This window comes from Halogranum gelatinilyticum, assembly GCF_900103715.1.
GTDB classification, from domain to species: Archaea; Halobacteriota; Halobacteria; order Halobacteriales; family Haloferacaceae; genus Halogranum; species Halogranum gelatinilyticum.
The window spans coordinates 1-96,410 of the sequence record NZ_FNHL01000009.1 but is presented as its reverse complement, the minus strand read 5'-3'; the positions used below and the strand labels follow the sequence as shown (position 1 = coordinate 96,410).

108 protein-coding genes and 1 tRNA gene are annotated in these 96,410 nt (G+C 65.2%); 56 read left to right on the top strand and 53 right to left on the bottom strand.

Annotation, left to right across the window (positions count from 1 at the left end; translation table 11 throughout):
* On the top strand, positions 1 to 1,332 hold a 1,332-nt coding region (locus BLR57_RS18685; protein ID WP_089700222.1), incomplete at its 5' end, for an aldehyde dehydrogenase family protein.
* Positions 1,333 to 1,702: 370 nt separating this feature from the next.
* On the opposite strand, the gene BLR57_RS18680 is transcribed toward BLR57_RS18685, so the two are convergent.
* The 4 genes from BLR57_RS18680 to BLR57_RS18665 are packed head-to-tail and all read right to left on the bottom strand — an operon-like array spanning position 1,703 to position 3,452.
* The gene (locus BLR57_RS18680; RefSeq protein WP_089700220.1) at positions 1,703 to 2,512 is read right to left on the bottom strand and encodes a carbon-nitrogen family hydrolase; all 810 of its coding nucleotides are present in this window, start codon (positions 2,510 to 2,512) and stop codon (positions 1,703 to 1,705) included.
* On the bottom strand, positions 2,509 to 2,949 hold the full coding sequence (locus BLR57_RS18675; protein WP_089700218.1) for an SRPBCC family protein: 441 nt from the start codon (positions 2,947 to 2,949) through the stop codon (positions 2,509 to 2,511). Before BLR57_RS18675 ends, BLR57_RS18680 begins: the two co-directional genes overlap by 4 nt.
* A 39-nt stretch (positions 2,950 to 2,988) precedes the next feature.
* Positions 2,989 to 3,213 (bottom strand): DUF7123 family protein, encoded by a 225-nt coding sequence (locus BLR57_RS18670; protein WP_089700216.1) that lies wholly within the window; start codon positions 3,211 to 3,213, stop codon positions 2,989 to 2,991.
* A 53-nt stretch (positions 3,214 to 3,266) separates the two neighbouring features.
* A complete protein-coding gene (locus tag BLR57_RS18665; protein WP_089700214.1) occupies positions 3,267 to 3,452 on the bottom strand; it encodes a DUF7525 family protein in 186 nt (61 codons plus the stop codon).
* A gap of 175 nt (positions 3,453 to 3,627) precedes the next feature.
* Between BLR57_RS18665 and BLR57_RS18660 the strand changes: the two genes are divergently transcribed.
* Both BLR57_RS18660 and BLR57_RS18655 read left to right on the top strand, forming a co-directional pair.
* A complete protein-coding gene (locus BLR57_RS18660; RefSeq protein ID WP_089700212.1) occupies positions 3,628 to 4,830 on the top strand; it encodes an LEA/WHy family protein in 1,203 nt (400 codons plus the stop codon).
* Between the two features lie 192 nt (positions 4,831 to 5,022).
* Complete coding sequence (locus tag BLR57_RS18655) at positions 5,023 to 5,433, top strand: DUF7528 family protein (RefSeq protein ID WP_244510117.1); 411 nt, start codon at positions 5,023 to 5,025, stop codon at positions 5,431 to 5,433.
* 63 nt (positions 5,434 to 5,496) lie between these two features.
* Here the strand turns inward: BLR57_RS18655 and BLR57_RS18650 are convergent, their stop codons facing one another.
* From BLR57_RS18650 to BLR57_RS18625, 6 genes are all read right to left on the bottom strand, one after another.
* Positions 5,497 to 6,528: a phosphate uptake regulator PhoU gene (locus tag BLR57_RS18650; protein ID WP_089700210.1), complete on the bottom strand. Its 1,032-nt coding sequence runs from the start codon at positions 6,526 to 6,528 to the stop codon at positions 5,497 to 5,499.
* Positions 6,529 to 6,663: 135 nt separating this feature from the next.
* Complete coding sequence (locus tag BLR57_RS18645; RefSeq protein WP_089700208.1) at positions 6,664 to 7,722, bottom strand: ATP-NAD kinase family protein; 1,059 nt, start codon at positions 7,720 to 7,722, stop codon at positions 6,664 to 6,666.
* A gap of 234 nt (positions 7,723 to 7,956) precedes the next feature.
* Entirely contained in the window at positions 7,957 to 8,655 is a 699-nt protein-coding gene (locus BLR57_RS18640; protein ID WP_089700206.1) for a competence/damage-inducible protein A, read from the bottom strand.
* Positions 8,656 to 8,711: 56 nt separating this feature from the next.
* Positions 8,712 to 9,506 (bottom strand): DUF5803 family protein, encoded by a 795-nt coding sequence (locus tag BLR57_RS18635; RefSeq protein WP_089700204.1) that lies wholly within the window; start codon positions 9,504 to 9,506, stop codon positions 8,712 to 8,714.
* Positions 9,503 to 10,174, bottom strand: a complete 672-nt coding sequence (locus tag BLR57_RS18630) for a DUF2110 family protein (RefSeq protein WP_089700202.1) — start codon at positions 10,172 to 10,174, stop codon at positions 9,503 to 9,505. The genes BLR57_RS18635 and BLR57_RS18630 overlap by 4 nt, the downstream gene beginning before the upstream one ends.
* On the bottom strand, positions 10,174 to 10,698 hold the full coding sequence (locus BLR57_RS18625) for a transcription factor (RefSeq protein WP_089700200.1): 525 nt from the start codon (positions 10,696 to 10,698) through the stop codon (positions 10,174 to 10,176). Before BLR57_RS18625 ends, BLR57_RS18630 begins: the two co-directional genes overlap by 1 nt.
* Before the next feature lie 122 nt (positions 10,699 to 10,820).
* On the opposite strand from BLR57_RS18625, the gene BLR57_RS19580 reads away from it, so the two are divergent.
* Positions 10,821 to 11,189: a hypothetical protein gene (locus tag BLR57_RS19580; RefSeq protein WP_089700198.1), complete on the top strand. Its 369-nt coding sequence runs from the start codon at positions 10,821 to 10,823 to the stop codon at positions 11,187 to 11,189.
* Positions 11,190 to 11,275: 86 nt separating this feature from the next.
* The gene (locus tag BLR57_RS18615) at positions 11,276 to 11,560 is read left to right on the top strand and encodes a hypothetical protein (RefSeq protein WP_089700196.1); all 285 of its coding nucleotides are present in this window, start codon (positions 11,276 to 11,278) and stop codon (positions 11,558 to 11,560) included.
* Positions 11,561 to 11,643: 83 nt separating this feature from the next.
* On the opposite strand, the gene BLR57_RS19135 is transcribed toward BLR57_RS18615, so the two are convergent.
* From BLR57_RS19135 to BLR57_RS18605, 3 genes are all read right to left on the bottom strand, one after another.
* Entirely contained in the window at positions 11,644 to 11,940 is a 297-nt protein-coding gene (locus BLR57_RS19135; RefSeq protein ID WP_139173402.1) for a hypothetical protein, read from the bottom strand.
* A gap of 225 nt (positions 11,941 to 12,165) precedes the next feature.
* On the bottom strand, positions 12,166 to 12,711 hold the full coding sequence (locus BLR57_RS18610; RefSeq protein WP_089700193.1) for a tRNA (cytidine(56)-2'-O)-methyltransferase: 546 nt from the start codon (positions 12,709 to 12,711) through the stop codon (positions 12,166 to 12,168).
* A gap of 24 nt (positions 12,712 to 12,735) precedes the next feature.
* Positions 12,736 to 13,629 (bottom strand): DICT sensory domain-containing protein, encoded by an 894-nt coding sequence (locus BLR57_RS18605; RefSeq protein ID WP_089700191.1) that lies wholly within the window; start codon positions 13,627 to 13,629, stop codon positions 12,736 to 12,738.
* 124 nt (positions 13,630 to 13,753) lie between these two features.
* On the opposite strand from BLR57_RS18605, the gene BLR57_RS18600 reads away from it, so the two are divergent.
* Positions 13,754 to 14,686: an NAD-dependent epimerase/dehydratase family protein gene (locus BLR57_RS18600; protein ID WP_089700189.1), complete on the top strand. Its 933-nt coding sequence runs from the start codon at positions 13,754 to 13,756 to the stop codon at positions 14,684 to 14,686.
* Here the strand turns inward: BLR57_RS18600 and BLR57_RS18595 are convergent, their stop codons facing one another.
* Positions 14,687 to 15,016, bottom strand: coding sequence for a BsuPI-related putative proteinase inhibitor (locus BLR57_RS18595; protein ID WP_089700188.1), 330 nt, complete (start codon positions 15,014 to 15,016; stop codon positions 14,687 to 14,689).
* Between the two features lie 135 nt (positions 15,017 to 15,151).
* Between BLR57_RS18595 and BLR57_RS18590 the strand changes: the two genes are divergently transcribed.
* The 3 genes from BLR57_RS18590 (at position 15,152) to BLR57_RS18580 (ending at position 18,390) form a co-directional block, all read left to right on the top strand.
* Positions 15,152 to 15,901: a DUF2797 domain-containing protein gene (locus BLR57_RS18590; RefSeq protein ID WP_089700187.1), complete on the top strand. Its 750-nt coding sequence runs from the start codon at positions 15,152 to 15,154 to the stop codon at positions 15,899 to 15,901.
* Between the two features lie 119 nt (positions 15,902 to 16,020).
* Positions 16,021 to 17,370, top strand: a complete 1,350-nt coding sequence (locus BLR57_RS18585) for an outer membrane protein assembly factor BamB family protein (RefSeq protein WP_089700185.1) — start codon at positions 16,021 to 16,023, stop codon at positions 17,368 to 17,370.
* A gap of 114 nt (positions 17,371 to 17,484) precedes the next feature.
* Positions 17,485 to 18,390, top strand: a complete 906-nt coding sequence (locus BLR57_RS18580; protein ID WP_089700182.1) for a hypothetical protein — start codon at positions 17,485 to 17,487, stop codon at positions 18,388 to 18,390.
* Positions 18,391 to 18,401: 11 nt separating this feature from the next.
* Here the strand turns inward: BLR57_RS18580 and BLR57_RS18575 are convergent, their stop codons facing one another.
* Complete coding sequence (locus BLR57_RS18575) at positions 18,402 to 18,977, bottom strand: PH domain-containing protein (protein WP_089700180.1); 576 nt, start codon at positions 18,975 to 18,977, stop codon at positions 18,402 to 18,404.
* A 10-nt stretch (positions 18,978 to 18,987) separates the two neighbouring features.
* The gene (locus tag BLR57_RS18570; RefSeq protein ID WP_139173401.1) at positions 18,988 to 19,761 is read right to left on the bottom strand and encodes a hypothetical protein; all 774 of its coding nucleotides are present in this window, start codon (positions 19,759 to 19,761) and stop codon (positions 18,988 to 18,990) included.
* Positions 19,762 to 19,932: 171 nt separating this feature from the next.
* Here BLR57_RS18570 and BLR57_RS18565 point away from each other — a divergent pair, with 171 nt between their 5' ends.
* Both BLR57_RS18565 and BLR57_RS18560 read left to right on the top strand, forming a co-directional pair.
* The gene (locus BLR57_RS18565; protein WP_089700176.1) at positions 19,933 to 20,121 is read left to right on the top strand and encodes a hypothetical protein; all 189 of its coding nucleotides are present in this window, start codon (positions 19,933 to 19,935) and stop codon (positions 20,119 to 20,121) included.
* Between the two features lie 120 nt (positions 20,122 to 20,241).
* Positions 20,242 to 20,679, top strand: coding sequence for a hypothetical protein (locus tag BLR57_RS18560; RefSeq protein WP_089700174.1), 438 nt, complete (start codon positions 20,242 to 20,244; stop codon positions 20,677 to 20,679).
* 101 nt (positions 20,680 to 20,780) lie between these two features.
* Here the strand turns inward: BLR57_RS18560 and BLR57_RS18555 are convergent, their stop codons facing one another.
* Both BLR57_RS18555 and BLR57_RS18550 read right to left on the bottom strand, forming a co-directional pair.
* Positions 20,781 to 21,884: a glycosyltransferase family 4 protein gene (locus tag BLR57_RS18555; protein ID WP_089700172.1), complete on the bottom strand. Its 1,104-nt coding sequence runs from the start codon at positions 21,882 to 21,884 to the stop codon at positions 20,781 to 20,783.
* A gap of 54 nt (positions 21,885 to 21,938) precedes the next feature.
* Positions 21,939 to 22,997, bottom strand: coding sequence for a glycosyltransferase family 4 protein (locus BLR57_RS18550; RefSeq protein ID WP_089700170.1), 1,059 nt, complete (start codon positions 22,995 to 22,997; stop codon positions 21,939 to 21,941).
* Between the two features lie 290 nt (positions 22,998 to 23,287).
* On the opposite strand from BLR57_RS18550, the gene BLR57_RS18545 reads away from it, so the two are divergent.
* From BLR57_RS18545 to BLR57_RS18535, 3 genes are all read left to right on the top strand, one after another.
* A complete protein-coding gene (locus BLR57_RS18545) occupies positions 23,288 to 23,566 on the top strand; it encodes a ribonuclease P protein component 4 (RefSeq protein ID WP_089700168.1) in 279 nt (92 codons plus the stop codon).
* Between the two features lie 76 nt (positions 23,567 to 23,642).
* The gene (locus BLR57_RS18540; RefSeq protein ID WP_089700167.1) at positions 23,643 to 23,894 is read left to right on the top strand and encodes a YhbY family RNA-binding protein; all 252 of its coding nucleotides are present in this window, start codon (positions 23,643 to 23,645) and stop codon (positions 23,892 to 23,894) included.
* Positions 23,891 to 24,808, top strand: a complete 918-nt coding sequence (locus BLR57_RS18535; protein WP_089700165.1) for a mechanosensitive ion channel family protein — start codon at positions 23,891 to 23,893, stop codon at positions 24,806 to 24,808. Before BLR57_RS18540 ends, BLR57_RS18535 begins: the two co-directional genes overlap by 4 nt.
* A 95-nt stretch (positions 24,809 to 24,903) precedes the next feature.
* Here the strand turns inward: BLR57_RS18535 and BLR57_RS18530 are convergent, their stop codons facing one another.
* Complete coding sequence (locus BLR57_RS18530) at positions 24,904 to 26,046, bottom strand: acyl-CoA dehydrogenase (RefSeq protein ID WP_089700163.1); 1,143 nt, start codon at positions 26,044 to 26,046, stop codon at positions 24,904 to 24,906.
* Positions 26,047 to 26,160: 114 nt separating this feature from the next.
* On the opposite strand from BLR57_RS18530, the gene BLR57_RS18525 reads away from it, so the two are divergent.
* Positions 26,161 to 27,231 (top strand): phytoene/squalene synthase family protein, encoded by a 1,071-nt coding sequence (locus BLR57_RS18525; protein ID WP_089700162.1) that lies wholly within the window; start codon positions 26,161 to 26,163, stop codon positions 27,229 to 27,231.
* A gap of 31 nt (positions 27,232 to 27,262) precedes the next feature.
* Here the strand turns inward: BLR57_RS18525 and BLR57_RS18520 are convergent, their stop codons facing one another.
* On the bottom strand, positions 27,263 to 27,457 hold the full coding sequence (locus BLR57_RS18520; protein WP_089700160.1) for a hypothetical protein: 195 nt from the start codon (positions 27,455 to 27,457) through the stop codon (positions 27,263 to 27,265).
* A 28-nt stretch (positions 27,458 to 27,485) separates the two neighbouring features.
* Positions 27,486 to 28,046, bottom strand: coding sequence for an NUDIX hydrolase (locus BLR57_RS18515; RefSeq protein ID WP_089700158.1), 561 nt, complete (start codon positions 28,044 to 28,046; stop codon positions 27,486 to 27,488).
* Positions 28,047 to 28,192: 146 nt separating this feature from the next.
* Here BLR57_RS18515 and BLR57_RS18510 point away from each other — a divergent pair, with 146 nt between their 5' ends.
* Both BLR57_RS18510 and BLR57_RS18505 read left to right on the top strand, forming a co-directional pair.
* Entirely contained in the window at positions 28,193 to 28,393 is a 201-nt protein-coding gene (locus BLR57_RS18510; RefSeq protein WP_089700156.1) for a DUF1918 domain-containing protein, read from the top strand.
* A 94-nt stretch (positions 28,394 to 28,487) separates the two neighbouring features.
* Positions 28,488 to 28,919 carry an RNA-binding protein gene (locus BLR57_RS18505; RefSeq protein WP_089700154.1) on the top strand — a complete coding sequence of 144 codons (432 nt, stop codon included), beginning with the start codon at positions 28,488 to 28,490 and terminating at the stop codon, positions 28,917 to 28,919.
* A gap of 10 nt (positions 28,920 to 28,929) precedes the next feature.
* Here BLR57_RS18505 and BLR57_RS18500 read toward each other — a convergent pair whose 3' ends face one another.
* Positions 28,930 to 29,487, bottom strand: coding sequence for a thioredoxin family protein (locus BLR57_RS18500; protein WP_089700152.1), 558 nt, complete (start codon positions 29,485 to 29,487; stop codon positions 28,930 to 28,932).
* Between the two features lie 159 nt (positions 29,488 to 29,646).
* On the opposite strand from BLR57_RS18500, the gene BLR57_RS18495 reads away from it, so the two are divergent.
* Positions 29,647 to 30,135: an Lrp/AsnC family transcriptional regulator gene (locus BLR57_RS18495; RefSeq protein ID WP_089700150.1), complete on the top strand. Its 489-nt coding sequence runs from the start codon at positions 29,647 to 29,649 to the stop codon at positions 30,133 to 30,135.
* Complete coding sequence (locus BLR57_RS18490) at positions 30,132 to 31,268, top strand: pyridoxal phosphate-dependent aminotransferase (protein WP_089700147.1); 1,137 nt, start codon at positions 30,132 to 30,134, stop codon at positions 31,266 to 31,268. The genes BLR57_RS18495 and BLR57_RS18490 overlap by 4 nt, the downstream gene beginning before the upstream one ends.
* A 164-nt stretch (positions 31,269 to 31,432) precedes the next feature.
* Here BLR57_RS18490 and BLR57_RS18485 read toward each other — a convergent pair whose 3' ends face one another.
* Positions 31,433 to 32,590, bottom strand: a complete 1,158-nt coding sequence (locus tag BLR57_RS18485; RefSeq protein ID WP_089700145.1) for an NAD(P)/FAD-dependent oxidoreductase — start codon at positions 32,588 to 32,590, stop codon at positions 31,433 to 31,435.
* Between the two features lie 76 nt (positions 32,591 to 32,666).
* On the opposite strand from BLR57_RS18485, the gene BLR57_RS18480 reads away from it, so the two are divergent.
* The 3 genes from BLR57_RS18480 to BLR57_RS18470 all read left to right on the top strand — a co-directional run bounded on the left by BLR57_RS18480 (position 32,667) and on the right by BLR57_RS18470 (position 35,114).
* Positions 32,667 to 33,638 carry an ornithine cyclodeaminase family protein gene (locus BLR57_RS18480; RefSeq protein ID WP_089700143.1) on the top strand — a complete coding sequence of 324 codons (972 nt, stop codon included), beginning with the start codon at positions 32,667 to 32,669 and terminating at the stop codon, positions 33,636 to 33,638.
* 214 nt (positions 33,639 to 33,852) lie between these two features.
* Complete coding sequence (locus tag BLR57_RS18475) at positions 33,853 to 34,698, top strand: ParA family protein (RefSeq protein ID WP_089700141.1); 846 nt, start codon at positions 33,853 to 33,855, stop codon at positions 34,696 to 34,698.
* Entirely contained in the window at positions 34,695 to 35,114 is a 420-nt protein-coding gene (locus BLR57_RS18470; RefSeq protein ID WP_089700139.1) for a DUF7970 domain-containing protein, read from the top strand. The genes BLR57_RS18475 and BLR57_RS18470 overlap by 4 nt, the downstream gene beginning before the upstream one ends.
* Before the next feature lie 7 nt (positions 35,115 to 35,121).
* On the opposite strand, the gene BLR57_RS18465 is transcribed toward BLR57_RS18470, so the two are convergent.
* The gene (locus BLR57_RS18465) at positions 35,122 to 35,718 is read right to left on the bottom strand and encodes a HalX domain-containing protein (RefSeq protein ID WP_089700138.1); all 597 of its coding nucleotides are present in this window, start codon (positions 35,716 to 35,718) and stop codon (positions 35,122 to 35,124) included.
* A 107-nt stretch (positions 35,719 to 35,825) separates the two neighbouring features.
* On the bottom strand, positions 35,826 to 36,923 hold the full coding sequence (locus BLR57_RS18460; RefSeq protein ID WP_089700136.1) for a TrmB family transcriptional regulator: 1,098 nt from the start codon (positions 36,921 to 36,923) through the stop codon (positions 35,826 to 35,828).
* Between the two features lie 84 nt (positions 36,924 to 37,007).
* On the opposite strand from BLR57_RS18460, the gene BLR57_RS18455 reads away from it, so the two are divergent.
* On the top strand, positions 37,008 to 37,226 hold the full coding sequence (locus BLR57_RS18455; RefSeq protein WP_089700134.1) for a hypothetical protein: 219 nt from the start codon (positions 37,008 to 37,010) through the stop codon (positions 37,224 to 37,226).
* Positions 37,227 to 37,229: 3 nt separating this feature from the next.
* Positions 37,230 to 37,355, top strand: coding sequence for a hypothetical protein (locus BLR57_RS19950; protein ID WP_280140470.1), 126 nt, complete (start codon positions 37,230 to 37,232; stop codon positions 37,353 to 37,355).
* Between the two features lie 97 nt (positions 37,356 to 37,452).
* Here BLR57_RS19950 and guaB read toward each other — a convergent pair whose 3' ends face one another.
* Positions 37,453 to 38,949: an IMP dehydrogenase gene (gene guaB / locus BLR57_RS18450; protein WP_089700132.1), complete on the bottom strand. Its 1,497-nt coding sequence runs from the start codon at positions 38,947 to 38,949 to the stop codon at positions 37,453 to 37,455.
* Between the two features lie 309 nt (positions 38,950 to 39,258).
* Between guaB and BLR57_RS19575 the strand changes: the two genes are divergently transcribed.
* The 5 genes from BLR57_RS19575 (at position 39,259) to BLR57_RS19945 (ending at position 41,235) form a co-directional block, all read left to right on the top strand.
* Positions 39,259 to 39,432, top strand: a complete 174-nt coding sequence (locus BLR57_RS19575; RefSeq protein WP_170830709.1) for a DUF8099 family protein — start codon at positions 39,259 to 39,261, stop codon at positions 39,430 to 39,432.
* Between the two features lie 6 nt (positions 39,433 to 39,438).
* Positions 39,439 to 40,407 (top strand): DUF5794 domain-containing protein, encoded by a 969-nt coding sequence (locus BLR57_RS18445; protein WP_089700130.1) that lies wholly within the window; start codon positions 39,439 to 39,441, stop codon positions 40,405 to 40,407.
* 78 nt (positions 40,408 to 40,485) lie between these two features.
* A complete protein-coding gene (locus tag BLR57_RS18440; protein ID WP_089700127.1) occupies positions 40,486 to 40,707 on the top strand; it encodes a DUF5795 family protein in 222 nt (73 codons plus the stop codon).
* A 42-nt stretch (positions 40,708 to 40,749) separates the two neighbouring features.
* Positions 40,750 to 40,924, top strand: a tRNA-Trp gene (locus BLR57_RS19570).
* Between the two features lie 176 nt (positions 40,925 to 41,100).
* Entirely contained in the window at positions 41,101 to 41,235 is a 135-nt protein-coding gene (locus BLR57_RS19945) for a spore germination YkwD domain-containing protein (protein WP_280140469.1), read from the top strand.
* A gap of 1 nt (position 41,236) precedes the next feature.
* On the opposite strand, the gene BLR57_RS18435 is transcribed toward BLR57_RS19945, so the two are convergent.
* Together BLR57_RS18435 and fer are read right to left on the bottom strand one after the other, a co-directional pair.
* Positions 41,237 to 42,328 carry a matrixin family metalloprotease gene (locus BLR57_RS18435; RefSeq protein ID WP_089700125.1) on the bottom strand — a complete coding sequence of 364 codons (1,092 nt, stop codon included), beginning with the start codon at positions 42,326 to 42,328 and terminating at the stop codon, positions 41,237 to 41,239.
* Positions 42,329 to 42,717: 389 nt separating this feature from the next.
* A complete protein-coding gene (fer, locus tag BLR57_RS18425; RefSeq protein ID WP_089700123.1) occupies positions 42,718 to 43,401 on the bottom strand; it encodes a ferredoxin Fer in 684 nt (227 codons plus the stop codon).
* 209 nt (positions 43,402 to 43,610) lie between these two features.
* On the opposite strand from fer, the gene BLR57_RS18420 reads away from it, so the two are divergent.
* The gene (locus tag BLR57_RS18420) at positions 43,611 to 43,898 is read left to right on the top strand and encodes a PadR family transcriptional regulator (protein WP_089700228.1); all 288 of its coding nucleotides are present in this window, start codon (positions 43,611 to 43,613) and stop codon (positions 43,896 to 43,898) included.
* Between the two features lie 261 nt (positions 43,899 to 44,159).
* On the opposite strand, the gene BLR57_RS18415 is transcribed toward BLR57_RS18420, so the two are convergent.
* From BLR57_RS18415 to BLR57_RS18400, 4 genes are read right to left on the bottom strand one after another with little or no spacing between them, the layout of a single operon-like run.
* Complete coding sequence (locus BLR57_RS18415; protein ID WP_089700121.1) at positions 44,160 to 45,245, bottom strand: glycosyltransferase family 4 protein; 1,086 nt, start codon at positions 45,243 to 45,245, stop codon at positions 44,160 to 44,162.
* Positions 45,246 to 45,623, bottom strand: coding sequence for a 6-pyruvoyl trahydropterin synthase family protein (locus BLR57_RS18410; protein ID WP_089700119.1), 378 nt, complete (start codon positions 45,621 to 45,623; stop codon positions 45,246 to 45,248).
* Between the two features lie 9 nt (positions 45,624 to 45,632).
* Entirely contained in the window at positions 45,633 to 46,667 is a 1,035-nt protein-coding gene (locus BLR57_RS18405; protein ID WP_089700117.1) for a zinc-dependent alcohol dehydrogenase, read from the bottom strand.
* A gap of 1 nt (position 46,668) precedes the next feature.
* On the bottom strand, positions 46,669 to 47,451 hold the full coding sequence (locus tag BLR57_RS18400) for a GTP cyclohydrolase IIa (protein ID WP_089700115.1): 783 nt from the start codon (positions 47,449 to 47,451) through the stop codon (positions 46,669 to 46,671).
* A 128-nt stretch (positions 47,452 to 47,579) separates the two neighbouring features.
* Here BLR57_RS18400 and BLR57_RS18395 point away from each other — a divergent pair, with 128 nt between their 5' ends.
* From BLR57_RS18395 to BLR57_RS19940, 4 genes are all read left to right on the top strand, one after another.
* Positions 47,580 to 48,368, top strand: coding sequence for an HAD-IIA family hydrolase (locus BLR57_RS18395; RefSeq protein ID WP_089700113.1), 789 nt, complete (start codon positions 47,580 to 47,582; stop codon positions 48,366 to 48,368).
* Positions 48,369 to 48,478: 110 nt separating this feature from the next.
* Positions 48,479 to 49,072 carry a DJ-1/PfpI family protein gene (locus tag BLR57_RS18390; protein ID WP_089700111.1) on the top strand — a complete coding sequence of 198 codons (594 nt, stop codon included), beginning with the start codon at positions 48,479 to 48,481 and terminating at the stop codon, positions 49,070 to 49,072.
* A gap of 111 nt (positions 49,073 to 49,183) precedes the next feature.
* Entirely contained in the window at positions 49,184 to 50,014 is an 831-nt protein-coding gene (locus BLR57_RS18385) for a hypothetical protein (protein WP_089700109.1), read from the top strand.
* Between the two features lie 162 nt (positions 50,015 to 50,176).
* Positions 50,177 to 50,305, top strand: a complete 129-nt coding sequence (locus BLR57_RS19940) for a hypothetical protein (protein WP_280140468.1) — start codon at positions 50,177 to 50,179, stop codon at positions 50,303 to 50,305.
* Positions 50,306 to 50,462: 157 nt separating this feature from the next.
* On the opposite strand, the gene BLR57_RS18380 is transcribed toward BLR57_RS19940, so the two are convergent.
* From BLR57_RS18380 to BLR57_RS18370, 3 genes are all read right to left on the bottom strand, one after another.
* Positions 50,463 to 50,642 (bottom strand): DUF1059 domain-containing protein, encoded by a 180-nt coding sequence (locus BLR57_RS18380; protein ID WP_089700107.1) that lies wholly within the window; start codon positions 50,640 to 50,642, stop codon positions 50,463 to 50,465.
* Between the two features lie 190 nt (positions 50,643 to 50,832).
* Positions 50,833 to 51,231 (bottom strand): OsmC family protein, encoded by a 399-nt coding sequence (locus tag BLR57_RS18375; protein ID WP_089700105.1) that lies wholly within the window; start codon positions 51,229 to 51,231, stop codon positions 50,833 to 50,835.
* A 119-nt stretch (positions 51,232 to 51,350) separates the two neighbouring features.
* On the bottom strand, positions 51,351 to 52,076 hold the full coding sequence (locus BLR57_RS18370; RefSeq protein WP_089700103.1) for a metal-dependent hydrolase: 726 nt from the start codon (positions 52,074 to 52,076) through the stop codon (positions 51,351 to 51,353).
* 135 nt (positions 52,077 to 52,211) lie between these two features.
* Between BLR57_RS18370 and BLR57_RS18365 the strand changes: the two genes are divergently transcribed.
* The 10 genes from BLR57_RS18365 to tpiA all read left to right on the top strand — a co-directional run bounded on the left by BLR57_RS18365 (position 52,212) and on the right by tpiA (position 61,189).
* Positions 52,212 to 52,943, top strand: coding sequence for a fumarylacetoacetate hydrolase family protein (locus BLR57_RS18365; RefSeq protein ID WP_089700101.1), 732 nt, complete (start codon positions 52,212 to 52,214; stop codon positions 52,941 to 52,943).
* Positions 52,944 to 53,044: 101 nt separating this feature from the next.
* On the top strand, positions 53,045 to 53,614 hold the full coding sequence (locus BLR57_RS18360; protein ID WP_089700099.1) for a gluconate 2-dehydrogenase subunit 3 family protein: 570 nt from the start codon (positions 53,045 to 53,047) through the stop codon (positions 53,612 to 53,614).
* The gene (locus tag BLR57_RS18355) at positions 53,607 to 55,202 is read left to right on the top strand and encodes a GMC family oxidoreductase (protein WP_089700226.1); all 1,596 of its coding nucleotides are present in this window, start codon (positions 53,607 to 53,609) and stop codon (positions 55,200 to 55,202) included. Before BLR57_RS18360 ends, BLR57_RS18355 begins: the two co-directional genes overlap by 8 nt.
* A 360-nt stretch (positions 55,203 to 55,562) precedes the next feature.
* A complete protein-coding gene (gene hflX, locus BLR57_RS18350; RefSeq protein ID WP_089700224.1) occupies positions 55,563 to 56,891 on the top strand; it encodes a GTPase HflX in 1,329 nt (442 codons plus the stop codon).
* A 49-nt stretch (positions 56,892 to 56,940) separates the two neighbouring features.
* A complete protein-coding gene (locus tag BLR57_RS18345; RefSeq protein ID WP_089700097.1) occupies positions 56,941 to 57,297 on the top strand; it encodes a VOC family protein in 357 nt (118 codons plus the stop codon).
* 52 nt (positions 57,298 to 57,349) lie between these two features.
* Complete coding sequence (gene hisC / locus BLR57_RS18340; protein ID WP_089700095.1) at positions 57,350 to 58,435, top strand: histidinol-phosphate transaminase; 1,086 nt, start codon at positions 57,350 to 57,352, stop codon at positions 58,433 to 58,435.
* Positions 58,432 to 58,935: an adenylate kinase family protein gene (locus tag BLR57_RS18335; RefSeq protein WP_089700093.1), complete on the top strand. Its 504-nt coding sequence runs from the start codon at positions 58,432 to 58,434 to the stop codon at positions 58,933 to 58,935. Before hisC ends, BLR57_RS18335 begins: the two co-directional genes overlap by 4 nt.
* On the top strand, positions 58,932 to 59,537 hold the full coding sequence (locus tag BLR57_RS18330) for a CDP-alcohol phosphatidyltransferase family protein (RefSeq protein ID WP_089700091.1): 606 nt from the start codon (positions 58,932 to 58,934) through the stop codon (positions 59,535 to 59,537). The genes BLR57_RS18335 and BLR57_RS18330 overlap by 4 nt, the downstream gene beginning before the upstream one ends.
* A gap of 123 nt (positions 59,538 to 59,660) precedes the next feature.
* Positions 59,661 to 60,188, top strand: a complete 528-nt coding sequence (locus BLR57_RS18325; protein WP_089700089.1) for a multiprotein bridging factor aMBF1 — start codon at positions 59,661 to 59,663, stop codon at positions 60,186 to 60,188.
* A gap of 356 nt (positions 60,189 to 60,544) precedes the next feature.
* The gene (gene tpiA / locus BLR57_RS18320) at positions 60,545 to 61,189 is read left to right on the top strand and encodes a triose-phosphate isomerase (RefSeq protein WP_089700087.1); all 645 of its coding nucleotides are present in this window, start codon (positions 60,545 to 60,547) and stop codon (positions 61,187 to 61,189) included.
* Between the two features lie 166 nt (positions 61,190 to 61,355).
* Here the strand turns inward: tpiA and BLR57_RS18315 are convergent, their stop codons facing one another.
* The 7 genes from BLR57_RS18315 to BLR57_RS18285 form a co-directional block, all read right to left on the bottom strand.
* Positions 61,356 to 63,176: a helicase HerA domain-containing protein gene (locus tag BLR57_RS18315; protein ID WP_089700083.1), complete on the bottom strand. Its 1,821-nt coding sequence runs from the start codon at positions 63,174 to 63,176 to the stop codon at positions 61,356 to 61,358.
* A 48-nt stretch (positions 63,177 to 63,224) separates the two neighbouring features.
* Entirely contained in the window at positions 63,225 to 63,806 is a 582-nt protein-coding gene (locus tag BLR57_RS18310) for a hypothetical protein (RefSeq protein WP_089700080.1), read from the bottom strand.
* The gene (dinB, locus tag BLR57_RS18305) at positions 63,803 to 65,176 is read right to left on the bottom strand and encodes a DNA polymerase IV (protein WP_089700078.1); all 1,374 of its coding nucleotides are present in this window, start codon (positions 65,174 to 65,176) and stop codon (positions 63,803 to 63,805) included. Before dinB ends, BLR57_RS18310 begins: the two co-directional genes overlap by 4 nt.
* Positions 65,177 to 65,244: 68 nt before the next feature.
* Positions 65,245 to 65,673, bottom strand: a complete 429-nt coding sequence (lrpA1, locus tag BLR57_RS18300; protein WP_089700076.1) for an HTH-type transcriptional regulator LrpA1 — start codon at positions 65,671 to 65,673, stop codon at positions 65,245 to 65,247.
* Positions 65,674 to 65,763: 90 nt separating this feature from the next.
* Positions 65,764 to 66,183, bottom strand: coding sequence for a hypothetical protein (locus BLR57_RS18295; RefSeq protein ID WP_089700075.1), 420 nt, complete (start codon positions 66,181 to 66,183; stop codon positions 65,764 to 65,766).
* A gap of 76 nt (positions 66,184 to 66,259) precedes the next feature.
* Positions 66,260 to 67,198, bottom strand: a complete 939-nt coding sequence (locus tag BLR57_RS18290; RefSeq protein ID WP_089700073.1) for a thiamine pyrophosphate-dependent enzyme — start codon at positions 67,196 to 67,198, stop codon at positions 66,260 to 66,262.
* Positions 67,199 to 67,200: 2 nt separating this feature from the next.
* A complete protein-coding gene (locus BLR57_RS18285) occupies positions 67,201 to 69,105 on the bottom strand; it encodes a 2-oxoacid:acceptor oxidoreductase subunit alpha (protein WP_089700071.1) in 1,905 nt (634 codons plus the stop codon).
* A gap of 340 nt (positions 69,106 to 69,445) precedes the next feature.
* Between BLR57_RS18285 and BLR57_RS18280 the strand changes: the two genes are divergently transcribed.
* Together BLR57_RS18280 and BLR57_RS18275 are read left to right on the top strand one after the other, a co-directional pair.
* Complete coding sequence (locus tag BLR57_RS18280) at positions 69,446 to 72,793, top strand: PKD domain-containing protein (RefSeq protein WP_089700070.1); 3,348 nt, start codon at positions 69,446 to 69,448, stop codon at positions 72,791 to 72,793.
* 5 nt (positions 72,794 to 72,798) lie between these two features.
* Positions 72,799 to 73,746: a hypothetical protein gene (locus BLR57_RS18275; RefSeq protein WP_170830708.1), complete on the top strand. Its 948-nt coding sequence runs from the start codon at positions 72,799 to 72,801 to the stop codon at positions 73,744 to 73,746.
* 4 nt (positions 73,747 to 73,750) lie between these two features.
* On the opposite strand, the gene aroC is transcribed toward BLR57_RS18275, so the two are convergent.
* Both aroC and aroA read right to left on the bottom strand, forming a co-directional pair.
* Positions 73,751 to 74,908 (bottom strand): chorismate synthase, encoded by a 1,158-nt coding sequence (gene aroC / locus BLR57_RS18270; protein WP_089700066.1) that lies wholly within the window; start codon positions 74,906 to 74,908, stop codon positions 73,751 to 73,753.
* 131 nt (positions 74,909 to 75,039) lie between these two features.
* The gene (aroA, locus tag BLR57_RS18265) at positions 75,040 to 76,338 is read right to left on the bottom strand and encodes a 3-phosphoshikimate 1-carboxyvinyltransferase (RefSeq protein ID WP_089700064.1); all 1,299 of its coding nucleotides are present in this window, start codon (positions 76,336 to 76,338) and stop codon (positions 75,040 to 75,042) included.
* A 156-nt stretch (positions 76,339 to 76,494) separates the two neighbouring features.
* Here aroA and BLR57_RS18260 point away from each other — a divergent pair, with 156 nt between their 5' ends.
* Together BLR57_RS18260 and BLR57_RS18255 are read left to right on the top strand one after the other, a co-directional pair.
* On the top strand, positions 76,495 to 77,670 hold the full coding sequence (locus BLR57_RS18260) for a M24 family metallopeptidase (protein WP_089700062.1): 1,176 nt from the start codon (positions 76,495 to 76,497) through the stop codon (positions 77,668 to 77,670).
* 66 nt (positions 77,671 to 77,736) lie between these two features.
* Complete coding sequence (locus BLR57_RS18255) at positions 77,737 to 78,372, top strand: HAD family hydrolase (RefSeq protein WP_089700060.1); 636 nt, start codon at positions 77,737 to 77,739, stop codon at positions 78,370 to 78,372.
* On the opposite strand, the gene BLR57_RS18250 is transcribed toward BLR57_RS18255, so the two are convergent.
* Positions 78,373 to 79,218: an SDR family oxidoreductase gene (locus tag BLR57_RS18250; protein ID WP_089700058.1), complete on the bottom strand. Its 846-nt coding sequence runs from the start codon at positions 79,216 to 79,218 to the stop codon at positions 78,373 to 78,375. It lies immediately after the preceding gene.
* A gap of 183 nt (positions 79,219 to 79,401) precedes the next feature.
* Between BLR57_RS18250 and BLR57_RS18245 the strand changes: the two genes are divergently transcribed.
* Positions 79,402 to 80,199 (top strand): prephenate dehydrogenase/arogenate dehydrogenase family protein, encoded by a 798-nt coding sequence (locus tag BLR57_RS18245; RefSeq protein WP_089700055.1) that lies wholly within the window; start codon positions 79,402 to 79,404, stop codon positions 80,197 to 80,199.
* Positions 80,196 to 81,641 (top strand): small ribosomal subunit Rsm22 family protein, encoded by a 1,446-nt coding sequence (locus BLR57_RS18240; protein WP_089700053.1) that lies wholly within the window; start codon positions 80,196 to 80,198, stop codon positions 81,639 to 81,641. Before BLR57_RS18245 ends, BLR57_RS18240 begins: the two co-directional genes overlap by 4 nt.
* Here the strand turns inward: BLR57_RS18240 and BLR57_RS18235 are convergent.
* From BLR57_RS18235 to BLR57_RS18220, 4 genes are read right to left on the bottom strand one after another with little or no spacing between them, the layout of a single operon-like run.
* Positions 81,638 to 82,324 (bottom strand): DUF8127 domain-containing protein, encoded by a 687-nt coding sequence (locus BLR57_RS18235; RefSeq protein ID WP_089700051.1) that lies wholly within the window; start codon positions 82,322 to 82,324, stop codon positions 81,638 to 81,640. The genes BLR57_RS18240 and BLR57_RS18235 overlap by 4 nt on opposite strands.
* A 41-nt stretch (positions 82,325 to 82,365) precedes the next feature.
* Positions 82,366 to 83,415 (bottom strand): ABC transporter permease, encoded by a 1,050-nt coding sequence (locus BLR57_RS18230; protein ID WP_089700049.1) that lies wholly within the window; start codon positions 83,413 to 83,415, stop codon positions 82,366 to 82,368.
* Positions 83,408 to 85,276: an ABC transporter permease family protein gene (locus BLR57_RS18225; protein ID WP_089700047.1), complete on the bottom strand. Its 1,869-nt coding sequence runs from the start codon at positions 85,274 to 85,276 to the stop codon at positions 83,408 to 83,410. The genes BLR57_RS18230 and BLR57_RS18225 overlap by 8 nt, the downstream gene beginning before the upstream one ends.
* Positions 85,273 to 86,289, bottom strand: coding sequence for an ABC transporter ATP-binding protein (locus BLR57_RS18220; protein WP_089700045.1), 1,017 nt, complete (start codon positions 86,287 to 86,289; stop codon positions 85,273 to 85,275). Before BLR57_RS18220 ends, BLR57_RS18225 begins: the two co-directional genes overlap by 4 nt.
* Before the next feature lie 392 nt (positions 86,290 to 86,681).
* Here BLR57_RS18220 and BLR57_RS18215 point away from each other — a divergent pair, with 392 nt between their 5' ends.
* Complete coding sequence (locus BLR57_RS18215) at positions 86,682 to 87,101, top strand: SRPBCC family protein (RefSeq protein ID WP_089700044.1); 420 nt, start codon at positions 86,682 to 86,684, stop codon at positions 87,099 to 87,101.
* Between the two features lie 34 nt (positions 87,102 to 87,135).
* Here the strand turns inward: BLR57_RS18215 and BLR57_RS18210 are convergent, their stop codons facing one another.
* From BLR57_RS18210 to BLR57_RS18200, 3 genes are all read right to left on the bottom strand, one after another.
* Complete coding sequence (locus tag BLR57_RS18210; protein WP_089700042.1) at positions 87,136 to 87,720, bottom strand: flavin reductase family protein; 585 nt, start codon at positions 87,718 to 87,720, stop codon at positions 87,136 to 87,138.
* Entirely contained in the window at positions 87,721 to 88,212 is a 492-nt protein-coding gene (locus BLR57_RS18205; RefSeq protein ID WP_089700040.1) for a VOC family protein, read from the bottom strand.
* A gap of 62 nt (positions 88,213 to 88,274) precedes the next feature.
* Complete coding sequence (locus BLR57_RS18200) at positions 88,275 to 88,709, bottom strand: DoxX family protein (protein ID WP_089700038.1); 435 nt, start codon at positions 88,707 to 88,709, stop codon at positions 88,275 to 88,277.
* A gap of 494 nt (positions 88,710 to 89,203) precedes the next feature.
* Between BLR57_RS18200 and BLR57_RS18195 the strand changes: the two genes are divergently transcribed.
* From BLR57_RS18195 to BLR57_RS19565, 5 genes are all read left to right on the top strand, one after another.
* Positions 89,204 to 89,662, top strand: a complete 459-nt coding sequence (locus BLR57_RS18195) for a DUF7960 family protein (RefSeq protein ID WP_089700037.1) — start codon at positions 89,204 to 89,206, stop codon at positions 89,660 to 89,662.
* Positions 89,663 to 89,941: 279 nt separating this feature from the next.
* Positions 89,942 to 91,555, top strand: a complete 1,614-nt coding sequence (locus BLR57_RS18190) for a COG1361 S-layer family protein (RefSeq protein WP_089700035.1) — start codon at positions 89,942 to 89,944, stop codon at positions 91,553 to 91,555.
* Complete coding sequence (locus BLR57_RS18185) at positions 91,555 to 94,101, top strand: efflux RND transporter permease subunit (protein ID WP_089700033.1); 2,547 nt, start codon at positions 91,555 to 91,557, stop codon at positions 94,099 to 94,101. The genes BLR57_RS18190 and BLR57_RS18185 overlap by 1 nt, the downstream gene beginning before the upstream one ends.
* Complete coding sequence (locus BLR57_RS18180; protein ID WP_089700031.1) at positions 94,094 to 94,876, top strand: TrmB family transcriptional regulator; 783 nt, start codon at positions 94,094 to 94,096, stop codon at positions 94,874 to 94,876. The genes BLR57_RS18185 and BLR57_RS18180 overlap by 8 nt, the downstream gene beginning before the upstream one ends.
* Before the next feature lie 63 nt (positions 94,877 to 94,939).
* Positions 94,940 to 95,077, top strand: coding sequence for a hypothetical protein (locus BLR57_RS19565; RefSeq protein ID WP_170830707.1), 138 nt, complete (start codon positions 94,940 to 94,942; stop codon positions 95,075 to 95,077).
* A 1-nt stretch (position 95,078) separates the two neighbouring features.
* Here the strand turns inward: BLR57_RS19565 and BLR57_RS18175 are convergent.
* Positions 95,079 to 96,410, bottom strand: a 1,332-nt coding sequence (locus BLR57_RS18175) for an aldehyde dehydrogenase family protein (protein ID WP_089700029.1), incomplete at its 5' end; no start/stop codon positions are given.

Here is a 96,410-nt window from a genome sequence, read left to right as displayed (position 1 = left end):
ATCGACCGCGCGGAATATCTCTGGGACATCTACCACGAGCTCCGCGAGCGGACCGAAGAACTCGCAGAAGTCGTGACCAAAGAGTGCGGCAAGGAAATCTCGGAAGGTCGCGCGGACGTCATCGAAGCGTACCACATGGTCGAGTGGGCCGCTGGCGACGCTCGCCACCCCAAAGGCGACGTTATCCCGAGCGAGATTCCCGCCAAGGACGCCTATATGCGCCGCAAACCTCGCGGCGTCGTCGGCTGTATCACCCCGTGGAACTTCCCGGTCGCCATCCCCTTCTGGCACATGGCCGTCGCCCTGGTCGAGGGTAACACCGTCGTCTGGAAGCCCGCCGAACAGACGCCGTGGTGCGGCCAGATCATCGCCGAGATGTTCGAGGATGCCGGTATTCCCGACGGCGTGTTCAACATGGTCCAGGGCTTCGGCGACGCCGGCGCCTCCATCGTGGAGGACGAACGCGTCGACACCGTCCTGTTCACTGGTTCGGCCGAGGTGGGCCACGAGGTCGCCGAGAAAGTCGCCCAGCAGCCCGGCAAACTCGCCGCGTGTGAGATGGGTGGCAAGAACAACGTCGTCATCACCGAAGAGGCGGATCTGGACATCGCCGTTCACTCGGCGCTGATGTGTTCGTTCAAGACGACCGGCCAGCGCTGTGTCTCTTCGGAGCGCATCGTCGTCCACGAAGACGTCTACGACGAGTTCAAAGACCGCTACGTCGAGTTGGCGAAGAACGTCTCCGTCGGCGACCCGCTGGACGAAGACACCTTCATGGGCCCGCTCATCGAGGCCGGTCACAAGGAGAAGGTCACGAAGTACGCTGAGCTGGCGAAGAAAGAGGGCGTGAACGTCCTCGTCGACCGAACGGAGTTGGACGAGGACGAGATTCCGGACGGTCACGAAGACGGCCACTGGGTCGGACCCTTTGTGTATGAAGCCGACGCGTGGGAAGACCTCCGCTGCACGCACGAGGAAGTCTTCGGCCCCCACGTCGCCCTGCTGAAGTACTCCGGCGACATCGAAGAAGCGGTCGCCATCCAGAACGACACTGACTACGGACTCGCGGGTGCGATTATTTCGGAGAACTACCGCCAGATCAACTACTTCCGCGACAATGCGGAGGTGGGACTGGCCTACGGCAACCTCCCGTGCATCGGTGCCGAAGTCCACCTGCCCTTCGGCGGCGTCAAGAAATCCGGTAACGGCTACCCCTCGGCGCGCGAAATCATCGAAGCCGTCACCGAGCGCACCGCCTGGACGCTCAACAACTCCAAAGACATCCAGATGGCACAGGGTCTTTCCGCCGACATCAAGACCAAAGACGACTGAACCGGCCACGGTCAGCTGTTTTTTTCGTTGATGCTCCGCCAGCGGTAGCGACAGCGACTGTGTGGACGGCGTCTCGGCTCAGGAAGCGAGAATCACGAGTGGAAAGTATGCCCCTGCCGGGTTCAGGGGCGAATTGCCATGGCCATGGCGGGCGCGCCGACGCGGCGGATGAAGACCGGATCGGCGGCGAATGGCGGCTGGCGGAAGCCACCTCCGATGTGCGTCACAGTGGACCCCGACACTGCGACACGGTGCGGCGGTTAGTTGCCGGCAGCGACGAGAAAAGCGTCGTCTTCCGGCAACACGTCGTAAGGAGGGGTCATGGATAAAGCCACCGGCACGGGCGAGTCCGTCCGCCACGAGCGACGGCCTACTGTCGGCGGTCGGCCCACGCGGGGAACTCGTCGCGAACTTCGGCAACCCGGTCGGGGTCGACCTCGCTTTCGACGAGCGTCGGTTCGTCGCCCGCGCTCGCCAGCGGCGTCCCCCACGGGTCGTAGACAGTCGAGCGGCCGAGCAGTCGCGTCTCGCCGAACTGCGCGGCACCGTTGACCGTCGCGACGTAACAGAGGTTCTCGATGGCTCGCGCCCGCGGCAGCGTCTGCCAGTGTTCGACCCGTGGGTAGGGCCACGCGCTCGGGACGAGCACGAGCGTCGCGCCCGCCTCCGCGAGCGACCGGTAGAGTTCCGGAAAGCGCAGGTCGTAACAGGTGGTCGTCCCGATCTCGAAGCCCTCGAAGGAGACGGTTTCGAGGGAGTCGCCGGGTGTCAGGAGCCGGGATTCGGCAGAGCCGTAGCCGAACAAGTGGTGCTTACGGTAGACCGCTTCCATCTCGCCGTCGCGGCCGAAGAAGACCGCCGTGTTGGCGAGGCCGTCGTTGTCGGGCACGTCGTAGCCCGCAGCGGCACTCGCTTCGAGATCTTCGACGTGGCTCCCGGCGAGGAGACCGACACCGTGGTCGGCGGCGAGGTCGCTCAGTCGGCCGAACGTCTCGCCGCCGAGTCCCTCCGCCTCGCGGGCGTACGACTCGAAGGCGAAGTAGCCGACGGTGAACAGCTCCGGGAGAACGACGAGGTCTGCCCCGCGCTCGGCGGCGTCGGCGACGGTGCGTTCCGCGCGGTTGAGGTTCTTCCCGACGTCGCCTGCGGTCTGGTCGAGTTGGGCGAGCGTGAGCTTCATGCGGTGACCTCGAGGTCGCGGCGGAGTGCGGCCTCGAGGTTGTCGAGTTCGCGGTCGAGGTTCCGCTTGAAGAACTTCTCGACGCCCGGCAGGCGACCGTTGACGATGAACTCGTTGTGGAGCCGACAGCCCTCGCCGTCCTCGTCGGTCTCGATGGTGTGTTCGCCGGTCACGCGCAGTGCTCTGGATTTGCCGACGAACTTCACGTACGTCGGTTCGTCGCGCGTGATGTCTTCGGTGTCGACGCCGACCGTCGAGTTGAGAAGGGGGATAGGCAGTCGGACGTGCCACGTCGCCTTCCGCTCGTCGGTGGGGTCGACTTCGAACTCCTCGACGACGCTGATCGCGCCCGCACGCTTCGCTGGGTCGGCGATGAAATCCCAGACACGCTGGGGGTCGGCGTCGAACTCGAACGTCCGCTGAACCCGGACAGTCATGGAGGTGACTTGGGGAGAGACCGTAAAAAAACGGGGGTGTTAGCTCGGGCTGATGCGCCAGGTCGTCGAGCGGGCGCGGCCCCACTTCTCGATGTCGACGTCCTCGGACTTCTCGGCGAGCCGCGGGAGCCGCGAGCCGACCTGTTTCGCCGAGAGACCGATGGCCTCGGCGATGTTCTTCGCTCGGAAATACCGCTCCCCGCCGGCGACTGCTTCGCTGAGATAGGCCACAATCCGTTGTTCCTCCTCAGTGTACTCACTCATCTTGCTGGGAATAGGGACTCGCGCTATTAACGATTGTCGCTCTCCTCGGTCAGTTAACCCCAGTACGCCTGCGTCCCGACGACCGCGATAGACGCCGCGACCATCGCGAGCGCGAAGCCCCACGCCTTCGTGACCTGGCCCGGTGCGACGAGCAAGACGGCCGCTCCGCCGATGGCGAGCAACGAGAACAGCATCGCAAATCCGATTCCTTTGTCCGAGTACACGGCTTGGCCTTCCATACTCTCCCGTTCGATGCGGAGCACTTAGTCTATTCGACAGACGCTACCACGGTCTCGGCGTCGGATTGGCCGACTCGGTTGACTCGACCGACCCGACGCCCTCCGGCGAAAACAGCCGGCAATTCTGTTGTCTCCAGCCAAACCGAATTTATGGATGGAGCGAACAGGTGCGAGCATGCTCGGAACTGGGAAACTCAAGTACGCACTGGTCGCGGTCGTCGTCCTCGTCGGCGCGGTCGGTGCGGCTGTCGGTCTCGGCGTGGTCGGCGCGCCGAGCGTCACGGGCGTCGACAACGCGTTCGGCCCGGTCGACGACTCGGCGACCGTCATCGAGACCGACCTCCAGGTGTCGAACCCCAACCCCATCGGCGTCTCGCTCGGCGGTCTCACCGTCGACTACGCCGTCTCGCTGAACGACATCCGGATGGCAGAGGGCGTCAAGGAGGGCGTCGACGTCGAGACGGGCAACTCGACGCTCCCCTTCACGACGGAGATGGACAACGAGAAGATTCCCGCGTGGTGGGTGAGCCACATCCGGAACGGCGAGTCGACGACGCTGACCGTCGACGCCGACGTCCACTCCTCGTTGCTCGGCGAATCCTTCGGCGCGCCGAAGGTCGAGCGGAGCATCGACACCGACCTCATCTCACAGTTCAACTCCACGGAGACGCGGCCCGTGAACGCGAACGCGCCCGTCGTCTCGGACCCGGTGCTCTACGTCAACGAGACGAGCGCGCGGTGGGGACAGGTCGACAACGAGACGACGCCCATCGAGATGGACTTCACCGTCTACAACCCCAAGTCCACTCCCGTCCCCATCACCGAAATCGGGTACAACATCACGATGAACGACGTCGCGGTCGGGAGCGGAGCGACCAACGAAACCTACGTCGTCCCCGCGAAGTCCGAGGAGACCCTCGAGACGCAGACCGAAATCGACAACTCGAAACTCGACGAGTGGTGGGTCAGCCATCTCGAACGGAACCAGGTGACGGAACTCCGCATCGACTTCTACGCGAAGATCGAGATCGCGGGGACGACCCACACCGTCCCGCTCGACGAGATGACCTACACCGAGACCATCGAGACGGATATGTTCGGTAACAAAGACGGGTCGGCAGCCTCGGATGACGCGGGGAGCGACGACGGCTCGTCGGACTCGAGCGGGGACTCCGACGGGTCGACGGCGACGCCCGGCTCCGACGGCACGGCGACGACGACTGCCTCGGACGACGGAAGCCTCGTCGGCGACGACACCGCCACGCCGACGGCGACCCCGTCGGACGGGGGATCGACCACGACCACCACCGCGACCACCACAACGACGGCCTCGGGCAACGAGACGACCGGTGACGACGACGACGGCGGACTTCTCTGACCCTCGGGACCCGACGGGCTGTCGGGCGACCCCTCGCCCCCGACAGAGTTTTGTCGACCACGTACGATTGCTGTGTTATGTCACGGAGTACCCAGTCTCCTGGTCGCGTTCTTCTCGGGTGATGAGACGGCCGTCACGGTTTCGACGGACGGTGAATCGGTTATCGTACAGGTCGACGGCAGTTCCTGTGAGCTGTCGCGCTCGGACGCCGCCGAGTTACACGGCGCGCTCGGCGACGCGCTGACGGAGCAACAGGAGTTCTTCCGGACCGCCGGCGAGTACCGCACCGACGGGAGCTACGTCGTCTCGCGGCGTGGTGCCGACTCGGCGGGCAACGCCAAGGTGTTCCAGAGCTTCGAGGAGCTGCGGCGGCTGTACGACCGCTTACCGGAGACGTTCGACGCCGACGACGTGGGCCGGACCGGTCTCACGGGGTCGCGGCGGCATATGCTGGTTCGACACGTCTGTGAGCATCCGGCGTTCGACTGCGAGATCGAGCGGCGAAACCCGCTGACGGCGACGAAAGTCGAGCAGAAAAACGAGTCGGGAGTCGACGAACCGAATCCGTCGCCTCCGGCCGAGATACCGTCGATGGCGGACTAAGAGCCGGCCACCGCCCGGCCACCGCGACGGTCTCGGTCGGTTTCGTCGGTGTCTCCGTCCAGTCTACGTGATCGTGACGTGGCGATTCTCCTCGTTGAGTGCGAGGTTCGCCGCGATCTCGGCGTTCCGCATCGCGTACTGGGCGGTCTGCTGGAGGCTCACGAGCACCTCGCGCACCCGCAGCAGTTCCTCGTTGGGCATCTCTTCGAGGTCGTTGAGGATGTCGCGCTCGCGGTCGGTGATGTCGTGGAACAGCCGCCGGACCTCGATGGTCTTGTCGTAGTCGCGCTCGACGACCGCTTGCACCGCCTTGACGGTGATTTCGTCGACCTGGTCGGTGAACTCGCGGATGCGCCGGATGGTCGCCGAGTCGACGTCGAGCGAGTGACCCTCGGTGTTGAGGACGATCTCGGCGATGTCCTCGGCGTTGTCGGCGGTCAGTTCGAGGTTCTTCGCGACCGAGCGGTAGCCGATGAGCGGGAAGCCGGACTCGAGACCGACCGCCCGACAGAGGTTCGGGTTCTGGTAGGCCGTGAAGATGAGTCTGAGCAGGAGGACGAAGATTTTGTTCGCCTGCCGCTCGCGGTTCAGTGCGCGCTGGGCGAGGTCCGGGTTGGCGTGTGCGAGTGCCTTGACCGCCTCGCCGCGCATCGTGCTGCCCGTGTTCTCCAGCCGTTCCAGCAGGTTGTCGAGGGTGAAGTCCTCGGGGTCGACCGAACAGCGGATGGCGATTCGCTCGGGCGTCTCCTCGATGACGCCGAGTCCCATCAGCTGCGTCTCGGCCTTGTAGACCGCGTTGATGTGTTCGCTGTCGAGCGCGCCGTCGCGCTTCTCGACGTGGATGACGCGCCGTCCGAGGACGTACTGCGCCACGATTGCCCGTTCGAGCGCGTCGGCGTCGAGGTTGTCCGCGTGGAGGACTGCCTCCGAGTCCTCCGTGCTCGCCGATTCGGGGAGGACCGTGAGCGTCCCCTTGCCGCCCATCCGCAGCGACACCTCGTCGCCCTTGTTCACACCGTGTTCCTTCGCCCACTCCGCGGGGAGCGTCATCGCCAGCGTCGACGGCCCGAGCCGTTGGACCTTCCGCGTTTCCATGGCAACTCGTATCCCACCAGTGACCTTAATCTTGACTATATGCCCATTATACGTAGTGTAATGTTTATTCGAAGTCCATGTTCGTCGTCGAATCCTAATATGCCACTCCTTCACGTGGGGTGTGCCTAGACTGGTTCAGACGATCTCCATCATCCGCCGCTCGAACCGCCCCACGCGGACCTTGGTCCACCCACGGAGTGCTTCGTCCAACGCGGGGTCGTCCGTGTCGACCCGGAGCACCCCGAGGTCGTCGAGTTTGGACCGGGAGGCGACGACTTCGACTTCACACTCCCGGATGACGTCCGGCGAGAGCTGGGGGTTGCCGCGGCCGAAGATGAACCCCTGCCCGCCGATGGGTGTGACGACGATGACGTTCTTCTCCCCCAGATTCGCGAGAATCTCCGCCTCCGTCGCGTCCTGAGCGAGGAGCTCGCCGTCGCGCCAGACGTCGACGCCGAGCGGCGAGCCTGCAAAGCCCAGCTCCGCCTTGACCGCACCGAGGGTGCTCCCCGGCCCGAGGACGTAGGTCACGCCCGGTTCGACGCCGTCGGCGACACCAGCGGCCAGCGCGTCGACCGTCCCGCCGCCGAGCTGCTTCGAGGACTGGAGGTCGTCGGCGACGGGGACGAACGCCACGCCCCGAAGCTCGGGGTGGACCTCGCCCGCCCGGTAGTCGTCCTCGTCGATGTCCATGACCTCGCGGCGCTCGGTCCGGTCGAAGGTGGCGGCGATCTCACCGGCGTCCTCCGGCGAGACGCCGAACACCGAGGAGTAGACTTTGACCCCCGCGGGAACGCCGAGCATCGGCGTGTCCGTCCCGTCGAGGACTTCGGCGACGTCCGCGGCGGTGCCGTCGCCGCCGACGAACAACACGAGGTCGACGTCGGCGTCGAGGAAGGCCTCCACGGCGGCGTGTGTGTCGGCTGCACCGGTTTCTTCGGCTCCCGGCTCGCCGACGACGGTCGGCTCGAAGCCCGCGTCGCGAGCCTCGGACGCGCCCATCGGGTCGGCGTAGGTCAGAATCTCGGTGTCGGGTGCGAGGTCGGCCAGTCGCGAGAGGGCGCGGCGGGCGCGGTTGGGTGCGCGCGGCTGCGCGCCGCGCTCGCGGGCTTCGGCGACCTTGCCGTCCGTTCCCTTCAACCCGACCCGGCCGCCCATGCCCGCGATGGGGTTGACGACGACACCGATGCGCATGGCCGGAGCGAGGAAAGCGACGGGGAAAAGGGGTGCGGAACGCCACCGGCCGAGCGCGGCTGACCGGATGTCGAACGTTTAAGAAACCCCCAACAGAAAGACTCACACACATGATTCCGCTCACCGCCGCCGCCGGAGAAGTGCTGCCCATCGCAGAGACGGGTGCCGTCGTCCTCGTCGCCAGCCTGCTCGTCACTATCGGCTGGCTGGCCTACCTGTACCGCTAACCCGACTTCATTCTTCGACTTCGACCGACTCGACGCGCTCGCGAAGCCATCGCGCCGCCGCCTCGGCCGTTTCGGGGTCCCGCGCGGTCACTTTCAGTCGGACGTTCTCGCCCGGATAGCTGCCGAGGTCGACGTCGAACGCCTCTTGGACGCCCTGCATCCGGTCGAGCAGCGTGCTCTCGGGTTCGGGCGTCGTCACCGTCGCCGTGTAGGTCTTTTCGCCCGCGAAGTCGTCGGCGACGAGACCGAACATGGCCTTCATCTCGCCGGGCACGCCGGGGAAGACGTAGACGCTGTCGATGACACAGCCCGGCGCGACGCCCTCCTCGTTCGGGAGCATCCGCGACCCCGCCGGGAGATGGGTCGTCCCCTCGGCGAGGTCGTCGCCGGAGTAGCCGCCGTGTTCGTCGAACCAGGCGACGACGTCCGGATGTTCCTCGACCTCGCGGCCGAAGGCGGCGGCGACGGCCGCCATCGTCTTGTCGTCGTGGGTCGGGCCGAGTCCCCCGGTTACGAGGACGGCGTCGTACTCGGCGTTGTACTCGTTGACGACGCGGGCGATGTCGGACAGGTCGTCGGGCACGGTCGTCACGCGTTCGACGCGGACGCCACGCTCGGTCAGCTGTTCACAGAGCCACGTCGCGTTCGTGTTGACGGTGTCACCGGCGAGCAGTTCGTCGCCGACGGTGACCACTGCGACTCGCATAGCTCATCCGAGGTGCGTCGGAGAGAAAAGACCGCTGTTTGCGGACGGCCGGGCGGTCAGCCCATTCCCGGCGGCGGGCCGTCGTCGTCGTCCGAGACGTCGACGGAGAGCCCCATCTGCTGGCGACGCTCGCGGAGTGCCTCGATCTGGCGTTTGTAGTAGGCCAGCCCGCCCCCGGCGACGAGGACGAGGAGGGCCGCGATGCCGCCGAAGATGTAGAGGTCACGCTGGAGGTAGAACTGGACGAGCACCGACTCGGTGTCGACGTTCTCCCACTGGAGATGCGTCCGGCCTTGGTCGTCCTCGAACCGCTCGTCGGCACTCGGCCGCACCTGTCCGAACAGGAAGAAGTCGACGCGCCGATCCGGCGGCAGGACGACCTCGTAGGAGCCTTCGACGTACGTCGGCAGCGAGAACCGCTTCGGCGACGACGACGAGGTGAACGCCAGCTTCCCGTCGGCGTTCGCGTCGCTCGGGAGCGTCACCGTCACGACCTCGCGGGTCTGCTGGACGCTGCCGCCGCGGGCCTTCAGCTGCGTCCCGTTGAGGACGGTCCCGTTCTCGTACTGGTAGCGGAGCGCGGAGACCGGGATGGAGTTGCGGCCGCCGAAGCCGTCGCGACGGAACAGCTCGATACTCGACCCGTTCATCTCGTAGACGGCCGCGAACTGGGCGTTCTCCGTCACGGTGATGTGGACGTCGCGGTCGCTGTCGAAGGCGTAGTCGACGGGTGGTTCTTCGTTCAGTTGGGTGTCCGAGACGTCTTGGGGACCCATGATGGCCCCGAGACAGCCGGAGGTGACGAGGAGGACGGCGAGCGCGGCGGTACCGAGGACCAGTCGCTTGTTCATGTGATGACGCAACGAAGCTCCGCAGGCACGTATTCGCCGATGCTGGAGAGCAGTCCCGGCGGGTCGGTTCCCTCCCGGCACATGATGCTCTGTTCGAGCAGCCCCAGCCGTTCGACCGTGACGATGTCGTGGGCGTGACCCGCGCGGTTGACCGTCGCTCGGACCTCGCCACGGGTCGCGCTGTTGACGTTGACGCGACCCTCGCCGCGCGTCCAGTCGTAGAGCATATCGACCGTCTCGTCGGCGAGCCGGGGTGTCTCACCCGCGACGAACTTCAGCGGGGTGTGCTGGACGATGCCGAACCGTTCGCGGATCTGCGTCGGCGACCCCTGGCCGAGACCGAGGTCGTCGCGGGCGACGAACACGCGGTTGCCGTGGCCGACGTCGAGGTAGAAGCCCTCGTCGTCCCAGGCGTCGAGCGTCCCGACGTAGGTCTCGCCCTCGCGGTGCTGCGGGACGACCGACCCCCACTCCTCGCGGAGGAGGTTGCGGGCGACCTCCGCGTCGTCGCCGGTGACGGTGACGCTGATGAAGTCGTCGTCGCGGACACCGATGTCCCACTCGACGTCGAGGTCACCGATGTCGTTCTGAATCATCGAACCGAGGCTCTTGAGCGCTCGGTCGCGTGCGTCGCCGCTGACGTAACATTTGGTTGCGAGTACGACCATTAGCTGGTAGCGTCCACGTTGAGTTCGTCGCGCAGTTCGTCGACGCGTCGTGTCATCGCGTCGACGAGGTGGTTGTTCTCCATCGATTCGAGCGGCGAGCCACATTCGGGACATTCGAAGCCGAAGTCCATCGCCTCACCGAACTCGAAGCGGATGGAACAGACCTCACAGAGGTAGAACTCGTGGGTGCGCTCGTACTCCTCGCGCTCTTCGATCGCTTCGAGCAGCCGTCCCATCTCCTCTTTGAGGTTCTCCGGGATGTTCTCGTACTCGAAGGTCCACAGATAGGTGAGCCAGCCGGAGTCCTCGTCGCGGACGCGGCGGTAGGTCGCGAGGTCGTTCTCGTACAGGATGAAGAGCGCCCGGCGGACGTCGTTGAGTTCGAGACCCAACTCCTCGGCCAGCTCTTCGTCGGTCACTTCGCCGTCCGGCGGCGCGGCGGCGACCGGCATCCCCGTGGGGCCAACCAGCTCGTGGAGGTACTTCTGGATGACAGGGTCGTTCAGCAGGTCCTCAAAAGCCATTACCCGTTACTCAGCCGCAAAACTGTTTAAAAGCACCGGATGCGGGGTCTCAGACCGCCACCGCTGGCGGTTCCGTGACACACCGACACAAGGTTCATCCCCGCTGGCATCGTATCGCTGACATGAGCGACGAACTGGTGGACGTGCTCCGGTACGCCGACGGCGGCGGTCTCCGATACGTCACGGTCCCCGCAGGTGACGGTGACCGCGTCGTCGCCGCGGCCGAGACCGACCGCCGCCGACAGGAGGCGATGCGGACGCTCCTCAAGTGGGTCGTCATCGCCTGCGTCCTCGCCTACGAGGTGGCCGTCGCCGACGACGTCGTCCTCGGGGGGTTCGCCGCCGTCGCCGTCGCCGTGGGCTTCGCGGTCGGCGACCGCGGGACCGACGCGACGGTGCCGCACGTCGTCGCCCGCGACGTCAGCCGCGAGGAGCACGTGACGGAGTGCGACGCCGAGGGTCCAACATCGGCCGTCGACGCCGAGCAGTAAGCCCCGACCACTCCTGGAAGTCAGTCACTCTAGCGGACCGTCAACAGTCGCTATACCCTACAGATACCTCTCTCGGGGAGAGACCCATGCCGTATCTCCTCATCCGACACCGACTCAGAGACTATACCATCTGGAAACCCGCCTTCGGCGACCACGCGGCGACCCACGAAGCCGCTGGCTGTCTCGGCGGCGGGCTATTTCACGTCGCCGACGACCGAACGGAAATCGTCGCGCTCTTGGAGTGGGACACGCTCGACAACGCCCGCGCGTTGGCTGACTCCGCGGACCTCGACGAACGGATGCAGTGGGTCGGTGTGGAGGGCACCCCCGAGTTCACGTTGTTGGAGAAACTGGAGGACGTGGCCGTCTGAGTAAATCTTGGAAGACCCAACAGTACCCTGTGAAAATCGATTGGAGCTTGTCACTCAGCTACGTGAAGTGTCGTCGCTCTTTCTCACTCGTACTTCCAATTGCCACCCTGTCCAGTAGATGTAGCGACCCCAGCCGAACTGAGTGTTTTCAATAGTACTCCAACACTACCTGCTTGTTCCAGTTCCACACTATCCTCGATACGATTCTTCCTGATTGCACGTCCAGAACTGGTCTTGTCTTTCAGGCAGTCGCGCACTTTGATTAAATCAGCGAACAGATCTTGTAATTCGCCGTCCTGTAATTCGGTTGCCTTGTGGAGTTCGCTGGTAAACTGGTTCAGTTCCTCTACGCTCTCACCCGTCACGCTGAATTCTGGCACGCACCAGTAGTCACTGGCATAAGTAATATACTTTTGGCTGTGAGATGTCCACTGAAGGCGTTACAGAAGGAAGTGTCATAGTTGTGTTTTCAGAACACGGTGTGTATGGGCTAATTAGCTATAACAGTCATACTCAGACATCGGCCGAACACGGGTCTTGTGCCATCGCGGATGATGGAATGTCCGATATGGCAAGTGATTCTATCGAGCAGTCAGCAGTTTTGCCTACGATTCCTCGTCGGGGTCGACGACTTTCTTGCCCGTCGCCATCGGAATCACCTGTCGGTCCGCGTCTTCCCACTCCCGTTCGAGTTCACGGCCGTCGAACAGCCGGTCGAGGAAGACCGCGAGTCCGGCGACCTCCGAGTGCGGCTGGTTCGTGACGCCGACGTTCCAGTCCGCCCCCTCGTAGACCTCGAAGGGAACCTTCTCGCCGCCGACGACGACGAGCAGCGGCTCCTCGCGGTGTGCCTCCCGAATCTCGCCTTCGACGTCCTGGACGCGTTCGCCGTACATCGTCAGATGGACGACCGTGCCCTCCCAGTTTCGTATCGTTGCGTTCAGCGCGTCGGTCAGTTCGACCTCGAACGGGCCGCCGAAGCGGCCCGTGATGTCCTCGACGGTCTCCTGTGACTGCCCGGCGTTGTCGGGGAAGACCACCCGGTCGGCACCGAGTGCCCTCGCCGTGAGCCCGACGTGGGTCGTCATCCGGTCGTCGCGGCCCGGCCGGTGGCCGTAGCGGAGCACCGCGACTTCGGGTTCGTCCTGCATGGCCGAAGCGAGACGGCGCGCCAGTTAGGGAGTTTCGCTTCGCTCGTCGCCTCCGTCGCTTCCGTCGCTCCCGCCACGGCCGTCACCTCCGCCGCGACCGTCGTTTCCTCCGTCTCCGCCACTTCCGCCGCCTCCGCCGCTTTCACATCCGCCACCGTTGACCGGTGCGTTCGCCGCGTCCGACCGGTCCGGTCCGTCCGACACGTGGGTGAACGACCCCTCGACGTAGTCGACGATTCGGTCGACGAGTGTCGGGTCGTAGGTCCAAAAGCCGTAGAACTCGCCCGGCGCGTGCTCCTGGGCGAGCAGTGCACATTTGCTGAGGTCGTTGCCGCCGCCGTCGTAGGCGACGAACCACGTGTCGCGGACCTCGTCGTCGAGCAGTCCGTGGACAGTCACACCGGGGAGGACCGGCGGGTCCCAGTCGGGTTCGCCGTAGACGTGGACGTCGAGTCCGGCGACCCGGCCGATGGCCCGGTACGTCTCCGTCTGGTCACGCAACGCCGAGAGCCGCTGGAACCCCGCGTGGAGCGTGCCCTTGCCCGCGCGGACTGCTCGGTCCTCGATCTCGCGGGACGTCGCGAGCATCTGTCGGCGGTCGAACGACGAGAAGACGGTATCGTCGAGCAGTTCGAGCAGATACCGGAAGTCCGCCTCGGCGATGTCGCTGCTCCCCGGTTCGTGGATGGCCGGTGCGTCGAGCGAGACCAGCGAACTGAGCGCGATGCTGCCCAAGAATTCGTCGCCGCGGCTGACGGTGACGAACTCCTCGGGGTCGTCGGGCGGAAGCCGCTCGTGCTCGATGGCGACGTGTCGGGGACCGAAGACCTTCCCGAGACCGAACTGCGGTCTGCGGGCGAAGACGGTCACCGTCTTGCGACGGTCCTCCATCTCCCGGATAAACTCTGTAAGCGTCATGGTGGGCGGGTGGACAGCGGGTCGCCTGTCCGTTCTTCACAGTAGGCGCGCAAGTGATATGAAAGTTCGTCGGGGGGTTCGCCGAACCAGAATAGCCTTACTTCCGGCTGTCGCACTCGCGGGCATGAAGCTCTCCGACAAGCGCGTCGTCGTCACCGGCGGTGCGGGCCTCGTCGGCTCGCATCTCGCGGCACGGCTCGCGGCCGACAACGACGTCGTCGTCGCCGACGACCTCTCGAAAGGTAGCAGAGACCGCGTCCCCGAGGGTGTCGAGTTCGTCGAGTGCGACATGACCGACGCCGACGACGTCGCCACGGCCGTCACCGAAGACGTCGACGTCGTCTTCCACTTCGCGGCCTACACCGACACGAATTACGCGAACCCACGCCAGCTGTTCGAGGAGAACACCGAGATGACCTACAACCTCCTCGAACGGATGGCCGAGGTCGGCGTGACGAACCTCGCGTTCACCTCGTCGTCGACCGTCTACGGCGAGGCTCCGATGCCGACGCCCGAAGACTACGCGCCGCTCGAACCCATCAGCGTCTACGGCGCGAGCAAACTCGCCGACGAGGGACTCATCTCCACCTACGCCCACTCGGACGAGTTCACCGCGTGGGTCTTCCGCTTCGCCAACATCGTCGGCCCGCACCAGCGCGGCAACGTCGTCCCGGACTTCATCCAGAAGCTCATCGACGACCCCGAGGAGCTGGAGATTCTCGGCAACGGCCGCCAGGAGAAGTCTTACCTCCACGTCTCCGACTGCGTGGACGCGATGTGTCACGTCGTCGAGCACGCGACGAAGGACATGAACACCTACAACCTCGGCACGCGGACGACGACCTCGGTGACGACCATCGCCGACATCGTCGCCGACGAGATGGGCCTCGATCCCGACTACAGCTACACCGGCGGCGACCGCGGCTGGAAGGGCGACGTCCCGAAGATGCGACTCTCCATCGAGAAGCTCTCGGCACTCGGCTGGGAGCCGACGACCTCCTCGGACGACGCGGTCCGGAAGGCCGCCCGCGACCTCATCGACGAACTGACGGAGTAATCAGACGGAGACCGTCGCTTCCGCGCTGACGTCGCAGTCGTCGGCGACGACCGTGCCGACGACGGTGTACGTCCCCCCGCTCGCGACCTCCCACTCGGCCTCGTAAGTCACGGTCGCCCCCGGCTCGACCGTCTCCGAGCCGAGCATCTGCGCGAACAGCTGCCCCTCGCTCCACCGCCAGACCTCCGTCTCTCCACTGCGGGCGACGAACTCCGCGCGTTGGCTGTCGCGAAAGGAGAGCGTCTCGGCGTCGGTTCCGGTGTTTTCGACCGTCAGTGTGAACCGAACGGTGTCGCCCTCTGTGTCGGCGGCGAGCGTCGCATCGAGCATACGTTTCTCCTCGACTGGCAGGAATAAAACACCACGGGGAGGGTCTCCGTCGGCCACCGTGTCAGTGACACAGTCACCGTCGACCCGGCCTGGCGGAGAGACACATCTTTACTCCCCCACTGCTACCTCCCTGTCGTGCAAATCGTCGGCTACGATTCGGGCGACGACGCCGGACTCCTCGTCAGCGACGGCGACGGACTCGACTACGTCGCCCTCGACGCCGGGACCGACCTCGCCTACACGCTCGGCGAGCGTCACTGCGCCGGGACGGTCCACGAGGAGACCCACATCGCCTGCGACGCTCCGCGAGCACCCTACTGTCGGGACCACCAGTACACGTGGGTCTGTGCCCGCTGTACCGGCACCTGCCTGAAAGACGAGATGGACTGCTACGACGACCACGCGGTCTACCTCGCGGCGTTCGCGCCCAACGTGTTCAAGGTCGGCGTGACGAAGCACTGGCGGCTCGACACCCGCCTGCGCGAGCAGGGTGCCGACCGCGCGGCCCACATCCGGACGGTCGACAACGGCCGGGTCGCCCGCGAGATCGAGGCCGGCATCGCCGAAACCGTGACCGACCGCGTGCGCGTCCCGACGAAACGTGAGGGGCTACACCGCGCCGTCGACGCCGACCTGTGGAACGAGTTCGTCGCCGAGTTCGACCCCATCGAGACGTTCGAGTTCGACTACGGCTTCGACCTCGCCGACCAGCCGATGGCCGAGACCATCGCGACGGGGACGGTCCGCGGGACGAAGGGTCGGCTGCTCGTCCTCGACCACGCGGGCAGCACCTACGCGGTCGATATGCGCGACCTCGTCGGCTACGAAGTCGAAGCGGGACGGACGGAGAAGGACGTCCAGTCGAGTCTCGGCGCGTTCGGGTAGGCGGTCGCTCTCACCGAAGCGTCGCTCCTGAGACGCAGAACAGAGCAACGACCGGGGACTCCTGGCAGACATCGTGACAGTCCAGAAACGATATTACGGCCCCTTCGGTGGAATCCCGTATGCATCGACGAGCGTTCTTGGCTGCCGGGATGGCCGTGGGCACGGCGGGCTGTCTCCAGTTCTCGGAGACCGACGCCGGAACCGAAGGGTCGACAGCGACCGAGTCGCCGCCTTCGGAGACGGCAGGAGAACCGACGGCCACCGCGACGGAGGAACCGACCGAGACGCCCGCGGCGACACTCGACGAGCTCGCGTGTCCGGCCGACCGCTCGCTGTCGGGCGCGCCGACGGACGACTGGGGCCAGCCCCAGAGCGACGCTGCCGGCACGGGCTACGTCCCCGAGGAAAGCGTCGGCACGTCCTCGGCCTGCATCGCGTGGCGTCAGGAGAACCTGGGCCGGGCGTCGAACGCGGTCGTCCTCTCGGACTCGTTCGTGTTTACCGGTGGCGACGGTGGTGACGGACTCCGCGCGTCCGACCGGACGACGGGCGAGCTGGCGTGGACGACCCAGGAACTGCTCCCCGAGGCCTACAACGTTCGGAACCCGCTCGTCGTCGACGGGACGGTCTACTTCACCGGCGAGGTGAGCGGCGACGGCGGACACGTGTTCGCGCTCGACGCTGAGACGGGCCGAGAACAGTGGCGTGCGAAACCGGTGACGGATGCAGGCAACATGGGTGTGCTCCGTGCCGACGGCCGGACGCTCTACGGGACCTCGCTGATCGAAAACGAGGGCGACAATGCGGTCGCGTGGGCACTCGATACGAGGGAGCAGACGACCCGCTGGCAGACGCCCCTGAGCGGACGGCGCGTCCTGTCCTGCGCCGTCGGCGACGGCCGCGTCTACTTCGGTGGCGACAACGACGTCCCCGCCGGTATCCAAGCACTCGACGCCGACACCGGAGCGGTCCTGTGGCGGGCCATCGAGGCGCAAGTCGCCGGGGCACCGACCCCCACGGCCGACGCGGTCTACGCCACGACGAACGACACCCCGGACGCGCCGACGCTGTTCGCGCTCGACCCCGAAACCGGCGACACGCAGTGGACGTACGAGACGATGAACGGGACCGACGCATCCCCGATCGTCGCGGACGACACTGTGACCTTCAGCACGCCGGATGGGCTGTTCTGTCTCGGGACCGATGGCACCGGACTCTGGCGGTACGACGGACGAGGCTCCCGCACGTCGCGCGGGTCACCGGTCCGGGTCGGTGAGACGGTGCTCGTCGGCTCCTCGACGGACGACGGCGGTCTGTTGGCTGTCGACGCGACGAGCGGTGAGCCGCAGTGGTTCGTTCCGACGCCCGCCGTCCCGATGACGCCCGCCGCCGTCGACGGCGACATCTACGCGATGTACCGGACGGAGGACGACTGGGCACACCATCTGATGGCCCTTCGGACGGCGTAACGACGGCTGCGGCTGACAACAAACGTTCATATACATCGACTGTCAGATGCCCGTATGATGCGTCGATGTCTACTTGGTGCTATCCCTGCGGTGAGTCTCGCTGGCTGTCTCCGAATGGTTGGAACCGACGGTGAGAACGCCACGCCGACGGCGTCTGAAGAGCCAGACGGTGGCGAGGACACGGCAGCGGCCGACGGGGAGACCAACGACTTCTTTGCGACCGAGGCGGAGGCACTGGACTACGCTGGCGGCTTCGCTGCCGACGACGCGGTCGTCGTCGAGCGGTCCGCCGACCGGACGCCCGAGCTGCTCGAACACGGCGGCGGCTCCGGGAGCAGTTGGGGACCTGCGGACGGCGGCGGCACCCACACCTCCCAAGACCTCCACTTCACGTCAATACCCGACGACGGGGTCCAGTTCGGCGGCGGAGCGGGCCGCACGCTCCGGGTCCGGAACGTCACACTCGACAAGGCGGCGACGTTCGAACCTGACGCCGGAAGCGAACAGTTCCCGGTGGCGACGTGGAGTATCGACGCCGAAGCCGAGGGCGAGCCACCCTCGGCCATCCAGGTACGGCCGGTCGGTGAACAGCAGGACGTCATGCTGCAAGGCCAGTGGCGGGGCGACACCGACCTGTTTCGGACGCAAGCGTTCGGGGAGTACGTGATCGAACTCGTCGAGGGCGGGACGCGCATCGGCACCACCGACGGTGCCATCTACGGAATACGGTACCACTGGGGTGCCGAACAGACCCGAGAGACGCTCTACGTCACGCGACAGCCCTCGACCAACGAGTCGTGGACCGTGGCTCTGTACGTCGGAGGGAGTCGGTTCGACCCGCTGGCGACACAGGAGGGGACACAGTCGGCCGCGGAGAACGTCTTCGAGGTCGACCTCACCGAACTGGACCTCGAGTCCGGGCAGTATAGCTGGGAACTACTCGTCGGAGAAGGGCTGCAACTCGAACGGACTCACTTCATCTCGCTGACGCCGTCGTCCGGGGACCTGCTGATTCCCTGATTCGTCGGCTTTCAGACGCCCGACCGAGACTGCTGCTCAGTTATGGCCGTCAGCGCGTCCCGAACCTCGGCTGGCTGCGGGACGTTTTCGAGCGTGATTCCGCCCAGCCCTCGGTTGATCTCCATGGTGCCGTAGCCGAGAAGCTTCTGCACACGACTCTGACGGAGTTCGCTGCTCCGAACCATCCCCGACGGGACCTGTTGTTGCCGTGTCCGGAGGAGCAGCGTATACTCGCGAGTGATGCTGTCGCTCGTAATCCGGTAGGTGGTCCGCGTCAGGACGAACAGCTTGATGGTCAGCCGAATCAGGCTCAGCAGTGCGACGACGCCGACGACCTGCAACACCACCCGCGTCGTCTCCGGGCCACCGAACGCCGACTGGTTGGTGGCGACGTAGCCGCCGATGGCGGCCGCGAGGGCGACGGTGATCGCCATCCAGACGAGCGTCGGGCGAACGGTCGGCTTGGTCTCGACGAGTGTCTCCGTGGACTGTCGGTCGGGTTCCTCGGTCGGCTGTTCCGCTTGCTCGGACGGCTGTTGTTCGGCTGTCGGCTCGGCGTCGTCTTCGATCTGTGGTTGTGAACTCATAGTGGTTATCTCATTGAATCATCGTGATGGCTATCGAGCCAACGACGTAGAGGACGGGAAGCGACAGGACGACGAGCAGCACCACGACACCCTCGAACCGCCCGGCGTCGTGGTTCAACCGCGTGCCCAGATAGAGCGAGTAGAGGTAGTAGAGCAGCAGCACGGCCAGTGCGACGAGGGCATATCCGCCGACCTCGCTGAATCCGGCCGGGACCAGCGTCTCCGGCCGCGCGACCCCGAAGGAGATGCCGGCTCCGAGCAGGTCGATGACGCGGTAGATGAACTCCACCTGGAGGTTGATGACGAACGTCCTGGCGTTTTCGACGCCGTCCGCCGTCGTGAGATACCAGACGACGGTGAAGATCGCTGCCAAGTAGACGCTCGTGCTGTAGACGATACTGTAGGCCGTCCGAAGGAATCCACGGGACTGAAGCGTGACCAACAGTGCGAAGTGGATGCCGAAGAGCGTCGCGACGGTCACGCCGAAGAGATACAGCGAGTTCTCGAGGAACCCGCCGAGCAGGAGTACCGCCGTGCTGGGTTCCGCTCCGACGACGGGAGTCAGCCACTCGGGGACGGTGGCTCCGATGCCGATGCCAGCGAGCGTGAGCGGCCCGGCGTACAACGCGAGGTTCACCAGGTAGACGGTGAGCAGCTTCCGACTCTGTCGGAGCTGTGTGTCCAACGACCCCTCCGTATACTGCCTGTGCGCAGTCACCAGCCGGGCTGGCCTGAACACGGCATTGTAGAGCCCTCGAATCGCGTTCCCGATAGTGTGGCTCATTTGGACGTATCAGTTCTCTTAATCTGTTAGCTTGAAACTTCTGGTCCGAGTGAATAACGGAGGGCTGACGTCGCTCTCGAACCGACCGGAGACGGGCGTGAGTCCGGAGAGATAGATGCACAATAGAACGTGGCTGGAATTTATTATGGGTAGAAGGTATCTAGCTGTCACATGGACAGTCGAATCCTCGGAACCGTTCTCTGTGGTACGCTGTTGATCGCCGTGAACCGGTCCATCCCGGGGTCGGTCGCGGGGATACCGGTACAGCCGGTGGTCCTGTTCGTCGGTGGTCTCCTGTCTGTCGTCGGTGGGATTCTCTTGCTTCGAGGGCTGTTCGAATCGGACCGTGCGTCCGGGTGAATCTCCTCCTCAGGTCGGTAGCGTTCTGCTTCAGCGTGTGCTATCGAACTCCAACGGGTCCAGTGGAGTCGGATAGCCCCAAGCAACAACCCTTTCCGAGTGGATAGCGAACGCTCGGCTATGCCCGAAGACGAACCTACCGAGGACGTGAACGAGTCGGAGACCGAATCCGGAAGCGACGAGGAGAAGTCGTTCCGCGAGCGTGTCGAGGAGATTCGCGAGCGACGGGCCAAGGAGCGAGAAGAGGGCGAGGGTGAGGGCGAACGCCCCAGCCCCGAGGAGATGATGGGTGGCGGCGGTCCCGGCGGCATGGGCGGCGGCAACCCCTTCGCGCAGATGATGAGCGGTATGATGGGCGGCGGCGGTCCCGGTGCGGGCGGCATGGGTGGCGGTCCGGGCGGTCCCGGTGGGATGGGCGGTCCCGGCGGCGACCCGCGTGGCCGTGAGGAGTCCAACGACAACGAGGAGGTCGTCCGCGAGATCCGCCAGCTCCGCGACGAGGTCCGCGACGTGACCCGTCAGCTGCAGCGCATCGCGCAGGCACTCGAAGACGACTAAGCAGTTCACTAAGCAGTCCCAGTTCTCCGTTTTTCTCCGGTCGCCAGCGACAGCTATCTCGACCTCGTCAGCGACGCCGATAGCGACCCAGTCAGCGCGGGCTACCGAACGCGCTCGTAGACGGCCGCGAGTTCGTCGACCGCGTGGCCGACGCTGATTTTCTCGCGACTCGCCAGACAGTTCTCGCTGAGCGTCTCGCGTTCGGCGAGCGTCCGGCGAGTCGCCGCGGCGAAGCCGTCGATGTCGCCCGGCGCGAAGTGGTAGCCGGTCACGCCGTCCTCGACCGTATCGGCGAGCGCGCCGCTGTTGACGCCGACGACGGGCGTGCCGCAGGCGTTGGCCTCCAGCGCGACGATACCCTGCGTCTCGACCGGACTCGGGAAGAGGAAGGCGTCGAGGACGGAGTAGAACGCTGGGAGTTCCTCGCGCGGCAGGAAGCCGAGGAAGCGGGCGTCGACTCCTCTGTTCTCCGCACGACGTTCGAGACTCTCGCGCGCCGGCCCGTCGCCACCGAAGACGAGCGTCGCGTCCACGTCGGCCTCGGCGACGGCGTCGACGATGTCGCCGAGACACTTCTCGTAGCCGTGTCGTCCGGTGTAGCCGACGAGCGGGCCGTCGAGGTCGTACTTGTCACGGAAGGCGTCGGTGTCGACGGGGCGGAACCGCTCGGTGTCGACGCCGTTGGAGATGACCGTGACGTCGGTGTCGACGCCGAGCGTGTTCAGCAGATAGTCCTTCGTCACCGTGCTCGGGGTGATGACGGTGTCGGCGTGGTCGAAGAACCACTGCTCGTAGCGTTCGCTCAGGCCCTCGATTCGGTCCTCGACGGACTCGACGGAGGTGATGTATGAGGCGTACTCCCCGGTCGGAGTGTGGTAGGAGGCGACGAAGGGGATGTCCTCGCGGCGGGCGAGTCGGAGGCCGCTCAGGCCGAGCGCGAAGGGGGTGTGGGCGTGGACGACGTCGACGTCTTCGACCTCGTCGGGGATGCGGGGCATCCCGAGACGGAAGCCCTCGTAGAAGGGGAAAGGGAGGCTCCGGACGGGATACTCGCCGTCGTCGGGCGTGTAGTCGTCCGAACCGGGGTAGACCACGTCCATCCGACCGCCGCGGGCGTGCCACTGGTCGCGCCAGGTCTTCACCGTGTAGGTGACGCCGTTGACCGTCGGCAGATACGTGTCCGTGAAGGCTGCCACCGCATCCATTTACCGGAGATTCGACGAGCGGGGGTTAATCGCTTGTGTCTTGTTCGTCCACTCTCAGTCGAGTCGCCCGGACGAGACGTCCTCGTAGGCCGCGAGCAACTTCTCGCCGACACGCGCCAGACTGTGCTCTGCGGCCGTCTCCTTCGCGTTCTCGCCGAGTCGCTCTCGAAGAGCTGGGTCGCTCGCGAGACGGTCGACCGCCTCGCGGAACTCCTCGTGGGTCGAACACATCAGACAGTCCTCGCCGTCGGTGTAGAACTCGCGGAAGACGGGGATGTCCCGGAGCACGACGGCCTTGCCGCAGGCCATCGCTTCGAGGACGGCGATGCCCTGGTTCTCGACCTTCGCGGGGAAGAGGTAGATGTCGCCCGCGCCGAACGCCATCCGCTTGTCGTCCATCCAGCCGGTGAAGGTGACGTTCTCCGGCGGATTCTCGGTCCACTTCTTGACGATGGCCGAGGCTTGGGGACCTTCCTCGTAGGTCCCGAACCAGGCGTAGTCGTACTCAGTTTCCTCTGCCAACTCACAGAACGTCGAGAGACCCTTCCGCTCGAAGACCTCGCCGACGGCGAAGACGACAGTTCCGTCGAGGTCGTACGCCTCGCGCGTCTCCTCGCGGAACCCCTCGTAGCCCTGCAGCGACTCGCTGTCGACGCCGTTCGAGATGGGCCGGACCGGCGCGTCGACGGGGTAGGAGTCGAGGACGCCCTTCGTGTACTCGCTCGGGCAGAGCACGAGGTCGGCCTGCGAGTAGAACCACTTGAGATATTTCTTGAGCGGCCCCGCGATGTAGTTCGACCCGCGGAAGCTCTCGGCGAAGTCCTCGCCGGTGACGTGGCTGTGGAGGACGAGCGGGATGTCGTTTCGCTTGGCGTGCCGAGCGACTGTGAGACTGCCCGGGCCGACGAGGTTGCAGTGGGCGACGTCGTAGTCGCGGAAGCCGCCGCGGCCGCGCAGTTCGTACTCGGCCGCCGCGAGCGGATGCTCGCCCTTCCACGGCGAGGTGACCACGTCGACGTCCGTGTGGGCGAGCGCGGCGCGCTGCTGGTTCGTCGCCGTCACCATCCCCCCGCGGAGGACCGACGACAGTTCGAGATAGTTCAGGACGCGCATTGCGTCGCCGTTGTCCGGTCGGTTGCTTTAGCCTACCGGGACAGGCCGGTCGTGGGACGCCAGCGGGTGTTCCAACCACGCAGCCACCTGTATCACCGGAGATATGTCTGGATAGATATTCAGATAGCTGTCCAAAAATCTCCTCACACAGCCGACTGGCCGGATGGATGCCGACAGAAGCCGACGCTGACAGACAGACAACGGCGACGATGTCGACGACACCAACGCCACCGACGGCCGACAGCCTTCGGAACGACTATGGCCCGTCCCGTCCGCCTCACAGACACCGAATGAGCCTCGCAGAGGAGCGCATCCACCGGCTGCACGCCTTGGCCAAGCGGGCGGCAGCTGACCGCGAGTTCGACCGGTCGCGCGAGTACGTCCGGCTCGCCCGTCGCATCGCCGAGCGCAACCGCTGTGGGCTTCCCCGCGAGTTCAAACGCTTCACCTGTCCGCGCTGTGACGTCTATCTCCGCCCCGGCGTCAACGCCCGCGTCCGAACCCAGGACGGCCACGTCGTCGTCGCCTGCGACTGCGGCGAGTTGAAGCGGTATCCGTACCGCGACTGACCGCCGAACCGCGGCGTCGACGGCTACCGAGTCTTTTCTCAAGGTTGAAACCACAGCACTCCCAAACGCGACTACTATGGACGAACACGAGCTTCGAAAGCAGGCCCACGACCTCGACGTGACGGTGTGGGTCGGCAAGAGCGGTATCAGTGCAGTGACGGACGAACTCTTCGACCAGCTCAAAGAGCGCAAACTGGTGAAGGTCAAGTTCCACCGGTCGGCCCGCGGCGGGACGACGGTCGAGGAACTCACCGACCAGCTGGCCGATGAGGTCAACGCCCAGATCGTCGAGACGCGCGGCAACACGGCGGTGCTGTTCAAGCGATGACGTTCCTGCAGACGTCGCCGACGCCGTCGCCGGTGCAGCCGACCGGAAACGACCCGATCACGCAGTTTCTGGTCCCGTACCTCGGCGAGAGCATCGCCGAGGTCGTCGGTCCCGGTCTCGCGTTCCTCGTTGCGTTCCTCGTCGTCTTCATCGTCGGCCGCGCTATCGGGATTCCGTTGCTCAACCGCGTCCTGGACTCCCGTGGTCTCGACGAACACGGCAAGAAGCCGCTGCGGAAGGTGGCGTTTCTCGTCATCGTCTTCGTCGGCATCGCCGTCGCGTTCGGCTTCGCCGGCTTTGGCGACTTCCTGACCGCGTTGGCGACGGTCGCCGCGGCGGCGACACTCGCCATCGGTTTCGCGATGCAGGACGTCATCGCCAACTTCGTCGCGGGCGTCTTCATCTTCACCGACAAGCCGTTCCGCATCGGCGACTGGATCGAGTGGGACGGCTACTCCGGCGTCGTCGAGGACATCAGCTTCCGCGTCACCCGCGTCCGCACGTTCGACAACGAGCTGCTGACGGTCCCGAACTCCCAGCTGACGGACGGCGTCGTCAAGAACCCGGTCGCCAAGGACACGCTGCGGCTGAAGTTCGTCTTCGGCATCGGCTACGGCGACAACATCGACAAGGCGACGGACATCATCGTCGAGGAAGCCGAGAAGCATCCGGATATCCTCGAAGACCCCGCGCCGTCGGTGCGGCTGAACGAACTCGCCGACTCCTACGTCGGTCTCCAGTCGCGCTTCTGGATCCGGAACCCCAGCCGCGCTGACTTCGTGAAGACCCGCGCCGAGTACGTCAAGAACGTCAAAGAGCGGTTCGACGCCGAGGACATCGAGATCCCGTTCCCGCAGCGGGACCTCTCGGGGCAGGTCGACATGCTCGGCGGCGGCAACGGTCAGTTCGAGTAACGCTCTCTCGCGGTTCTCGCTTTTCGGCGACGCTCGTCCGTCAGTGACGTCGCTGGTAGACAAGTGCTCAGAAAAGGTGCGTCGTCGACGCGGCTTCAGTCCAGCAACTGCGCGGCGATGGTGTTGCGCAGAATCTCGGACGTGCCCTCGTAGATCTCGTTGAGCTTCGCGTCGCGGTAGTAGCGCTCCATCGGGAAGTCCTTCGTGTAGCCGTAGCCGCCGTGGATCTGGATGCCCTCGTTGGCGACCTCACGGGAGATTTCGGAGGCGTAGAGCTTCGCCTGCGCGGCCTCCTTGATGAACTTCTCGCCGCGGATCTTCTTGTCCGCCGCCTGGTGCATCAGCAGTTTGGCGCACTGGACCTTCGTGTCCATGTCGGCCAGCTTGTGCTGGATGGCCTGGAAGCGCGCGATGGGCTGGTCGAACTGCTCGCGGTCCTGTGCGTACTGCACGGAGTCCTCCAGCGCGGCGCGGGCGATGCCGACCGAGCGGGCCGCGATGGTGATGCGGCCGCCGTTGAGCGTCTTCAGCGCGTGGACGAAGCCGTCACCCTCCTCGCCGAGCAGGCGGTCCTCGGGGATGCGCATACCGTCGAAGCGGAGTTCGGCCGTCGGACAGCCCTTGTCGCCGAGTTTGTCCTCCGTGCCCTCGACGATGAAGCCGTCGTCCTCCTCGGGCCGGACGATGAACGAGGAGATTCCCTTGTTGCCTGCGTCCTCGTCAGTCTTCGCGAAGAGCGTGACCGTGTCGGCGACCGAGCCGTTCGAGATCCAGAGCTTGCCGCCGTCGACGACGTACTCGTCGCCGTCCTTCTCGGCCGTGGTGACCATCGCGGGGACGTCGCTGCCCGCGCCAGCCTCCGAGAGCGCGAACGCGCCGATGTCGGTCCCCTCGTTGAGCGGGGTGAGATACTCCTGCTTCTGCTCCTCGTTGCCGAACTCGTAGAGCATATTTCCTGCCAGCGAGGTGTGGGCGGCGACGATGGTGCCGAGTCCGCCAGAACCGCGCGAAATCTCCTCGAGACCGATGGCGTAGGAGTGGTAGTCGAGACCCGCACCGCCGTACTCCTCGGGGAAGGGCATCCCCATCAGGCCGAGTTTGCCCATCTCTTCGACGAGGTCGGCGGGGAACTCGTCCTCCTTGTCGATGTCGCTCGCGACGGGTTTGACCTCCTCGTCGACGAACTCCGCGACCATGTCGCGGATCTGCTTCTGTTCCGTGGAGAGGCTGAAGTCCATACCGGAGGCTTCGAGCCTTACCGCTTTAGGTTTTCTACATGGTTCATCGTGACTTTCGGCGGCCCGATGGGCACGACACTTTTTATCCCCCGATTCTAATGGCCCTATAATTGAATGTCTGGAGACGTACTTGACAGGCCACCCGGCGAAGAGGCTGACCTCGTGTGGTGCCACGAGGCAGTCCAGGGTGTCTCACGCACTTTCGCACTGACCGTCGACGTCCTCGACGAACCGATGTCCTCGTACATCTGCCTCGGCTATCTCCTCTGCCGCATCGCCGACACGGTCGAGGACGCCGACAACATCCCCCCCGCCGAGCAGGCTCGAATCCTCCGACTCTACGACGCCGCTCTCGACTCCGACGACGATACCGACGTCACCGAGTTCGTCGCGGAAGTCGAGCCCTACGTCCCCGAGGAACGAACGGCCGACTGGGACGTCGTCGTCAACGCACCCCGTGTCGTCCAGACGTTCGAGCGACTCCCACTCGACGCCCGTGAAGCCATTACACCCCCTGCTCGTGAGATGGTTCAAGGAATGGCGATGTTCGTCGAGCGCTACGCCGACACCGGCGGCCTCCGCATCCAGTCGCGCGAGGAGCTCGAGGAGTACTGCTACTACGCCGCCGGAACCGTGGGCAATCTCATCACCAACCTCGTCACGCGCGGCGACATCGACGGCGAGCGTCGCAAGAAACTGTACGACACCGCCGAGGAGTTCGGGCTGCTCCTCCAGCTCGTCAACATCGCGAAGGACGTCCACAGCGACTTCGAGGACGAGAACAACGTCTATCTCCCCGCCGAGTGGCTGGCCGAAGAGGACATCCCGCAGGACGAGGTCGTCGACCCCAAACACCACCCGCGGGCCGCCAACGTCGTCGCCCGCACGGCCACGCACGCCCGGTCGTTCCTCGACGACGCTCAGACCTATCTGGAGACGGTGCCGACCACCGACGGCAACACGCTCGAAGCGTGGGGCATCCCCTACCTCCTCGCGGTCGGGACGCTCCGCGAACTCCTCGCGCATCCCGAGGACGCGCTCTCCGAGCGCGGCGTCAAAGTCTCCCGACAGGAAGTGTTCGCCGTCGTCTCGACGATGACGGAGGGCAGCCGCCACTCGCTCGCGGACCTCCGCGAGTCCATCCAGCAACAGCCGTACCACCGCGTCCAGACACAAGCAGACTAACGTCCCGAACGCTCTTTTCCTCGTCCGCCGGTCACTCGTTCTGCTCGGGCCCGTGAATCACTGGAAAGGCCGTCTCACAGGCGTCGCAGGTCGCCGTCATCTCTTCGAGTCCTGCGCGTCCCTCGTCGCCCTCGCCGGGTTCGGCCGTCACGAACCGCCGACCGGTCGGTAAAGAGAGATACGTCGACGCGCCACAGGCCGGACACGAGACGCTAATGAGTCCCATACGGACGAGAAGCGACCGCGGCCCTTAGCTACAGCGACCGCGCGCGCCGCCACGCGACGAGGTCGTCGCGGTCGCGCGTATCGGAGGGAAGGTCGGCGAACCACTCGGCGGCCGAGATCTCGTCGTCGGGGTCGTCGATGCTCGGTTCGACCGACTGCGCGCAGGCCTCGAAGACCGGGAGGACGCCCCACGTCCGGTAGTCGCCGCACCGGACGAAGACCCGCGTCACCATCGCAAGCCCCTCGTAGTCGGCGTCGACGCCAGCCTCCTCGTCGAGTTCGCGCTCGGCGGCCTCGCGGAAGCTCTCGCCGCCGTCGACGCCGCCGCCGGGGAGGACCCACTTGTCGACGCCGTCGTGGCGGACGAGGAGGACTTCCCCCGACTCGCGGTAGACGATGGTGTGCGCACCGAACGGCGCGCCGCAGTGCTTGACGCGCTCGGCGAGCGTCCGGAAGCGGCCGCGGGAGACGCGTCTGGTTCGCTCGTACTCGACGAAGTCGGCGTGTCGGCTGTCGAGGGCGTGGTACGCCTGCTCGGCGCGCTGGCTCGCTTCGTCCGCGAGAAACCAGAGGTCGTCGACGCTCGTCATGCCGCGTCGACGGCGACCGGTCGGAGGCGAGACAGAGCGAGTTGGAGAGTCATAGTGGGTGTTGCGCCCCGGCGAAAAATAAGCCTTCGACGCGTCGCCAGCGTCGAATCATCGGTCTTTTATCCGACGCGGCGGAAGCCTGTGCCATGAGCTTCGAAAAAGACGACAAGGTCGTCCTGACCGACAAGCACAGCGAGTTCGACGGCGAGACGGGCACCATCACGCAGGTGATGGAGTCGATGTTCGGCGAGGCGACCTACACCGTCAGCTTCGACGAGGGCCAGGAAGTCGGCATCTCCGCCGACCAGCTCGAAGCTGCTGACGACGACGAAGACGACGAAGAGTAAACACGACTCGAGACCGCCGAGCAGTCTTCGTTCCTCTCTGCCGCACGAGACGTAAGAAGCAGCCCTTTTTCCTCCCGCTCTCGTACCGCCACGTATGTCGAACGTTCCGTTTCACTACATCGACCTCCGCGCGTTCTGCTACGCGACCGAGGACGAGAAGCGCGTCGCGGAGGCACTCCGGGCGTTCCTCCCCGAGGATTTCGAACTCCAGCGAGTCGAGAACGAGGGCCACCACGGCGACCGTATCGTCGTCCTCTCGGCGCGCGTCGAGCGCGCCGACGAGGTGCGCACCGTCCTCGCCAAACTCAGCGAACTCGACGACATCGAGGCCGTGATGGAGGAGTTGGACGACCGTGTCGACGACAACTGCGCCTTCTTCCTCACGCTCGACAAACAGGCCGCCTTCAAGGACGAAGCCAAGCGGGGCAACGGTCTCACGCTCCGTGCGAAGGTCGAAGCCTATCCCGCGAAACGCGAGAAGGCGATCGCGAACGCCCGGCGCGCGCTCGAAGACGTCGGGGCCTGAACCTCCCTCACTACGTCCACTTGATCGAACAGCCGCGAGAGGGCATATCGTCGAACGGGACCTCGTCGCCCGCCAACAGGGCGTCGATGGCTTCGCGAACGTAGAACTCCGAGGGTTCGTCGTCGGGGTTCATCGCGTCGTCGACGCGGCCGTGGTAGGCGAGGACGAACTCTTCGCCCTCCTTCACGAAGAGGAACGGGTCGGGCGTGCAGACCGCGCCGTACTCACGAGCGACGTCCTGTGACTCGTCACGCAGGTAGGCGTCGTACTGGATTTTCCCCGCCTCGACGAACTCCTGCATCTTCTCGAAGGAGTCGTCGGGATACTCCTCGGCGTCGTTGGGGTTGATGCCGACGACCGACACTTGGTCGTAGTCGGCGGCAACGTCGTTCAGGAGGTCGAACTTCGCCTGCGCGTAGGGGCAGTGGTTACACGTGAAGACGACGAGCAGTGCCTCGCTGTCGCCGAAGGAGTCGAGCGTGTAGGTCTCGCCGTCGGTTCCTGGCAACTCGAAGTCGGGAGCCGTATCACCGCGCGTCAGTTCCGAGTCGGATTCCATCATCACCATTGTCGCCCGAGGGTTGGGGCGTGACGGGCAAATGCGTTCGGGACCGTCCGAACGTGTCGCAGCCATCGCAGCCCCGCCGTCGGATGGGTTCCGTATAGCACTCGGAGGTTCATTGCGGCGGTGGCAAACACTTTTGCCCGTGACCGATACCGGATGTGTATGGACGCGAAACGAGAACTCCTCGACCTCCTGTTGTCGAACGCCCGCGAAAGCACCGAAGACCTCGCACGGCAGGCCGGGCTCGACGCGGCGGAGGTAGAGTCACTCGTCGCGGAACTGGAAGCCGACGGCGTCGTCCGCGGCTATCAGGCGGTCGTCGACTGGGACGAGGTCGACCAGCCGCACGTGCAGGCGGAAGTCGAACTCAACGTCGAACTCGACCGCGAAACGGGATACGAAGAGATCGCTCGCCGCATCACGCGGTTCCCGCAGGTCTCCTCGCTCCGGCTCGTCTCCGGTGACTTCGACTTCGCCGTCGACGTGGTCGGCGAGTCGATGCAGGACGTCTCGAAGTTCATCTCCGAGCAGATCGCGCCGATTCCGGAGGTGACCCAGACGGTGACGCACTTTGTCATGGAGACCTACAAGGAGCGCGGCATCGAATTCACCGACAAGGACGACGACGAGCGGCTCTCTGTCTCGCCATGAAACTCTCCGACCGAGTCCAGAAGGTGCCGCCGTCGGGCATCCGTCGCTTCTTCGAACTCGCTGAGGAGAAGGACGACGTCATCTCGCTCGGTGTCGGCGAACCCGACTTCAGCGCGCCGTGGGCCGCCCGGACGGCCGCCATCGACTCGCTGGAACGGGGCAAGACCTCGTACACCGCCAACCGTGGCCGGCGTGACCTCCGCGAGGCCATCGCCGACCACGTGACGCGCTACGACCAGCAGTACGACCCGGACGAGGAGATCCTGGTCACGACCGGCGCGAGTGAGGCCGTCGACGTCGCCATGCGGGCGTTCGTCGACCCAGGCGACCAGGTCGCCATCCACGAGCCGTCGTACATCTCCTACGTCCCCGGCGTCATCTTCGCCGGTGGCGAACCGCTCTCGGTGCAGACGCAGGCCGAGAACGACTTCAAACTCACCTACGACGACCTCGAAGCGGCTGGCGCGGCCGACGCGGAGGTGCTCGTGCTCTGTTACCCGAACAACCCGACCGGGGCGACGATGAGTCGAAGTGACCTCGCCGAAGTCGCCGAGTTCGCCCGCGAGCACGACCTGACGGTCCTCGCCGACGAGATCTACGCGGCACTGACCTACAGCGGCGAGCACACGTCCATCGCGACGCTGCCGGGGATGCGCGAGCGAACCGTCGTCTTCAACGGCTTCTCGAAGGCCTACGCGATGACGGGACTCCGACTCGGTTACGCGCTCGGCCCGAGCGAGGCCATCGGCGCGATGAACCGCATCCACCAGTATTCGATGCTCTCGGCCCCGACGACCGCGCAGTTCGCGGCACTCGAAGCGCTTCGGAGCTGCGAGGACGAGGTGCAGGAGATGTGCAAACAGTACAACCGCCGCCGACGGTTCGTCCTCTCGCGGTTCAACGAGATGGGGCTGGACTGTTTCGAGGCGAAGGGCGCGTTCTACGCGTTCCCGCATTGCGGCGGCGACGACGAGGCGTTCGCCGAGGCCCTGCTCCAAGAGCAGGACGTCGCCGTCGTCCCCGGGAGCGTCTTCGGTGCTGGCGGCGAGGGTCACCTCCGCGTCTCCTACGCGACGGGGATGGCCGACCTCCGCGAGGCACTCGACCGCATCGAGACGTTCGTCTCGGGCTGAGACGCCCTATTTTCCCGTTTTCAGCGATTCGAGGAGCGACAGTACTCCGTCGAGGCGGCAGCCGATAAACGGATTACTGCGATATGGATTCGGCCGGGCGTCCCGAGAGATGGGGAGGGTCGTCACTCGGTGTGTGAGATAGAGCCGTCGACCGGCCGGCCGGTTCAGGCGACGTTGCGCTCGACGGGACCGGAGTCGTCGGCGAACCGGTCGCTCGTCAGCGAGTCGACGTCGACGAGCGAGGCGCGGCCGTCGCAGACGAGTTCCGCCACGAGTTGGCCCGTCGCCGGTGCGTGCTGGAAGCCGTGGCCGGAGAAGCCTGCGGCGGTGACGAAGCCCGGTGCCGTCTCTTCGATGATGGGGTGGTGGTCCGGGGTGACGGCGTAGAGACCGGCCCAGCCGCGGCGGATGCGCGAGTCCGGGCCGAAGTAGCCCGCGCAGTCGGCGGCGCGTTCGAGTGCGGTCGCGGCCCACGCGAGGTCGATGGACGTCGAGTAGCCGTCGGGGTCCTCGTCCGGGTCAGTGTCGTCGAAGTGGCCGCCGACGATGGCCGCGCCCTCACGTTCGGGGCGGAAGTACGAGCCGGTGTCGAGGTCGATAGTCAGGGGACCGTCCTCCGGGACGGGCGTCTCCGGGTCGACGACGAGTGCTTGCCGGCGACGCGGGGCGATAGGGAGGTCGATGTCGGCGAGTTCGGCGACGTCGCGAGCCCACGCACCCGCCGCGTCGACGACGTGGGTCGCTTCGATGTGGTCGCCGTCGGCGTCGACACCCGTGACACGTCCCTCTGCTCCGCTCTCGCGGTGGATGGCCGTCACCGGCGTCTTGGTCCGCACGTCGACACCGGCCTCGCGCGCGGCGGTCGCGTAGCCCTGGAGTGCGAGATAGGGGTCGGCGAAGCCGTCGGTCGGCGAGTAGGTGGCCGCGCAGAACTCCTCGGCGTGGAGCGCGGGGCAGTGGTCGGCCGCCTCGGAAGGCGTGAGCAGTTCACTCGGGACGCCCCGGTCGTTCTGCATCGCGACGGCCTCGCGGAACTCGTCGGCAGTGGCCTCCTCGCGGGCGAGGAAGAGATAGCCGACCTTCCGGTGGCCGATGTCGACGCCGAAGTCGGTCTCGAAGCGGTCCCAGACGTTCATGCTCTCTACGGAGAGGTCGACGTTGACCGGCGTGGAGAACTGCGCACGGATGCCGCCCGCCGAGCGCTCGGTGCTCCCGCTGCCGACGGTCCCTTTCTCACAGACGACGACGTCCTCGCCGCGCTTCGCGAGATAGTAGCCGCTGGCGAGACCGACGATTCCGCCGCCCACGACGACGACAGTCATACCCGGAGTTGTCCCGTATCCGTGATAAGCGTTGGCGCACAGCAAGGGCTAACCGACAGGCGACGAACCCGAACGTATGCTCACCGTCCTCTCCGACGACGACGTCGCGTCACTCCTCGACCTCGACTCACTGCTCCCGGTCGTCGAGCGGGCGTTCCTCGCGCAGGGTCGCGGCGAGGTCGAACGGCCCGACCGGCCACATTTCCCCGTCGGAACCGGTCTCGACGGTGACGAGCCCCTTGGGACCGCGCTGACGATGCCAGCCTACATCCACGGCGCGCAGTACGTCGCCACGAAACTCGCGAGCGTCCACGAGGGCAACGAGTCGCGGGGGCTGCCGACGGTCAACGCCACCATCGCGCTGTCGGACGCGGCGACCGGTCTCCCCGCGGCGTACATGGCCGGGACGCGGGTCACGAACGCCCGGACGGGCTGTATCGGTGGACTCGCTGCTCGGGAGTTGGCGAACGTGGATGGTGAGATCAGGCTCGGCGTCGTCGGCTCCGGCACGCAGGCGCGGTGGCAGGCCCGCGCAGTCGCCGCCGCGGTCGACGTCGGCGAGGTCCGCGTCTACTCGCGCTCGGATGCGCGGGAGGCGTGTGCCGCCGACTTGCGCGCGGCGGGGCTGGACGCGACCGCCGTCGACACCGCCGAGGCGGCCGTCTCCGATGCCTCCGTCGTCGTCACGGCGACGACGAGCACCCGACCCGTCTTCGACGGCGACGCGCTGGCTCCGGGGGCAGTCGTCGTCGCCGTCGGTGCCTACACCGCCGAGATGCGCGAACTCGACACGCGGACGGTCGAGCGGGCGGCGCGGCTCTTCGCCGACGTGCCCGAGGAGGCGGCCGCGACGGGCGACTTCCCCGAGACCGACGCCGCGTCGTTGATTCCCCTCTCGGACGTGTTCGAGGGTCGGGCGGGTCGCGAGCGGAGCGACGAGATCCTCGTCGTCGCATCGGTCGGCTCTGCGGTCCTCGATGCGGCGACCGCCGAACAGCTCCTCGACCGCGCCGAGACCGAGGGAGTGGGGACGACCGTCAGTCTGTGAGGGCCTGTCCGTTGCCCGACTGACGAACTATCCGCCACCAGAAACGTGTGAGACGCTGCCCTTTCTGATCAGTCGAGGTCGCCGCAGTCATTTGGTTATCTGGTTATATTTCTGTATGGCTTTGCAAACAGCTGTCTGTATAGCTACTCAGACAGTTTCTTCGGTGCGAGTGTCTGACGGAACTTTATGTAGGGGTCTACGGTAGACCTCGCGTATGAAACGGGCAGTCACGCTGTGGAGTGAATCCGGTGGAGTCGGGAAGACGACGCTCGCGACGAACACGGCGGCCGCGCTCGGGCGGCGCGGCGCGGACGTCCTCGTCGTCGACCTCGACCCCCAACTCGGGAGCCTGACAGACCACGTCGGCTACGGCGAGCTGAAGACCGGCGACCGCGACCATCTCGGCGACGTTCTCTTGGCCGAAGACCGCGACGCGAGCGACCTCGTCGTCGACGCGGGCGCGTTCGACCTCATCCCCTCCCACGAGGGGCTGGCGAACATCGAGAGCGAGATGGCCGCCCGTGGGACCAACCTCCGGGAGTTCCGCCTGCGCTCGGCACTGACACCGCTCGCTGGCGAGTACGACTACTTCCTCGTCGACCCGCCCGCGACGCTGAACGTCCTCGTCGACAACGCGCTCGTCGCCGCGCGCGACGTGGTCATCCCCATCGAGCTGACGCGCAAGGGCAGCGTCTCCATCGACGGGCTGGAGGACACCCTCGACAGTATGCAACGGGGCTTCCAGACGTTCGACGAGGACTTCCGGCTTGGGATTCTCGCTGTCGTCCCCAACGAGGTCGGCGACTCGAACATCTACCGCGAGGTGCGCGAGCAGTTGGAGACCGACGGCAAGCCGGTCACGCCGTTCGGCATCCGCAAGCGCGACGTGCTGAAACAGGCGTGGCAGGCCCAGATGGATCTCTTCACCTTCGCCGAATCCGAGGAGACGCGCGACCTGCGCGACTACGAGAAGGACCTGCTGGAGCAGTTCGAGACCGTCGCGCGAGTCATCGAAGAGGGGTCGGTTGAGGCGGCGACCCCCGAGGAGGTGGCCCGGTGACGAAAGACGACCGCTACGGGGCAGCTGGCGACAGCTACGGGTCGAGCGGCGACAGTTACGGGACGCCGAGCGAACCGGGCGAGTCGAGCGGTGCGAGCCGAAACGGCCACGAGGCGGCGACGGAATCTGCGGAGTCGACGGAGTCGGCAGAGTCGTCGACGCAGTCGGACGGTCTCGGCGACCTGCCGTTCATCTTCGCGCGACGGACGGTCAAAGCCGACCGCGACGCACTGCCGGTCTACGTTCGCGACGTGACCGCCGAAGACATCGACGCGCTGGAGCGCGAGTTGGAGTCGCGGTTCGACGGCGACGACGTGATGTCGCTGGACGTCCGCGAGGCTGTGGTGAAAGCGGGTCTCAGAAACGTCGACGACGTCGTCGACGTGATGGAGGAGTGGGGATACGGCAGACGGTAGCGACGCGCTAGTCGTCCTCGTCTTCGTCTTTCTCGTCTCGTTCGATATCCTGATAGAAGCCGACGAACCTGTCGTGGTCGTCGACGCTGCCGATGGTCTCGTCGAGTTCCTCGCGGAGCACGGCGATTCTGTCGCTGAGTTCGATATACTCCTCGCTCTCTGCGAGCTCTGCGTTGCCTTTCTCGGACTCCAAGAGTGCCTTCTTCGAGGCCAGCGCGAACAGTTCCTGGACGCCCGTGTCGTAGGTGTTTCGCGTACAGAGCGTCGAGACGGTCTCGCGCAGGGCGTCTTTCGTCACCGGTTTGACGAGATAGTCGTCGAAGCCCATCGAGATGATGTCGAAGTCGGGCTCGACGGCAGTCACCATGGCGACGCGGCAGTCGATGCCGCGCTCGCGGACCGCGTTGAGGACCTCGTCGCCCGAGAGGTCCGGCATGCGCCGGTCGAGAAGCACGACCGCGACGTCGTCGTCGAGCGCGTCCAGCGCCTCGTGGCCGCCGTAGGCCGTGCGGACGCGGTACTCCGTACTCAGCCAGGTCGCGTACAGGTCTGCGAGGTCAGGCTCGTCTTCGACGACGAGGACGAGCGGGGATGCGTCACTCATTTGTCGGACAGTGGTGCCGTGTCAACACTCACGGCCTCTTATGTTATGTGCGAGTATATGAAAATACCCCTTAGCTGTTGTCTCTTGGGATTCACACATCAGATGGCCTACCGTTCGACGACTTTCTGTGGTTCGTCGACCGCCTCGAGCGTGATACGCGTCGCTTCGACCTCCTCCAGCACGGACCCCCAGCCGCCGACGACGACGGTTCGCTCGTCCGTCCGGACGTGGATGGCGACCTGTCCAGCCAGCTGCGGGAGCGAGGGAATCCCCTCGACGGCACCCTTCCCCTGGTAGAACAGGTCGGTCACCTGCCCGGTGAGCGTCGTCCGCTCTCCGGTCTCCGTCGAGAAGCCCTCGACCGTCACGGTCGGCTCCGCGCCCTCGTCGAGCAACGGCTCGATGTCGCGGACGAACCGCCGGATGTCCGAGTAGGGCAGCGGCGGGTCGGTCGGCCTGCCGTCGTAGATCACGTCCCAGACCTCCCAGAGGCAGGTCTGGAAATACCAGTGGAAGACGTAGGTGAGCGTGTAGTCGTCGACGAGGACGCCGTACTCGTTCAGCGAGGCCGCGTGCGGGGCGAAGCAGGTCTCCGTGCGGTCGACGAGCGCGACGAACTGCGTCGGCAGGTTCCGGTGACGGAGTTCGGTGACGACGCCTTCGAGGTCGTCGACCGGGACGTCCTGGTTCTCCTCGGTGGGGTCGGTGTGTACCGAGACGTTGACGATGGCACCGTTGTCGTACGCGGCGGCGAGCGCGGGTCGCAGCGCGTGGAACTGGTCGGGCGTCGCCGCCAGTTGGACCTCGTCTTCGGCGTTGCGGATGGTCGCCGCCGCGCGGTCGAAGACCGTCTCGAAGCGCTTGACGATGCTGACCTTGTGGGGGTCGACCTCCGGCTCCTCCCAGCGTTTCTCGATCTCCTCGGCCGCGTCGGAGAGGAGGTCCGCTCGGTCCCTGAGGTCCGAAAGCACGTCGTCGGGGTCGTGTGCGCGAGCGTGCAGGCTCTCTTGGTCGTACGTCTCGATGTAGCCCTTCGTCTCGAGGTCGCGGAGCACGTCGTAGATGCGCGCCGTCGGCACGGCGCACGCGTCGGCGAGTTCCGTCGCGCTCGCCGAGCCGAGTCGCAGAAGCGCGGTGTACGCCTCCGCCTGATACTGCGAGAGACCGGCGTCCTCCAGTGCTCCCCGTAGCTCCGCAGAGTCCATTAGTATGTATCGACGTTGTACATGACTATTAATTCGTTCCCTCGAACGGTGGGGTTATTGCCGGCTGTCACGAACGCCGAGCCGATGCCCTCCCGACGCACGTTTCTCGCGACCGCGGGCAGCGGCCTGCTCGCGAGTGCCGCTGGCTGTCTCTCTCCCGCGACCGACCGCGACGTCTCGGGGTCGTGGACCCACGTCGGCCGCACGCCAGCGCGGTCGAGTCTTGCACCGTCGGCGGCGGGCGGTACTGTCTGTTCTGACGGACCCAACGGATTTGGCGACTCGGCGACGATATCGTGGTGACTCATGACTGCCTTCGACGACTACGACTGTCAGCACTGTGGCGAGACGTACCGCGCGCTGGACGGCTCGAACGCGGTCGCGACGGGCTACTGTAGCCCGCGGTGCGAGTCCGGCGGGAAGGGACTCTGACGGCGGGTTCGAGAGTGCGAAAGCTGAAGAGAAACCAGAGAAGACGAGTCGAGAAACGAGAACAGCGGAGAGAAACTGAGAACGACGAGCGACGCGCTTACTCGTTCGGGCTGTAGTTCGGCGCCTCGTCCGTGATCATCACGTCGTGCGGGTGGCCCTCGGTCTGGCCGGCCGCGGAGACGCGGACGAACTCGGACTTCTCCTTGAACGCCGGGATGGTCTCGGCACCGACGTAGCCCATACCGGACTGCATCCCGCCGACGAGCTGGTGGAGTTCGGAGGCGAGCGTGCCCTTGTACGGCGTCGCGGCCTCGACACCCTCGGGGACGTACTCCTCGTCCTCGGGTTCGTCCTTGAGATAGCGGTCGCCGCCGCCGGACTTCATCGCGCCGACGCTGCCCATGCCTCTGTACTGCTTGTACTTCTTGCCGTTCATCGTGATGACGCGGCCGGGAGCTTCGTCCGTACCGGCGAAGTAGGAGCCGAGCATGACGGCGTCGGCTCCGGCGGCGACGGCCTTGATGGCGTCACCGGAGTAGCGGATGCCACCGTCGGCGATGACCGGGACGCCCTCGGGACCGGCGACGTCGGCGACCTCGGCGACGGCCGAAATCTGCGGCATCCCCGAGCCGGAGACGACGCGGGTCGTACAGATGGAGCCGGGACCGATGCCGACCTTGACGCCGTCGGCGAAGCCGACGACCTCCTTCGCTGCTTCGCGGGTGCCGATGTTGCCGACGACGACGTCGGCCTCGACGGTCTCCGCGATGGCGCGGGCGGCGTCGATGACGTTCAGGTTGTGCGCGTGTGCGCAGTCGATGAAGAGGACGTCCGCACCGGCCTCGTCGGCGGCGGCGGCGCGCTCCTCGTCGAACGGGCCGACGGCGACGCCACAGAGGAGCTTGTCCTCGTCGTCGCGGGCGGCGTTCTCGTGTTCGCGACGCTGGAGGATGCCCTGCATCGTGACGAGACCGATCAGCCGGTCCTCGTCGTCGACGATGGGGACGCGCTCGATCTTGTAGTCGTACATGAGTTCGAGCGCCTCGCGAGCGGTCACGTCCGCACCCGCGGTGATGACCTCGTCGGTCATGGCCTCACGGACGGCGTCGGACTCGCCGACCTCGAGGTAGGGACGGATGTCGGTGCCGGAGATGATGCCCAGGACCGTGTCGTCATCGTCGACGACAGGCGCGCCGGAGACGCCAGCGCGCTCCATCATCAGGTCGACCTCGCTGATGGTCTGGCTCGCGTTCGCCGTGACGACGTCCTCGCGGGAGATGACGAGTTCGTCGGCGCGCTTGATGCGCGAGATCTCCTCGACCATCGCCTCGATGTCCATGTTACGGTGCAGGACGCCGAGCCCGCCCTCGCGGGCCATCCCGATGGCCATGTCGCTCTCGGTGACGGTGTCCATCGCGGCCGAGAGGATGGGGATGTTGAGTTCGACGTTGGTCGAGACGCGCGTCGACACGTCTGCGTCGTCGGGTTCGACACGGCTCTCCATCGGGCGGAGCAGCACGTCGTCGAAGGTCAGCGACTCGGGTACGCGGAGTTTCTCCGAAAAGGGTTCTCGTTCGGGAACGTCGTTCGCCATATAAATCGTGAACCGTGGGGCGTCAAAAACGTTGCGAGATGGCACGTCCGTGCGTGGTCGTCTCAGTGCTAGGGGAGAGAATATTCACGTCGGTGCATACAACGCTCGTGAACGTGCCGAGGCGCGCGCCGGCCCCGGTTGTGCCGCAATAATCACCGTAGTCGACAGCGGACAGTGACGAATCGTCGGCTTATCTCACGAGTTCCTAACCATCTCAATTCTCATTTAAATACTGTCTCGCGGATTCTGTTGGCACGTGCGGTCATGTCCCACACAACGTTTATTACTTCACTCCCACGATGTTTGGATATGAACTCCGACAGTCTTGTCGCATCGCGTATTGCCGGTCAGACGACCCCCGTATCCGGCGTCAAATTTACAGCGATGTGGCGGACATTTAAACAGGAGTTCCTCGGCGGAGACGACGCCACCTTGGGGGAGTTGCGTTCCTATCGCCGTTTGGCCGATGGTGACGGCCGCTAGCCCCGAATGAGTGTCTCACAGCACCCTGTAGCCCTCAGACTCGAACAGCAGGTCGGCGGCGCGACCAAGCTGCTCGCGACCGTCATGGGTCTCCCACTCGTCGACGGTATCTTCCCTGCCCTCATCATCGCTGGCGCGCTCCAGAACCCCGTCGACGTCCTCGAGGCAGGTCTCCTCATCTTCGGTGGCTCGGCCACGGTGGCGGTCATCCTCGCCGAGATGGACGGCTCGCCACGCGAACAGGCGATGGCCGTTCTCATGCTCGGTGCGATTCTCCTACCCGTCGCGGCCGTCGAAGCCATGCTCGCCCAGACGCTGGCCGAGTTCCTGAACTTCGATATCTTCCACCGCTTCGCGGGCATCGTCATCCTCGCCATCGCCGCGAAGACGGCCTCCTCGAAGGTCGGCGAGTATCTCCCGAGTCCCGGTGCCATCATCGGACTCGGTCTCGTCGCGAGTTTCGAGTCGGTACCGTCCGAGGTCCAACTGCAGACGGATCCGGCGGTCATTGTCCCGGCCGTCGCCGCCGTCGGCGTCGGTATCGCCTTTGCGCTCTCGGTGGCACTGCTCGGCCCGCGGCTGCGCGGTGCGGTCGACATCGACCTGTTCCGCTTCGGGAGTTCGGTTGCCCTCGGAATGCTGGCACTGTCGGTGCTGCAGGTGCCCGGTATCCCGGCCGACGCGCCCATCGCGCTCGTCGTCCTCTGCGTGACGGCCGTGTTCTCGTTCGACCCCGGTTCGGAGCTCGACGTGCCCGAAGCGGCCGACCTGGACCCGGCACTGACCGACGGTGGCGACGACCCGACCGAAGCTGCCGTCGCCGGTGTCGACGTCGAAGACGGCGCGGACGACGTGGATGCGGCCGCTGCCGAGGACCCGGAGGACGTGGACGGTTCCGACGACCCGTCGGACGACTCCGACGCCAGCGGCTACGACTACCCGAGTCAGGACGAGGCACGCGCGCCGTGGCTCTGAACGCGGACTGACTCGCCCCCTCTCGCCACCCCGTACCGCTGACGGTGCTCTTAGGTGGGTGGACCTACTCTCGCCCGTATGAGCAACCGCGTCGTGCAGGGACGGATGGTGACGCCGAAACGACTCGCCGAACTCGTCGAGGGTGAACGGCCGATGGAGGCCGAACCCATCGAGGACGCCGACCGCGACTGCCCCGACTGTGGCGGCAACGTCCTCTCCGTCGGCTATATGCCGAGCGTGACGGAGTTCGTGACAGCCTACAAATGCCAAGACTGTGACTGGGCCGACACCGACCGTTAACCGAAACCCCTTTTAGGCAATTCGCCATACGTGGACATGCAAGGGGTCGTGGCCAAGCCCGGCATGGCGACTGACTCCAGAGGTAACGCCCGGTGACGAACTCCAGACTGATATTCCGAGCGACCGACTGATCATCGGTTCGCGTTGACGACCCTCTGGAGTACCGAGGCAAACCGGAGATATCAGTCGATCGGGGGTTCAAATCCCTCCGACCCCACTTCCTTGCGACACTATTTCGGAGAGCCTTGCTGCTATCTCCCCAAGATAGCCCCCGCTCTCATCTCGTAACTCGGGGGAGACGGTGGGAAGTCGCTACAAGAGACTGGGAGACGACTGTCCTACCTCTGTCGGGAACACTACTACACCAACGAACAGTAGTTCGCTAACGGACTGATGTACCAGTGGATGAACCCGACCGGGTACCGGCAGAACGTCCTTACGCCTGAGTGGGATGACATCAGCGTCGGCATCTACATCATCGAAAACGAGAACGGTGCTACCGTCTACACGACGCAGAAACTCTTTTGAATCAGTCCCACCAATGGTCTTCAGGGTTCGCTCCATCCTCCTGTAACGGTGGAGGGAGGTCAGAACGGTCATCGGCAACCGTTATCATGCCGATCCAGTAGCCGACGTGATACGCGACTCGGTCGTGTTCAAGGTCTTCGATGTAGATGGTCGCGTCTGTGTAGTACTCTAGTGCATCATCTCCGTCCGGGTCGTATCCGTACGTTCTCACTGACGATTTCGGGTCGTCAACGTCGTCTCTGTAGGTGACGACGAGTGTCGCGTTGGCCCGGTCGTCGACGAAGGTGAACGACAGGTTCGACGGCATCCCCTTCGGGTCATCTTCGTAGTAGGTTACTGCGTGTTCAATCTGTTCGCGATACTCGTCTTGATTGAACTCACTGACGTTCGAGTCATCAACGTAGACGGTGAAGTTCGACGTCTTCCACGGATAGTAGCGGTCGGTTACATCCGGCTTTGGTAACGTGTAGTGGAAATCAGACTCGGTCATGAACGATGGCGTCGAAGAATGTTCCAGCCCGAGAGTGTGTCCCAACTCGTGTTTTAGGATGAGAAGAGTGCTATTGTTGTTGTAACCTGCCTCGACTTGAACTGGAGTAGAGAGATCTGCTTCTGCGTCAGGATCGATGACGGGTGCGCATCCGACCGTGTCGACAGTGTAGTCTGGGCCGCAGTCTGCGATGTCGTCGACGAATTGAATCTCGATGTCGGGCTGTCGTCGGTCCGGTACGAGTCGGTAGTCAATCGAGTAGCTACCGTATTGCTCGCTGTTGTTCTCCCAGTACTCCAGTGCCTGTCTGACCAGCGGTGTGACGTTTCTGTCCGGATTCACCGTCTGGTCGATACCCACGACGACGATGCTCTGGCCCCACGGGTTCTCAATCTCTGGTTCGGGTGTCGCCGTCGCAGTCGGTTCTGGCGTGGCTGTGGCAGTTTCGGTCTCCGTGCGTGTCTCTGATTGTGTCGCAGTCTCTTCTTCGGAGACTACCGTGGTCTCGTCTTCTCCACTGTCTGGTGTACCGGTCGGGCTGGCACCCGTGCATCCCGCGAGGAGAACCAAGACAGCGACGAGTAATACAGAAACCTTCGACATGAGCTGACATTTTATTCAACCAGATATTAATCTTCTCCTGACAAATCTGGCTGCTCGGTTCACGTGAGGAAGTGGTCAGTGATCTCGAACATTGGACATCTGTCCTCGCTCCTTGCTCCAATCAACGCGGCGAATCGGGTGAGGACACACTCATCACCGGGCTTTCCGGTGCTGGCCAGACGACGCTCGCGAAGTTCGTAATCAACGAAACAGAACAGGCGACACTCGGCGTTCAGACTTGATACGTGAACTGCCTCTCGTCGTCGACGAACGCCGATGTCCTGCACACGCTTCTTTGGGACACTGGACTCGGTCTCGACTTTGACCGTTCGTCGACCTCTATCGACGAATACCTCACCCGAATTAGAGAGGTCGACGATCAGCCGAATTCAGTCGTTCGCGCCACCGAACTGCTGGGGTGGCAGGCGGAGGTCGTCGAGACCGGGCAGATGTTTGATGTTGTAGATGACCTTCAGTTCGTCCGAAATGGGTTCGCTGATGCAGGAGAGTCGGATGCCGCGGTCGACCATCTCTTGGGAGAGGATGTGGTTCGAGGGCATCTCGACTTCGCCTTCGACGACGGCGACCGCACAGTTCGCGCACGCGCCGCCGCGGCAGGCGAAGGGCCACGAGTAGCCGCAGTCTTCGGCCGACTGGAGGAGGTTTCGGCCGTCGTCGTAGGAGAACACGCCGTAGTCCTCGGGCGCGAGGTCAGCCGCGGCGGCCTTCTCGAACAGGTCGTCGTCGCCGAGGTCCCAGCCGTGGTCGCTGAAGGTCTCGAAGTTGAGATATTCGATATGCGGGCCGCTGGGCTCTCGGGCGTCGGCCGTCGCCGGGTCGTCAGTTCCGTCGGACTCGCCGTTCGTCGTCTGGTCGACAGCGTCGGCGACGTCGAGCGCGTCGGGCTGGTAGCCCTGCTGGAGTTCCTCGTAGGCCGCTCGGACGCGCTGGAACTCGGCGGCGGACCCGCCCTGATCGGGATGGGCTTCCTTCACCCGCTGGCGGTATGCGGCGACGATCTCCTCGTCGCTCGCGTCCGCGTCGATCCCTAAAATCTCGAATGGGGACTCCACACGGCGAGGCAAGGACTCCGAGCGGTAAACCCTCACGCTTTCGGTAACGTGAACGCCAGTAACGTGTCGGCAGGGTGTCGAAACGACGACCCTCTCGGGGGGCGTCGTCCCGAGAGAACGGCCCACGTCGCTTCCATCTTCCAGACTCTCCGGATATATGTAATTTTTGACAATAACTATGTTGTTTGACGACATACTATACGGGGATGTTGTTCGACCTCACTGGGTTCCAACGTGACCTCCTGTACGTCATCAGCGGTCTCGAACGACCCTCTGGCCAAGAAGTGAAAGAGCGGTTCGAACGCGACTTCGGCGGCGAGATCAAGCACGGTCGGCTGTATCCCAACCTCGACCATCTCGTCGACAACGGCTACGTCGAGAAGGGGCGGCTGGACCGCCGCACCAACTACTACCAGCTGACTCATCTCGGCCGACAGAAACTCGACGAACGACGCGACTGGGAGAACCAGATCCAGACCGGGCAGGCGACAGGGTAGCCGGTCTCGACTCGGGTCGGCCGAGAGGGACCACCCAGCGTGTGCCACGCACGGCCGCCCGGCCGCTTGGCCGTTCGCGTCGGCAGGCGCGGTCCGCGCGAGCCTCGTTGAGAGCCCGGTCTGTGCGAGCACTATCGTCCAGTCCAACGTCTTTCTCGAACACTCTCTGGATTTCCAGTCAGAAACCTCATTGGTCGGCTGTTCGGTCGTGAGGACCGGTTTGGTGGAGCGTCTCCCCGAGGAGTCCGCAGACGACGGCCGTCACTCCGCGACGACGGCGGCGAGAAACCCCCGAATCCGCGCAGCGGTCTCGGCCCACGTCGGATGCGTCTGTGCGGTTTCGAGTGCAGCGACGCTCAGCCGGGCGAGTCGCTCACGGTTGCGACACAGCGGGGCGACCGCGTCGACGACGCTGCTCGCGTCGCCCGGGTCGACCAGCAGACCGTTGACGCGGTCGGTGACGAGTTCGGCCGCGCCACCGGCCGTCGAGGCCAACGCGGGGAGTCCGAAGGCCATCCCCTCGACGTAGGCGATGCCGAACCCCTCGTACTGTGAGGGCATCGCGAGGAGATGGCTCCGTTCGAGGACGGTCACGAGTTCGTCGTCGGGGAGCCGACCGGTGAACGTCACGTCCTCGACGAGACCGAGCGATGCGACGAGCGTGCGGAGCCGCAACGCGTAGTCCGGGTCGACCGTGTCGTCGCCGACGACGGTCAGCTCCCAGCCGCCGTCCGTCCGTGCCAGCCCTTCGACGAGCGTGTCCAGCCCCTTCCGCGGGGTGACGGAGCCGAGCGCGACGAGCCGCAGCGGTCCCTCGCTCGCTCGCTCGCGGACCTGGTCCGGGGTGGGCGTTCGGCCGAACCGGTCGAAGCGGTCGCCCGCGGGGTAGGCGACGACGCCGGGGTCGGGGTCGGCCAGTCTCGCGACGGTCTCGCGGGTCGTCTCGCTGTTGTAGACGAAGCCGTCGACGGTCGACAGATACCGACGCTCGACGGCGCGGTAGAGGTCGTTGCGCCACGCCGTCCGCGGCTCGACCGACCGGAGATGGTGGACGATGGCGACGATGGGTGTCTCGAAGCCGCTGCGACGCAGCCGACGGTTCGTCCACGCCAACGATGGGTGGCAGAGTTCGTCCTGCAGGAGCACGTCGAGGTCAGCCCGTCGCAGTTCCTGACGGAACTCCCGGTCAGCGTTGTCGGCGAGCGAGCGCGCGTAGCGCCGCTCGGGGAGCGAGAAGACCGTCACCTCGTCGCCCGCCTCGCGCAGATGGTCGACGAGTTCCGCGTCGTAGAGATAGCCGCCCGAGCGACGGTCGAGGTCGCCGTAGACGACGAGACCGACGTGCATCTACAGCGACGTCTCGTAGCGCGCCCACGCCTCGTCGTCCTCCCAGAGCTTCACGGAGGCCTTCGTCGGTACCTCGGGTTCGGCGTGGGCGACGATCTCCTCACAGAGAATCCGCGAGAAGTGCTCGACGCTGGGGTTCTTCCCCGCGAAGGAGTCCTGGTCGTTGAGCGTCGTGTCGCGGTAGCGGCCGATGACGGTCGCCATCGCGTCTTTCACGTCGTCGATGTCGACGAGATAGCCGTACTCGTTCAACTCGGGACCGTGGAAGCCGACCTCGGCGGTGAAGTGATGCGAGTGGAGTTCGCCCTCCGGGCCGGGGTCGGGGACGGTGAGGAAATGTTGGGCGACGAAGGAACGTCGGACCGTGACCGAGTACATGACCCGAACTCACTCCCCGTAGGTAAAGAGGATTTGCACGGTCCCCTCGCGGTCGGAGCCGAGGCTGTCGTAGGCGTCGGCCGCGCGCGAGAGCGGCAGCCGGTCGGTGACGAGCCGGTCGGTGTCGAGCCGAGAGAGCCAGTCCCAGGCCGTCTCGAACCGTCGCTCGGTCGTCCACCGGCCGCGGAACTCGGGGGCGATGGTGCTCACCTGACTGCTCTGGAGGTCGATGCGGCTGCGGTGGAAGCGGCCGCCGAGACCGAGGTCGGCCCGCTTGCGGCCGTACCACGAGCCGACGACGACGCGGCCGTCGTAGCCCGTCACGTCGATGGCGTCGTCGAGTGCCTCGGGGTTCCCCGAGAGTTCGTAGGTCAGGTCGGTCCCCTGGGGGACGTCGGCGTGGCCGTTGGTCGCCGGGTCGAGCGCGAACCGTTCGCGGGTCTCGGCGGGCGTGAGGCTCTCGTCCGCGCCGAACTGCCGGGAGAGGTCGCGACGGGCGGCGACGGTGTCGACCGTCGTCAGCTGCTCCAGTGGGAACGACGAGAGGATGGCCGTCGTGAGTAGGCCGACGACGCCCTGGCCGAAGACGGCCACGCGTTCGCCGACGACCGGGCGGCCGTCCATGACGAAGTTGAGTGCCGTCTCCACGTTCGGCAGGAGCGCGGCGGTCTCGGGCGAACAGCCGTCGGGGACGACGTGCAGGTCGGCCGGCTCCGCGAGGAAGTGCGTCTCGTGGGGGTTGAACGCGAAGACGGTGCGGTCGAGCCACGCCTCGTCGACGTCGTCGCCGACGGCGGTCACGGTGCCGACGGCGGCGTAGCCGTAGGTGAAGGGATACTCGAACGTCCCCGACAGTGCCGGAAGCGACGAGTCGATGGGGAGGTTCGACGGTGCGTTGCCCTCGTAGAGCAGCCGCTCCGTACCGGGGCTGACCGCCGAGACGGTCGTCTGGACGCGGACTTCGTCGGCACCGGGCGTCGGAACCGGCCGCTCGCGAAGGGCCACTTCCTCGGGTGCCGTGAAGTAGAGCGAGCGTGCTGGCATCTCAGTCAGTCGAGAGCGTCGGCGAGTCGGTCGCGGCGAACTCGACGGCGGTGCCGCGGTGCCGACAGTCCTCCAGGGCGTGTTTCGCCGCGAACCCGGCCTCGTGTGGCGAGGGTGCGGTGCCGACACCGACTTTCAGTTCGACGCCGACCTCGGCCTCGACGGCGTCGATGGCGGCCTGGTACGTGGCGGGCGACAGCTCCGGACAGACGGCGATGATGTTGTCGCCGCCGACGAAGAAGGAGAGCGCGCCGTGCTCCTCGCGCATATACCGCATCAGCGCGGCGTAGCCCTGTTCGATCTGAATGAACGTGTCGAACTCGTTGAGCCGGTCGGTGTACTTGCCCGTGGCGTCATCGACGTCGAAGTGCGCGATGTGGAGGTCGTCGGCGGCCTGCCCCGTATGGAACTCTCCGGCGAGGACTTCGGTCCGCTCGGCGTCCTGCGCGCTTCCGGCTGCCTGCACCCCCGCCGTCGCGGTTTCGAGTGCCTCGACGGGTATCTCGTCGACGCCGACGCCGAGGCTCAGGGTGACCGGATAGCGGTTGCCGACGGACTCCTGCAGGAGTTCGTGGTCAGTGCGGTCCAGCCCGTTCGTCACCGCGACCATGTTGTCGAAGCGGGTGAAGAAGACGTAGCCGCCGCGGTTGCCGACGAACTGTGCGAGGTCAGCGAAGAGTCGCGACTGGAGCGTCTGGAGGTCCATCTCGCGGCGCGGTTCCGGCGTTACGGTCCACGGCCCGTAGTTGTCGATCTGGATGTGTGTGAGCTGCGTGTTCGTCACTACCCCCTCCTCAGGAGGGCGTACTATTCGTTCTTTGGTTCGCCGAAGTCCCAGACGCCGCTCGACCGGTGGCCGACGGCCCCGACACGACCGGGAGCTTCAATCCGTCCCCCGCCCTACCGCCGCCAATGAGTTATCGCGGTGTCATCCTCGACGTCGACGGCACGGTCGTCCGCGGCGACACACAGCTGCCGGGCGCGGCCGACGCGCTCGACAGCCTCGCCGACGCGGGGCTTCGACGACTGTTCCTCTCGAACAACCCGACGAAGCCACCGGCGGCCTACGTCGACCGCTTCGAGCGGGCGGGGCTGGCGGTCGACGCCGACGAGGTGATGACCTCCGGCACCGTCACGGTCGAGTATCTCCGCGAGTTCCACGCCCGCGACGACCTCTTTCTCGTCGGCGAGTCCGGCTTCCGCACCCAGCTCGACGACGCCGACCTGTCTGTCGTCGACGACCCCGACGCCGCCGAGGCGGTCGTCGTCTCCATCGACCGGGACTTCCACTACGACCAGCTGACGCGGGCACACCGCGCGCTCGACGGCGGGGTGACGTTTCTCGGCACCGACCCCGACGTGACCATCCCGACCGACCAGGGACTGATTCCGGGGTCGGGGGCCATCATCCGCGCCGTCGCGGGCGTCGTCGGCCGCGACCCCGACCGCGTGCTCGGCAAGCCCGACGAGTACGCCCGCGAGCTAGCCTTGGATTTCCTCGGCGTCGACCCCGCGGACTGCCTCGTCGTCGGCGACCGTCTCGACACCGACATCGCGCTCGGTGCCAGCGCGGGGATGACGACGGTGCTCGTCCGGACCGGCGTCACCGACGAGGCCGCGCTGGCGAACTCGGCTATCGAGCCGGACTACGTGTTGGACTCCATCGCCGCCATCGACCGCGTGCTGGACGGCGACGACTGAGCGGGTCGCTCGCGACGGACGCGGTCGGCGACGATTGATTGGTTCACCAGCGACCGAACGGCCGCGACCTGAGAAACCATTATCGTTTCTGAATGAGATATCTAGTCGCTATGCCAGGCAAGAAGATCCTCATGCTCGTCGGCGACTTCGGCGAGGACTACGAGATTATGGTTCCCTTCCAAGCACTCCAGGCCGTCGGCCACGAGGTCCACGCCGTCTGTCCCGAGCGCGCGGCCGGAGACAAAGTAAAGACCGCCGTCCACGACTTCCGCGGCGACCAGACCTACCTCGAAACGCGCGGTCACGACTTCGAGTTGAACGCGACGTTCGCCGAGGTCGACCCCGCCGACTACGACGCGCTCGTCGTCCCCGGCGGCCGCGCCCCGGAGTATCTCCGCACCTACGACGAGGTGCTCGACATGGTCCGACACTTCTTCGACGCGGAGAAGCCCGTCGCGTCCATCTGTCACGGGCCGCAGATTCTCGCCGCCGCGGGCGTCCTCGACGGCTACGAGCTGACGGCGTATCCCGCGGTCCAGGCCGAGGTCACCGCCGCGGGCTGTTCGTGGGTCGACGGCGTCGTGACGGACAGAAACCTCGTCACGGGCCAGGCGTGGCCCGACCACCCCGAGTGGATCGCGGGCTTCCTCGACCTGCTCGGGACCGACATCCACCACGGCGAGGTCGCCGCGGCCGACGACTGAGCGACGAAATATCGTCCGGGCGGCCGTCGGTCACGCTCCGACGGACGCCAGCAGGCGGCGTGGTATCCCGTGATATGCGGAGTATTTCTCCGAGAAGAGCGTCTAGACGGTATGGTCTCCTCGAAGCGGCTTCTCGTCGTCGCGGTCGCCGCAGTCGTCGTCCTCACGCCGCTCACCCTGTTCATGCTCGTGGTCGCCCCGCCGGGGTTCATGTACAGCCACTACACCACCTACTCGTATACGACGACAGTCAGCACGAACAGCACCGTCGAGAACGCGACGGTACTGCTCCCGTTCCCCGTCGGCGACGACGTCGGAGCGGACCCCCTCTCGGAGCTGTGGCTCTACGACGACGCGGGGAACCGGATCACCGACTGGGATACGGCAGTCGTCGAGACGCCGCACGGCCCGATGCTGCGCTTGCACACCGACCGGTTGGTTGGCGAAGACCGCTACACTCTCTGGACCTACGCCTCCAACGGGTCGGTCATCGACCGACGGATCATCGACGCTGACGAGGTGCCGGAGAACATGACGAACCGGCGGCTCGTCCCGGAACCGACGAGCTACTCGGTCGGCTGGCAGGTGACCGTCGACCACGACATCGAGACTCGGTATCCCATCGGCAACGGGTCGTTCCTCGCACCGGTCGACAACGTGACGTCGGTCGACTGCCGCGACCCGTGGACGGCGACGGACGTCTGTATGTCGTTCTCCAGCGTGGCGTCGGTGACGTACGAGAGCGAGACGCCGGCGACGGTCACGCTCGGTGAGGTCCGGTTCGAGGGCTGGAACGAGTGGGGGTTCGGCCTCTCGAACAGTTTCAACGCTTTCGAATCGAGCACGACGGCGACGACCTTCACCGCGGACCGACAGGGGTGGACCGTCCTCGACGGCCAACTCCACGCGGGCATGGGCCGCTACGACGGTCCACGACGATAGACGCCGCACACCGCGGACCGACGCTGTCGACCCGAGGCCCTCGCCCTCCCGCACGGCCGCCAATCCGGTCAGAAGCTCCGTCTGTCGGCCACACCCGAGACTGTCAACAGATTGTTAGCTGTCTGACGGAGTGTTTATTATATCGCCTTCCCGAGGTGTGGTATGGAAGACCGTGACACGCCGTACCGCTTCCGTGATGAACTGGCCGCCAAACCAACGCACGACCCGGAGGAGCGAGAGGTCGTCATCGTCGACGGACAGGCCATGACATACCGAAGCTACCGGCGGTAGTCACGGAGAAACGCGGACTGCTTTTTTCTAGGACCGACCGCCGAGCGGTGCGACGGTCGGGACGCGGTTATGGTCTTGAGGCGTCGCTGTCGGCGGCGAGACTGTTCTGCCGTTCGGCCGTGTCGGTCGGCACCGATGCCGTTGCTCCGAAGCTCGGTCAGGTCTGCGTGGGATGTGCAGCGTACGCCGGTAGTGCACAGGCAGCCAGTTCGGAGGGGTCCGCGGGCAGTTGGTGTTCCTCGTCGAGATGCGTCCGCACCGCCGCCCCAACCTCGACCCGATCGGCACCGCGTGCGACGAACCCGCAGTCACAGAGACAGCTCAGTTTGAAACTCATGATACCGAGTCAGTGTCGCGGACCACATATAACCTCATGCATAGATGAATATAGTCAACAATAGGTGTATAAGGGGCGTTTCGGACCATCCGTGGTCGACAGCCGCTAAAGCCCGGCACGGCCGGTGAGCGGCGTCCGGCGTCGCCACTGCGGAGCGGAGTGTCAAAAAACGGGAGTCGGTTGGGAACGCTTAGAACGCGCCGCCGTGGACGGTGATGTCGGCGTGGAGACCGTCGCGGAGCGCGCTGTGGACGTGGCAGATGTCCTCGGCGCGGGTGACGATCTCGCCGAGTTCGTCGTCCGAGAGGTCGGCCTCGACGTAGATGTCGAAGCGGATGGCCTCGAGGTCGTCGTCGTCGTCGAGGTCGGCACTCGCGTCGATCTGGAGCTTTCCGAGGTCGTCCTCGCCACGCTGCTGGCCGCCGACGCGGAAGGCGGGCAGGAAACAGGACGCATAGGTCGCGACGAGCGCGGCGTTCGGGTTCGGGCCGGTCTCGTCCGTGGCGTCGATGGCCATATCGAAGTCGCCGACCTGACTCGTACACGCATATCCTTCCTCACTGACGGTGGTGGTCTCGATGTCGCTCATTGCACTCGAACGGTGGGATGCAACCATCCTAAAGCTAACCCAATCGGTGCTCACTGCGTCGGCCACTGCGGCGGCCACCGCGGACGCGAGCGTCGAAAAAAGCGGCCCGGTCGGCGCGACTACTCCAGCGTGAACGTCTCGTCGCCGTCGAGTGCGTGGAGTTCGGCGGCCGCACCCGTCGCGTCGAGTTCGCGCTCGAAGTCCTCCATGTCGATCTCGATGGGCGGGAAGGTGTCGTAGTGCATCGGGAAGACGTGGTCGACGCCGAGCCAGTCGGCGGCGATGGCGGCCTGCCACGGACCCATCGTGAAGTGGTCACCGACGGGCAGCGCGGCGGCGTCAGGCTCCAGATACGGGCCGATGACCTCACGCATCTCGGTCATGAGACCGGTGTCGCCGGCGTGGTAGAAGGTCGTCGACTCGTCGTCTGCGGCCTGCGTCGGGACCGTGTCGCTGATGACGTAGCCGGCGGGCATCCCGGCACTCGTGCCGTAGCCCGTCTCGATGCCGTTGGAGTGGTCGGCGCGGTGCATCGTGACGTAGGCGTCGCCACATTCGACGGTGCCGCCGAGGTTCATCCCCATGCCGCCGACGGCGTCCTCGAAGCCCCAGTTCTCCTTGGCGTACTCGACGAGTTCCGGTGTCGCCACGAGCGTCGCGTCGTTGAACTTGTGGGCGTGCGCGACGTGGTCGGCGTGGCCGTGTGTCAGGAGCACGTAGTCCGGCTCGTCGATCTCCTCGACGTCCAGCGACGTGTGCGGGTTGTCGAAGAACGGGTCGATGAGCAGCGACGTCTCGCCGACGGTGACGTACCAGGTGGAGTGACCGTGCCAGGTGAGTTCCATAGTGCGTCCGGACGTACTCACGGAACGATGATAAATGATGGCGAGCAGGAAAACGTCAGATACCGCGTCGCTCCCCCGGCCACAGCACCTCGCCGTTTCACAAAGGACTAAACGCCGTGCCAAGGAGGCTCACGTATGCACCACGTTCGATTCCGCGACCCGGCTGGCGCAGTCCGGCAGGGCGAGTGGCACGAGGACGCGATCACCTTCGGCGGCGAGCGGTACGACCACGACGAGGTCGACATCCTCCCGCCGTGTGAGCCGTCCAAAATCGTCTGTATCGGCCGCAACTACGCCGAACACGCCGCCGAGATGGACAACGATATGCCCAACCGGCCGCTGCTCTTCCTCAAGCCGCCGAACACGCTCGCGGGCCACGGCGACACCGTCACGCTTCCGGCCGACAAGGAGCGTATCGACCACGAGGCCGAGTTGGCAGTCGTCATCGGCGAGCAGTGTCGCCACGTCGACGCCGAAGACGCGATGGACGTCGTCGCCGGCTTCACCTGCCTCAACGACCTCTCGAACCGCGACGACCAGAACAAAGAGCAGAACTGGGTCCGCGGCAAGGCCTTCGACGGCTCGGCTCCCATGGGTCCGGTCCTGGCCGACCCCGAGCACGTCCCGGACGATGCCGCCGTCGAACTCCGTGTCAACGGCGACCTCCGACAGGAAGGCAGCCGCGACCAGCTGTTCTTCGACGTCCCGACGCTCATCGAGGAGATCACGACCTACCTGACGCTGGAACCCGGTGACGTCATCTCGACGGGCACGCCCGCGGGCGTCGGCCCGCTCGAAGACGGCGACACCGTCGAGGTCATCGTCGAAGGCGTCGGCACGCTGGAACACGACGTCCGCATCCCCTGAGCCGCGTCGGCGACCCATCCGTTCTCGTTCAGCATCCCATCCTGCCCACAGCCACGCCGAACGGCAGGGCTTAAGTTTAGGTCTACCTAATCCGTGTTCAGATGGAGCTGACACGCCGTGACGCGCTGGTGGCACTCGCAGCCGCCAGCGGCGTCGGTGTCGCCGTCGGCGGCGCGTCGCTCGTCGGCGACGGTGACGAGAGCACCCAGCCGACGCCCGAGGAGACGCCCCCCGCGGCAGTGCTCGACACGCTCACGGCCGCGGCCGAGGTCCTCTTCCCCACCGAGGTCGACGGCCACGCCGAGTTCGTCGAGACCTACGTCCTCGGCCGTATCGAGGGTCGCGAGGACTACCGCGCGGGTCTCGTCGCTGCCGCGACTGACCTCGACGACCTGGCGCGCGACTGGCAGGGTGACGCCTTCGCAGCCCTCGATCCGGCCGTCCGCGACCGACTGCTGCGGGACCTCGGCGTCGAGACGGCCGACCCGGACCCCGAGGGACCGATTTCGAATCGGGTCCGCTACTTCGTCGTCAACGACCTGCTCTTCGCGTTCTACTCCTCACCCGTCGGCGGAGAGCTCGTCGGTATCGAGAATCCGATTGGACATCCCGGCGGGACCCAGAGCTACCAGCAGGCGTCGGTGGATGGACGGGGAGGCGACGATGGCTGACGGCCACGCCGACCGGACGCCCATCGACGGCGCGGACCTCTGCGTCGTCGGCAGCGGGCCAGCCGGCTCGATGCTCGCGCACCGACTCGCCGAGGCCGGACACGAGGTCGTGATACTCGAAGCCGGTCGCCGCTTCGAAATGGACGAACGGCTCGAACAGCAGGAGGCACATATCCGTCCCGGCCAGGGTAACATCTGGGAGATGGGCGGCGAGCGCGACGCCTACACGTCCTCGGGCGACAGCTACTACCCGCTGAACGCCTCGCGGGTGAAGGGCGTCGGCGGGTCGACGCTCCACTGGCAGGGGATGGTGATGCGGCTGCACGAGCGGGATTTCGAGATGAACTCCCGCCACGGCGTCGGCACCGACTGGCCCCTCGACTACGACGACCTCCGACCCTACTACGCCGCCGCCGAGCGGGAACTCGGCGTCGCCGGTGCCGACGACAACCCCTACGCGCCGCCGCGGGAGGAGCCGTATCCGATGACCGCCTTCCCGCCGTCGCACTCGGACAGCCTGTTCGCCGAGGCCTGCGAGACGCTCGAACTCGATATGCACTCGGTGCCGAACGCACGGAACTCCGAAGGCTACGACGGCCGCTCGCCCTGCGTCGGCTACGGCACGTGCAAACCGGTGTGTCCCTCCGGCGCGAAGTACACCGCCGAGGGCCACGTCGACAAGGCTGAGGCGGCGGGCGCGACGGTCGTCGACCGCGTGCCCGTCCAGCGACTCGAACACGACGATGCGGGTGAGTCGGTTACGGCCGCGGTCTACGTGACTCCCGACGGAACCGAGCACCGACAGACGGCCGACCAGTTCGTCGTCGCCGCCGGCGGGGTGGAGACGCCGCGACTGCTCCTGCTCTCGGAGTCGCCGCAGTATCCCGACGGGCTTGCCAACTCCTCGGAAACCCTCGGCCGCTACTTCATGGACCATCTCTTCGCCGGGATGGGCGGCCGACTCGACCGGCCCACGCGACAGAACCACGTCGGCTTCAACACCAGCGAGTGCCACCAGTTCTACGACGATACCGACCCAGTCAACGGGCTCAAACTGGAGTTCCTCAACTACGCTGGGCCGTCGCCCGTCATCGAGGCGCTGAACGGCGAGACGTGGGGCGACGAACTTCTGGGCCAGTTGCAGGACTCCTACGGCAGCCACATCGCGATGGGCGCGCTCGTCGAGCAGTTACCCCAAGAAGAGAACTACGTCACTCTCGACGACTCGCAGACGGACGACCACGGCAACCCCGTGCCGGAGGTCCACTGGGGCGTCGACGACGACACGAAAGCCGCGCTCGAACGGGCAAACGAGGTTCAGCGCGCCGTCTTGGAGGAACTCGGCGTCGACATCGAGTGGTCGGTCGGCCCCGACACCACCGGGCCGGCGTACCACCACATGGGGACGACACGGATGGGCGAGAACCCGAGCGAGAGCGTCGTCGACGCCGACTGCCGGACGCACGACCTCTCGAACCTGTGGCTCGTCGGGTCGAGCGTCTTCCCGACCGGTGGCGCGATGAATCCGACACTGACAATCGCGGCACTGTCGTTGCGGGCGGCCGACGCGCTGGACGCGGTGCTGTAACCGCCGACTCGCAGCCGCCGACTCGCAGCCGCCGACTCACGGCCACTGGCGTCACGACACTCGTTTACACACCACCCCAGCACTCTTCTCCTGCCCGCCTCACGTCTCACCCGAAGCTGAATGACGCTCGACTAAGCTGCCCTCCGGTCGCGTCGCCCCGACGGTTCCGTCACCCGAGTCTATCCACACAGCGGTGACGACTACTTGGCGACTCGACCCCCTGTTTTCGACACTCTCACACTGGAGAGTGTCACGCACCGGTTCCCGAGCAGCCGTCACACGACGGTGGCCGGTCGGCGGGCAGTCCGAGCGCTCCGTCACGTTCGGCTCGCCGCGGCGGTCGGCACCGACACGACACGAATGACACAGTCACGAAACTCACGAGACGCGCGACAGCCAGCACTCCTCGCCGCCCGATACGACGACCGAACCGAGACGACGGACGAACTCGCCGCTCTCGCCGAGACGGCGGGCTACCGCGTCGTCGACGAACTCACGCAGACCCGACCCGAGGATTCGAGCTACCAGTTCGGCCGCGGCAAGGCCGAGGAACTCGCCCGCCGCGTCGCCGAGAGCGGCGTCGAGACCGTCCTCGTCGACAACCCGCTGTCGCCACAGCAGGTCTACAACCTCGAAGCACTGGCCCCCGACGGGACGCGATTCGTCGACCGCCACCGGCTCGTCCTCGACATCTTCGCCGAGCGAGCGGCGACCAAAGAGGCCAAGCTGCAGGTCTGTCTCGCCGAACTGCGCTACGAACTGCCCCGCGTCCGCCAGGAGATCCGTCTCGAAACCGAGGCCGCGAACGAGCGGCGGACGGTCGAAGGGATGAACGAGAAGGAACACCGGCGCGTGCTCGACCTCCGCGAGCGTATCCAGCGTGTCGAAGCCGAGCTGGACGCGCTCGGCAGCGTCGGTGAGAGTCGCCGTGACCGCCACCGCGAGGCTGGCCGCGACCTCGTCGCACTCGCCGGCTACACCAACGCCGGGAAGTCGACGCTCCTACGACGGCTCGCCGACGACCTCGACGTCGCGGGAGAGGGCGAGCCAGTCCACCCCGACGAAGCGACGACCGCCCGAGCCGCTGACCGACTGTTCGAGACGCTCGACACGACGACGCGGCGAGTCTCGACCGAGGGGAGACAGCTGCTCGTCACCGACACGGTAGGGTTCATCCGCGACCTCCCGCCGTGGCTGGTCGACGCCTTCGAGTCGACGCTGTCGGCCGCCTACCACGCCGACGTCGTCCTGCTCGTCGTCGACGCGAGCGATCCGCCAGCAGAGATCGAATCGAAGGTCGACACCTGTCGCGAAGTCCTCGACGGCCGTACTGATGGCACCATCGTCCCCGTGGTGAACAAGGTCGACCGCTGCTCGGCCGACGAGGTCGAAGCTGCCCGCGCTGCTGTCGCCGAGTTCGACGCCGACCCGGTCGCCGTCAGTGCTACCGAGGGTACCGGAACCGACGACCTCCTCGCTCGCGTCGGGTCGGCGATTCCGACCGCCGAGGCGACGGTCGACGTGCCGAACACCGGTGAGACACAGGCCCTCCTGGCGTGGGCACACGACCACGGCACCGTCGCCGACGTCGACTACAGCCGTGGTGACGCCGAACGAGTGACCGTCCACTTCGAGGGCAGACCGGGCGTCGTCGAACGATTCCTGTCGAAAGCCGAGACGCTGGACTGAGGCTTGCCACGGGGCGTAGCCCTTTATCGGAGGACGACCGACACGGCGTATGAGTCTACTGCACGCAGCCATCGAGGTTTCGGACATGGACGCGACGACCGCCTTCTACAGCGAGCATTTCGGCTTCGAACCGGTCGCCGAACTGGACGCCGGTGGCGTCACCAACGTCTTCTACGGCACCGACGGCGAGATGGAAGTCCAGTTCATCCCCGCCGAGGGCGAAGTCGAGCCGTCCGGGCTGAACCATCTCGCGGTCGACGTCGACGACGTGGACGCGCTCGTCGACGAGTTGGGCGACGAGCGCGTCGACCGCGGCCCGTTCGCCGTCGACGAGTTCGGCCTGTACGTTGCGTTCGTCACCGACCCCGACGGCTACGTCGTCGAGATCATCCAGGAACAGGAGTGAGAACGCGCTCGGTGTAAGCACCCTTAAGACTCGTCGCCTGTTTCCCTCGACTATGCAACCACGGGACCTCTCAGACCACGCTCCGTACGTGCCCGGCCGCGGGACGGAGGAGGTCGCCCGCGAACTCGGACTCGACCCCGAGAACCTGACGAAGCTGTCGTCGAACGAGAACCCGTTCGGCCCGAGTCCGAAGGCGGTCGAGGCAGTTCGCGAGACGGCATCGGACATCGACGTCTATCCGACCACCTCCCACGCGGACCTGACCGAGAAACTCGCCGAGAAGTGGAATCTCGCCCCCGAGCAGGTGTGGGTCAGCGCCGGTGCCGACGGCGCGCTCGACTATCTTGCTCGCGCGATGCTGGAGCCGAGTGACCGCATCCTGACGCCGACGCCCGGCTTCTCCTACTACGGGATGAGTGCCCGCTACCACCACGGCGAGGTGGCGGAGTACGAACTCACCGCCGACAACGACTTCGCGCAGACGCCCGAGACAGTCTTGGAGTTCTACGACGGCGAGCGTATCGTCTACCTGACGACGCCGCACAACCCGACCGGCTCGGAGTTCTCCCGGAAGGACATCCGCGAGATCGCCGAGTCGGTCGACGACGACACCCTCGTCGTCGTCGACGAAGCCTACGGCGAATACTCCGAGCGGCCGAGCAGCATCGACCTCTTGGATCAATACGACAACATCGCCGTCACGCGTACCTTCTCGAAAGCCTACGGCATCGCGGGTCTCCGCATCGGCTGGGCCGCCGTGCCCGAGGCGTGGGGCGACACCTACGCGCGGGTCAACACGCCCTTCGCCGCCAACGAGGTCGCCTGCCGCGCTGCACTCGCCGCGCTCGACGACGCCGAACACGTCGAGAAGACCGTCGAGACGGCGGCGTGGGCGCGCGAGTATCTCCACGACAATCTCGACGCGCCGACCTACGAGAGCGCGGGCAACTTCGTCCTCGCCGAGGTCGGCGACGCGAGTGCCGTCGCCGAGGCCAGCCAGCGCGAGGGCGTCATCATCCGCGACTGTTCGAGCTTCGGGCTGCCGACCTGCGTCCGCATCTCCTGCGGGACGAAGGCGGGCACGAAGAAGGCCGTCGAGGTCCTCAACAGTATCCTCACCGAGGTGGCCGAGGCGTGAGGGTCGTCGTCACCGGTACCCCGGGGACGGGCAAGACGACGGCTGTAGAGGCCTTAGATACCGACCACCGCATCGTCCACCTCAACGACGCCATCCGCGAACACGACCTCTGGACCGAGCGTGACGCCGACCGCGACACGCTCGTCACCGACCTCGACGGCGTCCGCGAGTGGCTCGGCGACTGGGAGGGTATCGTGGAGTCACATCTCGCACACCACCTCGACGCCGACAAGGTGGTCGTCCTGCGCTGTCGGCCGGACCTGCTGGAAGAACGGCTCGTGGAGCGCGGCGAATCTACGGAGAAAGCGAGGGAGAACGCCGAGAGCGAGGCACTCGACGTCATCCTCTCGGAGGCTTTCGAGTTCCACGGCGCGGAGAAGGTCTACGAGATCGACACGACGGAGCGCGCGCCCGAGGCGGTCGCAGGCGAGATACAGGCCGTCCTCGACGGCGAGCGCGACCCGAGTGCGGGCACCGTCGACTTCGTGGACTATCTATGACGCTGGACCAGTACCGCTCGACCGCGGACAAGTTGTTGAAGCCGTTCGTCTCCGTCGCCGACAGCCTCGGCCTCTCGCCGAACGGCGTTAGCGTCATCGCCTTCGGCTTCGCCGTCGCTGCCGGGGTCGCCTTCTACCTCGGGACGCCGCTGTGGTACGGGCTGGGCGCGCTGTTCGTCTTCTGGAACGGCTGGCTCGACCTCGTCGACGGCGCGCTCGCTCGGAAACAGAACGTCGCGAGCGACGGTGGCGACCTGCTCGACCACGTGCTCGACCGCTACGCCGACATCGTCATCCTCGCGGGGATGGCCGCCGGTATCGGCAACTACGCGCTCGGTCTCGCAGCGGTGACGGGCGTGCTCATGACCTCGTATCTCGGCACGCAGATTCAGGCGGTCGGTCTCGGCCGCGCCTACGGCGGCCTGCTCGGCCGCGCGGACCGCCTCGCGCTCGTCGGCTTCGCTGGCTTCCTGACGGCCCTGTTCCCCGGTGACCTCGTCGCGGGCCTCGGCCTCATCGGACTACTGCTCGTGCTCTTCACTATCGTCGGCCATCTGACCGCGCTCCAGCGGTTCTGGGGCGCGTGGTCTGATCTGGAGTGAGAGCGCGGCTTTCGGTTTCTCTGACTCGGCAGCGATTCGGGAGACGTGGCCAGCCCGGTCCGTAGAACCGGCTCACCGCGGCGGGGCGTGCCTTTTATACCCCCGGCTCCACTATTCCAGTCCATGCCCCAGTGCGAGATGTGCGGAGCCAACAAGGCCTCGCTCACCACCACGAAAGTCGAAGGTGCCGAACTGCAGCTCTGCGACAGCTGCAAGGACTTCGGGACCGAGGTCCGCACTGAATCGCAGAGTTCGACGTCGACGAAGTATTCGACGTCCTCTTCGAAGGCGAGTTCGTCGAGTTCGTCGTCTTCCTCGTCCTCGTCGTCGTCCGGCGGCAGCACGCGCCGTCGCCGCGACATGTTCGACGACATGGACGAGATCGCGACGGACTACGACGACCGCATCCGGAAGGCCCGTGAGAACAAGGGTCTGAGCCAGGAGGACCTCGCGAAAGAGCTGAACGAGAAGGCGAGTCTCATCCGTAAACTCGAACGCGGAAACGTCCTCCCGAGCGACGACGTCCGGAAGAAGCTCGAGAAGAAGCTCGGCATCTCGCTGACCGAAGGCTCCAGCGACGAAGACGCCGACTGGTCCAGCGGCTCGTCGACGAAGACCACGCTCGGCGACGTCGTCAAGCGCAAGGACTGAGTTCTCACTCTCTCTGTTTCTCTCGAGTCTCTCATTCAGTAGCGGACGCGCCGCGCGCCGTGGAGTTGAGGCGCGCCGCAACACGACGAACAGACCCACCGACCCCGACAGCAGTGTGTCGACGTCGGCCGCCGGCAGGTGACACAGACGTTCATACTCTCCGGACGAGGTTAGCGGCTGTAGGTATGCGTCGCGTGCCGTCCGCCGTCGGTGAGTAGGATGTGCCTGCTATCCGTCGACGACGTCGAGTGCTCAGCCTCAAGCGAGCGGTCGGGACGACCGAATCGGAGCCGAACAGCTGGCGCTCTGTGCAGAGAAATCAAGCTATTTACCGCCACGGCCGAATCTTCGCCTGTATGTTCATCCTCGTAAATCTGAAGGCGTATCCGTGTGACCCCATCGAGGTCGCAACCGCCGCACGCGACGTCGCCGAGGAGTCCGACGTCCGCATCGCCGTCGCCCCGCAGGCGGCCCACCTCTCGGCCGTCGCCGAGACAGGCGTCGAAACGTGGGCACAACACGTCTCGCCGAACGAGCACGGCAGCCACACCGGCAGCACGCTCGCCGAGGCCGCCGCCGACGCCGGCGCGACGGGGACGCTGCTCAATCACTCCGAGAAGCGCATGAAGCTCGCCGACATCGACGCCTCGCTCGACGCCGCCGAACGCGCGGACCTCGAAACCATCGTCTGCGCCAACAACCCCACACAGATCGGTGCCGCCGCCGCACTCGCCCCCGACGCCGTCGCCGTCGAACCGCCGGAACTCATCGGTGGCGACGTCTCCGTCTCCACGGCCGACCCTGGAATCGTCGAGGACGCCGTGGACGCCGCGGCCGCCGTCGACGAGAACGTCGACGTCTTCTGTGGCGCGGGCGTCTCGACCGGCGACGACGTCGTCGCCGCGGGCGACCTCGGCGCGACGGGCATCCTCCTCGCCAGCGGCGTCGCCAAGGCCGACGACCCGAAGGCCGCGCTCGAAGACCTCGTCTCCGGGCTGTAAGTCCGAGAAACAGTCGTTTCGCTCGCTCTCACTCCTTTCACTCGCTCGCACTCGTTGTCGCGCCGGCCGCCTCCGCTAGCCAGCGGTCCACGTCCCGTGTGACCGCGCAGGCTGACCCGCGACGCCGGACGGTCTGTCGACGCTGCCGACGCCGCGTTCGTGTCGCTCAGTGCTGGCCGTGGTCGGGCCACGTCGCCGAATCGTCGTCACCGTCGTCGCCCGCGGACTGGTCACGCTCGCTGTCGACCTCGCCGTCGACCCCGCCATCGGCCTCCACGCTCGATTCTTCGGCTGCGTCGAGGAACGCCGCCTCGATGGCTTCGACCGTCTCGCCGAACTCCTCGGGGTCGAGTCGGTCGGCGTACTCCTCGCGGACGAGATCCGGCAGGGCGTAGGCGTACTGCCCTCGCCCCGCGTGGCTGATGAATCCGGCCTGTCGGAGCGGGCGGTTGCGGCTGTAGGCGAGTTGGCTGTCGCCGCTTCCCCCGGCGGCGACGTGGGCGTCGACCGGGTCGCTCACGAGCTGCTCGCGGTAGTGTCGGAGCATCCGCCGCGACGTGGCGTCGAGGTCCGCGATGGCGGCGGTGAGCGTCCGCACGACGTCGCGCTGGTCGTGAATCCGGCGGTCGGTGTCGGGGCCACTATTTTGGGAGTCGTCGGACTCCGAAATCCTTGGGTCGGAGTCGTCGGCCGTGGGCTCTTCGACGATATCGCCAGCCTCGGCGACACCCTCGGAGCCTTCGAAGCCGGGATAGCCAGTGTTGTCGTCGGCGACGTCCGACTCGTCGTCGGTCTCGTCGACGGGGCGGGACTCGCCTTCGCCGACGGCGCGAATCGCGTCCTCGTCGGTCGCCTCGCTTTCCTCGTATTCCGAGAGGTCTCGTTGATGCTCCGGCCGGTTGAGGTTCCGCCCCCCGCCGCCGCGGTAGGGTGCCTCTGCCCGCTGGAGCATCGCCTGCGCGAACTTGTCGGCCATGTTGCTCATGTCCTGTGCCTCTTCGAGCTCCTGTCTGAGCTGACGGATGGTCGCGTCCTTCTTGTCGAGTTCCTGCCGGAGGTCGGCGATGGTGCTCTCACGCTGGGCCTTCTCGTCGGAGATCTCGCGGAGGTCGCTGACGAGGTCGCCGCTGACGGACTTGAGTTCCGGTCGCTCGAAGTCGTCGAGACCGGGCGTCGCGCCCGCGTCGAAGGTCTCCTTGCGGTGGAACTGAACTCTTCGAAGCGACTCGCTCCAGTCGGTCATCAGGAAGCCCTCGCCGTTGCCCATGTCCTCGATGGCGTCGGCGTACTCGTTGCCCAGGATGCGGCCGACGACCTTGGTGTCGTTGCGCCACGTCAGGCGGTGCCAGACGAGCCAGTCGCACTGGGTGATGTAGTCCTTCTTGACGTCGGCGGGCCGCTGGCTGATGCCGACGACGCCGAGCCCGTGTTTCCGGCCGCGCTTTGCGACCTTGATGAGCATCTTGCCCGCCTCGCCCATCCCGCCCTTCTCGGGGATGTACTCGTGGCACTCCTCGACGAGCATCAGGAAGGGTTTCTTCAGTTTCTTCTCCTTCGCGAAGAGTTGTCGGGAGACCTGCAGCAGCATCTCCTCGGCGTCGGCCTCGTCGAGATAGCCCGACACGTCGAGGATGATGGGGACGTTCTGCTCCAAGGCGAGGTTCGCGATCTTCTCGGCGTGCTCGGGGCTGACCTGGATGTCGCACTCGTCGTCTGCGCCCGCGTGGAGGATCTCGTACTGTTCTTTGAGACCGTAGTACTCGCCGTCGGTGTCGACGATGAGGACGGGGAACTGCGAGTCCAGCAGCTTTTCGATGATGACGCTCGCGGTGTTGGACTTCCCCGAGCCGCTCTTGCCTGTCACGAAGCCGCGACCGGTGAGAATCTCGACGACCGGAAGCGAGACGGGCGTTCCGGGCTTCTCGCCGCTGTCGCCGCCGGGTCCGTCGCTCACCTCCGCGACGGTGATGGTTTCCTGGTCGGTCATTCAGTTACTGGCAACTCCGACCGCGAGGGCATAACTCCTTTCGTCGCCTCAGGCGCGTCTGACGTCGGTTGGCCTGAACCCCCAGCCTGTAGGCGTCGAGTCGTAGCCCTCGAAGACGAATTCGTCGTTGGCTGCCTGTCCGGGGTCGATGGTCGCCGTCCGCTCCTGCCGGAGTGTCTCGCCGTTCCGGAGAGTGACAGTCGCCGCGAAGTCGACGACGACCGCCACGTCGTTGCGGTTGATGATGCTGTAGAGCACCTGGTACGAGGTCTCGTCGCCGAAGCCACGGTGAGAAATATCGAGGTTTGCCGCGAGGCCGTCCGTTGGCGTCGCCGTCGCTGTCGGCTCTGCCGTCGACTCCTGCGTCTCCGTCGCCGTCTCTGTCTCCGTCGGCTGAGCGGTCTCGGTTGCTGTCGGCTCGTCCGTCTCGGTCGGCTCCGCCGTCGCTGTCTCTGTCGTCGACCCGTCCGACTCGTCGACGGGCGACCCATCCCCGTCTCCCGAGTCGGCCGAGTCGTTGACGAGTGTCGCGCCCGTCCAGCCGAGTGCGACACCGACGAGCAGCGAGATGGTCCCTCGCCGCCCCATCACGCCGTCCGACACCCACTGGTAGAACTGTTCGCTGCTCATTCGAAATCACCCAACGATGCCTGTCCGTCTCCACGCCGTCGCGGACGTGACGGCTCTGTCTCGTCGTCGCTGCCGTCGGCGTCCGCCCAGTGCCGCAGGTCGCCCTTGTCGGCGACGGCAGCCTCCGCGTGCTCACTCTCCGGGGCATCCCAGCCGTCGAGCGTCGGCTGTCCTGCCGCCGACGACTCACCACCGTCCGCTCCCTCCCAGCCGTCCAGACTCGCCTGCTCCTCGGCGGCGAAGCTCAGATTCGACACGCGGACGCCGAGTTTCCGCACCTCACTCTCCGTGAACTCCGTCAGGAGGTCGAGCGCGACCGACTCGACGAGGTCGGGGTCATCGACCGGTCCCGAGAGCGACTTCGCGCGGGTGTTGACGTCGAAGGGAGGAGTGACGACCTTGATGCCGATAGTGCGGTACATCGCTCCACGCTGACGGGCACGGTCGGCGACGTCGGCGGCGAGCGCGCGCACCTTCTCGCGTTTGGCTTCGTTGTCCTCCGTTGCCTCCACAAACGCCGACTCCCGCGAGAGGCTCTTGGGCCGCCCGGTCGGCGTCACCGCCCGGTCGTCGCGGCCGCGAGCGCGGTCGTACATCTCCCGCCCCCGGCCGCCGAACCGCCCTTCCAGCTCGCCGGGGTCCGCGCTCGCGAGGTCGCCAGCGGTCTCGATACCCAACTCGCCCAGTTTGCGAGCGGTCACCGGGCCGACGCCGTGGACGGCTTCGACCGGGAGCGGCGCGAGAAATTCCCGGACTTCGCCGGGTTCGACCACGGTCAGGCCGTCGGGCTTGTCGTAGTCGCTCGCGACCTTCGCGGTCGACATATTCGGGGCGACGCCGATGCTCGCAGGCACCCCGACCTCGCGGCTGATACGCTCTTTGACGTGCCGAGCGAACCCCTCCGCGAGCGTCCGGTCGCCCCCGGCGACGGTCTGCCACGCGGTCCGGTCGGTCACGTCGAGATAGGCCTCGTCGATGCTGACCTCGCGGACGACGTCGGCGCAGTCGTGGAGCACGTCCTTCACGTCCTCGCTCACAGCCTTGTAGAAGTCGAGGTCGACGGGGCGGTAGTATCCCGCACCGTCGGCGTCGGGGTCGTCCGACTCCTCGTCGATGCGGGGCAGCAGTTCGAGTGCCTTCGAGATGGCTTGGGCACTCTCGACGCCGTACTCGCGGGCCTCGTAGCTCGCTGTCGCGACTGCACCGTGGGCTTCACCCGCGTCGTAGCCCATGCCGACGACGAGCGGTTCGCCGACGAGTTCGGGTTCGCGCAGTCGCTCGCAGGAGGCGTAGAAACAGTCCATGTCGACGTGGAGGACGACGCGCCGCTCCTCGGCCGGGGGCGTGCCAGGCAGCGTCTCCCCACTCATCGTCTCACTATCGGAGCGCGAGGATGGAGAAGCTTCGGGATGTGCAGTGAAAGTGAAGCGAGAAACGACTACTTCAGGCGTTCCTGCAGGAACGACGGATGTGCGGCGGTGACGCCGTCGATAGCGAGTATCTCGTCGCTGATGACGTCGCCGACGGCGTCGCCGTCGTCGGCGCGGACTTCCGCCATCAGCATATGGTCGCCCGAGGAGGTGTAGAGCGTCTCGATGGAGTCGAGCCCCTTCAGTGCCCGCGTCGCCTCGACGTACCGCTCGCTCTCGACGTCGATGCCGACCATAGCGATAGACTGCCCGGTCAGCTTCTTCGGGTCGACATCGGCGGAGTATCCGACGATGACGCCGCTCTCTTCGAGCTGTTTGATGTACTTTCGCACTGTCGGTTTCGACACCCCTGCGCTCTCGGCAATATCGGCATAGGAGGCCTGTGCATCCTCTTCGAGGGCGGCGAGGATACGCTCCTCCGTGGAGGTGGAACTCATTGAGTGAGCTTTCGGTTGGCATAAAAAATATCTTCCGAATCGAAAACGGCTTGTGTAACTCGTAAAACCCCGTCACGACCGGCTCAAGTGTCAACAGGTGTACCACGGTGCCAAAGTCTGCTCGGCTGTCAGCGTTACACCGAAATCGATGCCGTCTCGTTGGCACGTCCGACGCGTCTCGTCGTCCGGATGATACCGAAACGTCTCGTTCGGCCCGCCTGCGACGAACACGGAGATACGTGTCGGGTCCGCATCGGGGGAGACACCCTCCGACTCGGACAGATGGTCCGGTTCGAGTTCGTAGACGTGTGAGAAGACGGTGGTGCCGTCGCTATCCTCGATACGTATCGCGATTTGCTGTGTTTCGTCGGTGCCGTTCCTGGGCATGATCTCGATGGTGTCACCCTCACCTTCGAGTTCAGAGCTACTGCCACAGCCAGCGAGACCAGTGAGACCGGCGGTACCGAGGGTCGCGAGGAGACGACGTCGAGTGGAGTGGGGACCAGCCATCGTGTCGGTCGCTACACAGTGCAGCGGCTAAGCGATTGTGTCCGAAAGAAAGTCGCAGCCGTGAACGCGGCGTGCGTTACTTGTGCTTGTCGAGGAACATGTCGTACGAGCGCTCCCACTCGTAGTCCTCGTCGAAGTAGCGCTCTGCGAGCGGCGCCTCCGGCATCTCGCCGATGTTCTGCTTCTCCTGCTGGTAGGACGGGCGGTCCTCGTCGACGTAGAACCGGCCGGTCAGGACCTTGCCCTCGTGGAGGGCGTCCTCGGTCTCGTGCATCATCTCGGCCGCCTCACGGCGGTCGGTGACGTCGAAGTCGTAGTCGTCGGAGTCCTGCACGTCGATGTACGGGACGTACTGGCGGGCGTCCTTGTTCCAGGTCGGACACTGCGTCAGGAAGTCCACGTGTGCGAAGCCGTCGTGGTTCATGGCTTCGATGAGGATCTCCTTGGCCTGGTTCGGGTTGACGGCCGCCGTCCGGGCGACGTAGGACGCACCGGAGGTCAGCGACAGCGACAGCGGGCGGAGCGGCTCCTTAGCACTGCCGTGCGGCTGGGTCTTCGACTTGTGACCCTTCGGGCTCGTCGGCGAGGTCTGGCCCTTCGTGAGGCCGAAGATCTCGTTGTTGAACACGATGTAGGTCATGTCGTGGTTCTCACGAGCCGTGTGCATGAAGTGGTTCCCACCGATGCCGTAGCCGTCACCGTCGCCACCGGCGGCGACGACTTCGAGGCCGGGGTTGGCGAGCTTCGCGGCCCGAGCGACGGGCAGCGAGCGGCCGTGGATGGTGTGGAACCCGTAGCTGTCGAGGTAGCTGTTCAGTTTGCCGGAACAGCCGATACCCGTCACGAGCATCGTCTCGTCCGGCGTGCGGCCGACCTCCGGAAGGGCCTGTTTCAGTGCCTTGAGGACACCGAAGTCACCACAGCCCGGACACCACGTCGGCTGTGGTTCGAGACCAGGCGTATACTCCTCTCGGTCGATCTCGCGTTCTTCACCGATTGCGCTGAATGCACTCATGTTTACTCACCTGCTTTGGGGACGAACTTCGTCCGCGTGTGGTCGAGTTCGCCACCCTCGATGACGTTTACTTCGAACCCTTCGACGATATCAGCCGGCTCGAACGGGTTGCCGTTGTACTTCAGGAGACTGGACAGCTGCTCGCCGTACAGGCCGAGTTCCTTCTGGATGAGACCGCGGAACTGCGCCGAAGCCGTCATCTCGACGACGAGCGCCTCGTCGACGCTCTCGATGAACTCCGCGACCTCCTTCTCTGCGAAGGGCATCATGTCGGAGACGCCGAGCGCCTTGACCGAATGACCCTTCTCGTTGAGGACGTCGACTGCCTCCTCGACGGTGCCCTGCTGGCTCCCGAACGTGATGAGACCGTAGTCGGCGTCTTCCGGACCGTAGTAGGTCTGGTGGCTGTCCTCGCGGTTCGCCGTGTCGAGCTCCGCGCGGATGGCCTCCTTCTTCTGGATACGACGGTTGATCTGGGCAACACGGTTCGCCGGGGACTCCGAGATGTGTCCTTCCGGCGTGTGCTCGTTACCCGTCGCGAGGAAACGACCGCCCTTCTGACCGGGGATGGAGCGCGGGCTGACGCCGTCCTCGACGTCGTGCTGGAAGCGCTTGTACTTCCCAGTCTCCGAGTGCGGCGCGTCCTCGAGTTCCGCTTCCGTCAGAGTCGAACCCAGCGACGGGTTCGGTGCCTCGTCGAAGACGCTGGCGGGCACGTTGGCGAGCTCGCCACCGAGCTTCTGGTCGTAGAGGATGATGGACGGAATCTGGTACTCGTAGGCGATCTCGAACGCCTTGCGCGTCTGCGTGTACGCCTCGGCGGCGGTCCCGGGCGCGAAGACGATGCGCTGGGAGTCACCCTGCGAGGTGTACAGGACGTGTTCGAGGTCGGACTGCTCGGGCTTCGTCGGCATACCCGTCGACGGACCCGCACGCATCGCTTCGACGAGGACGACCGGCGTCTCGGTCATCTCGGCGAGGCCCAGCGGCTCACCCATCAGCGCGAAGCCACCGCCGGACGACCCGGACATGGCCTTCGCGCCGGCGTGGCTCGCACCGATTGCGAGTGCCGCCGCGGCGATCTCGTCTTCGACCTGTTCGGAGATGCCGCCGACCTCGGGGAGGTTCTGCGACATGATGGTGAAGACCTCGGTCCACGGGGTCATCGGGTAGCCCGCGATGAACCGGCAGCCTTCGTCGAGCGCGCCGTAGGCGATGGCGTCCGAACCCGAGAGGAGCACCTGCTCCTCGTCGTGCTCGCTGGAAGGGACAGACACGTCAGGTGCGTCGGTGTCGTACTCCTCCTGTACGAGCTCGTACGCCTCGTGAAGAATCTCGATGTTGGGCTCGAGAATCTTCTCCGGCATGGCGTCCGACATCAGGTCCTCGATCCACTCGAGTTCGATGCCAGCGAGCGCGCACGTCACACCGACACCGGCGGTGTTCCGCATGACTTCGCGACCGTGCTCGCGAGCCATACTACGGAGGTCCAGGTCGTAGACGTGCCAGTTGTTCTCTTCGACGCGCTCGTCGAAGTTCTCGATCTCGCTCGCGTCGAGCAGCCCCGAGTCGTAGACGATGACTCCGCCCTCGCGGAGTTCATCGAGGTTCTCCGACAGCGGCTTGATCTCCTCGTTACCGTAGTAGGCGTGCTCCTGTGGGTTCCGAGCGAAGGAGTCACCAAGCGCGAGGAGGAAGTTGTATCCGTCACCGCGTGATTTGACCGGGTCGGCCGAGGCACGTACTTCGGTGTACGTGTGGCCGCCACGGATTCGCGACGGATAGTGTCGGTGCGTGAACACGTGTAGCCCCGCCCGCATCAGGGCCTTTGCGAAGTTCTGGCTCGTCGAGGCGATCCCGTCCCCGGACCCCCCTGCGATTCGCCAGATGAGTTCGTCTTCAGTCATATTTGGATGTCACGGCCCGCCGATACGGACCACTAGTAGCGGGATGTTGCGACGGTCAGGCCTTAGACTTTGCTATGGATTAGCAAGGAACGATAATGAAGAATCTAGGCTTCTCGGCTCTTCTCCGGGCGTTCTTGTCAGATCCGAAATGCGGACGTTCACCCTCTCCGGTCACTGTCGGCGGGGCTGTTTCGGGCGTTCGAAGCCGAATCAGTGACACAGAGATCAGGTTTGCCGTGAGAGGGCCTCATGCTGAAGTGTTACACTTCGTGGGGTGTTGATTTCTTTCTGAACCCGAAGATATAAACCCGGCAACGAAATTAAACCCGTCCTAAGACGAATGAAACTATCACCAGTCATCGTCGCGTTCCTCCTCGTCACCACACTGGTTCCCGCCGGTGTGGTCGGTGCGACGAACGAAGCACCGCTTCCGGAAGCGGGACTTGACCAGACTGTCACTCGCGGCTCGACGGTCTTCCTCGATGCGACGGGGTCTCGTGACCCTGACGGCCGCATCGTCGACTACGAGTGGTCTGTCACCTCGCCGACCGGACGAAGCGTACCACTGTCCGACGAATCCTCGCCACGGACGACCTTCGAAGCAAACACGCGAGGTCAGTACGAAGTAACACTCACCGTCACCGACGACGACGGTGCCGAACGGACCGATACCCTCTACGTGACCGTCGAACGCGGACAGGCACCGCAAGCGACCGTCGACGGTCCCGACACTTCGCTCGTCGGCACGACGGAGACGTTTACGGCGACGCTCGACCGTGGGGCGGCCCCACTGGAACGGATCGTCTGGACCGTCGATGGAACGACTGTTGCCAACCGCTCGCTCTCGTCGGAGACGACGACAGACTCGCTCAATCAGACGTTCGGTGCGACGGGAGCACACACGATTTCCGTGAAACTCGTCGACACCGACGGGCTGACAGACACGGCGACGACACGACACAGTTCCCGGCCGAGACAGAGTCCACCGGACCAGCCGCAGCCGTCCGTTGCGAGCCAACAGTCGCCGACACTTGACGGCCCAGACCTCGTCACTGGCGGCGAACCACTCCGTGCGACGTACGACCTCGCTGGTGCTCCATCGGGAGTCGTCCGGTCAGTACAGTGGTACACCGAACATGGCCGAATCGGGAGCGGTGGTCGACAGGAAATCCGGTGGCAGCCCGGCGACCACCGCGTCTACGCCGTCGTCACCTACACCGACGGCTCCAGCGACGTCGCTCGGTTCTCCGACGGTTCGACGACCGTCGTTGCCGACCCCAAACCGACAGTATCGGTCGGAGACCTGACTGCGTCCAGCGTGCTCTCCGGCGAAGCTGTCGGGACCGACGGCTACGACAACCTTCAGTCCGTCCGCGTTGAAGTCGACGGCGAGACGCTGGTTCGCCGACCGGAGATTACTGGAAGACGAGGGGAGTGGCCACGGCAGACGAAGCGGATCCAGTTCACCAAATCGGTTCAGTCGTTCGACGATCCCTTGACGATCCGGATTACTGCAACTGACCGACGCGGACAGACGACGACCGTCTCGAAGGAAGTGACACCCGTCGGAGAGCCTGAAATCGTCGAATCCGGATTCGTGAACCTTCCGGTGGATTCGTACCACGAACGGATCGACCCGGAGCGGTACGCGGCGAAGCACGTGGTAAAGATCGAATTGAACGGGGCTGATCCGGAGAATGTATCGGTAGTACAGACGCCTCAAAAGAAGGAGAGAACCATACAAGTAGATCGTGGTCAATTTGATAAGAATCGATATGCAGAGGATGGAACACTAACAGTTGTTTCGTATTGGTCGGCGGAGAAACCCGGCACATATGAGCTCGAAAGTCGGACAAAGTACACTAGTCTGAACACACCGGTTACTGAGAACTTGGTTGTAGAACCAAGCCCACCAGAAGTCAGGCTCACTGCGGAAACTGATGGTACGACACAGTCCGCCGACAATTGGGGACTAATACTGGATGCCAGCCGTTCATTCGACCCTGACGGTACCGATTTGAAATACTTTTGGGGAGAAGGAGCCGATCCGATTGGACCCGGAAATTCGACAGGAGAACTCCGTTCGCTCCGATCTGCAACGCTGGTGGTAGAAGACGGAAGCGGGGCAAGAGCGACTCAAAATCACTCCTATCATCAGTTCTTCGTTCCACCGAACGCAACGATTGAACCAGTTGATGACGGCCCTTACACCGCAAACGAGACGGTGACATTCGCCGTCTCGACAAACAATTACAAATTTAGTAAAAACAGGTACGAAACACAGATTCGAGCGAAGCCAGTCGACGTAGACGGCGAAGTGAAGGACTGGCACAAAACAACCCGGAAGCCCACTGGAAAGACAGCAGCAAACCAGCGCCAGTGGCACGGAATCATCGAAGTCCCTGCATCCGAGTTGATAGCGAAGGATGGGGCCGTGGAGATCTACAATCAGAACAATCCAGAACGAATCAGCGTCACACACCCACTCCCCTCAGTGACGGTTACGCAGAACGCGCCACCAGTCTACAAGATAACCGGCATCAACGAAATAAAGTACCTGATTAGGGCCGAAAAGCAGATACAGCGAACTGTCGACAGCCCTGATGAAAAACTTCGACTCCTGACCAAGGGCTACAACGTAACTGACAGCCGCGTCACTGACAGAGAGTTCGTACTTGAGGAACGCGTCAAAGTACACGAGGCTCAGTACGAGACGGAAACACAGTCCTTCCGACAGCGGGGATATCGTGAAATGTTCCTCAAGGATCGATCTGAGTGGGAGAAGGCAGGAACTCGTCGAGAGACGAGAACGTGGACGTCGACAGAGACGGAATGGCGGGACAGCCGCACCGGAGACGGAGATTTCACCGGGAACACGCGTCGTAAGCAGATCGAACCTGCCGACTACAAGCGTCAGTACAAATACGAGTACACGGACGAAGAGACGAGAACGGGAACGAGAACCGTCTGGGAGACGCGAACACGAACGGTTCAGGAGACTCGGACTCGAACTGTCGAACGCTGCTTCGGGTTCCGGTGTTACACGTATGATGAGACGTATACCGTCACAGATGAAGAAGAGTATGAAGTCCAGACCACGGAGCGTTACACCTACACGGTAACAGAGCGTGAAACCTACTGGGCGTTCTTCTCACACGGTTACAGTCACGACCGCACCGGTGAGAGCAGGCTAATCAAAATCTCTCCCGCCGAGTACACGACACAGTACCAGTACCGATTTGAAGAGACACATCAAGAAGACTACATAGTCTACGAGGCAAGTCGCCAAGTACAGGTCGCACCCGCACAGTACGAATGGCGGCCAACAACGACTGTCAACGACGAGCTGAAGGCATACCAGCGGTCGAGACAGTCCGATTATCGGCTTGGATCTCAGTCTGTTTCCAAAGAGTGGACATTAACTAAGAGTCTCGGAACAGCGAAAGTAATTTCCGACTCCTACCGTGACGAGGATAACGTGATCGAGACTCGTGCGACGGTGAGTGGATTCAAAATGAACCGCCAGCTCAACCCGGAGACGGGAGAGTTCACAATCACGGGGGGTGAGGACTTCGAGATAGTCCACCGTGAGAGCGGTCTGTTGAGCGAAGCAGAGATTCGACGCTCGTACAGGTCGACCACACGGTGTGCAGACGAGAACCCAATGCGGCGATGGGAGTGTCAATAGTGGTTATGTCTCTGAAGTCACTCTCTGTAGGCGTATTGATCTTGTGCCTAATAGCGACATCTGCTGGGAGTTCAATAGCTGCAAGTCCATCTGAAAGAATGGGGAGTGGATGTGAGGTAGAGAAACCTGTCAGGACAATCCAGGACACAACGCAGGTACATTTCACGGTTGAATTTGAGGGATGTGACCAAGTCACGATATCTGCTAAGAACAAGGGGGATTGGAAGAGAGAAACAGGGTTCACTATCCGATCAGACGGAACTGAGATTCAAAATGTACAATTCGACACTAGCCCGGGGGATGTACATAACTGGAGTTTTAATTTAACCCCGAACTTAGATATTCGAGATAAGAACCATACAGTCACGGTCACGACCTATGGAAATCTCACTAAGTACAACTTCACCCGTGACATCAACTACACTAACGGCACCGAAATACCCCACACCCACATCGAAGACGTCAAAGTCACCAACGGAACGATCGACGGCGAACCTTCTACCGTCGCCAAGGTCACCCTCTCGAACCCGAGCATACAGATGTATAGCACGAAATTGATGGTCTATACTGAGGGGACAGACGGAAGCCTGTATGGCGCGTCAGTCGCTCCTGGTGAGAATCGCACCATAACGGTTGAATTACTCGAAGACCGAGGGACCAAAGTCGCAGGAGAAGCCCGTCTCTATGCCGGAAATATCTCAGAGCGTGAGGGTGGTATCGACCAGGTCGAGTTCGTCGGCCGTGCGGGCACAAACACCACTACGTGGAACGAGTCGTACGAGCCAGTCAAGGCACCCTGGCGCGACGACCACTACGTCTATCAAAACGAGTCGATCGAGACCGGTGCCGACAGAAACGGTCTCGTCCCCGACCTGAGCGAGACCCAACTCCTCTACGCTGGCGCGGGTGTCGCCCTTGTCGGTCTGGGGGGGCTGAAGCGGCTCCTGACCTAAGCCGTCACTCTTTCATATTGTCCGGACTACGCGGGTGGTAATCGGTCTGGTACTCCCCGACCTGTCCATCCAGACGGTCCGGGTTGATTCGCCCTGCAAGCAGCATATAGTCGAGAATCGTCAGCTGGAGCATCGACTCGACGACCGGGACGCCCCGCGGCGGTAGCACGGGGTCGTGGCGGCCGACGACCTGAATCTCTTTCTCCTCTCCAGTCTCCCAGTCGACCGTCGTCTGCTTCTTCGGAATCGACGTCGGCGCGTGGAGCGTCACCTCGCCGTAGATGGGCTGGCCGGTCGTGATGCCGCCCTGAATCCCGCCGTGTTTGTTGCCGACGGGCGTGGGGTCGCCGTTCTCGTCGAACTCCCAGTCCTCGTTGCGGTCCTTGCCGGTCCACTGGCGGGCCTCCTTGCCGAGACCGAACTCGAAGGACGTCGCCGCCGGAACGGACATCATCGCCTGTCCGAGACGGGCGGAGAAGGAGTCGAAGCGCGGTGCACCGAGACCACGCGGGACGCCGCGTGCCTCGAAGTAGATGCTGCCGCCGATGGAGTCGCCCTCCTTCTGGTATTCGTCGATGCGGTCGCGCATCTCCTCGGCCGTCTCGGGATGGGCACAGCGGACTTCGTTTTCTTCGCTGTGTTCCAGAATCTCCTCCCACGTGACCTCCGGTGCTTCGATGTCGCCGATCTGGTTGACGTGCGCTTTGACCTCGATATCCTGCGTGGCGAGAATCTTCTTCGCAATCGCGCCTGCAGCGACCCAGTTCACCGTCTCGCGGGCGGAGGAGCGGCCGCCGCCGCCCCAGTTGCGCGTACCGAACTTCGCGGAGTAGGTGAAGTCGCCGTGGCTCGGTCGCGGTGCGGTGACGTAGGGTTCGTACTTACCGGAGCGGGCGTCCTTGTTCTGGATGACCATCCCGATCGGCGTCCCCGTCGTGTAGCCGTCTTGGACGCCGGAGTTGATGGTGACTTCGTCCGGTTCGCCGCGGCTCGTCGTGATCATCGACTGGCCGGGCTTGCGACGGTCGAGATCGCCCTGGATGTCCTCTTCACTGAGTTCGAGACCGGCCGGACAGCCGCTGACTGTCACGCCCATGGCCTCGCCGTGGCTCTCCCCGTAGGTGGTGACCTGGAAGAGTCGGCCGAAGCGGTTTCCGTTCATTACCCGAGGATGTGGGTTCCTCGCATTTAGCGTTTGCAGAAGACGCAAGCACGAGCCGGTGCCGACGAGAAGGGCCGCGTTCTGTCGATGAGAGGGACCGCGTTCCGACGAGAGGGGTCTTGCCGCGCTCCCTACTGACGACGCACGTCCGCGCCGAGGTCGGAGAGTACGTCGAAGAAGTCCGGGAACGAGACGTCGACGTGTTCGCCGCCAGCAATCGTGGTCGTCCCATCGGCGACGAGACCGGCGACAGCGAGCGACATGACGATCCGGTGGTCCGCGCGGCCGTCGACGGCAGCACCTTCGAGGGCCGACTCGTCGCCGTGAACCGTCAGGACGTCCTGTTCTTCGGTCACTGTCGCACCCATCTTGGTCAACTCATCGGCCATCGCGCTAACGCGGTCGGTCTCCTTGTACCGGACGTGTTCGCAGTTGACGATGCGGGTGTCGCCGTCGGCGATAGCACCGAGCGTGGCGATGGTCGGCAGCAGGTCGGGGGTGTCGCCGACGTCGACCTCGACGCCCGAGAGGTCCGAGTGGCGAACCGTGATGTAGCCGTTGTCCTCGTCCCAGTCGATGTCTGCGCCCATCCGTTCGAGGACGTCGACGATGGCACTGTCGCCCTGCGCGCTCGGCTGTGCGCCCGCGACGACGACTTCGTCGTCATCGGCGGCAGCGACGGCACCGGCCGCGAGCAGATAGCTCATCGAGGAGAAGTCGCCGGGGACGTGGTACTCGCCGTCTGCGGGGTCGTAAGACTGGCCACCAGGGACCGAGAAGCCCTGTTCCGTCTTCTCGGCGTCGACGCCGAACGCGTCGAGGACTTCGAGCGTGATGTCGACGTACGGCGCGGACTTGAGTTCCGTTTCGAGGTCGACGTCGATTCCTTCCTCGGTCACGGCACCGGCCATCAACAGTGCCGTGATGTACTGCGAGGAGACGTCTCCGGGAATCGAGACCGTTCCGCCCGAGATCGGACCCTTGACCGCGAGTGGTGCCTGCCCGTTGCCGCGGGTGCTCTCGGCACGGCCGCCGAGGCTGTCGATGGCGTCGAGGAGCGGTCCCTGCGGCCGCGAGCGGAGCGAGGAGTCGCCAGTGAGTATCGAAATGCCGTCGGCGAGGGCGGCACAGGCGGTGACGAGTCGCATCGTCGTCCCGCTGTTGGCGCAGTCGATGACGTCCGCGGGGACGTCGGGGCGGCCGTCGAAGCCGGTCACATCGAGGTGATTTTCACCTGCTTCGCGGTCGACGTCGCCGCCGAAGGCGTCGACGGAGCGCATCGTCGCCTTCGTGTCGGCACTGACGAGCGGGTCGTAGACGAGCGCGCCGCCGCTGTAGCCCGCGGCGAGGATGGCTCGGTGTGTGTAGCTCTTCGAGGGCGGAGCGCGCGCACGGCCACGGACGCGCGACTGCGAGACTTCGATGTCCATACCGGCGTGTCTGTGTCGGCCCGTATCAGCGTACCGGAGGCGGTGACTTTGCCGTCGCGTCGTCGTATCGCCGGGCAGTCGTGATGGTGCCGGATGACGAACGAGGAGGCCGAGGGACAGCAACCGATTTATCGGTCCAGTGTGGCTGTTCACAGCATGGAACCCGACTTCTCCCCGCTCGACGACTATCTCGACGAGGCCGGTGCCGACGGCTATCTCGTCGACGCCGCTAGCGACGACTCGACGCAGCGCTACCTCTCGGGCTTCGACGCGCCCGACCCGTTCCTCACGCTCTACACGCCCGACGGGACCTACCTCCTCGTCTCGGGGCTGGAGTACGGCCGTGCGAAGAAGGAAGCCCGTGCCGACGAGGTCCGTCGCACCGCCGAGTTCGATGCGCAAGAGAAGAGACAGGAGTACGGCCGGTTCGAGGCGGGTGCTCGCGTCAACGCCGAGTTCCTCGCGGAGTACGACGTCGACTCCGTCGTCACGCCGCGCCGCTTCCCGCTCGGCTCCGCCGACGCGCTCCGCGAACTCGACATCCTCGTCGAGGCCGAGTCGCGGGACGTCGTCACCCAAATTCGTTCCGTGAAGCAAGAAGCGGAGATCGAGGCGGTGCGCGAGGCGCAGAAGGCGAACGAGAACTCACTCGCTGCCGCCGAGAACCTCATCGCCGCCGCCGACGTCGAGGACGGCGTCCTCCACTACGAGGGTAAACCCCTGACCAGCGAGCGTGTCAAAGAGGAAATCGAGGTCACACTCCTCCGCGAAGGCTGCGCGCTCGACGAGACCATCGTCGCCTGCGGCGCGGACGCCGCCGACCCGCACAACCGCGGCAGCGGCCCACTGGAGGCGAACGAGTCCATCATCATCGACATATTCCCGCGTAACAAGGCCTCGAAGTACCACGCCGACATGACCCGGACGTTCTGCAAGGGCGAGCCGTCGGAGACGGTTCGCGAGTGGTACGACCTGACCCACGAGGCACTGGACGCCGCACTCGACGCAATCGAACCGGGCGCGACGGGTGAGGCGGTCCACGACGCCGCCTGCGACGTCTACCAGGAGGCGGGCCTGCCGACGCTCCGCGACGACCCGACGACGGAGACAGGCTTCATCCACAGCACGGGCCACGGCGTCGGCCTCGACGTGCACGAACTCCCGCACGTCAGCACGAACGGTGACGAGCTGGAGGCGGGTCAGATCATCACCATCGAACCCGGCCTCTACGACCCCGAGGTCGGCGGCGTCCGAATCGAGGACATCGTCGTCGTGACCGAGGACGGCTACGAGAACCTGACCGACTACGACGTCGAACTGGTCGTCGAATAGGTCCGGTTTACTGGCGACTCATTATTCGACAGAGTGATACCTGACTGGCAAGTTCGACAAAGCCCCATGCATCTCGTCCTCGATTACGGCGGCGTCATCGTCGAACACGGTGACGAACGCAAACAGGCAGACGTTCTAGGTGTCGACCCCGAGCGCGACCCCTATCCCGGCTGGCTCGCGTACTTCGCCTTTCGTGATGGCTTCATCCAGAGTACCGCCGAGTACCTCGAACTTCTCTCGACGCTCACGGGCGCGTCCCACGACGCGTGTCGTGACTATCTCGAACAGACGTGGCTCGCTCCCGAGTTCCCCGCGGAACACGTCGACGTCATCCGCGAACTCGCGACCGACCACACGCTCGTCATCTTCGGCAACATGGCGCGCCCGTGGATCGAGACAGTCCTCTCGGAGCACGGGGTCCTCGACTGCTTCGACGACCTCGTCGTCTCCTCGGACCTTCGACGGTCGAAGCCCCACCCGAAAGGCTACGTCGAGTGCCTTCCCGAGGGTGACGAGCCGGTCGCCTTCGTCAGCGACGAGTACAACGAGGACCTCCTGATGGGCGAGACGTTCGGCATGACCTCGGTTTGGCTCGAAAACGACGACGACGAGCCGCCGTACCGAGAGCCCGACGTTCGGATTTCGAACTTCGGCGACCTTCTGGACGTCCTCGAGGGCGACGAATTCTCGTCAGTTCGCTAGTTACTCCGGCCGCTCGTACTCGGGGTCGAACAGCCACGCCGACGTCGGTCCGGGGTCGGTCCCCTCGACGACGGCATATTTCGAGAAGTCTTCGACGCCAGCCTCCATGAGCAGGTCCTCGTCGTAGAACTGGTTGCCCGTACACTCCGTCGGGTCGCGGGTCAGAATCTCCATCGTCGCGTCGCAGACGATTTCGGGCGTGCGCCAGTCCTCGGGCTGCCCGAGGTCGAAATGTCGGGTCGCTTCCGTCTCGATGGCGGCGACGGGCCACAGGCTGTTGACACCGATGTCGTCGCTCGCGAGTTCCTCCGAGAGGGAGTTCGCGAAGAACGTCATCCCGAGTTTCGAGAGCGCGTAAGCCGCCTTGCCGGGCGCGGCGTCCATCTTCATCGGCGGCGACATCATCAGGACGTGCGCGTGGTCGCTCTCCTTCAGGTAGGGGAGGGCGGCCTGCGTCGTCACGTACGCGCCGCGGGCGTTGACGTCCATGAGGAGGTCGAACCGCTTCGGGGGCGTCTGCTCGAACGGCGCGAGGTGGATGGCTCCGGCGTTGTTGATGACGATGTCCAACTGCCCCCACTCGTCGACGACGTCGTCGATGACGGACTGGACGACGTCGGCGTCGCGCACGTCGAGTTCGCGGTAGATGGACTCGCCGCCGCGCTCGCGAATTTCCTCTGTCGTCTCGACGATGGTGCCCGGCAGTTTGTCGTGCGGTTCGACGCTCTTGCCGGTGGAGACGACCTTCGCGCCAGCGTCGGCCAGTCGGAGCGCGAGGGCCTTGCCGATGCCTCGGCTGGTACCGGTGATGAAGGCGACCTGTCCGTCGAGCGGTGTGTCACTCATGGTCACGCGTTCTGCGGGAGGTTACTTGACCGTTCGTGCACGCGCGACCACGCGCCGGGAGTTTACTGAACGTTCGTGAAGGAGATTCGTTGGCGTTGCAGATGGCGGCGGCCGTCAATAGTCAGTTACTGCTGCCCGCCCGCACCGAACTCCTTTTGAAACGCGACGGGCAACCTTCGCGCAATGAACCTGCTCATCGTCGGTGCGGGCGCGATGGGCCGCTGGGTCGCCGAGACCGTCGACGCCGACGTCGCCTTCGCGGACCGCGACGTCGACGCGGCGGAAACGGCGGCCGAGGCAGTCGACGGGCGAGTCGTCGCCCTCGACACGGACGAGCGGTTCGACGCTGTCTGCCTCGCGGTCCCCATGTCCGCCGCTACCGACGCTATCGAAACCTACGCACCACTGGCTCAGGAGGCCGTCTTCGACATCACCGGCGCGATGGCCGGCCCCATCTCGGCGATGGCCGACCACGCGCCCGACCTCGAACGCGTCAGCTTCCACCCGCTGTTCGCGCCGCGGAACGCGCCCGGTAACGTCGCGCTCGTCGTCGACGAGAGCGGACCCGTCACCGACGCCGTCCGCGAAGACATGGCCGCCGCAGGCAACCACGTCTTCGAGACCACGGTCGACGAACACGACGAGGCGATGGAGACAGTCCAAGCCGGTGCCCACACCGCTGTCCTCGCCTACGCGCTCGCCGCAGGCGACGTGCGCGAGGAGTTCGCAACGCCCGTCTCCGCGGGGCTGGAGGACCTCGTCGCCACCGTCACCGACGGCTCGCCGGGCGTCTACAGCGAAATACAGTCGACCTTTGGCGGGGCCGACGACGTGGCCGCCGCGGCCGACCGTATCGCCGCGGCCGACGACGAGACCTTCGAAGAGCTGTACCGCGAACTCGCCGCGCGCTTCGGCGGCTCCGACGAGACGGCCGAGTCGCCTGCGAGCGACGAGTCAGCCGCCGAGGAGGCCGACCGATGATCGACCGCGAGGCCGTCCGCGACAACGCGAAGTATCTCCGGCAGGTCCGCCCCATCGACCCCGAGGAGATCGCGGAGTACGTCGAAGGCAGCCCCCACCCAGCGGTCGTCAAGCAGACGCTGCGCGAGGAGGCGTTCGACCTCGGACTCGTCGAACAGGACGACGGCACGTTCGTCCCCGTCGACGAGGAACCCATCGCCGTCCAGCGGTGGCATCCCGAGGCGTTCCCCCAGGAGTACAGCTTCGCGCTGGAAGACCTGCTTGTCCGCGAGTACGGCGCGAACTGGCACATGGGCGACTCGGGCGACACCCTCCGCGAGTCCGTCCGGCGGCTCAAGACCGACTACTACCACCAGAACCCCGTCGCATACGACGACACGGCAGCGGTGGGCTACGCGCTCTACCATCTGCCGGACAACTACGCCGTCGTCGGCTACGTGCTCGACGAGCTCGCGAAGAAGGGGCTGCTCCCCCGGAAGCTCCGCGTGCTCGACGTCGGCGCGGGCGCAGGCGGCCCGGCACTCGGTCTCTCGGACTACGTGGGCGACGACGCGCTCGTCGACTACCACGCCGTCGAGCCGAGCGCCAACGCCGACGTACTGGAGCATATGCTGGAGGAGACTCCCAGAAACTTCCACACGACGGTCCACCGCGAGACGGCCGAAGACCTGAATCTCGACGAGCTGAGTGGCGGCGAGGAGGACGACGAGTCCGACGACGCGTTCGACATCGTCCTCTTCGCCAACGTCCTCTCGGAACTGGACGACCCCGAGAGTGTAGTCCAGAAATATCTCGACGTCGTCGCCGACGACGGTTCGCTCGTCGCTATCGAACCCGCCGACTTGAACACCTCGACCGGCCTGCGGGAGGTCGAACGCGCCGTCACCGGTCCCGGTTCGGGGCTGACGGTCTACTCGCCGACGCTCCGGCTCTGGGACGGCTACGAACCTGCCGACCGCGGCTGGTCGTTCGACGTCCGCGACGACCTCGACGTCCCCGGGTTCCAGCACCGGCTGGACGAGGGCAACGACAGCGACGAGGAGGAGTCGGGGACGTTCGTCAACGTCGACGTGCAGTTCTCCCATTCGATTCTGCGGAAAGACAAGAAACGACGGTTCGACATCCGCGCCAGCGGGTCCCAGCACGCCCGCATGGCCGACATGGAAGAACACGTCACGGAGCGAATCAATCTCTTGGCCGTCAAACTGAGCCACAACCTCTCCGAGGGCAAGAACAAACTGTTCAAAGTCGGCGACGGCAGCGAGCAGGTCGAACACTACGCCGTCCTCACGCGGGAGTCGGTGCTCAACGAGGAACTGGAACACGCACCTTACGGAGCCATCCTGGGCTTCGAGAACGTCCTCGCCCTGTGGAACGACGACGAGGGCGCGTACAACCTCGTCGTCGACGCCGAGACGGTCGTCGACATCGTCGCGGCCTAAGCCTCGGCTTCGACTCTCGCTCGCTGGCCTTTCATGACGAGTCCTGCGCCAGCGATGCCGAACACCCACTGGCCGAGAACGACGATTTGACTCCGCTCATCGGCGTTTCTTCGCACCCTCGTCTCGTGTACGACGTAGTAGCTGCCGTTCTTCTCGACGAGTTCGTTCGCGCCGTCAATCGGGTCTCGTGCGGCGTAACTTCCGCTGTCGATGGTGAACTGGGCTTTCCGAGGAGCGTGTTCGTACTCCGTCGCGACCCGGTCGAGTGCTTCGTCCGTCGGTACCGGCCGGCTGTCGTATTTTATCTGGTTGTCTGCGCCCTCTCTCGCGACCAGTTCGTGGAAGCCCTCAGTTTCGGTGAAGACGTACTCGTAGTCACTCCGGAGGAAATGCGCCGGTGGACCGTCGTACCAGAGACCACCGTTCGCGTGAATCGCCCGTTCGAGAACACACGAGCGAGAGGGTGGATAGCCGTCGAGACAGGCGATCTGCGGGTCGACAACGTCAACGCCGCGGGGAATATCCGACGTGCCGTACTCCGTGAAAGATACTTCACTCGCCTCGTACTCGTATCGGTCCGGGTCGCCGATGTCGAAGTGGCCGACGACGAACGGGTTGAGCAGGAGGGCGAAGCCGACGAGGACGGTGAGTGTCCCACGGCGACGCGGGGAGAGCGAGACCATATTCGACGGCCTCGCGGGTCGTATTTTACTCTGACGAAGCCTCAGAGACTCGTCTCGTCGACATGGGCCGTCAGGACCCGGACGCCCGCGTAGCCCGCGACGGCGAGCGCGACGTAGAGGGCGACGACGAGCAGTACGTCCGTGCCGACACTGCCGATGGAGAGGCGGGCGACAGCGTTAGCCGGACTCGACGGCAGGAGCGTCGTCCCGCCGAAGAGCAGCAGGACGGCCAGCGAGTAGACGAACTGCGCCGAGCGGCGGTCGGGCGTCGCGAGCGCGATGGCGATGGCGACACTGACGACCAACAGCGAGAACGCCGCGACGAGCACGACGAGGAGCGCGAAGTTCTCGATTTGGGTGCCGTTGAACTCCAAGAGGAGCAGCCACAGCACCGCCTGTGCGGGGGCGAGTAGTGCCGCCGCCGCGAGTTTGCCGTCGACGATGTCGACGAGTGAGACCGGGGCGACCCGCAGGAGTTCGAGCGTCCCGCGGTCGAACTCCTCGGTGATTGAGTCGACGGCGATAGAGCCGCTGATGAACACCGGCAGGAAGAGCAGGAGCGGGACGAGCACCGTGTAGGTGAAGCCGAAGTAGGGACTGGTCGTCGCCTCCGGCGGCAGGTCGAGCGGGAGGCGGTCGAGCCACGCCGCGCGGTCCAGCCGCTCGGCGCGCTCGAAGCCCCGCAGCGCGTCGCGGAGCTGGACGACGACGAGCGTCGTCCGGATGTTCGAGTCCGGGGCGACCGCCGCCACCTGCACCCTGTCGTCGACCACCTCCGTTGCGAGCACGGCATCGACCCGGCGTTGGTCGAAGGCGTCGAGCGCGGCCTCCTCGGACGGGTATCCGACGCCGCGGATGCTCGCCTGGTCGTCCGTGACCGCGAGCAGGTCGTCGGTCGCGTCGCCCGTCACGGCCACGTCGACCGTGTAGCCGTCGACGCTCGTCGGGTCGTACAGCGAGACGAGACCGACGACGAGGAACGACGAGAACGCCGCGATGAACAACTGAATCAGGAGCGCGAGCACGATGGTCTTCTCCTTGCGGAGGACGCTCAACTCGCGCGACGCGATGGTGATTCGCGGGTCACCCAAGGCTGCTCACCACCGTGAGGTTGTAGGCCGCGTGAACCAACGTCGCCACGACGAGCGTGCCGCCGTAGGCGTACTTGCCCCGCGTCGCTCCCATCGCCGAGATGCTCGTCGTCACCGTGTGGAGTGCGAGCGGCGCGAGCAAGAGGGCGAGAGCGACGCCGACGCCGACGTCGCTGCCGACGCCCGCGGAGGTCAACAGCTGTTGGCCGAGTTCGAGGTCGCCGAAGCCGATGAGCTGGACGACGACGAGTAGTTTCTCGCCGAGGAAGAAGCCCAGTCCCGAGAGCGACCCGAGCACGAGCGCCGAGCGGAGCGTCCGCGGGAAGCGGCCCTTCTCGAAGCCAGCGTAGACGTGGACGCTCTTTGCGACCTCTTCGACGCCCGCGATGGTGACCAAGAGAAGCGGTGTCGACACCGCGATGGGGAGTGCAAAAAGGATGGCGACCGCGAGCAGTTCGGCGATGAAGACGAAGGGGATGAAGAGAATCGAGAGCGTTGTCATCGACCACTTGCTGCGGATGCGGCTATCCAGCGCGTCGACGAACTTCAGCGGGACGGGCCGCTGGGTGAACATATCCTCCTCGCGGTAGACGCCGAGACCGAGCAGGAAGAGGACGGCCGACCCGAGGTAGAACGGGCCGGTCGAGAAGGCGTACTGGACCACCGAGACGCCCAGCCCCTGCAGGTCGCGGACGACGAGCGTCAGTGGCGAGATGAGCGCGATGGGCGTGATGTTGGTGAAGATGGCGGGGACGAAGACGTAGGAGGTGAGAAAGACCGAGACGGCGACGGTCACGAAGGTGAGTTCCTTGAACGAGCGGGCGAACATCGCGCCGACAAACGTCGCCGCGAGAAAGAGCAGCGCGACGGGGAAGACGCTCGCGACGGAGACCACTCCGGCGGTTCCCTCCGCGAGACTCCCGACGCCGAGCGCGATGGCGACGGTGACGCCGAGCATCGCCGTCACGTAGGGCAGCGTCTTCCCGAGGACGATGTCGCTCGGCTCGATCGGCGCGACGAGCAACAGTTCGCCGCGGCGGTTGACGCGCTCGTTGAGGATGGTACTTCCGTACGCCTGGATGACGAAGTTCATCGGCACGAGGAAGGCGAACGCGAGGATGAGCGAGCCGAACGGGAACGGCGGGCTGATAGCCGCGGGCGAGCCGCTGGTCTGGCCGCCGAAGATGCCACCGCCGGTGCCGACGTCCGGCACGGGCAGGTCGCCGCCGGTGTCTGCGGTCCCGCTCGATTGACCACCTGACGAGCCGCCGTCGCCGCCGGAGCCGCCGCCGCTGCTGCCGGTTCCGGCACCGTCGTCGGTGCCGCCAGTTCCAGCACTCCCACCAGACGAGTCACCGCTGCCACCGGCACTCCCACCCACGCCGACTGCGGCCGACACTTCGTCGCGGGCGACGTACTGGAGGTCGACGAGTACCGGGAAGGCGGCCGTTTGGTTCTCCTCGTCGCTCATCAGCCGGTCGTTGTGAGCCTCGACCGCCGAGCGGAGTTCCGCGAGCGCGGCCTGTCCCTTGGCCGTGTCGGCGATGGTGAAGCCACCGTCGCTGACGACGAGGTCGAGGCTTCCCTGCGGTGCGAGCCGTCCGTTCACCGGCCGGGCATCGAGTGCGGTGCTCTCGACGACCGGGTCGTAGTAGGGGCTGTCGGGCGCGACGCCGACGCGGTAGATGTCGCGGTCGAGCGCGATGCCCGAGACGCCCGCGGCGGCCGTCGCGCCGAAGATACCGCCCGAGAGGAGGAGCGCGACGAGTGCGATGGCGGCCGTCCGGCGGTCGATGGTGCCCGCGCTTCGGCTCACCTCCCAGCGGGCGATGCGGAGGACCGCCTTCCAGCGACCGCTCACCGGCTGTCCTCCGGTGGGGCCGCTTCGAGCGTCTCCTCGGACGAGCCGTTCTCGGCCATTCGGGCCTCGCCCGCGACCGTCCGGTCGTAAGTCGCCGGTCGCTTCGCGAGATCGAGGAAGATGTCCTCGAGACTCGGCTCCTTCGTGCGGATGTCGGCGACGTCGCCACCGGCGGCTTCGGCGGCCTCGCGAATCTCGCGGACCTCGTCCATGGTGTCGACGACGACGCGGTACTCGTCGTCTGAGCCGTCCGTGTCGCCCACGTCGCCCGCGCCGCTCTCACTGCTGCCGACGGCCACCACTTCCGCGCCCTCGACGGGGACGGTCGTCGTGACGTGGTACTCGGTGTAGCCGTGTTCCTCGCGAATCTCGGGCACGGAGCCACGGGCGACGATGTCGCCGCGGTTCATGATGATGACGCGGTCACAGATGCTCTCGACGTGATAGAGGTTGTGCGCGCTGAAGACGACCGTCTTCCCCTGGTCGGCGAGGTCGCGGGTGAACTCCAGCACGTAGTTGGTCGTCAGGGGGTCGAGTCCGGAGGCAGGCTCGTCGTAGATGAGGATGTCGGGGTCGTTGACGAGCGAGCGGGCGATGGCGACCTTCCGTTTCATCCCCTTGGACATATCGCCGAGCCGACGCTCGCGGTGTTCCAGTTCCAGTCGGTCGAGCGCGTCCGTGATGCGTTCGTTGGCAACGTCGCGCGGGACGTCGTAGAGGTCGGCGAAGAAGCGGAGATACGACAGCGGCGTCATGTCCTCGTACAGGGGCGACTCCTCGGGCAGAAAGCCGAGCGTCGAGCGCATCTCGGGGTCGCCGGCGTCGAAACCGGCGAGCGTCGCCTCGCCGTCGGTCGGTTCGATGAGTCCCGCCAGCATCTTCAGCGTCGTCGTCTTCCCGGCCCCGTTCGGGCCGACGACGCCGAAGATCTCCCCACGGTCGACCTCGAAACTGCTGGAGCGCACGGCGACGAACTCCCCGTAGGTCTTCCGGAGTGTCTCGACTTCTATCATGTCGAGGGGGTCGCCGGGGAGGGATTTAAAATCGGGCCCCGAGGCAGGCGGGTCGCTCGGGGTGGAAAACCGTCGGGAGAGAAACCGTACCTACTCGTCTATCCGGTGTATTGAGGACTCGGTCTGCGTCGGTGGTTCAGTCGTCAGCGGGTGTCTGTGTCTCCGTCTCGTTCTCCGGTTTTCGGCCTCGCTGCCAGATATTCGTCACGGAGACACCAGCAGGCGGTGTGTGGCTGATGTCTTTCATCGTTCGTGTCGTGCTTTCCTTTGTCATCGTGTACCGTGGTAACGCGGAGGTGATATTAACTCTTTCTCGGAGGAAGTTTAGAGTCTTATTATCACACCCATCTCCTTAAGGTCAGAGCTACCACGGAGGCGACCGTCGACCGACCATGCGCCGCACCGACGTCTCCGTCTCGCGCACGCCCGACGGCCGCCGACTCGACGTCTCCCGCGTCGTCGACGCCCCCGCAGCCGCCGTCTGGGACCTCTTCACCGACCCCTCGCGCTGGCCCGAGTGGGGACCGAGCGTCGGCGCGGTCGACTGCGCCGACGAGCGTATCAGGACGGGGACGACCGGCCGTGTCCGCGTCGCCGGCGTCTGGATTCCCTTCGAGGTCGACGACTGCGACGACGAGCACTACCGCTGGACGTGGTCGGTCGCGACGGTTCCGGCGACGGGCCACCGCGTCGAACCGCTCGGCGAGGGTCGCTGTCGAGCCGTCTTCGAGGTTCCGCTCCTCGCGGCGGGCTACGCGGTCGTCTGTGAGCGGGCGCTCCGGCGAATCGAGGAGTTGGCGACGCGGCGGTGAGAAACTGGTGGGGACCGTCGGTAGGACGAGTCGGTTACGGCGGCCGCTCCAACGAGAACCTGTCTCGCGTCCGCGTGTACCCGCCGCCGGAGAGGCGGCCGACCACGTCGAGTTTGTTCACGTCGAGTTTGCCCTCGGGCGTCGTCACCCCGTCGGCGACGTGCGCGTAGACGACTTCACCGAGAATCATCGTCGAACTCCCGACTTCCATGCTGTCGTAGAGTTCGCACTCGAAGGCGACCTTCGCGTCGGCGACGCGGGCGACGTCGACCGTCGTGGCTTCGACCTTCTCCAAGTCGGCGTGGTCGAACTCGCTCTCTCCGTCGTCCAAGGTCGCGCTCGTCGCGTTCATCGCCTCGACGAGGTCCTCCGTGACGACGTTGACGACGAACTCCTCCGTGTCGAGGATGTTCCGCGGCGTGTCCTTCAGGTCCTCGCCGACGCCGACGGGCGCGAACATGACGACCGGCGGGTCGTAGGCGACGACGTTGAAGAAGCTGTACGGCGCGAGGTTGTCGACGCCGTCCGTGCTGCGAGACGAGACCCACGCGATGGGCCGGGGGACGACGCCCCCAGCGAGCAGACGGTACGGGCCGAAGTCGTCCGGTGTGCCCTCCATCTACGCGTCCTCGTCTTCGTGGCCTTCCTCGAACGGGTCGATCTCGGCCGCGCCGGGCGTCTCCTCGTCGACGCCGAAGCCCGGCCCGCTCGTCGCGATCTCGAAGACCAGCCCGTCGGGGTCGTTGAAGTAGATGCTCTTGAAGTAGGTGCGGTCCTTGACGTTGGAGACGCGCACGTCGTGGGCCATCAGATGCTCGCGCCACTCGTGGAGGGCGTCCTCGTCCTCAACGCCGATGGCGAAGTGGTGGCTCGCGCCCGGACCGGGCTGGCCGCGGGAGTCGGGATACTCGAAGTAGGTGACGTTCGTGCCCGGCTGGCCCTCGGGCGTCGGAGAGAAGTAGTAGTGCTTCGTCCCCGGGTCGTCGTAGTTCTGCGTGCGCTTGACGGTGTGCCAGCCGAGGACGTCCTCGTAGAAGGCCACCGTCTCGTCCATGTCGGTGCAGATGTTCGTCACGTGGTGCAAGCCTGTCGTCGGTGGTGCGTCGCTCATGGTGGGATATCGTTCTGGAAGGAAACGTGTCTGTTGGTACCGGTCGTCTGTGTCCGCCGTCTTCAGAGACCGATGCCGACCGCGTAGGGCCACGGCTGGCTGCTCAGCGCGAGGAAGAAGAACGCGCCGCCGAGCATGACGATGTTCTTCAGGAACTGCGTCATCTCGGTCTGCTGCTGTTCCTCGGGGGCCGCCCAGAAGTCGTGGATGACGGGCGTCGTCACGAGCAGGAAGACGACGAGCGCGCCGGACGCCAGAAGCGGGAACGCGCCGAGCGCGATGCCGAGACCGCCGAAGGCCAGCATCCCGCCCGTGAAGGGGACCGCGAGCCCGGCTGCCGGGACGCCCTTGGCGTCGGCGTAGCCGACCATGGTCTCGAGGTTCATGAAGTGGTTCAGTCCCATGAAGGCCAGCACCGCGCCGAACAGGACGCGCCCCACGAGGAACGCGAGATCCGCACTCGCAGAGCCGAAGGCACTCTGGAGCAGCACGCTCATCGCTCGGCCTCCGTCGACTGCTGTTCACTTATCGGTGCGACCGTCCGCAGATTTGTGTTCGTCACAACCATCCGTACACGACCCACGAATATATCTGTTCTCGGACATGAACGTTACCAGGTAACGCCGGTGTCAGCGGGCGTCAGTGGATGAACTTTGATTTAGATTCCCCTAGGGTCTCAGTCAAAGAGCGGACAGATGTCTCAACAATAGTCCTATTTAGTGTATAATATGGTGTAGATACGAAGCTTTTTATGACACCACCATATACACACTGTTGGCGCGAACCGCCCACCAACCAACCTGTCATGTGTGAGCAATCAACCGTGCTGCGGCCGCGCCCGCGAGGTAACACTCGCACCCGGCAGTGACGGATCTGCCAGCCCTTGTCACTGCCACCACTGTGTGTGAACCGGACAGCCCACTCGGCTGTCCACTTCCTTCGTCCGTGAGTCGATAGACAGTCACATGACTGTCGGCTCCAATAGTCGCGTATGTACACGGGCAAGACAGAACAGCCGTGTTGCCTCTGTGACGACCCCGAGACCGTCGCCCGGCTCGACCTGCCCCCACGAGCGGTGACGCTGATGAAACACGGCGGCCGCATCGCGTGGCGCGACATCGTCGGCGACGTCTCGGTGCACTTCTGTGCGAGCGACTGGGAACTCGTCTGTGACCTCGTCGTCGACCTCGGCCAGAACCCGTTGTCGCGCTGTAGCGTCGCCCGTGCCTCCTTCGACCTCCGGGCGGATTTCGAGGCGTTGACCCGCATCCGGAAGGACGAACCCGACCAGTCGGCACTCGAAGCCGAGCGACTGCGGGAGGCCACCCGAGTCGTCGACCGCTACGGCGACGACCCGATGGTCGAGACGCGCGACTACGTGGAAGCGCGCGTCGTCCAGTGGACGCTCGAAGACCTCGGCGTCGCCGACGGCGTCGAACCCGGCCGCTGAGCCGGTCGAACTGTCCGGTTTCGGGGAGGGTAATAGCCTTCGGCTCCAAGTCGACAGCAGCGACGACCCCTTTTTCTCCTCTGTGACGGCATATTCTCCGGATACCGTGACCGTCAGTGCCGAAGACATTGGTGTCTGATAGCAACACCAGCAGTGTTTGTAGAAATTTACAACACGTTATATGGGAGGAGCCTCAAGGGGTGTGTAACGACTACCAGTTTCAACTGGCGGTGGCCTGTCGGTCCGGCGCAGGTTCGGTGCGTGCCGGACGGAGCGAACATGAAGAAATCTCAACTACTCACGCTTCTCGTCATCGGACTCGTATTGGTCCCGACGACGGCCCTCGCGGTCGTCGAAGGGGAACCGAATCTCAACGCGACCATGGGTGACAACGAGGTCGTGCCAGGCGAAGACACCCAGGTCACCGTCACGCTGCAGAACACCGGCGAGATCGACCAAAGCTCGAACTCGCAGCTGAACCAACGCGTGACGACCGCTCGCGGCGTCACCGTCGAACTCCGCGAGGAGAACAACCGCTTCGGCGAGCGCGACCCGCCCATCGAGGTCAACACGGGCAAGCTCTCGCTCGGCCAGATCCCCGACGGCTCGGCCGTTCCGGCCACCTTCAGCATCAGCGTCGACGAGGACGCCCCGACGGGGACCTACAAGATTCCCGTCCGCGTCACCTACACATACACGGAGTCTATCGACACGGCGAGTGGCGATTACGACGAGGAGGACGTCCGCGAGACGTTCAGAGTCAACCTCCGCGTCGTCGACAACGCCCGTTTCGAGATCGTCAACACGACCAGTGACCTCGCGGTCGGCGACAGCGGGCCGGTCTCGGTGAACATCGAGAACACCGGTACCGCCGCCGCCGAGGACGCGAGCGTCCAGGTTGCCTCCCAGAACAACGACTTCACCTTCTCGCGTGCGAGCACGTCCTCGAACTACGTCGGCGAGTGGGAGCCGGGCGAGGTGCGGACGCTGACCTACGACGCCGAGGTCGCTGCCGGTGCGACGCCCCGTAACTACGCGCTCACCGCGACGGTGAACTACGACGACACCGACGGCGTGGCCTCGTCTTCGGAGGCGATGGCCTTCGGCGTCACCCCGCGCGACGAACAGACCTTCGCGCTCGAGAACACCCAGAGCACCCTCCGGGTCGGCCAGGAGGGTCAGCTGACGGGTGAGGTCGTCAACAACGGTGAGACGGCCGCTCGCAACGCGGTCGTCGTCTTCGAGACCGAGAACCCGAACGTCAACCCCATCGAGACCGAGTACGCTATCGGCACGCTCGAGGCGGGTGAACGGACGGACTTCAGCTTCGACACCGAGATCTCCGAGACCGCCGAGGCCGGTCCGCGGCAGTTCACGTTGGCGGTGACCTACCGCAACAGCGACGGCGAGTCCCGCGAGAGCGACCCGCTCGACGTGCAGGCCAACGTCGCCGGTGCCCAAGAGGAGTTCGACGTCGAGGGCGTCAACACGACGTTCGCCGCCGGCGAGAGCGGTCGGATGACGATGACGGTCACCAACAACCGCGCGGAGACGCTGACGGACATCTCGGCGAAGCTGTTCGTCGACGCGCCCATCTCGGCGAGCGACGACGAGGCGTTCATCGAGTCGCTCGAACCCGGCGAGAGCGCGACCATCGCCTTCTCGACGAGCGTCGGCGGCGGCGCGCTCACCGACAAGACGTATCCGGTGTCCTTGGACTTCCGCTACGACACGGCCGACGGTGACACCCTCATCTCCGAGACGTACCAGGTGCCCGTGACCGTGACCGAACCCGAGGACGACGGTGGCCTGCCGCTGCCGCTCATCGGTGGCGTCGTGCTGCTCGTCCTGCTCGGGGTCGGAGGCTACCTCTACACCCGCCGGTCCGCGTAATGGACTACCAGCGATTCATCGACTGGACGGACGAACGCATCGTCGAGAGCTCGGGGAAGGTGATCATCGCCTTCCTGCTCGTGACGAGCATGTTCGCCGTCGGTCTCGGCAACGTCTCGACGGAGGCCGGTACCCAGCAGTTCGCCGCCGACATCCCGGCCAACAACGCCCTCGAGGACATCAACCAGGAGTTCGGCTCCTCGTTCTCGGAGGGCGGCGGCAGCACGCAGCTCATCCAACGGGGTGACAACGTCCTCGCTCGCGAACAGCTGCTCAACATGTTGCGGGCCCAAGAGCGGCTGCAAGAGAAGGAGGACCTCCGGGTCGAGAGCACGTCGAGCGCGGCGAGCCTCGTCGCGCGCACTATCGACCCGTCGGCGACGACGCTCGAAGCGCAGATCCGAGCGGTCGAAGGGGCGACGCGGACCGAGATCCGCTCGGCCGTCCGCACCAACGCCGACAACCCCGGCTTTACCGGGACAGTCAGTAACGACTTCAACGCCAAGTCCGCCTCGGCGTCGGCGACCATCGGCGTCGTCAGCCACAACGTGCCCGACGCGGGCGGCAGTGGTGGCGGTGCCGGGCAGAGCGGGTCGAGTCCGCTGACGGACATCCAACAGCGCTCCCAGCGCGTCGTCGACACCGTCGGCGGCGACATCACCGTCTTCGGGAGCGGTATCATCTCCGCGGAGTTCGGCAGCGTCATCACCGACTCGCTGCTCATCGTCACGCCCGCAGCGGTGATTTTCATCATCTTCTTCCTGGTGGTGGCGTACCGCGACCTGATGGACCTCCTCTTGGGGTCGTTCGCGCTGCTTATGGCCATCATCTGGACGTTCGGCTTCCTCGGTATCGCCGGAATCCCGTTCAGCCAGATGATGATCGCGGTTCCGCCGCTCTTGCTCGCGGTGGGTATCGACTTCGGTATCCACGCCATCAACCGCTACCGTGAGGACCGCGCCGACGGTCTCGGTATCGAAGAGGCGATGACGAAGGCGACGGACCAGTTGCTCGTCGCGTTCTTCATCGTCACCGGGACGACGGTCATCGGCTTCCTGTCGAACCTCGCCAGCGACCTCGCGCCGATTCAGGACTTCGGCGTCGTCGCGGCCGTCGGTATCATCTTCACCTTCCTCATCTTCGGAGTCTTCCTCCCGGCGGCGAAGGTTTGGCTGGACCGCAGAGCGGAGAAATATCCGATTCCGGTCTTCAGTCAGTCGCCGCTCGGTGCCGAAGGCTCCCGGCTGGGCGAGGTGCTCCGTGGCGGCGTCGTCATCTCGAAGTACGCCCCCGCGCTGTTCCTCGTGCTCGCGCTCGTCGCCAGTGCCGGGGCGGGCTACTACGCAACGGACATCGACACCTCGTTCACCCAAGAGGACTTCCTCCCGCCCGAGGAGGTGCCGGCGTTCCTCCAGTCGCTCCCCGAGCCGTTCGCGCCGAGCGAGTACACCGTCGTCGGTCAGCTGAACTTCCTCGAAGACAAGTTCGAGACGACACAGGGGGGGTCAGTCACCATATACTACGAGACGCGCATGGAGCGCGACACGGTGCTCGAAGAGATCCACCGTGCCGGACAGGACCCGCCGGAGTCGTTCGTCAGCGAGAACCGGCAGGCCGACGCCCAGAGCATCGTCACCGTCGTCCAGTCGCAGGCCGAGCGTGACCCCGAGTTCCGCCGACTCGTCGCACGCAACGACATCGACGGCAACGGCATCCCCGACGACAACCTCGGAGAGATCTACGACTACCTGCTGAACTCGCCGGCCGAGGACCAGGCGTTGAACTATCTCTCGGAGGACCGTCGGAGCACGCGAGTCGTCTACTCCGTGACCGCCGACGCCTCCCAATCTGAGGTCACCAACGACGGCCGCATGGTCGCCGACCGCTTCCGCGGCGGTGCCGTCGCCACCGGTGGGACGGTCGTCTTCCAGGCCATCTCGGATCTCATCTTCGAGTCGGCACTGACGAGTCTCGCCATCGCGCTCGGCGCGACGGTGGTCTTCCTCGTGCTCATCTACTGGCTCTTGGAAGGCCTGCCGTCGCTCGGCGTCGTCAACACGGTGCCCATCGCCATCGCCGTCGCGTTCGTCGCAGGGACGATGAAGTATCTGGGCATCTCGTTCAACGCGTTCACGGCGACCATCCTGTCGCTCACCATCGGGCTGGGTATCGACTACTCGGTCCACGTCGTCCACCGGTTCGTCGACGAGCGACGGGAACACGACCTCTTCACCGCGCTCGACCGGACCGTCCGCGGGACGGGTGGGGCACTGGCCGGGAGTATGCTGACGACGACGTTCGGGATCGGCGTGCTCGTGCTCGCGCTCCTGAGCGTCCTCGGCCAGTTCGGCGTGCTGACCGCGCTGAGTATCGTCTACTCGTTCCTCGCGTCGCTCGTCGTACTCCCCTCGGCACTCGTCATCTGGGACCGCCTCGTCAACGGCGACCCGGACGTCCCGATGGGCGATGTCGACACGTCGCCCGGTCCGAGCGAAGCCGGCGGACAGACCGTGGTCACCGATGGGGGTGAGCCAACGGATGAGTGACGGCGAACACGAAGCCGTCGAGTCGCTCGAACAGCTCGGTCTCTCGAACTACGAGGCGCGGGTGTTCGTCGCCCTCCAGAAGCTCGGGACCGGCACGGCTCGCGAGATCCACCAAGTGGCCGACGTGCCGCGGTCGCAGGTCTACGGCGCGGCCGACGAACTCGAAGAGCGCGGCCTCGTCGAGGTCCAGCAGTCGACGCCGAAACGCTACCGTCCCGTCAGTCTCGACGCGGCACGGACTCGGCTCACAGAGCGCATCGAGTGCAACAAGTCGCGGGCGTTCGACTATCTCGAGACGGTCCAGCGCGACCAGCGCGGCGAGGAGACCCGCGACGACGTCTGGACGGTCCGCGGCCGTGACTCGGTCGACGACCGGACGGTCGACCTCGCCAAGGAGGCGACCGACTGGCTCGTCTTCGCGGCGGCCGAACCGTCGTCGGTGCCGGACGCGCTCGTCGAAACCCTCCTCGAGCGCGCCGCCGCCGGTGTCGACGTCACCGTCGCCAGCGAAAGCCCCGAAGTTCGCGCACGCTTCGCCGACGCACCCTTCACCGTCGCCGAACCGGCCTACGAGCCGCCGACGGACTTCATGGGTCGCGTGCTGCTGTGCGACGGGACCGTCGTCCTCCTCTCAGTCCTCGCTGACGCAGACCTCCCCGACGTGACGGAAGAGACGGCCATCTGGAGTGCCGACACGGCGATGGCCGCCGTACTCGCCCAGATCATCCGGGGCAACATCATGTCCATCATGGACGCCGACACGTCCTCCAACTGACGACCTCCGCACCCGACCACCGAGAGCGACCTTTTTCCCCTTCGTGGACGCAGTCTCCGACGGATGACCAAGCCCACTCGCTGTCCCGACTGTGGCGCGCGCGACTCGTTCACCAACCGGTACGCGACGGGCGGCGGCTGGCGCGTCGTCGGCTACCGCTGTACGGAGTGCGGTGAGACGGTCGAAAAAGAGACCGACTGATTCAGTCGTCTTTGGTTTTGATGTCGGCGGAGAGGCCCTGTGCCATCTGGATGTCTTTGGAGTTGTTGAGCGTCCAGGCGGTGCGCTCGGTGACGGCTTCGATGATTTCGCGAGCGGAGGGGTAGCCGTTGCCGGATTTCTTGACGCCGCCGAACGGCAGATGCACCTCAGCACCGATGCATGGGAGATTCCCGTAGGCCAGTCCCACCTCCGCATGGTCGCGGAAGTAGTTGATCTGGCGGTAGTTTTCGGAGATAATCGCGCCAGCGAGTCCGTAGTCGGTGTCGTTCTGGATGGCGACCGCTTCTTCGATGTCACCCGAATACTTCAGGAGTGCGACGTGCGGGCCGAAGACTTCCTCGTGCGTGCAGCGCAGGTCCTCCCACGCGTCGGCTTCATACACAAAGGGACCGACCCAGTGGCCGTCTTCGTGACCGTCCGGAATCTCGTCCTCGTCCAACTCCGTTCGGTCGACGAGGACGTTCACGCCCTCTTTCTTCGCCAGCTCAGCGTACTTCGTGACCTTCTCCTTGTGACCGGCCTCGATGAGCGGGCCCATGAAGGTGTCTTCGTCCAGCGGGTCGCCGACGGAGACGTTCTTTGCCAACTCGACGTAGCGGTCTTTGAACTCGTCGTAGACGTCTTCGTGGACGACGATGCGCTCTGAAGAGACACAGCGCTGGCCGGTCGTCTTGAACGAGGTCATGAGCGCGGAGTGGACGGCGATGTCCAGATCCGCCTCTTCGGTGATGACGACGTTGTTCTTGCCACCCATCTCACACGCGGCGAGTTTGCCGGGCTGCTGGGCGACTTTCTCGGCGACCTCGTGGCCCACCTCGGCCGAACCAGTGAACAGGACGGTGTCGACGCGTTCGTCCTCCACGATGGAGGCGCCGGCGTCGCCGAAGCCCTGGACCATGTTGAACACGCCGTCGGGAATACCGGCATCCTCGAACATCTCGGCGATGATCTGGCCGCACCACGGCGTCTGTTCGGCGGGCTTCCAGACGACGGTGTTACCCTCGACCAGGGCGACGGCCATGTGCCAGAAGGGGATGGCGACCGGGAAGTTCCACGGGGTGATACAGCCGACGACGCCGCGAGGTTTGCGGCGCATATAGGCGTCCTTGGCGGGAATCTCGCTCGGGATAACGTCGCCTTTGGGGTGGCGAGCGTCGCCAGCGGCCCACTCGACCATGTGGTACGCTTCGATGACGTCCGCGCGACCTTCCGAGATTTCCTTGCCGCACTCTTTGGTCACGACTTCTGCGAGTTCTTCGGTCCGCTCGCGGAGCTCGTGGTAGATGTCCCAGAGATATTCCGCGCGGTCGAT

Coding starts and splice junctions, on each gene's coding strand:
- BLR57_RS18680 (WP_089700220.1), bottom strand. CDS start 2,512: ATGAAGCTCACGCTCGCCCAACTCGACCAGACCGCAGGCGACGTCGGG.
- BLR57_RS18675 (WP_089700218.1), bottom strand. CDS start 2,949: ATGACTGTCCGGGTTCAGCGGACGTTCGAGTTCGACGCCGACCCCCAG.
- BLR57_RS18670 (WP_089700216.1), bottom strand. CDS start 3,213: ATGAGTGAGTACACTGAGGAGGAACAACGGATTGTGGCCTATCTCAGC.
- BLR57_RS18665 (WP_089700214.1), bottom strand. CDS start 3,452: ATGGAAGGCCAAGCCGTGTACTCGGACAAAGGAATCGGATTTGCGATG.
- BLR57_RS18660 (WP_089700212.1), top strand. CDS start 3,628: ATGCTCGGAACTGGGAAACTCAAGTACGCACTGGTCGCGGTCGTCGTC.
- BLR57_RS18650 (WP_089700210.1), bottom strand. CDS start 6,528: ATGGAAACGCGGAAGGTCCAACGGCTCGGGCCGTCGACGCTGGCGATG.
- BLR57_RS18645 (WP_089700208.1), bottom strand. CDS start 7,722: ATGCGCATCGGTGTCGTCGTCAACCCCATCGCGGGCATGGGCGGCCGG.
- BLR57_RS18640 (WP_089700206.1), bottom strand. CDS start 8,655: ATGCGAGTCGCAGTGGTCACCGTCGGCGACGAACTGCTCGCCGGTGAC.
- BLR57_RS18635 (WP_089700204.1), bottom strand. CDS start 9,506: ATGAACAAGCGACTGGTCCTCGGTACCGCCGCGCTCGCCGTCCTCCTC.
- BLR57_RS18630 (WP_089700202.1), bottom strand. CDS start 10,174: ATGGTCGTACTCGCAACCAAATGTTACGTCAGCGGCGACGCACGCGAC.
- BLR57_RS18625 (WP_089700200.1), bottom strand. CDS start 10,698: ATGGCTTTTGAGGACCTGCTGAACGACCCTGTCATCCAGAAGTACCTC.
- BLR57_RS19580 (WP_089700198.1), top strand. CDS start 10,821: ATGAGCGACGAACTGGTGGACGTGCTCCGGTACGCCGACGGCGGCGGT.
- BLR57_RS18615 (WP_089700196.1), top strand. CDS start 11,276: ATGCCGTATCTCCTCATCCGACACCGACTCAGAGACTATACCATCTGG.
- BLR57_RS18610 (WP_089700193.1), bottom strand. CDS start 12,711: ATGCAGGACGAACCCGAAGTCGCGGTGCTCCGCTACGGCCACCGGCCG.
- BLR57_RS18605 (WP_089700191.1), bottom strand. CDS start 13,629: ATGACGCTTACAGAGTTTATCCGGGAGATGGAGGACCGTCGCAAGACG.
- BLR57_RS18600 (WP_089700189.1), top strand. CDS start 13,754: ATGAAGCTCTCCGACAAGCGCGTCGTCGTCACCGGCGGTGCGGGCCTC.
- BLR57_RS18595 (WP_089700188.1), bottom strand. CDS start 15,016: ATGCTCGATGCGACGCTCGCCGCCGACACAGAGGGCGACACCGTTCGG.
- BLR57_RS18585 (WP_089700185.1), top strand. CDS start 16,021: ATGCATCGACGAGCGTTCTTGGCTGCCGGGATGGCCGTGGGCACGGCG.
- BLR57_RS18580 (WP_089700182.1), top strand. CDS start 17,485: ATGGTTGGAACCGACGGTGAGAACGCCACGCCGACGGCGTCTGAAGAG.
- BLR57_RS18575 (WP_089700180.1), bottom strand. CDS start 18,977: ATGAGTTCACAACCACAGATCGAAGACGACGCCGAGCCGACAGCCGAA.
- BLR57_RS18570 (WP_139173401.1), bottom strand. CDS start 19,761: ATGAGCCACACTATCGGGAACGCGATTCGAGGGCTCTACAATGCCGTG.
- BLR57_RS18565 (WP_089700176.1), top strand. CDS start 19,933: ATGGACAGTCGAATCCTCGGAACCGTTCTCTGTGGTACGCTGTTGATC.
- BLR57_RS18560 (WP_089700174.1), top strand. CDS start 20,242: ATGCCCGAAGACGAACCTACCGAGGACGTGAACGAGTCGGAGACCGAA.
- BLR57_RS18555 (WP_089700172.1), bottom strand. CDS start 21,884: ATGGATGCGGTGGCAGCCTTCACGGACACGTATCTGCCGACGGTCAAC.
- BLR57_RS18550 (WP_089700170.1), bottom strand. CDS start 22,997: ATGCGCGTCCTGAACTATCTCGAACTGTCGTCGGTCCTCCGCGGGGGG.
- BLR57_RS18545 (WP_089700168.1), top strand. CDS start 23,288: ATGAGCCTCGCAGAGGAGCGCATCCACCGGCTGCACGCCTTGGCCAAG.
- BLR57_RS18540 (WP_089700167.1), top strand. CDS start 23,643: ATGGACGAACACGAGCTTCGAAAGCAGGCCCACGACCTCGACGTGACG.
- BLR57_RS18535 (WP_089700165.1), top strand. CDS start 23,891: ATGACGTTCCTGCAGACGTCGCCGACGCCGTCGCCGGTGCAGCCGACC.
- BLR57_RS18530 (WP_089700163.1), bottom strand. CDS start 26,046: ATGGACTTCAGCCTCTCCACGGAACAGAAGCAGATCCGCGACATGGTC.
- BLR57_RS18525 (WP_089700162.1), top strand. CDS start 26,161: ATGTCTGGAGACGTACTTGACAGGCCACCCGGCGAAGAGGCTGACCTC.
- BLR57_RS18520 (WP_089700160.1), bottom strand. CDS start 27,457: ATGGGACTCATTAGCGTCTCGTGTCCGGCCTGTGGCGCGTCGACGTAT.
- BLR57_RS18515 (WP_089700158.1), bottom strand. CDS start 28,046: ATGACGAGCGTCGACGACCTCTGGTTTCTCGCGGACGAAGCGAGCCAG.
- BLR57_RS18510 (WP_089700156.1), top strand. CDS start 28,193: ATGAGCTTCGAAAAAGACGACAAGGTCGTCCTGACCGACAAGCACAGC.
- BLR57_RS18505 (WP_089700154.1), top strand. CDS start 28,488: ATGTCGAACGTTCCGTTTCACTACATCGACCTCCGCGCGTTCTGCTAC.
- BLR57_RS18500 (WP_089700152.1), bottom strand. CDS start 29,487: ATGGTGATGATGGAATCCGACTCGGAACTGACGCGCGGTGATACGGCT.
- BLR57_RS18495 (WP_089700150.1), top strand. CDS start 29,647: ATGGACGCGAAACGAGAACTCCTCGACCTCCTGTTGTCGAACGCCCGC.
- BLR57_RS18490 (WP_089700147.1), top strand. CDS start 30,132: ATGAAACTCTCCGACCGAGTCCAGAAGGTGCCGCCGTCGGGCATCCGT.
- BLR57_RS18485 (WP_089700145.1), bottom strand. CDS start 32,590: ATGACTGTCGTCGTCGTGGGCGGCGGAATCGTCGGTCTCGCCAGCGGC.
- BLR57_RS18480 (WP_089700143.1), top strand. CDS start 32,667: ATGCTCACCGTCCTCTCCGACGACGACGTCGCGTCACTCCTCGACCTC.
- BLR57_RS18475 (WP_089700141.1), top strand. CDS start 33,853: ATGAAACGGGCAGTCACGCTGTGGAGTGAATCCGGTGGAGTCGGGAAG.
- BLR57_RS18465 (WP_089700138.1), bottom strand. CDS start 35,718: ATGAGTGACGCATCCCCGCTCGTCCTCGTCGTCGAAGACGAGCCTGAC.
- BLR57_RS18460 (WP_089700136.1), bottom strand. CDS start 36,923: ATGGACTCTGCGGAGCTACGGGGAGCACTGGAGGACGCCGGTCTCTCG.
- BLR57_RS18455 (WP_089700134.1), top strand. CDS start 37,008: ATGCCCTCCCGACGCACGTTTCTCGCGACCGCGGGCAGCGGCCTGCTC.
- BLR57_RS19950 (WP_280140470.1), top strand. CDS start 37,230: ATGACTGCCTTCGACGACTACGACTGTCAGCACTGTGGCGAGACGTAC.
- guaB (WP_089700132.1), bottom strand. CDS start 38,949: ATGGCGAACGACGTTCCCGAACGAGAACCCTTTTCGGAGAAACTCCGC.
- BLR57_RS19575 (WP_170830709.1), top strand. CDS start 39,259: ATGAACTCCGACAGTCTTGTCGCATCGCGTATTGCCGGTCAGACGACC.
- BLR57_RS18445 (WP_089700130.1), top strand. CDS start 39,439: ATGAGTGTCTCACAGCACCCTGTAGCCCTCAGACTCGAACAGCAGGTC.
- BLR57_RS18440 (WP_089700127.1), top strand. CDS start 40,486: ATGAGCAACCGCGTCGTGCAGGGACGGATGGTGACGCCGAAACGACTC.
- BLR57_RS19945 (WP_280140469.1), top strand. CDS start 41,101: ATGTACCAGTGGATGAACCCGACCGGGTACCGGCAGAACGTCCTTACG.
- BLR57_RS18435 (WP_089700125.1), bottom strand. CDS start 42,328: ATGTCGAAGGTTTCTGTATTACTCGTCGCTGTCTTGGTTCTCCTCGCG.
- BLR57_RS18415 (WP_089700121.1), bottom strand. CDS start 45,245: ATGCACGTCGGTCTCGTCGTCTACGGCGACCTCGACCGTCGCTCGGGC.
- BLR57_RS18410 (WP_089700119.1), bottom strand. CDS start 45,623: ATGTACTCGGTCACGGTCCGACGTTCCTTCGTCGCCCAACATTTCCTC.
- BLR57_RS18405 (WP_089700117.1), bottom strand. CDS start 46,667: ATGCCAGCACGCTCGCTCTACTTCACGGCACCCGAGGAAGTGGCCCTT.
- BLR57_RS18395 (WP_089700113.1), top strand. CDS start 47,580: ATGAGTTATCGCGGTGTCATCCTCGACGTCGACGGCACGGTCGTCCGC.
- BLR57_RS18390 (WP_089700111.1), top strand. CDS start 48,479: ATGCCAGGCAAGAAGATCCTCATGCTCGTCGGCGACTTCGGCGAGGAC.
- BLR57_RS18385 (WP_089700109.1), top strand. CDS start 49,184: ATGGTCTCCTCGAAGCGGCTTCTCGTCGTCGCGGTCGCCGCAGTCGTC.
- BLR57_RS19940 (WP_280140468.1), top strand. CDS start 50,177: ATGGAAGACCGTGACACGCCGTACCGCTTCCGTGATGAACTGGCCGCC.
- BLR57_RS18380 (WP_089700107.1), bottom strand. CDS start 50,642: ATGAGTTTCAAACTGAGCTGTCTCTGTGACTGCGGGTTCGTCGCACGC.
- BLR57_RS18375 (WP_089700105.1), bottom strand. CDS start 51,231: ATGAGCGACATCGAGACCACCACCGTCAGTGAGGAAGGATATGCGTGT.
- BLR57_RS18370 (WP_089700103.1), bottom strand. CDS start 52,076: ATGGAACTCACCTGGCACGGTCACTCCACCTGGTACGTCACCGTCGGC.
- BLR57_RS18365 (WP_089700101.1), top strand. CDS start 52,212: ATGCACCACGTTCGATTCCGCGACCCGGCTGGCGCAGTCCGGCAGGGC.
- BLR57_RS18360 (WP_089700099.1), top strand. CDS start 53,045: ATGGAGCTGACACGCCGTGACGCGCTGGTGGCACTCGCAGCCGCCAGC.
- BLR57_RS18355 (WP_089700226.1), top strand. CDS start 53,607: ATGGCTGACGGCCACGCCGACCGGACGCCCATCGACGGCGCGGACCTC.
- hflX (WP_089700224.1), top strand. CDS start 55,563: ATGACACAGTCACGAAACTCACGAGACGCGCGACAGCCAGCACTCCTC.
- BLR57_RS18345 (WP_089700097.1), top strand. CDS start 56,941: ATGAGTCTACTGCACGCAGCCATCGAGGTTTCGGACATGGACGCGACG.
- hisC (WP_089700095.1), top strand. CDS start 57,350: ATGCAACCACGGGACCTCTCAGACCACGCTCCGTACGTGCCCGGCCGC.
- BLR57_RS18330 (WP_089700091.1), top strand. CDS start 58,932: ATGACGCTGGACCAGTACCGCTCGACCGCGGACAAGTTGTTGAAGCCG.
- BLR57_RS18325 (WP_089700089.1), top strand. CDS start 59,661: ATGCCCCAGTGCGAGATGTGCGGAGCCAACAAGGCCTCGCTCACCACC.
- tpiA (WP_089700087.1), top strand. CDS start 60,545: ATGTTCATCCTCGTAAATCTGAAGGCGTATCCGTGTGACCCCATCGAG.
- BLR57_RS18315 (WP_089700083.1), bottom strand. CDS start 63,176: ATGACCGACCAGGAAACCATCACCGTCGCGGAGGTGAGCGACGGACCC.
- BLR57_RS18310 (WP_089700080.1), bottom strand. CDS start 63,806: ATGAGCAGCGAACAGTTCTACCAGTGGGTGTCGGACGGCGTGATGGGG.
- dinB (WP_089700078.1), bottom strand. CDS start 65,176: ATGAGTGGGGAGACGCTGCCTGGCACGCCCCCGGCCGAGGAGCGGCGC.
- lrpA1 (WP_089700076.1), bottom strand. CDS start 65,673: ATGAGTTCCACCTCCACGGAGGAGCGTATCCTCGCCGCCCTCGAAGAG.
- BLR57_RS18295 (WP_089700075.1), bottom strand. CDS start 66,183: ATGGCTGGTCCCCACTCCACTCGACGTCGTCTCCTCGCGACCCTCGGT.
- BLR57_RS18290 (WP_089700073.1), bottom strand. CDS start 67,198: ATGAGTGCATTCAGCGCAATCGGTGAAGAACGCGAGATCGACCGAGAG.
- BLR57_RS18285 (WP_089700071.1), bottom strand. CDS start 69,105: ATGACTGAAGACGAACTCATCTGGCGAATCGCAGGGGGGTCCGGGGAC.
- BLR57_RS18280 (WP_089700070.1), top strand. CDS start 69,446: ATGAAACTATCACCAGTCATCGTCGCGTTCCTCCTCGTCACCACACTG.
- BLR57_RS18275 (WP_170830708.1), top strand. CDS start 72,799: ATGTCTCTGAAGTCACTCTCTGTAGGCGTATTGATCTTGTGCCTAATA.
- aroC (WP_089700066.1), bottom strand. CDS start 74,908: ATGAACGGAAACCGCTTCGGCCGACTCTTCCAGGTCACCACCTACGGG.
- aroA (WP_089700064.1), bottom strand. CDS start 76,338: ATGGACATCGAAGTCTCGCAGTCGCGCGTCCGTGGCCGTGCGCGCGCT.
- BLR57_RS18260 (WP_089700062.1), top strand. CDS start 76,495: ATGGAACCCGACTTCTCCCCGCTCGACGACTATCTCGACGAGGCCGGT.
- BLR57_RS18255 (WP_089700060.1), top strand. CDS start 77,737: ATGCATCTCGTCCTCGATTACGGCGGCGTCATCGTCGAACACGGTGAC.
- BLR57_RS18250 (WP_089700058.1), bottom strand. CDS start 79,218: ATGAGTGACACACCGCTCGACGGACAGGTCGCCTTCATCACCGGTACC.
- BLR57_RS18245 (WP_089700055.1), top strand. CDS start 79,402: ATGAACCTGCTCATCGTCGGTGCGGGCGCGATGGGCCGCTGGGTCGCC.
- BLR57_RS18240 (WP_089700053.1), top strand. CDS start 80,196: ATGATCGACCGCGAGGCCGTCCGCGACAACGCGAAGTATCTCCGGCAG.
- BLR57_RS18235 (WP_089700051.1), bottom strand. CDS start 82,324: ATGGTCTCGCTCTCCCCGCGTCGCCGTGGGACACTCACCGTCCTCGTC.
- BLR57_RS18220 (WP_089700045.1), bottom strand. CDS start 86,289: ATGATAGAAGTCGAGACACTCCGGAAGACCTACGGGGAGTTCGTCGCC.
- BLR57_RS18215 (WP_089700044.1), top strand. CDS start 86,682: ATGCGCCGCACCGACGTCTCCGTCTCGCGCACGCCCGACGGCCGCCGA.
- BLR57_RS18210 (WP_089700042.1), bottom strand. CDS start 87,720: ATGGAGGGCACACCGGACGACTTCGGCCCGTACCGTCTGCTCGCTGGG.
- BLR57_RS18205 (WP_089700040.1), bottom strand. CDS start 88,212: ATGAGCGACGCACCACCGACGACAGGCTTGCACCACGTGACGAACATC.
- BLR57_RS18200 (WP_089700038.1), bottom strand. CDS start 88,709: ATGAGCGTGCTGCTCCAGAGTGCCTTCGGCTCTGCGAGTGCGGATCTC.
- BLR57_RS18195 (WP_089700037.1), top strand. CDS start 89,204: ATGTACACGGGCAAGACAGAACAGCCGTGTTGCCTCTGTGACGACCCC.
- BLR57_RS18190 (WP_089700035.1), top strand. CDS start 89,942: ATGAAGAAATCTCAACTACTCACGCTTCTCGTCATCGGACTCGTATTG.
- BLR57_RS18185 (WP_089700033.1), top strand. CDS start 91,555: ATGGACTACCAGCGATTCATCGACTGGACGGACGAACGCATCGTCGAG.
- BLR57_RS18180 (WP_089700031.1), top strand. CDS start 94,094: ATGAGTGACGGCGAACACGAAGCCGTCGAGTCGCTCGAACAGCTCGGT.
- BLR57_RS19565 (WP_170830707.1), top strand. CDS start 94,940: ATGACCAAGCCCACTCGCTGTCCCGACTGTGGCGCGCGCGACTCGTTC.